Genomic DNA, 114,154 nt, shown 5'->3' on the forward strand with positions numbered 1-114,154 from the left:
GGTGATGCCCGTTTTGAAGGTGGAATAGACGCAGTTGATGGGGATGCCGCGAAAAGCCTCGATCGACGAGACGCTGATGATGCTGGTCCCTGCGCCTTTTTTGCGCAGCAGGGGGATCATGGCGCGGGTGACCGAAAAGAGTTGGCGCATGTTGACGGCGTAAAGGCGGTCGATGTCTTCGTCGCTATGGTCTTCGAAACGTTTTACAATGTTCAAGAAGTCGCCAACATTATTGACCAGAATGTCCAGCCCGCCAAAGCGTTGATCAATTTCGGCAGCCAAGCTGTCAACATCCGCTTGTTGGGTCACATCGCCGTCGATGATGAGATGCGGTTCGCCCAAAATACGGCGTGCCTGCGCTGCGCGTTCGGCGTCATTTTCAATGGCGACCACCGTCGCCCCGGCCTTGGCAAAGGCTTCGCAGGTCGCAAGCCCAATACCCGCACCGCCGCCTGTTACCAGTGCGATCTTTCCCGCAAAATCTATCATATCTCTTCTCCCGATCACTATATTCGTAATAGGATAGTTGATAATTTACGCGGTATCTATTGGCAACTAGGCACATTTTGGATAGAAGGTATCCAAATGGAAACCATTGTGCGCTGATGGTGCCAAATGACCTGTGGGAGGACCGTATGTTGCAAGATGTCTATCCAAAGCTGACCTTGGAAATCATGGATTTGGTCGGCAATAAATGGACACTTTTGCTGGTTTATCAATTGGCTGAGCGCACCCAGCGTTTTTCCGAATTGCGGCGGAATATGGCACCGATTAGCCAGAAGATGTTGACCCAAAAATTGCGCGAGTTGGAGCGTTATGGGATGGTGGATCGCTTTGTATGGCCATCCACGCCGCCCAAGGTCGAATATGCGCTGACCGATTTGGGCCGATCCTTTTTGGGGGCGGCGAGCGTGATTTGCGATTGGACACGCGGCAATGTGGAAGAATTGGCGGCGGCGCGCGCGTCATTTGATGCGGCGGCGCAGGAGGCATTGTCGGCTGCGTGAATGGTGGGCGGCACGAAAATGCGCCGCCCGAGCCCGAGATTAGTCGATTTTGCGGGTTTCGGGGAAAGGGATAAACTCGTCATGGTCGGCGTCGGGCAATTTCATGCGACCCGCTTTCCAATCTTCCTTAGCTTGTTCCAGACGATCTTTGCTGGAGGAGACGAAATTCCACAGCATATAGCGTTGGCCGATGGGGTCGCCGCCCAGCGCCATGACTTGCGAGGGTTGGCGTGCGGTGACATTGCCGCCGACGCCTGTGTTCAGAACCGCCATTTGGCCTGCGCCTAGGATGGTGCCGTCGACGTCAATTTCGCCGGCCGCGCAATAGACGGCGCGTTCGGGATATTCATTGGTGACGTGATAGCGAGCGCCAGCCTGCATGTCCCAATGTTGATAAAATTGCGGTGAGTGGACCAGCACGGAGGATTTTTGACCATTGGCCGCGCCAGCGATCAGGCGGCCTTTGACGCCGTCTTGATCCCATGACGGCAGGTCGTCCCCTGCATGGTGGCGGAAGCTGGGGTCAGTTTCTTCGGCTTCGTCGGGCAGGGCGACCCATGCTTGGATGCCGTGCATGTTCGCGCCATTTTGGCGGGCATATTCCAGACGTTCGCTGTGGGTGATGCCGCTGCCGCTGACCATCCAATTGACCGCGCCGGGTTGGATTTCCTGTTCATAGCCCAGCGAGTCGCGGTGGGTAATTTGGCCTTCGTACAGATAGGTGACGGTGGACAGGCCGATGTGCGGATGCGGGCGCACGTCAAGGTCGCGTGGGATGCCGGGGGCCAGTTCCAGCGGGCCGAGATGGTCGAAGAAAATATAGGGGCCAACCATGCGGCGCGCATGAAAAGGCAGGACACGGCCAACAACAAAGCCGCCGCCAAGATCGTGGCTGCGTTTGTCGATAATGCGTTCAATGGTCATGTTTCTATCTTTCGTGGTTGGGCCGTGGGCCCATGATATTGGCAGTTGTGACCATCATCTGTGCGGGAAGGCCAAGGGTCAAGGGGTGTCAATGCCAATGGAAATATGAAGCCAAACGCAAAACGCTGGCCCCACAAGTGGACCAGCGCTGCGCTGAATGGGTAGAGGTGGTGTTAGAAGGAGCCGCGCAAGCTGATGCCATAGGTGCGCGGCGTGCCCATATAGGCGTTTTCATCGCCCGTCTGAATGGGGGTGTTGAATGACAAAGCGACATAATCTTTGTTGAACGCGTTTTGCACCCAGCCTTCGATTTGCCAGCCGCCGCCAGCCGATTTGATGCCGATATTGCCGTTGACGAGGCCGATGGCGCCGCGCCGCGCGGTGGATGCGGTATTGATAAACTGACTGGAGCTATATTGATATTGCACACGGCCCGTCAGATTCAGGTCGCTGGTCAGCGGTTGGTCGAGGCTGATGCTGGCATTGCCCGAAAATTTTGAGGCATAGCGGAAGCGTTGGCCCGACAAGGCAGGGTCAAGGTTGGCGTCCTTGCCATAGCGGGCGTGGGGCAGCCAAATACCGTCGAGGCCCAAGGTCAGCGATGGGGTGATTTCGAACAGCGATTCAAATTCTGCGCCATAGCTTTTGGCGGATGGGCTGTTGAGAACAGTGAATTGCAGGCCGACAAATTGCGCGACCTGAAGGTCCGAAATATCGTTATAGAACAGGGCGATATTGGTGCGTGCGCGGCGGTCCCAATAATCAAATTTGGCACCCAATTCGACCGAATTGACGGTTTCCGGCTTGAAGCGGGGGTCGAGCGGCACGCCGCCCACGGTTTCGACCGGATTATTGGCACGGGTGCCCGCGCCATTGGCATCAATGTTGACGCCGCCAGCCTTGAAGCCGCGATTATAGGTCAGATAGACCATGGCGCCGTCGCTGGGGCGGTATTGGAGGCCAGCGGTGCCGGACAGGGCCTTGTCGGTGGTGGAGGCTTGGTAGGTCGGGCCAGGTTGCACGCCGAGCAGGCGGAAGGCGTCATTCAGTTCCGGACGATAGAAGCTGTTGGCGAATTGGCCTTTCTTTTTCTCGATGGAATAGCGCAGGCCGCCGATCAGGCTGAGTTGATCCGTCACATCGACATTCAGATGCGCGAAGGCGGCGTAAGAGGTGGCGTTTCCGCCCATCGTTTCGCCAGCCCAGCGGCCGGGGGCGGCATAAGCGGTGCCCGCCGGAGCGCCCGTAGAAGCATTTAAAATAGCGTCGATATAGGCCTGACCTTGGGACATCCAATAAAGGTCGCGGGTCATGTTTAATTTTTCGTCGGAATAGAAAAGGCCCAAGACATAATCGGCGCTAATTGACGGTATTTCGCCATTATAAGTGAGTTCTTGGGAGAAAAATTGGCTTTTGAAGCTTTCGTCCAGTTCGAAAATATCGGCACCGGAAAAATCGGCGTCGGCGCGGTCTTGGTGCAGGTTAAATTCGCGCAAGGCTGTGACCGATTTCAACGTTCCGCTGCCCAAATTGGCATTGACGTGCAGGGTCATGCCATAATCTTCGATATGTTGACGCGACGGGGCGCTGAGGACTTGTTGAAAGTCGTTGCGCTTTTTGGATGGCAAGCTGAGGCCGCGCGCGGCGGTCAGCGCATCGACGAGCGGCTGGGTTGGGCCGTCGATATAGTCGCTGGTCGCATAGCAGCAATCGCCCTTGGATTTGGAATAATCGGCGATCAGGCGCATGGAAAAATCAGAGCTGGGTTCAATCAGCAATTGCGCTTTATAGGCTTGCGCCTTGAGTTGGTTGTGGCGGCGGTCGGTGTTGGGGTCGCGCAAAAAGCCTTCGTCTTCGCTATACATGGCGGAGAGGCGCAGCGCCGCGACGTCGTTGATGGGCACATTGACCGCGCCCTTGGCATCTAGGGCGCCATAATTGCCATAGCCCAGTTCTACATTGCCCTGAACCTCGGCCGTATTGGGGCGGGTGGTTTCGACCAACACCGCGCCAGCCGAGGTGTTTTTGCCGAACAATGTGCCTTGGGGGCCGCGCAGCACCTGAAGCGAGCCGACATCGAGGAAATTTTGCAACGCCGAGGCGGCGCGGGTGCGGTAAACGCCGTCGATGAAAATGCCGACGCCGCCTTCGAAGGTGCGGCTGTTGCCCGTGGTGCCGAGGCCGCGAATGACGACATTGGCGCTGGACGATGAGATGTTGGAGGCGCGAAATTGGATGCTGGGCGAAATATTGGAAATATTGGCGATATTTTCCACACGGGCTTCGGCCAATGTTTCCGCGCTGGCCGCTGTGATTGCGACGGGCACATCTTGCAATCGCTGTTCCCGGCGCTGGGCGGTGACCAAAATTTCGTCGAGGCCGTCGGCGCTGGCGGAAGTACGGCTGCTGCTATCTTGAGCAATGGCAGGGCTGGCCGTGAGTGCGACGCTGGAGAGTAAAAGTAGCGAAAATTTGCGCGCAGCTGTGGTGTTGAAACCTTTCAATTCATCCTCCCAGATATATTATATTTGTTGTGGGAAGATAACTATATGGACGTCCAACAAGTGTCAATTGATTGTGAAATTGGTAGCGCGCTGTCGGTTTTGATCTGTTATGTTATGGATATTATTTGAATTTATGCGGTTGCCGTTTGACCAGTGGCAAGATTGGCACGGATGCTGGGTAAGGCCATGTCGCAAATAGGTTGCACGTCAAATTGCGGATCAAGCAGGCGCTGAGTCGCCACGCCCAATTGAAAGGCCCCAATGGATAAAGCGGCGGTGTCGGGGTTGATGGCGGGATGAATGACGCCGCAGGCTTGGCCGCGGGTGATCATGTCGCGCAGCGTGATTCTGACACGTTCATGCGCGTCGATAAAGGCTGGGTGGATCGCCGATTTATTCGCAATCGTCGCCGCTAGCAGCACAAAATAGGACAAGGCCAGCTTGTCATCAATCATTCGGCCAAAGAAGAAGCGTATATAGCACATAATCTCTTCGAGTGGGTTGGCGGCCTGATGCATATCTGGCGCTTTGCTGGCGTCGATATGGTCGTTGAGAAATGCGACAACGGCCAGAACCAGCCCGTCTTTGGATCCGAATTTTTGGCTGGCGAGGCCGCGCGAAAAACCCGACACTTCGCCAACACGGTCAAAGGTCAGGGCGCTATAGCCTTCTTCCACCAATATTTGGGCTGCGGCTGAGAGGAGTCGAAATTCGGACTCGCTGCTGCGGTCGGCCTGAGATTTTTTGGACCGTGTCGGGGCAGATCGTGTGGAAGCCGTTTTTGCCATATTGGGGTTAAGGCCAATAGTTGGGCAAGAAGCAAATGAAATTGAGCATGGCTGTTCAGTTCACCGGCAATTCTGTTGTGCTTTTAATTTCGGATAGCGCGATAGTGGATTGAATTTCTTGGATGCCGTCCAATTTGCTGAGGCGGTCAAAAAAGAAGCGTTCATAAGCGTCGATATCTTTGGCGACGATACGAAGCATGAAGTCCATTCCGCCGATCAAGACATAGGCTTCCAAGACTTCGGGGAAGGCATGGATGGCTTTGCTAAATTCGTCCAGATTGGCGCGGCCATGGGCGTTGAGTTTGATTTGAGCAAAGAGGTGAGCGTTCAGGCCAATGGCGCGGCGGTCGACCAGCGCGACGCGGCGCTTGATAAAACCATCGCGCTGTAGGCGGTCAATCCGCCGCCAGCAGGGGGATGGGGATAGGCCGACACGGTCGGCGAGTTCTGCCGTGGTCAGGCTGGCGTCGCGTTGAAGTTCGCGAAGAATCTTTTTTTCAAATTCGTCCAGTTCGGTCATTTTATTCTCAGTCTTCTAAATATCGGGTGTAATATTCCCAAGAATCGCAAAAACCGCAAGAAAGGAACGAAGTTTTGCCTGACGCGCGCTGGCATAAGCGCGGCTGAGGAGATTTGAGGCAATGTTAGTTCGGCACTATGGGCAGGCGCCCGCAGCAGAAACGATCCGGTTGGAGGATAAGTCTGTAGGCTTGAACGGGGTGATTGTGATTCACTCGGCAATCGGTCGGCCTGCGATGGGGGGCTGCCGCCTGTGGGATTATATGGATGTGGCAGACATGCTGACTGATGCCAGCGGCTTGGCCGCCAGCATGAGCTATAAAAATGCCTTGGCGGGGTTGCCGGTGGGCGGCGGCAAAGCCGTGCTGCGTTTGCCCAGCCAGCCTTTTGATCGGTCCGCTTTATTTGCGGCCTTTGGGCAGGCGGTGAATGATTTGCGCGGGCAATATGTCACGGCGCAGGATGCGGGCACCGATGGGAGCGACATGGAAGATGTCGCGCGCCGCACAAAATATGTGGCGGGGCTGCCGATGCGGCGGAGCGCCGCAGAGGATATGGCAGGCGGAGACCCATCGCCGTGGACCGCTGATGGGGTCTTTGCATCCATTGTTGCGGGGGCCGAGGCCGTATTTGGTGCGGATTTGCGCGGGATGCGTGTGGGGGTTCAAGGGACTGGCAAAGTGGGCGGCGAATTGTGCCGCCGCTTGGCGGATGCTGGGGCGCAATTGGTGATTGCCGATCGTGCGCCGGGGCGGCGCGATCGGTTGGCGGCCATTCTCAAGGCGCGGGTTGTGCCAGCGGAAAATATCATGGCCGAGGAAGTTGATATTTTGGTTCCTTGTGCGCTGGGTGGCGGGCTGACGATGATGGCCGTTGATCAGATGAAGGCGCGGCTGGTGTGCGGCGCGGCGAATAACCCCTTGGCCACCAGAGATGCCGCGCAAGCGATGCACGACAGCGGAATTGTATATGTGCCCGATTATGTCGCCAATGCGGGGGGCGTGATTAGTGTGGCGGGCGAATATTTGGGGGAAACCCAAGCGGATGTTGCGGCACGTGTGGCGCAAATTGGCCCGCGCGTGAGCCGGATTTTGGAGCAAGCAAAGGCTGGCGATATGCTACCAGTGGATGTCGCGGACGCTATGGCAGAACAGGCCATGGCAGAGCAGCGCCGAACCGAGCAAAGCCGCAAAGTGCAGGGGGAGGCGCCAACGGGCGCGAGGCTGCCTCAACGGGAGGCGGCATGATGTCGCCGCCCATTTCCTTTGCCGCCAAGGCCAGCGCGGACCCGCAAGTGATGCTGCGTATTTTGGGCTTATTTGCGCAGCGATATCGCGTGCCCCGCTATGTGTCGGCGGTAAAAGTGGGGGAGGCGTTGCACATCAGCCTTGAGGTGGACGAGTTGAGCGAGGAAGCCGCCGAGATTTTATGTTGGAAAATGCAGCAGATTGTGAGCGTGCGGCAGGCGGAATGGGCCGTCATGACCAATGTAACGCGGCTGCTGGTCGGAGTTGGCGGTGCGGCCTGATTGGATGGGCGCGGCAAAAGCCGTTTGAGTGGGTGGTCGCAGCAAGAATTGGGTTGCTGGCGGGCGTGGGCGTGGGATCTGCGGACACCGCCAAGGGATGGGTGCAAGTTCTGTATTTTGCGACATTTGCAAATGACCGCAATAGGTCCAAGAAAATCACAGTGTAGGCGCGAATGTGATCTGGGAAAATATGATAAATGTTGATCATATAGCGAGGTGCGGGCGCGAAATTCCGATATTGATGATCACTAATGGATGCTTTTGGCTGTGTTTATCCGGAAAATGAAGCCGGATAGGTTTATTGGTTCATCAAGAATAGCGAATATTATTGATACTCGTTGGCGCTTGGGGATGAGGCAGGTGGAGGGGTTTTTGACCAAAATATCCTATTTTCTTGTTATCGGACATGCGAATTATATTGTTATATTTTGATAGGGTGATCGGTTGACTCGCAAAATGAATAGAGTTTAACATTGCTATTAAATGAAGTTTTGGAATTATTTCATTTAATGGGATTGTTGAAAGATTCTCTGTCGATTTTGCATGGGTTTTTCTTCTGAGGCATCAGAGCATTGGTAAAAATGCGCGGCTAGGGAACTATAAGCAGTCCATATGCATTGTCTGCAACATGCAGGTCCTTGTTTGTAGGTGCCTTCCTTAGAGGAAAACGGTAATGGAAGATGAAAATTTGCTGGTGACGCTGACCGCGGATATCGTTGCTGCGCATGTGAGTCATAATAATGTTGCAATGAGTGATATTCCGGTGGTGATCCGTTCCGTCCACGATGCTTTGTCTGCACTGGGCAAAGAGGTCGTCGAAGAAGTGAAGCAGGAACCGGCTGTGTCGATCCGCTCATCGGTGAAGCCGGACCATATTGTTTGTTTAGAGGACGGTAAGAAGCTGACCATGCTGCGCCGTTACTTGATGACCCATTATGGTATGACGCCTGATGAATATCGGACGAAGTGGGGCCTGCCCAAGGATTATCCGATGGTTGCGCCCAATTATGCGGAACGCCGCCGTGCCTTGGCCAAGGAAATTGGCTTGGGTGGGAAGGGCAAGTCCAGCCCTGCGCGCCGCAAGCCCGTTGGACGTCCGCCCCGCGCGAGCTGATCTTCCGCCGCTTGGCCTGATCCTCGTTGGGCGGGCTGCCTAGGGCGTTGGTGCTGCTGGGGCAGGTTGATGCCATATGCTCGTTGCATGGCATGGTACGGCATGGGTGGCACTGGGCCAATGGGGCCAAAGATTGGGATGCATGATAAAGAATAACAGCCGCTGCGCCCATGGCGCAGCGGCTGTTGTTTTCATGATGTTATTGATCCTTGGGTTTCAATGTGACCCAAATGCTGATGGGAGCAGCGAATTTGCCCGGTGCGGGTTTGCCCACGTCAATACGTTCTGCCGTGACCATTTGGCCGTCGGCGAGGGTGAAGCTGGCCCATGGTTTGGGCATTCGGTTGAAGCTCATCTTTTGGAGCGGTTGACCGGTGACGGTGTTCATAATCGTTGCAGTAATAGCCATGGCCGCCGGTTAGCGGGGCGGATGGCCGATTGTCCATCCCTGAACAGAAATCTGTTCGATCTGTTCCGGTAAAAGGGCATAAGGGGTCCTATGCAACAGGATTTTTTTGAATCGCAAGCGATTGAGGCCCGCCTATTGGGCCGTGATGACGTCATGGCCTTGCTGGGGACGCCGCAAGTGCTGCGGGATTGTGATTTGGAAGAGGCGGACTTGTCCGATCTGGACTTGATGGACTGGACCTTTGAACGCTGTAATTTGCGCCGCACCAATTTCGCCTCGTCACGGTTGGAAGGGGCGCGGTTTCTGTCGTGCCGCGCTGCCTTTGCGTCTTGGACACGTTGTGATTTGGGTGGGGCGATATTTCGATTAACCGACTGTAACAATGCTGATTTTCGTCATAGCTATGTCGCCAATTTGCGCTTTGAGGGGTGCAAGTTGACGGGGGCCAATTTAACCGATGGTCGGGGGCTGGGCTGGTCGTTTGAAGAAGTGTTGTTGGTGGGTGCCACGCTGACGGGTCAAAGTTTTCGCAAGGCCAAATTGCTGCGCGTCGATTTTTCGCAGGCGGACCTGAGCAAATGTGATTTTCGCGGGGCGACCTTGGTGGGGTGCAGCCTGCGGGAGGCGCGGTTGGAGCGGGCCTTGTTTGATGGCGCAGATTTGCGCGAGGCTGATTTGGGCGGCGTAGCGGTGGCGGATTTGCGGATATTTCGCGGCGCGACCTTTTCCATGGCGCAGGCGGCGGATTTGCTGGCGGGATGCGGGATTAAGCTCGGGTGATGGCGATGAGGCGGGGGGCTGCGCGATAGCGGCGTGATGGTGATTGTGGAGCTTGTTCGCGTGGTCCCCGGTCACGGATGAAGAGGGTGTATTGCGTTTCGGTGTATTGCGTTTCAGCGCCATCAGGAGCGCCAAGGCTAGCTTTGCGGGCGCGAAAGTTTTGCGCGGGGCGCTGCGCTTTTTCTTGATGTTTGAAGATGGTGACCCCTACGGGAGGGGTAAATGCATCCCTCAGAGCCACCAGATTTCAGTTACTTAGACATGTCTGGTGGCTGGTTTGTATCACAGGACTGTTGCCCATTTCCACTCGTAATATGAATTGCGGCGGGGGACTTCTCGATACAGCTAGGCAAGGGTCCGGAAGACGTCCAGCGTTACAGTGTTCTCAAAAATCGTCATCGTGGCCACCGGCGTCGTAAATAATCTCGTGATGTGAAAAACTGACGCTATTCACGCGGCGAACCAAAACACTGTCAGTCTTGACCGCGAGGGCGGGATCGGGGTCTTCCCATTTCCAATCGTCCCACAATTCCGTCTCGTCGTCGACTAACTCAAAACTCTGGGGGTCGTCGGCTGAAGGCGATCCGCTAACAAGCGCGGCATCGCCAAAGAGAACAATGTTTTTTCCTTCTGGATGTTGGGCTGAAGGGAATATGACCGCATCGACAGTGCACAGCTGACCATCGACCTTCACCTGAAGAACCTTATGAATGAACTCCGAAACTGCTTGCGACGGAATATAATCCAAGATCACGTCATCAGGTAAGATTGGCTTGCTGATCTCAAACACGAAACTCTGCATGAAGCCCCATTGCAGACTGCGAGCCTCATACACGGGTGAAAATCGACTGCGAACCTGAATGGGATTGGCAAAGCGCGTGAGGTCAAGAACCACGACTGGTCTGATCAGTTCAAAAGCAGCCCCAACTATCGTTGCGCCAACCGCTGGCCTAATCTCTGCAATGCAGGTTTCGAGGTCAAATGCGCCGTAAAAAGCAGCAACTCCGGCGGCGTTCATTCGTCCGGCCGACCGGCTACGTTTTGGGGGACTGCCAAGTTTGCTCGCAGGCGACGCAATAATCTTCTCGCGCTCGCTTTGGTTATTGACCTGTCGGGCACGAAATATCGAAATCTGATCGTCAGCCGAAAGTTTGTACACCACCGGCTTGCCAGCGCGATCTTTCTGAAAGTGAATGTCGTGAAAAATCTGCTGAAGCCGGCCGCGAGCAAGGTCACTGAAAAATCGCTGATTGTACGTGATCTCAGATTTGAATTTTTCCCACGCTTCGCTGTGAGGATTATACAGGCTGTCATGACGAACGTAGAGTTGGTCTTCTTGATAAAAGGGCTCATCGCCATCTCTTGGGTCAGCAGGATCGTCTTCGACAAGCTGGTCTATCAAGTCCCGTACGATGTCGTCGGTTTCTGCGCCGGTCAAATCGCAGATGATGTCTTCCAGACTTTCGCCTTCCTGACCCGAATAGGAGTTGCTCTCGCCGAAGTGGTAATATGGTGAAATGACCGCGTCGATGAGCGGGCTGATGGCCTCTATCGGAATGCCACTCCGATTAGGATGGTGATCACATTTCTCGGTTCGAGGATAATTGGGGCGTATTTCTTGCAACCGACGTCGCAAGGACTTGTCCGAGAAGCAGTAGGGACAAAGTGTTGTCATACGGCGGTTCCATAAGGGGCGAGCCAGTCAGACGTCAGACTGACGCCCTCGGTCTCAAGCCACCTCTTCGGCACATCGCAATCTGCCGCTATGCTTTTCAAAAACTTCCAAAATGGTGCATTGTGCGAGCGGTGTCTAAGGTGCGCCAGTTCGTGCAACACAACATATTCCAGCACCTTCCTGGGGGCGAATATGAGGTGCCAGTGGATGAGGATATTACCCTCCGGTCCACATGATCCCCAGCCATGGGCAAGGTCGGTCGTGCGGATCGACCTGGGCACGAGGCCGAACCGCTTGCCATAGTCGGCGGCGATCTCCTGCACGTCGCGCCGGGCACGCTGCTTCAGCCAGAGCTTGAGTTCGCTGGCGACGAGGTGATCGGCATCGTCTCTGGCCCAGTGCGGCAGATCAACGATGAACCCATTGCGATAGGTGATCGCGATGCGCTCAGCGTCAGTGCGGCGTACGGTGAGCGGCATGTTACGGCCCCGATAGGGTATCTTCGATCCGGTGATGAACCGGGGCACGGCGTGGCGGCTGGCGGTGATCCGCTCCATCTCGCGCACGGTATCGAATACCCACTGGCGTTTGCGCTCAAGGAACCCGGCGATGTCGTCGTCATTGTCGCGGGTCAGCGCCAGCACTTCGACATGGCCGGGCGTGATGGTGATGCGGCGCTGCGATGCCGTCGCCGACCGGCGAAGCTCGTAGGGGATTTCCTTCCGGCCTATCTGAAGCGTTGGCATCAGGCCCCGCTCCCATAGGCATGGACGGCGAACTCCTCGACCTTCTCGCGAATGGTCTTGGTCTCGCCAATGGCGTGGTCGGTCAAGATACGTCGGACCTGCTGGCGCAGGGATCGAAGGTATGCCTCCATGTGCGCGAAGGCGGGCTGGGTCACGGCGGCATCGGCATAGATCGCGCCGATGGCGATGGCCGCGTCCTGCAAGGTCGCATGACCGGTATCGGGCACGATAGCTTCGATGACGCGCAGGATCGAGAAGGCATTCTCATCCATGCCCAGTTCGGCGTGTGCGCCCTGTTCGGCCTCGATGTCGCCGGTCAGCCCCTCGAACTCGTGCAGACCATCGGCGGCGGCAAGCTGCCCCTCCTCGAAGCGGCGGATGATCTCCAGCACCCGTTCGGAGAAGCGGCCATATTGCGCCGGGTTCTTGTCCACCAGTTCGCGGGTGGTCCGGCGAAGCTCGGCGGACTTGCGCACGAACGCCTCCTGCAACTCCGGCTCGGCCTTGCCCTCGGTGGCGAAGTCATCGGCGAAGTTCGGATCGGTGATATTGCGCAGGCGGATGGTGGTGGACAGGCCGGTGACGTGGACGTGGGTTTCCAGCATCTCCCTGATCTTGGCGGAATAGCTCTTGTGATCGAGGCTCTCGTCCTTGCTGATCGCCTGTGTCGCCAGCCGCAGGAAGGCGGAGGCCCACTTCACCTCGGCGGTGAAGTCGAGGATCGCGGGATCGGGCGACAGATCAGCATAGACCTTTATGAACGTCCGGGTCAGACGCTGGAGGTCGAACCAGTCATCCTCCTGCCCCCCGGCTGCCAGCTTGGCGGCGGCATAGGCGGCGGACTTCTCGTCCATACCCTCCAGCCCCACGGCGCGCTTCTGGGCGCGGTAACGGGCGTGCGCTTCCTTGAGATCGTTGCGCAGGATGGCGATGTCGCGCATCGCGTTTTCGACATCCTCGGAGCGATAGGACTGCAACGCCTCGTCGAGATGGCTGGTGACGCCGATGTAATCGACGATCCGCCCATTGGGCTTGGCGATCTCGCCGCCGTCCGGCAGCTTGATGGTGCAGGTGCGGTTGGTCCGGGCGATGGCTTGAAGGAGATTGTGCTCCTTCAGCGGCTTGTCGAGATACATTACATGCTCAAGTGGAGCATCGAACCCGGTCAGCAGCTTGTCGCATACGATCAGAAACTGCGGGTCTTGGCCGAACACCTTGAACCGCTTCTTCACGTCCTTCTCGGCGCTATCGTCGAGGTAATGCGCCTCCAACCCGGCGCGCAGCGCGGCAACCTCCGGGTTCTCGCTCGGCTTGTTGTCCTCCTGCGATTTTGAATAGACGCAGGCGATCATGGCGTCGGCCTTGGCCTGTGCTTCGCCTGCTTCCATGCCGCCGCGTTCCAGATCGGCGGCGATCACGGCAGAGAGCGCGGCGCGGTAGAGGATCACCGCTTCCCGATCCACGGCAACGATCTGGGCCTTGAACCCGTCTGGCTGGCAGACGGCCTTGAAATGCTCCCAGATGTCGAGCGCGATCAGGCTGATACGTTGCGGGTGCTTGGCGATCGTGGCGAGGGTCAGGCCTTTGCGTTTCAGTTCCTCGCGCTTGTCATCGGGCAGGTCCACGAACCAGCGGTCGAACAAGATGTCGATCTCGGCCTCGTTGATCGCCCAATCGGCTTTGCGGCCTTCGTAGAGGATCGGCACGGTCGCCCCATCGCGCACGGCGTCGTCGATCCCGTATTTGTCCAGATAGCCTTCGCCCGCCACGCTGAACCGGGCGTAGGTGTCCTTATCGGTCGATTTGATCGGGGTGCCGGTGAAGCCGTAGAAATGGGCATCGGGCAGCGTAGCTTGCAGGAACGCGCCCAAATCCTTTTCCTGCGTGCGGTGGCACTCATCGACCAGCACGATCCAGTTCGCGGAGTTCGGGATCGGCTCCTTCGATCCGGCGAACTTGAAGATGGTGGAGAGCAATATCTGCCCGTTGCCGCCCCGGTTCACCGCCTCACGCAGCGTCGCGACCGATCCGCACTGCGTCGGGTTAGGCAGGCCGCAGGCGACGAAGGTTTTGCTGATCTGGTCGTCGAGGTCGATCCGGTCGGTCAGCACGAGGATATTGGGGTTGGCGAGGCTGGGCGCGTCGAGCGTCAGGTGGGTTTTGAGCTTGAGGGCGAGGAATACCATGGTCAGGCTCTTGCCCGAACCCTGCGTGTGCCAGATCAGACCCTTGCGGTGTTCGCCCGCCGCCACCCGCGCCACCGCCTTGTTGACGGCGCGGAACTGCTGATAGCGGCAGACCTTCTTGATCTTCCGGCCCGTCTCCGGGTCGGTCTCGAATACGATGAAATGGGCGAGCAGGTCCAGCAGGCGGGACGGCTCGCACAGGCACCACAGGTCTTCGGCAAGATCGTCGCCGAACTCGTCGCGGTGCCGGGGCCATGCGTCGGGCCACGGGGCATAGAACTGTGAAGGTGCGCCGGTCGCACCGTAGAGGGTCGCCATGCCATCGGTGACGAGGTTGAACGCATTGGGGTAGAACAGCCGGGGAATGTCCCGCTCATATTGCTTGATCTGCTCGAAGGCTTCTCCGGCGGTCGCGGTGCCCTTCAGCGGGGACTTGGCCTCGATCACCACCAACGGGATACCGTTGACGAACAATACCACGTCCGGGATGCGGGGGCGCTGGGCGGCGACACGGAACTGGCTGGTGACGTGGAAGCTGTTGCGACCGGGGCTTTTGAAGTCGATCAGCGCAATCGGGCTGTCGCGGTTCTCACCCGACAGGCGGCGGGAATAGCCGCCGCGCAGCTTGCGCTGCCACTCCTCGTTGTCGGACAGCGTAGACAGATCATTGTAGATCGCCTCGGCATCCTCCGTGCCGATGCCGTTCAACTCGCGCAGCGCGTCGATCAGCACGGGCTTCAGGATGACGCGGTTTTCCTCGTCCCGCATCGTCAGAGCCTGCGCCGGTGATAGCACCTGCCAGCCCAACGCCGCCAGCGCATCGAGCGCGGGCTTCTCGGCGAGGCGGTATTCGCTCATTCCGTTGTTCCCGTCGATTGGGCCTCGAAGGTTTCGATGAGGAACAGGCACAGGCTGCCTGCTGAACCGACCGCAAGTCGTGCATGGCGAGGAAGCAAACCACGCGAGGAACTTGGCTTGCCGTGACCGGAGCCATACAGGCCCCGCAGTTCATCCATCTGATGCGCGATATTGGCGAGCGAGTTTAAGGTGGCTCTGACGGCATCTACACCACGAGACCGTTCTGGAATATCCTCGGGTGCGAGGTTGAGCACCTTCAGGGCTTCCTTCACAAGTGCGGCGGGACTAGCCTTGCGATCGAAGGTTCGCCCGGACCGTTCGATGATGTCCTTGCAGACGGCTTCGATCAGTTCTTTCGCTGAACCGATTGCGTCGGCGGGGCTTACCTCTGCCTCCCTGTCGATAATGCGAATACGCGACAGGACGTTTTCGTGGTTGAGCCGCTGACCGTGTGCCTTCAAATGCTCAAGGACAGAGGTGGCAGCGGAGCCTGAACGTGCTGCGATATACACTCGGTAGCCGTCGTCGGTGATATCATACCCGTCCAGTTTCAAACATCGTTGAAGCTGCTGGACCTGCCGACTGCGCTCCTCGGGATTGGGAAAATAGTGTGGGCTCAGTATCTGGTTAATAGCTTCCGGCAATTGATCCGATCCACTGAGCTTTCTCCACGCGTCAACTGCGAACTGTCGCTTGCTGCCGAGTACGTGGACGACTTTCTCGTTCAGACCGAATGAGTTGAAGAAGCCGATCAAGCTACTGCTGTTCATGCTAGTGGCAAAAGCAATGTCGCCCAAGCTGGCGATAGCTCCCTGTCCTAGCCTCATGCGGGCACTCGCACGCGACCGGAGAGCAGGTCGGACATGATGGCCTGTTTCACTGTGCTCAATCGAATGTGCTCCTCACCATACATGACCAAGGCGAAGTCCAGATCGGATACCGCATCGGCAATTCCCTGCTGTGTTTCCAAATCGGGGAGCGGCACTGACACTGATAGCAGCGTGTCGGTGTCGAGTTTCTTCGTTCCATGCGTAGCCGTATTCACCACGCGCAAAAGCTGCTGCTCTTGATGCTGTAAGCATAGCTGCACGAACTTCGGCAACGCACGGCCATTTGGCCGAAACGCCTTCATGTCCTGATTGAACGTAGCATCCATGGCTATCGTTGCTGTCGGAATAGCTTTCGCCAATATCATGCCGCGAACCACGATCATCAGGGTTCCCCTCGGGACCAGCTTGCAGCTTCCACCAAGAGCCAGTGGCGTGAGTGTCGAGTGCGTTTGCCTGATTACCGGAGTTTTCATATCCCGTGGACACACCCAAGGAACATCACCGCCCCACTTGGCTTCATCGTCCTTGGACGGAGTGCCACCGCTCTGCCAACTTCCTAATTCACCAAGTTGCACCACTTCCCACGGCGTTTCCTCGAAAGCCGCGTGGAGAATGGCCGCACGCGCACGCGCAACCTGATCGAGCGTGTCCCGGTTCGCCGCAATCGCCTCATCCACCGACCGCAGCACCTCGGCGATCCGCCGCTGCTCGTCGAGGGATGGGAGAAGGATGGGCTGGAGATATGCTTTGTCACGATTGAGACCCGGCACCCCGGTTGCCTCGTTCAACTCATTCAACCGGGCATGATGAAGGGTGGCTGCCAACCAGTCCCAATCGACTGTTTGGCGTGGCTTCACGAAATAGGTTGTGTCGATGGGCCAGAAAGCATCGGACGATACCGTTACCGAGCCTGCCGTTCCTTTTCGGCCAATGATGATACCGCCTTTGGGCACAAGGGCTTCGTCGTGCCAGCCTACCACACCATTCGACCCATAAACTGGCACTGCACCGGGTCGGCGTGACTTGTCAGGCAGCGAACGCCCATATTCGAGGGTGAGGATGTCACCGAGCGTTAGCTGCGCCCATTCGCGTGGCGGACCGGACATCTGCTCAACTTGTAAGGATGGATTACAGGCTGCCAACACCTCACCCGACATAGCCAAGCCTCTTAAGATGCCCGAACATCACGGCTTCCGCATCGTTACGCTTGGCGATCAGGTCTTGCAGCTTGGCGACCTCCGCCGCGACATCGACCGTCTCGGCATCCGCACCGGTCTGCACATAGCGGCTGATGTTGAGGTTATGGCCATTGGCGGCGATCTCCTCGACCGGCACAACGCGGGCCAGCTTCTCGATATCGGCGAAGGCATGGACCGCATCGGCCAGCGTGCGGACATGATCGTGGGTCAGGAAGTTCTGCGCCTTGCCCGGCTGGTAGGTGGCATCGCCGTTGACGATCAGCACCTTGCCCCGCCGCTCGGCAGGCTTGGCCTTGCGGCATACTAGCACGGCGGCAGGGATGCCCGCGCCGTAGAACAGGTTAGGGGCAAGACCCAAGACCGCCTCGATCACATCGACATCCAGCATGGCCTGCCTGATCCGCCCCTCGGCCCCGCCACGGAACAGGACGCCGTGCGGCACGACCACGGCCAGCATCCCGTCGTCCTTCAGGCTGGCGAGCATGTGCTGGACGAACGCCAGATCGCCATAGCCCTTGGGCGGGCAGCCATAGGTATCGCGCCCGAACGGATCGCCGTTCTGCCAGACATCGTAGCCCCACACCTTTTCGCTGAACGGCGGGTTGGCCAGCACCCGGTCATAGGCCCCGATGCCTTCCACGAACTCGCGGGCCTTGGGGTCGTATCGCTTGGGGGACAGGATCGTGTCGCCCTTGGCGATGAAGGCGTCATCGACGTTGTGCAGGAACAGGTTGATCTCGGCGATGCCCCAAGTGGCGAAGTTCTTCTCCTGCCCATGGAGCGACAGGGTGCGTGCATCCTCGCCCCGGTCCTTCAGATACTGCACCGCCTCCAGCAACATGCCGCCAGAACCGCAGGTAGGATCGTAGATCGACATGCCGGGGCGCGGATCGAGTATCTCGACCATAAGGCGGACGATCTGGCGCGGCGTGTAAAACTCGCCGCCCTTCTTGCCCGCGCCTTCCGCGAACATCTTGATGAGGTAGAGATAGGCATCGCCCAGCATATCGGCTGGCACATCGGCATTACGCAGCCGGTGCTTCTCGAAGTGCGACAGCAGTTTTTCCAGCAGAGCGTCGGAGAAGCGATCCTGGTTGGCGAAGTCCACATCGCCGAACACGCCGCGCAGCCGCAGGTTGGCATCTTCAATGGCCGCCAGCGCATTGTTCAACCGCTGACCAATCTGCGTGGCGTGCTGGCGCACAGCGTCCCAGCGGTGCTCCTTCGGGATGTGGAAGCGGTGCTCGTCAGGATCAGCGGCTTCCTCGCGGTCGCCGGTCTCGGCCAGCAGCGTCTCGAACTCCTCGTCCCACACGTCGCACAAGCGTTTGTAGAACAGCAGGCCGAAGATATATTGCTTGTAATCCCCGGCATCTACGGTGCCGCGTAATATGTCTGCCGCGCCCCATAGATGGCGTTCAAGCTCAGCTTGCGTCAGTATTGGCATTAATCCCCCAGAAACGCGGCTCCTCCCTGAGCCGCGAACTTTGTTCACCTGATGATCCGATAGCAGCGCCGACGATTATTGGCGACACAAAGACATGAGAAAATGTATTTGCAATTAATTGCACGATGCCGGAGTGGCTGCACAGCCCGTTTGTAGGCTCTGATAAGTGAAGGTTATCGGAGCTTAGACCTGACCTGTCAGGCTGCATCCTGCAATCGACGCACGGGCGGCTGCTTGTGCTGCTGAGCGCACCAGAGATCGTAATTCGCCTGCATGGCAAGCCACGCCCTAGCAGTGCTTGCGCCTGCCTGCTCAAGCCGCACGGCCAGATCGGGGCTGATCGCGGCCTTGCCGTTCAGCACACGCGACAGGGCAACCCGCGACATAGCGAGGCGGTTAGCGGCTTCGGTGACGGACAGGCCCAGTTCCGCAATGACCTCATCGCGGAGCAGTTCGCCGGGGTGGGGAGGATTGTGCATCATCGTCATTGCCTCAATGGTAATCCTGATAATCGACAAGCTCGGCATCGGTGCCGACAAAGCGGAAGGTGACACGCCAGTTGCCGTTGACCCAAATCGACCAATGCCCTTTCAGGTCGCCCTTCAGCGGGTGCAGCTTGAAGGACGGCAGGTTCATGTCCTCCGGCCCTGCCGCGACATCGAGCAGGCCAAGGATGTTGCGGAGCTTCTTCACATGGGAAGCCTGAACGCCCTTTGTCGTGCCAGTGCGATAAAAGGCTTCAAGTCCCTTGTGCCGAAATCCGATTATCATGACGCACTGTATCGTGTTGCGTTACAAGATGCAAACGTCGACTGCGTGACACGCTGTCATCGCAGACGCCCAGATAATCACTCTGCTTCCGCGAAGCGATGCAGGGTCACAAGTTCGCCCAGCTTTCCGACCTTCAGGAAGATCGGATCAGGCATTGCCTCAAAGACGGAGGCAGTCGGTCCCGTCTGGATTGTCAGCCCGACATTCTCGACGTTCATGGTTCCCCTAGCTCCGACCGCGATCCGATACTCATCCTGCTATGCAAAATCTTCTGGCTTGATGAGGACGAGCCTCTCGGGGAGCGCCCAGTCATCCATGCGTTCCAGCACCGCGAACAGGTCGTCGCGTTGCAGCGCCTGCGCCTCGCGCTGGGCCATACCCTTCGTCCGCCTGATCCCGCTCATCGTCGCCTTCACAATTTCGGTCTTGCACGGATCATCATACCCAAGGGCGCGATGTGCCTTTGCGATGGCTGCCAGCCGGCGCTGGATCGTGGCGACGGCATGGGTTTCGGCCAGATCGGCCAGATATTCTGCCAGGGCGCGCGGTGGACAGGGGATGTCCCTGCCAGATGCCCGAAAATGAGCCAGATCAGCCGCGTAGCCGCGCTGGGTGCCTGTCGATAAGGAAGAGGATAGTAAGCGGTGAACCGGCTCTGAAAACGGCTCTACGGGTTGAGGGTGCCAGCCCATGGGAGTGATAGGTTTGCAATTAATTGCATAAATCTCGTCACTCTCATTTTCGACAATTATTGGTTTTTGCATATCTCAATTCGTCCCGTGATTTCAAAAGGCTATTCCAAAGTCGCCATGCACAAAATGGGGAGCTAACGATTTCGGATTTCAGCCGAATTTGCGCTCCTGCCGGACATAGGCTTCCGCTAGCCGCTCGTTGTGATCCGTGAGCAGATCGGCGGTCAGCTTGTGCAGGGTCATCAGGCGGGCTTCGGCCTCTTCGTGGCTCTCCAGCGTGCCGTCGTGGCGAATGTGCGCGACCCGGACATCGGGCAGGTTGTGGAGGTGACGGGCGATCAGCGAGAAGCGATGACATTGCAGTGCGTCGCGCTCTGCACACAGGATGGCGGGCGTGCATCGGGCAGCGATCCCCAGAACGGTCTCGATCGCGGTGGCGAAGGCGGCGGTGCCGCGTCGCGTCGAATAATCGGTTGGGCCGTTCGTGGGTATCCCGCCCAGAGCATGGCCCAGGTGGACGTAGCTCACGCCAACCCTGTTCAGCCGCACCCGCAATTCAGGTTTGAAGAAGTGTCGCCAGCGCGATCGGGGCGATGACCGCACGTCGATAATACAACCGACGTTGAACTGGTCGAGAGCGCAATAGAACTCGTCCCAGCCGATGGAGGAATGACCCAAGGTTAGAACATTAATCATCTTGATCCTTTCTGAACAAGGATCATCTTATGGCTATATCTATAAATAAGATAACATTATCAATTACTTAATGTATTTTTCAGCAGCCGAGCCGCTGCTGCATCTGGCCTCGCTCGCGTCCCTGCTGCGCTCGATACCTTCCTATCTTCGATGAGCTTCGCTATTACCGGCTCGCTCTCCGTGAAAGCCGGGGAGCGGGGCGTGGAAACCCCAATCGCTAGACCTCGGTCGCCGATTTCGGAGGCCGGGTGGCATGCGCGCATGTCCAGCCGGTTCTGCCGGTAAAGGCGCATGCGCCTGTTCTAGCGATCAGGTTTCCAACATCCGGCTTCGGCCGTCGCCCCACAGGAAGACCGGGGCGACGGAGGGGCAGGATCAGTACGACATCACAGCAGTCCGGGGAACCGGCGTTCGGGATCGGCGACGTGATCGCCAAGGTTTCGCAGGTCGCATTCGGGAAGCCGTTAGTCACGAATGTTCTGCGGGGGCACGTGGCCGAGGCGATCATCGCTCTTGCCCTGGAGCCAGAATGGAGTTGGTGCAGCGCCGATTACGCCGGATGGGACTTCGAGCGGCCTGACGGCCTCCGGCTGGAGGTCAAACAATCAGCAGCGATGCAATCGTGGTCCACCGTCAAGCCGAGCAAGCCCATCTTCGATGTCGCGATGCGCACGGGCCACTGGCAGGGTGGAACCGAGTGGATCGCCCAAGTGGGGCGTCCAGCCCATATCTACATATTCGCGCATCATGGCATTTATGCCGACCACGCCGATCATCGCGACCCGTGGCAGTGGCAGTTCTATGTCGTCGCCACCCGCGACCTGCCGGACGTGAAGCAAGCAGCCCTGAGCACGATCAGCAGATTTAGCAGGCCGGTGCCGATCACGGACCTGGCAGACAAGGTGCGCGCCACCGCGTCGCAAATTACAAATGAGGGAGGGGTATGAAAACCATTCGGAATGACGTGATCGGCAAAAACACGTTGCGGCTCGTCGATACCGGCAAAGGCTTTGTCGGTCTGGTAATCTCGGGCGGCAAGCAGTTGAGCCGGATCGACGGTGACGATCCCGTCCAGCTCTGGACGGACCTGCGCGCCGCCGCAGGGCGAACCAGCGATGCCTATTTCGGTTTCGACGGTGCGCGATCCCGATTTCGGCAGTTCTTCCCGGACGGTTTCCGCTCTCCGGCCTTCGAGGAAGCTGAACGCAATTACAAGCTGAAGGCCAAGGCCAAGCTCGATGACACTGCGCCGCTGGAGCGAGCGTTGACCGGCAGCGACCTGGGGGAAGCTGTTCTGTCCGTCTATCGCGGCACAAACCTGCTATCGCCCTTCGAGAAGACCCGTCTGGAGCCGCTGCTGCGAGGCCCCGATGCGGACGTCTTCGTTCAGGCCGCAGCGCGCTTTACAATCGGGGAGATCGACGCCGCTCTGGCAACCATGGCCGGACTGCTGGGCAAGCATGACGTCGCGAAGTGGACGGCGGTGACATATCTGCCATTCTTGTGGCGGCCCGAGGATCACATGTTCCTGAAGCCGATGGTGACGCAGGAGTTTGCCGAGCGGGTGGGCCATCCCTTCGTGCATGATTACAGCCCGGCACTTGATCCTGCCGTATATGCCAGCCTCCGTGATCTCATGGCGCAGACAGCGCGGGAGGTGGCTGATCTGGACCCACGCGACAATATCGACCTGCAAAGCCTCGTCTGGATCGTCGCCGAATACAAGGAGGGCGATGTCCCGATCCCGGCACAGGCAGGATAAGGCACCTGGTCCACGATCAGTCTGTCCCCGTACTCGGCTTTGGTGCAGGGGCTGAGCCTGTCAAGCTCTCGGAGATCAATCTCATGAGCGCCGCCTCCTTCTTCAGAAGCCCCCTGGAATGTGGCTCGGCTCCCTTGGCGCGCAGAGCCTGTTCGAGCAGCACATATTGCTCCTTGTTGAAGTGCAGGACGACAGTACGACCTTCGGGGTCGAACCCGCCTTCGCGAATGTGCATCTTTAGCTCATGCGCGGTGCAGCCCTCCGCCACGTCGAGCAGTTCGTCGATCGTTTCGGTTTTGCCATATGCCGCGAGAAGCGAGAGCTTGGTCCAGCCCAGGCGCTGCGCCCGTTCGGCGGAAATATCCATGTCGCTGAGCGCCTCGTCGATCTGAGCCAAATGATACGCTTTGCGCAGGCCGATCTTCAGTTGTCTCGCGGCCGATCGAAACTCGTCGGGATTGTCATCTCGGACGTTTCGCAAGAAGCGGGCTGTTTCGAGGAGGCGTGACCTGCTCTGGTCGATGAGGTCCTGAGGCACCTCGGCTGCGGTCTTGTTGATCCCTTCCATCTGTGAAACCTTTGTCGTGATTGGGACCAGATGACTATGTGAAAGACGCAGCCAGGCAAGGGGATATGGTCAGCGGGGCGAACGGATATCGCACCTTGACGATCGAGCTGAGTGTCGTCGTGAGCCGGAGCGTCGCACTTTTCCTCGACCGCGTTGATACGCCCGAACCTATCGTCCCGGTCCTAACGGATAGCAGATTGCAATTAATTGCAATCTGCACAGGCAACGATCCTCCGTTCACCGAGAGCGTCACGAGACCGAGAAAGGAGGCCCTGCCCAATAATACCCAAATGGATACGTTTGGGGCTTGGGTAATCTATTCCCTCTCGGGAGAGGGTGTCCGAACAGGGTTCGGAGGACATGCGTAGCGGGAGCGTCAGCGACCGCCTCCGCCCTATTATCGTAAGATAATAGGAAACATTTCTCTTAATACCGTTCTCTACAATACCGAAGGTATTTAACCGTGCCCGTTCGGGCTGTTTTAATAATCGTTGCCAGAACTGCATTTCACAGCTTCCGCGTCAAGTCGAAGACCGACCGCCTCACATCTTCGCGTAAGCGTTCGCGGGCTGCTTTTCGTGACCGGGACCGACGCCGTTGAGCGCCGCATGGAACATGTCCCAGGGCATGGCAGCCGACCCAGAGACGTGCTCCTGCAAGGCGATCTCATCCACGCTGATCCACAGCATCTTAGCGGGACCATGCCCCATCGCCCGGATCATGAGGAACTCGCCGCAGTATTGCTTGAGCCTCGGCAGGGCGCGCTTCGCCATCTCGGCTGGTGACAGCCCCGATGCGACAGCCCACCCATCCCTGCTGTGTGCCAGCCACTGATCGCAGGGCCAGCCAGGAAGTTTCCGTTGCAGCTTATAGTCGCGATTACGCCAGACATACAGGATGTGATGGAGAAGGATGCCAGCGGCCATGTCAGTGCCCGCCAGCTTCCGACACATTGCAAGCAGGTTGGGACGCTCCCATAGCGCATTGGCCTGTGCCGCCTTCTCGGCAGATTTTGCGAACGCCTCGGCCTTCTTGTCGGGCACCTTCGCGCCCTTCGCCTTCGTCTTGCCCTTGGCCATCTCAGCCGCGAGTGCGGCCTTGGCCTTTGCCTCGGGCAGGAATGGGTTCATCTTGGACATCGGTTTGCTCCTATCGAGTTGCATCGAAGGAGAGCCGGACGTAGAAATGCTGGTGTCGATCAGCGTCGTCTCGGCGCTCCTGAAAGCCCTCGCCCGGCAAGGCGGGGGTTTTCTCTTTTCAGTGCTGATACCAATGCAGGTACAACGGATTACAGCGGGATCGGATAAATCTTCGTTACCGACGAAGTCAGCAATCGGCTAACCGGCAGGCGGCGCGGGTAGCGTCACACCCACGGCCTTCACCTTCGCCATGCCCTCGACGAGTTGGAACAAGGAGTAGCCGTTGCCGTAATCGTCGGCGACGTCCTCGCCGCTGTGACCCATAATCTGGCGCGTCACACCTTCGGGCAGGCCGCAGTGGCGAGCCATGTCCTTGAACGTGTGGCGGAAGCTATGGAATACGATCCGCTTGTCGGTGATGCCGATGGTGCTGCGCATGTAGCCCGACCACCATTCGCCCCATTTGTTGCCCAGCCGTCCATAGGCTCCGGGCTTCAGCAGGTGGAACAGGCGAACATGTCCAGCGTCCTGCTGAGCCTTCACGAACGTGATGAAGCCCAGCGTCTCCAGCACGGGATGCACGGGCACAAGGCGTTCGCTGTCCACGGTCTTGACCGTGGTGCCATGCTCGCCGTCAACTTCAAAAATCTTGATGAACCAGCCATGCCGTGTCTGGCCATCACCATCGACATAGCTGTGCCGAGCCACGTCCTCGGCGCGAAGCTGGGCCATTTCCTCTAGGCGTGCGCCGCTGAACAGTGCGAGCAAAGGCAGCCAATAGGCGGCTTCCCCGCGTCCACGCAGAGGCCGTTCGCCATCCGCATGAACGGGACCGGCGAAGATCGCGTTGAGGTCGTCGGGACCGAAGGGCTGGCGCTTATCCTTGGATTTCTTCGGCACCTTGATCGTGATGCCCTTGGCAGGGTTTGCGGCGAGGTGGCCGTTCTCGGCGGCCCAGCCCAGCACGGTGCTGAGGCGAGCCAGCCGGGTCTTGATGTTAGCGGGGCTCTGGCCATCCGCGATCATCGACGCCTTGTAGGTCAACACGTCCGCTCGCGTCATCGCTCCCACTCCCTTAATGCCGGTATGGGCGACGAACTTACGAGCTTCGCTCCGGTGACTGTCTATCGACTTCTGCGAAGGTTTGCGCTCGGCCGCCCACCCGTCCACAATGTCAGTGTCGAGCGCGGCCACGCTCGCGGGGGTGGCGGTCTGCGCGGCAGGATCAAATGCGGCGTCGTGGAACGCGCTGCCGTTCGTGTTCGTAAGTCGCCCTATGTGACGCCGGGTGACTTCCACCAGGCCCCGTCGCACGACTTCGGCGAATTGAGCGACCAGCGCGTCGTCGGTGAGGTCCGCGCCGTTGGCGTGGGCGATGCGGTCGGTCGCCCGCGACACAAGTTCGTCTTGCCGAGGGTCGCCGGGGTCGGTCAGGATGCCGAGCTGGATTTCAGCGTCCTGCACCATGTCGGCCAGCTTCTGTTTGTCGACGGGTGGCGCTAGCGCCAACCGTTCGGACGCCTTGCGGTCCATCTCCTCGACAGTCTCCCGGACATAGCCGGTGAGGGCGTCTAGCGACACGCCAACGCGACCACTGCCGGGCTTGATGCCTTTTTCCGCATCGCGGAACATCGCATCGGCGCGAGCGTCCTCCAGGGTGCGGCGACGGCGGGCTTCCTTGGGACTGTCAGTGCCCAGCGCAAGCCGAATGAATTTCTTGCCGACTGTATCGACAAGGTGGAGCGGCACGCGCCGGTGATAGTGGTAGGTGTCGCCGCGCTTCAGCAGCCGTTGCATGTCAGCCATCTTTTCCATGCCTCTTTGTATCACAGAATTGTGACCAGTGGGCACGTCTAAATGTCTGAAATCCGCTGTTCTTGCCCATTTCTGAGACATTCGGCGGATTATGGTGACCCCTACGGGACTCGAACCCGTGTTTTCGCCGTGAAAGGGCGACGTCCTAGACCGCTAGACGAAGGGGCCATCTGTTTGCTGCGCCATAATATATGGAGAAGCTTGGGATTCTCATCCCGACGCATCAGAAAATGCGTGCCGTGGTGACCCCTACGGGACTCGAACCCGTGTTTTCGCCGTGAAAGGGCGACGTCCTAGACCGCTAGACGAAGGGGCCGTCTGTTCGGTGAAGCGGGCCTCTAAACAGCCTTGGGCATATGGTCAAGTAGAGGATTGAGGAAAGTGGCATTTTTTTTGAAAAATAACATTAATCTGCCCATGCCGCATCCTCGAGATGGAGTTCGGCGGTGGGGCGATTTCCCCAATCGTCGCGCTTGGCGCGGCCCGCCAGCCACAAGCGGCGATTCCCGCGTGTGGAGAGTAGGATTTGGCCCATTTCCGTTTCGGCGGCGCGAAAGGCGATGGCTTTGAAGCGCGCACCATCTTCGCCGGAGACGATGAGGCGGAGATGATCGGTGCCGACGATGCCCGATTCGACAATGCGGACAGGGCCGGTGATGACACGCGGGGCGGGCCAGCCCGCGCCATAAGGGCCAGCGCTTTCGATGGCGTCGCACCATGTCGGGCTGATGCCGCGCGGAGCGAGGACGGCGTCGATTAACAATGCGCGGCCTTGGTTGGCGCGTTCGACATCACCGGCCAAGCGCTCGTTAAAAAAGGCACCCAAGGCGTCGATCTTGTCGGCTTGCACCGTCAATCCCGCCGCCATGGCGTGACCGCCGCCTGCCACCAGCAAACCCATTTCCTTGGCCGCCAAAATGGCCGCCCCCAAATCGACCCCGTTAATCGAGCGGCCAGAGCCTTTGCCGATGCCGTCTTCGTCCACCGCGATGACGATGGCGGGGCGTTTTAATTTTTCTTTGAGGCGGCCTGCGACGATGCCGATGACGCCGGGGTGCCAGCCTTGGCCGGACACCAGCGCCACGGGGGCGTTGGCGGTGGCGGCGCTGGCGGTCATCGCTTCGTCGAGGACGCCCGCTTCGATGGCGCGCCGTTCTTCGTTGAGGCGGTTGAGTTCTTGGGAAATTTCGGCCGCTTCATCGGGGTCGTTGGTGGTGAGCAGACGCACGCCAAGGTCGGATTTTCCGACACGTCCGCCCGCATTGATGCGTGGGCCCAATGCAAAGCCCATGTCGCTGGCGGTCGGCGGCTTGGTGAGGCGGGCAGCGTCCATCAGGGCGGACAGGCCGATATTGCCGCGCCGTGCCATGATTTTCAGCCCTTGGGTGACCAGCGCGCGGTTAAAGCCCGTGAGGCGGGCGACATCGGCGACCGTGCCCAAGGCGACGAGGTCGAGCAGGTCCATTAAGACGGGTTCGGGGCGGTTGGCGAAATGGCCGCGCCCGCGAAGCGTCCGCAAAATTGCCGCGCCCAAGAGGAAGGCCACGCCGACAGCCGCCAAATTGCCGTGGGAGGCGGCCTCGGCATCTTCGTCGAGGCGGTTGGGGTTGACCACCGCAAAGGCGGCGGGCAGCGTTGTGGCGCATTGATGATGGTCGACAATGATCACCTCGATGCCCGCCGCATTGGCTTGGTCGATGGCGTCAAAGGCTTGGGCCCCGCAATCGACGGTGACGATCAGGCGCGATCCCGCTTCGCCAATTTTGACCAAGGCGGGGCCGGAGGGGCCATAGCCTTCCATCAAACGGTCAGGGATATAGGCAGAAGCTGGAACATCAAGGCTGCGCAGCAGGCGCACGAGCAGAGCGGCGGAGGTCGCACCATCGACGTCATAATCGCCGAAAATGGTGATGGCTTCGCCCGCTTCGATGGCGTTTGCGATGCGTTCGGCGGCGCTGTCCATGTCGCGGAAGATAGAGGGGTTGGGCATGAAGCTGCGCAGGGCGGGAGCGCGTTGGCGATCAAGATCGTCGCGGGCGACGCCGCGGGCCAGCAGCAATTGGGTGATCAGATCATCGGGGGCCAGATTTTCGGATGCCATATCGGCGCTGCTGCGCCGCCAATTCCATGCTTGACCCGACAGGCTGTGGGTGATGCCCAGCACATTTTCATTCATAAACTTGGGTCCTGATTCAAAATCTTGGCGCGCAGGGCCATGGCATGGCTGCGCGATATGGCAGGGATGATGTCATCAGCATAGCGGCTGGAGCCGGGAATACCGAGTGCCAAAGTGGCAAGGCCCCAGTAGCGGCTGAGGCTGGTGTCGGAAATCGTGATGCTTTGGACAGAGGCAAAGGGAATGATGGTGATGGACGGCGCGAATAGCCCGCGCCGAATGAGCAGCCAAGACCCTGTGACGCCATGCTGCCGCCGCTGGGCGGATAGGACGGCGAGGATAGCGATGGCCAAGCCTGTCGCGAGGAGCGCCGCGCCATAAGGCGTGTGCGCCGGAAACAGCGCCGCGCCCGCCAGCATCAGCAGTAGCGCGAAGGCGCAGGCGGGCAGGGCCGAGGCGATATGGCTGCGCTGCCATATAACATCCGGCCAAGGCGGGCAGAGGTGGATGTGGCCCAGCACATGATCGACGGTGTCGGAGCGGGCGAAGGGGAGAGCTTGATGGCCGCCGCCATCGGCTGTGCCGCCGATATCCTGCGCAAGGCTGCGCAAATGCAATTCGTGCCAGCCGAGCTGATGTTTTAGCCATGAGGCGCGGATGGTGGCGCTTTGGATGCGGTCAATGGTGATCACGACATCGGTGCGGGTGGTGAGGCCGCGTGTGCGGCGGAGCGCCCGTTCGTCGCTGGTCAGGCGGTAATCCCAATCGCGAAAAATGGTGGAAAGGGTGCCAGTGAGCAGCATCAGCAACCCCAAGATGAGGGCGAGCCATAAAGCGATGGTGATGGGGGCCATGCGCAGCCAATCGCCAAAGCCTGCGTCGGCCGTGAGGCGCGCCCATGTGCGGGGGTCGGAAATATCATAGCCAAAGGGCTGGATACGCTCTGCTGCGCCCAGCAGGGCGGCCAGAGCCGCGAGGAGGCCCAAGGATGGGCTGAGCAGGCCGGATAGCATCAAATGGTGACGGGATAGGGTGTAGAGGCTGTGCGGGGCGTCTGGGGTGTCTGTGGGGGCGGTGGACGCGGCGCTGTGTTGGGTGTCGGTATGGGTTTCGGTTGGGGTGGCGGCGCGATGTTGGTGTAGCGCGGCGCGCAGGGCCATGGCTTTGGGCATGGTGATGGCGTTGAGGCCGAGATCATCTTCGCCGCCGCCTGCGCCCGTTTCGACGCTGAGCTTGGCGACGCCGAACATGCGGGAGATGATATTTTGTTCGATGCTAATGTCTTGAATCTGGTCAAAACCGATGTGGCGTTGGTGGCGGGACAATAAGCCGTGGCGGGCGAACAGGGCGTCCGGCTGAACCGCATAAAGGGTGGTGGCCCAGCGCAAGAGGACGCGAAGGATGTGCAGCAGCGCGTAAGCGGCGATGGCCCATGGGATGTAACGGGCATGGCCGCTGAGGCCCAGCGCCGCGATGGCGGGGATAAGCTGGGTGAGGTTCTTCACCAGATCGAACAGGCCGAACAATAGCGCGCTGATATGTTGACGCTGCCAGAGAAGGGGCGGCGCGGGGGTGGGGAGCGGGCTAATTGAAGTCATGCTGGCTGGGGCCATTCCAGACCGGACTGGATGCGGCGGTGGATGGCGGCGCGCATCACATCGGCGTCTTGGGCGCTGAGGCCCGGAAGGGTGACGGCTTGGTTCATCATGCCAGAGGTGTTGATGGTCAGGCTGGCGAGGCCGAGGAAGCGTTCGAGGGGGCCTTGGCGCACATCGATATGCTGAACCCGCGCGAGGGGAATCAGCGTGTCGACGCGGAACAAATAGCCGCGCGTGATGCGCAGATGGTCCGGCCCCATATGATAAGCGATATGGACGAGGCGGCGGTTGGGCAGGTGCCAGACGAGCAAGATTTTGGCGGCGAGCGCGATGCCGGTCAGGGTGAACATGGGGAGCAGGGGATGCAGAATGTGGCGGGGCAGCAAGGCATATTCCGCCACCCCGCATAGCAGCACCAAGAGGAACAGCGGGATCGCCATTTGGGTGCGCAAGACCCAGATATAGCGCGGTTCGATGGGGGTGAGCGGAGCGGAATCGGCGGGGGTGTCCGCGTTTATGGTGCCTGCGACTGTGGTGCTGATGTCGGGGGATGAGGTGGGATCAAGGATCATCCCCCGACTATAGCGTTGTGGCGGCGTAGGGCCACCACCCTATGGCAAGACGATGTTGAACGGCGCGGATTGGGCGGGATGCAGTGCAAACCATGACAAAAAGGCCGCACGTTCGCCCGAAATGCTGATCGCCCCCGAAGCGATAAGGTCGGGGAATTTGGCCTGACCCAGCATGATATCATCAAGCACCGCACGGTTGAGGGTGATGGTCGTGGTGGGGGCGGCGTCGCTGTGGCCATAGCGCGGGAATTCGACACCGTCGGCCACCGTGACGGCGATATGTTCACCTGTGTCGGGCAGGTTGAATTGGAAGGTTCCGCGCAATTTCGCGCCATTGACCGTATCAAAACGGGTGGCAAGCGAGTCGAAGAACATGGCGGTGGGAACGGCGGCGATGAAGCTGCGGCTTTGGCCGTTGGCGCTGCCGCTGATGGCCGGTTGTTGGCGGCGCAATGTGGCCGCGCCGGACAGATAATAGTTCCGCCATGCGCCGGATTCCGCCTGATAACCCAATTGATCATAGGCCGAGGCCAGCGCGTTGCGGGCGGCTTGGTTATCCGGCTGGGCAAAGGTGAGTTTGTTCAGCAGTTCCGCCGCCCAGCGGTAATCGCCTGCATCGAGCGCGGCTTGGCCCGCCGCCAGCAATTTGTCGGGGCCGCCCGCCAAGGCGACATATTTGGGCGCGCTGGATTCGGGGGGAAGGGGATTGAAATTGGCGGGATTGCCGTCCCACCAGCCGAAATAGCGTTGATAAACGGCCTTCATATCATGGTTGAGGGTACCATAATAATCGCGGGTGGAAAATTCGCGGGCTTGCATAGGCCCTTCGGGGGTTTGATCGGCCAGTTCGTGCAAGGTTGCGCCCCGATTGGCGTGATACAGCGTGCGATCATGGACATAGCGATAGGCGTTGCGTTGGTCGGTCAGCCACTGGGAAATTTCGGACTGGCCCCACGTTGGCCAGTGATGGGACGCCATCGCCACTTCGGCCTTGCCGCCCCATTTCATCAGGGTCGCGTCGATGACTTTGGACCAATGCAGCGCATCGCGCACCAGCGCCCCGCGCAGGGTCAGGACATTGTGCAAGGTGCGGGTGACGACTTCGGTGGTGTGCAGGGCTTTATAGGCCGGAATATAAAAAACAAATTCCGATGGGGCTTCGGTGCCGGCGGCGTCGAGAAAGTCAAAGTCCAAACCGTCGATACGGAGGGTTTCGCCATTGGGTTTGACGGTTTCGGTGGGTTCCATATAGCCGATGGTGCCGGCGGATATTTTGGGGCCAAGGCCGGTGTCGACTTGGCCGGTGACACCGGGGGCGAGGGCGGCGCCAAACATATAGATGGCGCGGCGGCCCATCGCCGGACCGGCGAGGACATTTTCCGATGTTGCCTCGGCAGAAAAGCCGTGGGGGGCGATGATACGGATTTTTTGTTGCTGCACCTGCGCTGGCGTGACGATGCCGCCGACGCCGCCGAAATGATCGGAGTGGCTGTGGCTGAAGATGATGGCGCTGATCGGGCGGGAGCCGATTTTGGAGCCGACATGATCTTGGAATAATTTCCAACTGGCGGCGGCGGCTTCTTCGGTGGTCAGCGGGTCGACGATAATCCAGCCAGTTTCGCCTTTGATGATCGTCATCACCGAAATATCATAACCGCGTATTTGCCAGATTTTTCCTGGCACAACTTCGAACAGGCCGTGAACGGCGTTGAGGCGGGCTTGACGCCATAAAGATGGGTTGACGGTGTCGGGGGCTTGGGGCTGGTTGAGAAAGGCATAAGGGCGGCGATCCCAGACGGTGCGGCCTTTGGGGTCGATGATCAGAGCGTCAGGGATTTCGGCGATCTTTCCGCGACTGGCGGCGATGAAATCGCGGTCATCATCCAGTGGCAGACGCTGGGCCAATTGGGCGTTAAGGGCTTTGGTGGCTGGGCTGGCCCGATCTTGTGCAAAGGCGTCCTGCGCGCTGGCGGCGGCTAGGACAGCGGTGGTCGATAGGCTGAGTGCCATCACGGCGGCGATGGTGGTGCGCATATTTCTCTCCCCTTTAGTTGCCAGAGAGATTGCGCCTTGGGGTGGGGCTTGGCAAGTTGTGACAATGAACAGTGTTGAACCCAGCGTGTTGATCATTTGGCACAGCCGCACGGGCGCGAGCGCTGCGCTGGCGCAGGCGGCGGCAGAAGGCGCGGGCGGCGCGGCCATGCTGCGCGCCGCCGATCGCGTGCAGGCGGCGGAGATGTTGGCGGCGGCGGCTTATATTTTTGTGGGACCGGAGAATTTGGGCGCTTTGTCGGGCGCCATGAAAGAGATGCTCGACAGGCTTTATTATCCCTGTTTGGGCCAGATAGAGGGCCGCGCTTATTCTAGCATCATGGCGGCTGGGTCGGATGGAACCGGAGCGGTGCGGCAACTGGACCGCATATTGACGGGCTGGCGGCTGCGCCGTGTGGTGGAGCCCATGATCGTGAATCTGGCGGCGCAGACGCCCGAGCAGATTTTGGCGGATAAGAGCGTGCCAGCGGATCGTTTAGCCGAGGCGTTGGAAATGGGGGCCGCTATGGCGGAGGCGGTGCGGCAGGGGATATTTTGACGCTTCACGAGCTGGAATAAAAAACGCCGCGCGTGCCATTCACGCGCGGCGTTTTTTAAATGATTTTCGGCAATTAGATGCGGTGTTCGCCCTTGACCCAGCGCACGGTGCCCGACGAGGCGCGCATCACCACGCTTTCGGTGGTCAGCGTGCCGCCACGGCGGGTTTTGACGCCGCGCAGCAAGCTGCCGTCGGTCACGCCGGTTGCGGCGAAGATCACGTCGCCCTTGGCGAGGTCTTCAAGGTCATAGACGCGGTTCAAATCTTCGATGCCCCATTTATAGGCGCGTTGGCGTTCGTCGTCGTTGCGGAACAACAAGCGGCCCTTGAACTGGCCACCCACGCAGCGCAGCGCGGCTGCGGCCAAAACGCCTTCGGGTGCGCCGCCGCTGCCCATATAAATGTCGACATTCGTGTCGGGATTGGTGGTGGCAATGACACCCGCTACGTCGCCGTCGGGAATCAAGGCAACGCCGCAGCCAAGGGCGCGCAATTCGCTGATAATCGCTTCGTGGCGGGGACGGTCGAGGACGCAGACGATGATGTCTTGTGGGCTAACGCCCTTTTCACGGGCGACGGCTTCGACATTTTCGCGGACTGTATTGTCAAAATTGACGATGTTCGGCGAATAGCCGGGGCCGACGGCGATTTTGTCCATATAAACGTCCGGCGCGTTTAAGAGGCAGCCTTCTTCGGCGATGGCGAGAACGGCCAGCGCGTTGGGGCCAGCCTTGGCCGTGATCGTCGTGCCTTCGAGTGGATCGAGCGCGATGTCGATTTTCGGGCCTTTTCCGGGGGCGCTGCCGACCTTTTCACCAATATAGAGCATAGGCGCTTCGTCGCGTTCGCCTTCGCCGATGACGACGGTGCCGTCCATATATAAGGTATTGAAAGCGGTGCGCATCGCTTCAACGGCTGCGGCGTCGGCGGCTTTTTCATCGCCGCGACCGATCAGCTTGGCTGCGGCAATGGCCGCCGCCTCGGTTACGCGCACCATTTCCAGCACGAGCACGCGGTCGAGATTACTGCTGCTGTCGGTCATCCGATTGTCTCCATTCGTCATTCAAGCATTTGGTGGCCATTTCGGCCCAAGGGCTGTGTCAGCCGTCTGCCGCGCCATAGGTATGCAATGCGATTTTGTCGACCATTGTTGCGCCATGAATATGGTTTATCGCGGCCCATATGGTTGATCATTTGGACGGAGGCCGATTTTATTTCCGTTGGTTGGCGGGGTGAGGCCTTTTGACAGGAAGGCGCGGCGCGCCAAGCAAAAGAGGCGCTGATCCGAGTCGGATAGCGCCTCTTTTTGCGCCGCTGGGAAGGCGGCGGCCAGAGAAGGACGGGATTAGAGATCCAAAATGGGCATCAAAATGGTGGGTGCCATGGTGAAGTCCGACCGGTTCAACGCGTCCAACGCCTGTTCAATATGGCTGGCGGGCCCTTCGTGGGTGACCAGCACAATGACGACCCCTTGGTCCGAACCATTGCCGCGTTGAATGAAGCTTTCGATGGAAACACCGGCGTCGCGCATGGCGGTGGCGATTTCGGCCAACACCCCGATACGGTCTTGGACGACCAAGCGGACATAATGTTTGCCAACACGGGCACCGGCATCGGCGATAGGCGCTTGGTCCAAGGCGTTAACCGGCATGGCGAAAGCGGGGCCATATTCGTCGCGGGCAATGTCGATGATGTCGGCGACAATCGCCGATGCGGTGGGGCCTTCGCCCGCGCCCGCGCCTTCGAAGAACAGGCGGCCAACGAAATTGCCTTCGGCTACCACCGCGTTGAGCGCGCCCGGGACATAGGCCAGCGGGTGATCGGCGGGGACCAAGCAAGGCTGGACCCGTTGATAAAGAGCACCGCTGGCGTCGCGATCGGCCATGCCGAGCAGGCGGACACGGTGGCCCAAAGCTTCGGCTTCGCGGATGTCGTCGGCGATCAAATGGCGGATGCCGTTGGTGGCGACGGATGCGATGTCCAGCTTGGTGCCAAAGCAAAGCGATGCCAGAATCGCCAGCTTGTGGGCCGTGTCGATGCCCTCGACGTCGAATGTGGGGTCGGCTTCGGCATAGCCTTTGGCCTGTGCGGCGGCCAGCGCGTCGTCAAAACCGGCGCCTTCGCGTTCCATCAGGGTCAGGATATAATTGCAGGTGCCGTTCAAAATGCCATAGACCCGCGTGATTTCATTGGCCGATGCGCCTTCGCGGATGGCCTTAATGACGGGCACGCCGCCAGCAACGGCGGCTTCATATTTTAGCGGCGTGTCTTTTTCTTCGGCAATGCGGGCCAAATCGACACCATGATGCGCGATCATCGCTTTATTGGCGGTGACCAGTGCCTTGCCGGTGGCCAAAGTGCGGCGGGCGAGAGACAGGGCCGGACCTTCGGAGCCGCCAATCACTTCGACGACGACATCGACATCGTCCATTTCCGCCAATTCGGCCATATCATCCACCCAGCGATAGCCGCTGAGGTCGATGCCGCGATCTTTGTTGCGGTCGCGGGCGGACAGGGCGACGATTTCAACCGGACGCCCTGCACGGCGGGTAATCAGGTCGCGGTTGGTTTCCAGCAATCGAATGACGCCGCCGCCAACCACACCAATTCCCGCCAGCGCCACACGCAAAGCTGGGCGTTGAGCGTTGTGATTTGGGGTCGTCGGCATGATCGTCTCCGTGAAATATACCCGCAAAGATGCAAGGCATGTGTGAATCATTATGGCGGCAAAAGCCGCCGTCCCATGCGCCCTATCGCTTTTTGCGGGGGACACAAGCTTAGGGCGGCTTTTGGGGGTGATGCTTTGGCTTTATTGGCTTTAGCTAGATAAAAAGCGCCGTGGTCGACGGCGCTTTTTATCTTATGCTATGATTCTGATCCGACCGGATGCCATTTATCAGGCGGATTATTCTCAGGCGGATTAAATGGCAGGGGGGGCTTTGCGCGTGCGGTTGCAGGGGCCAACATCCCGCAGCACCAAGGCGTAATCGATCGCGGCTTTGCGGCGATCATCTGGCGCTGTGCCCGCAAGTTTGCCCATCGGCAATTGACGGGGCAATCCGCAAGCAAGGCGATACCAACTCAGCGTGCCGCGTTCTGGCACGGCTTTGGTGGCGTCGACGACTTCGCCAAATGCGGCGCTCCAGCGGCGCGACCCATCGGCGGCGGTGAGGATGGTGAGCGAGACAGGCTCGCCCGTTGCGGTGTCCAGAAATAATTGCGTTTCGCCTTCGCCCGGCAGCGTTCCGGCAACATGGAAGCCATTGGCGATTCCAGTGATCGCGGGCGGTGATTCGGGGGCAACCAATTCAGCCAAAATGCTGCGCAACAGTGATTCGGTGGCGGGGTCCCAATTAAGCTGAGCATCGGGCGCGGCCAGTCGAATATTGTTGGTGCTGAAAGTTCCAGCACGTGCACCTGCGACAGGATGAGCGAAAAGTAGGACGGGCTGTTTGCGCTTGAGTTTCGGTGCGCGGCCAGCCTCTGTGAGGGGCAAATCGACCAGATATTGAACCCTTGGAGCCATGGGTCCAACGGCGCGAATCAGGCTGATAATATCCACTTCTACGAGAAATCGAGCATGGCCTGCGGCGAGGCCTGGTGCCTGTTCTGCCTGAATTTGCTTGGCTGAACGGATGGCGCCATGAATATTTATGGGCGCAGCGCTGGCGAGGTCGGCCAAATCAACATAGGTGTAAGCACTGGCGGTCTGACCGATTGATGCGGGAGTTTGGGCCAAAGAAATGCATGGGATTCCAGTCATTCCTAGGGCAAGTGCGGCCATGGTGAGAGAAAGGCGGGGGCGCATGAAAATGTCTCTTTCTGTCATTGTTTTGTCATGAATGGAGCCAAATGGCCGGTAGGGGTGTTTGATAATGGGATCATCCACATTAACCCTTGATAAAGGGTTTGCGAACTGTGTGCCAGCGCGATAGGACGTTAGGTTGAAGCACTTGACCGGATTTTATGAAAGTCAGGCGCTACACCTTCGGGTGTGCTGGGAAGCATCGGACATATCCGAGCATGTCATGGCCGCGCCCGTTGGAACGAATTGGTGTCAGGATGATCTAGCAAGGAGCGTCGTCCCTGAATGGCTTATGGTGATACGACAGACCCTAAAAGTAGGGTCGTTTCGATCGTCTTAGTCGGCCTGTTCACAGTCACATTGGGCTATGGCCTGGTGAATGGTTTGAACATTAGTGTCGTTAAGAAGATCGCTGAAAAATTGGATGTGGTGGATGTAAACGAACCGCCGCCGCCGGACGAGCCGCCGCCGCCGCCGCCAGAGAATGATCTGCCGCCGCCGCCGCCAGTGGTTACTCCGCCGTCGCCGATTCCGCCGCCGGTATCGACGAACGTCGTTCAGTCGGTTCCAACTCCCCCACCTGTGGCTCCGCCGCCGGTTTATGTGCCACCGGCACCGCCGGTTGTTACGCCGCCACCCACGCCCGATCAAAGCCAGGCTGGTACCCCGCGCGGGAACCCTGGTCGCTGGGCAACCAATGATGACTATCCGGCGCGCGCTATGCGTGATGGCCGTGAAGGCACCACTGGCTTTCGCGTAACCTATGGTGCTGATGGCCGTATCACTTCTTGTGATATTACGTCGTCGAGCGGTCATGACGATTTGGACGCCGAAACATGTAAGCTGATCACGCGTCGTGGTCGCTTTAATGCCGGTAAAGACCGTGATGGCAACCCAACGGGTGGCACATATTCAAACCGTATTCGCTGGCAGATCCCGCAATAAAGCGGTGGGTCGCCGATCCTAAAAAAAGCGAATGACAATCCAAATTTTAAAGAATTCAGTTAGAGGGAAGAACCAGTATGTTTAATCTGATCGCGAGTGCCGCGGCCGCTGATTCCCATGGCGGCGGTCTGTCTTTGATGCCCGCAGCGTTGTGCGTTAAAGAAGAAGGCTCGAACCCCTATGGTATGATCCCCGCGCTGTGCGACGGTGGTATTGTAGGCCAGCTGACCTTCATCGTTCTGATGATCATGTTTATCGGTACCTTGTACATTTTGTTCACCAAGCTGATCGAACAAGGCAAGGTCATGAAGCAAGGCCGTGAAGTTGACGCCAGCTTCTGGCGCGCAGCAACGCTGGCCGAAGGCGCAGCAAAGCTGGAAAAGAACAGCGCCTATCGTCAAGTTGTAGAAGACGGCCTGCTCGCAAATGAACAGCACAACAAGCTGACCGATCCTGTGGAAGCACATGATTGGATGCATGGTACGCTGGAACGTTCGCAAAGCCACATCAACTCGAAGCTGAATGGCGGCCTGTCCTTCTTGGCAACCGTTGGTTCGACCGCTCCTTTCGTGGGTCTGTTCGGTACGGTTATCGGTATTCTTCGCGCTCTCGTGAAGATCGGTGCATCGGGTCAAGCTTCGATCGACACCGTTGCTGGTCCTGTGGGTGAAGCGTTGATCATGACCGCTGTTGGTCTGATCGTGGCTGTTCCTGCCGTTCTCGCCTTTAACTGGCTGCAGGGTCGTAACAAGTCGATCGCTCGCAACCTGTCGACCTTTGCGAATGACGTTCTGGGTCACATCATGTCGAACGGCCAAGTGAAGCCTGTATCGGCTGCTAAGGCTGCTCCGGCTGCTGCTCCGAAGAAGGCTTAATCGCCTTTGGGAAAAATCCCTGCCGCCGGTGCGGCAGGGACAATTTCCGAGCCAAAGCAGAAGAATATATGAAAATAGATTTCATCGACTTTGGTATTAGAATGTAATTTTGTGACAGGATGCTAATCCTATGGGTATGAGTGTAGGGGATAAGGGCGAAGATGCCCCAATGTCCGATATCAACACGACTCCCCTCGTGGACGTCATGCTGGTTCTGCTCATCATCTTCCTCATCACGGTTCCCGTGGCGTTGGAAACGATTGAAGTAGAACTGCCTGAGGTCGCTTATGAGCCGACGACGACGAAGCCGGAAAACGTGCTGCTGTCGATTCGTGGTGGCACAACGGGTGGAGCATGTGATGTCTATTGGGGCACGGCTCCGGTAGATTCGTCGCAGCTGTTGGACCGCGGCCAGAAGAAGCTGGAAAAGCTGATCGAGGATATTGGCGGTGTTGAAAATATTACGGAAGAAAACTTCCCTGAAGTTCACATCCGTGGTGACATCAATACGCCATATCAGTGCATTGGTGGTGTGATCTACACCATGCAATTCGCTGGTTTCCAGAAGATCGGCTTTATTTCGCAGCCGGAAGCTGGTTCGGCCACGCTGGGCCGCATTTAAGCGCGGCCTGGCTTTAGCAACGAAGGAATTATCCTATGGCCATGGCCGCTGGACCTCGGGACGATAATGAACCGATGATGGATATGAACACGACGCCGTTGATCGACGTCATGCTCGTGCTGCTCATCATGTTCATTATCACCATTCCCGTTCAAACTCACGCTGTGAAGATCGACCTTCCTGTGCCGAGCGACAATGCTGCAAGCAATGTTGATCCGGTGAAGAATAAGGTGATGATCGATTCCGCTGGTACCATTACCTGGAACGGCACACCGGTTGACCTTGCACAGCTTTCTGTGTTCCTGGAGCAGACGAAGGCGCTGCCCGTGGAGCCAGAGCTGCAAATTCAGCCTGACCCCTATGCGCGCTATTTGGTTGTCGACAATGTGTTGGCCGTCGTGAAGCGCAGCGGCGTCGGCAAACTGGGTTTTGTTGGTAACGAACAATATGCACGCGTTTTCTGATTCATAATCAGACGAAAGCGTAAGGTTGGGGGCCGCGAAGAAATTCGCGGCCCTTTTCCTTTGGGACGAACCACAGTAAGACGCAGACAGATTGTGGCGTTGTTGTGGGGATGACCTGCGTGCCGACCAGACAAGAAATTAAAGGAAATTCCATGAAAATCGCCATGATCGGCACAGGCTATGTGGGCTTGGTATCCGGCGCTTGCTTTTCTGATTTTGGACATGACGTCATTTGCGTGGACAAAGACAGCAGCAAAATCGATGCCCTGCATGCTGGTAAAATTCCGATCTATGAGCCTGGTTTGGACGAATTGGTCGCAAGCAATGTGTCCGCAGGGCGCTTGCGCTTCACCACCGAATTGGCATCGGCGCTGGATGGGGTCGATGCGGTGTTCATTGCGGTAGGAACACCGTCGCGCCGCGGTGATGGCCATGCAGACCTATCTTATGTTTATGCGGTGGCCGAGGAATTGGCCGGTGCGCTGGACCATGAGGCGGTGGTGGTGACCAAATCGACCGTGCCAGTCGGAACTGGCGACGAGGTCGAGCGAATTTTGAACGAAAAGGGTCATGGCTTGACCCATAGTGTCGGCAGCAACCCCGAATTTTTGCGTGAAGGCGCGGCGATTGGCGATTTTAAGCGCCCTGACCGTATCGTCATTGGTGTTGAGGATGAGCGAGCAGAAAAGGTTCTGCGCGAAATTTATCGTCCCTTATTCTTGAACGAAGCGCCAGTATTGGCGACGCGCCGCCGCACCGCCGAGATGATTAAATATGCCGCCAATGCATTTTTGGCGACCAAGATTACCTTTATCAACGAAATCGCCGATCTGTGTGAAGCGGTGGGGGCCGATGTTCAGGACGTCGCGCGGGGCATTGGTTTGGACAATCGGATTGGGAAGAAATTCCTGAATGCGGGTCCCGGATATGGCGGTAGCTGTTTCCCCAAGGATACGCTGGCCTTGATGAAAACAGCGCAGGACCATGATGTGCCGTTGCGGATTGTCGAAGCGACCGTGCAGGCCAATGACCTGCGCAAGCGGTCGATGGGGCGGAAGATTGTGCATGCTTTGGGCGATGATGCGCGGGGCAAACGCGTGGCGATATTGGGTCTGACCTTTAAGCCCAATACCGATGATATGCGCGATTCCCCTGCCTTGGCGATTGTCCAAACTTTGTTGGATGCGGGCGCAAAGGTGGTGGCCTATGATCCCGAAGGCATGGAGATTGCGGCCCCAATGATGCCGCAGGTTGAGATGGCCGATAGCGTCTATGCGGCCGCCGAAGGGGCCGATGTGGTGGCGATTGTGACGGAGTGGGATGCGTTTCGTGCGCTGGATTTTGGACGTTTGGCGCAGAGCGTGAAACAGCGGATTTTGGTCGATTTGCGCAACATCTATCGCCCCGAAGAAGTCACCCGCCACGGGTTTCAATATATTGCCATTGGAACTTCTGCGGCCTGAGCGCATGATGTCAGGGATGGGAGCAAGGCGCCAAGCGGATATGGCGGGCGCTGATATCAAAAGGAGTGGGTGAGATGGCAAAATTCCAAGGGCAGAAGATTTGGGGCGCGGCGGCATTGGCCGGGGCGATGCTGGTGACGGCTGGTTGCACCACCGGTGCGGATAAGCCTGATGTGGTGACGTCCCCGCCATCGGATGCCTCCGCCCATTTGGTGGATGCGCGCGGTGCAGATCGCGGCCGCGTGGATATTTATCGCACATCATCTGGCCTGCGCTTGGAAGTCGTCGCACGCGGCTTTGCGCCCGGTCAATATGGCATGCATGTGCACAGCGTTGGACAATGTGCGGGGCCAGATTTTGCCAGCGCGGGCGGGCATTGGAACCCCACGTCCAAGCAACATGGTCGGGACAATCCGCAAGGGGCGCACCATGGCGATTTGCCAAATCTGGTCATCGATAGCGGTGAAATCGGACGTGCCACGGTAAATTTGGTGGGCACACGCTTGGACGGCGATGGTGCGTTGATTGACGCGGATGGCGCGGCCTTTGTGATCCATGCTGGGCCCGATGATTATCGCAGCGACCCTGCTGGTAACAGCGGTGCACGCGTGGCCTGCGGCGTGATTACACGCGGTTAAGCCCCATGAGCCGCGCCATGGTTCCCAGCGCGAAGCTGGGTTGGTGATTGCGGTGCGTGGGAGCATAAAAAAAAGGCCGCCTCTGGATGGAGGTGGCCTTTTTTGTGGTTGTTCGGTTGGGCGGAAGCCGGTCTAGTCCCGCCGAGACCGAGACCGAGACCGAGACCGAGACCGAGACCGAGACCGAGACTTACCCCAGCCCCTCTATGGGTTCGCCAGCGGCTTGGGCGCGGGCCATGAGGCCGGAAATGGCGGACGGAACGGTGCGATAGGCAATGGCAAGGGCGATGAGACCAATAGGAACAGCTGCCAAAGTGGACAGCACGCCGGTCGATAGGCTGCCGGTCGTTGCCGAGATGTGGCCTGCCGCATAAGGGCCGAGCGCCAGACCAATGAGCGTCGTTCCGATGAAGAAGGTTGCGGTGGCGGTGCCGCGCATACGGGGCAGCACCAATTCCTGTGTGGTCGCGGCTGCGGCCCCCAAGGCGCTGCTGGACAAGAGGCCCGCCAGCGATGAGTAAAGGGTGAATTTTAGCAGGATATTGCCCCCATCTGCGGGCGTGAGGGTGAAGGCCAAAATGGCCAAGGGCAGCGGTGCAATCAGGCCAAAGGCAATGACGATAATGCGCCCCGCAGCATTGCGGCGCATGAGGATGTCCGACATGCGGCCACCCAAAATGACCCCCAAAAAGCCGCTGACTGCCGAGGCCCCGCCAATCCACAGGCCGACCGTTGACGCGCTTTGGCCCAAAATTTCTTGGGCGTATACGGCGGCGAAGGCGGCGAAGGCATAGTTGATGAAGGCCACAGCAGCATAGCTGAGGACCACCGCAATGAAGGCGCGGCTGCCCCAAATCAGTTTGAACGTTGGCATGTCGCGGGCGCGCAAGGAGGTGGCCCATGAGAAAACCGCATAATAGCCAAATGCCACGCAGATCCATTGGAGGGGCGATGCGGTGATGATGATCAAGAGATAAGCGATAGCAGCAGCAAAGGCCGCAAAGGCCAAATTGATGAGCGCGGCGCGCGGTCCGCGCCGTGCCGCCGCCAAAAAGGTGAAGGGCGGAATGATGGCGAATAATTCTTCGAGAAAGCCCTTGAACGGGGTGGGGGACGGCGGGCTGGGCATACCGTCAATCAGACCCCGCACGGGTTCGCGCAGGGTTGCGACCAATAGCGCAAGGAGAAGGCCGGGGATGCCGACGGCCAGAAAGGCGGCTTGCCAGCCGACAAGGCCCAAGGGGCCGCCAGCGGGATAGGAGCGGTTCCAGCCTTCGACGATGAACCCGCCGATCATGAGCGAAATGCCGCCGCCGAAATAGAGACCCGCAGAATAGATAGAGAGCGCGGTTCCGCGCATATGTTTGGGGAACATGTCGCTGATGAGGGAATAAGCGGATGGAGAGGCGGTCGCTTCGCCAATGCCGACGCCCATACGGGCCAGCCCCAAATGCATGCCCGAACGAGCAAAACCAGACAGCGCTGTCATGGCAGACCAGAGGGTAAGGCCGATGGTGAGCAGGCGAACGCGGTGCCAATTGTCCGCCAAGCGGCCCAGCGGAATGCCAAAAAGGGCATAGAATACCGCGAAAGCTGTGCCGTAGAGGAAGCCGATATCGGCGTCGGTCAGGCCTAGGTCGCGTTTCAGGTCGGGCGCGAGGATGGTGATGATCTGGCGATCAATGAAGTTTAGCACATAAATGAGAAAGAGAATGGAGAGAGCGTACCATGCATAAGGACTGGCCTTGGTCAGCGCCGCCGATTCATGGTCGAGGACACCGGACGCGTGGATAGGCGCGGGCGTCGCTGCTGCGCTGCTCTGTGCGGCGTCAGCCTTGTCGTGATGAGCCATAGGGCCGATCCTCCCAAATTTTATTTTTATAGGCTAGGGCTAGCAGAGATGAGCCGCCATGCAACCGTATCCTGCGGGGAAAATAGAGAAAATCGAGCATAGGCTGTTGTGGCATATTCCGGAATATTAGGATGAGGAAAAGACCCCATGTCAGTGAATAAACCTGCAATTTTATTTTTATGCTTGGGGAATATTTGCCGTTCCCCAATGGCAGAGGGCGCGGCGCGGGCGGCTTTTGCGGCAGCGGGTGTGGATGCTCATCTGGATTCTGCAGGGACATCGGACTGGCATATTGGCCGCGCACCCGATCCGCGCGCGCAAGCGGAGATGGCGCGGCGCGGCGCGGATATTTCGATGTTGCGGGGGCGGCAATTGTCCGCCCAAGATTTTTATGATTTCGACCTGATTTTGGCAGCAGACGCCCAGAATATGGTCGATGCGGAACAGATTATGCCGGATGCTGCGACAGCAAAATTGCAATTGATGCTGGATTGGGTGGAGCATAGCCAGCGTAGCAGCGTGACCGATCCTTATTATGGCGACGAGGACGGATTTGCTGAAACATGGGGGGATGTGTCCGCCGTGGCGGATGCCTTGGTGCGCCATTATCGCGGGGATTGATTCGCCGCTTGGGATAGGATCCAGAATGCCGCGCCGCAAAATATATGCGGCGCGGTGCTAGAGCGATGATAGCGTCTAGGCGGGAGCGGCGGTGTTGGCGGATTGGGACGGCGGAGTGAGCGCATAGCGGGTGACGGGGTGATAGCGGGACCCGCCATGGCCCATCTCGCTTTCGTATAAAATCACATGCTTGCAGCGAAAGGCCGGCGTGCTGAAGGCCGCATGGGTGGACAGATAGGGCGCGAGGGGACCCGCGCTGCGATTGGCGCGGGCCAAGGTCAGATGGGGTAGAAAGGCGCGGGTTTCCGGCGCTATGCCGACTTGCGCAAGCAATTGGTTGATTTTGCGGTGGAGCGCTGCAACGGGCGCGGCGGGCGCGACGCCAGCCCAAAGCGTGTGCGGACGCCCTGATTTTTCAAATTGGCCAACACCGCTGAGGCGCAGATCAAGGGCCGGGGCATGGAGATGGCCCAATATGGCGGCAATATCTTCGGCTTGATGGCGATCCACTTCGCCGATGAAGCGCAGCGTGATGTGCAATTGGTCATCGACCTGCCAGCGCAGACCCGCGACGCCTTGCATCATCGCCAACAGAATCGTCCGTATAGGTGGCGGCGGGCGCAGGGCGACGAACAAGCGGTGGCACGACATGGGGTCATGATGACCCGTCATGGCCCAATAGGCTAGTATAAAAGCAGCCACAAAACGGGCGCAGATATGGCGTTTTTCATCCCTTTGCGATGGTTTGTGTGCGGTTTGACTTGAATCTGAGCGGCGAAAGCATGATATTGCACGGACGGTCGGTATGATCTGATCGGTGATGGAGATAAGACAATGGCTAACTGGAACGACCCCAACATGGCGGCGTCCGGCTTCCCTGGCAGCGCACATGCGGCGGATCAGGCGGTGGATGCCGGCCTGCGCTCATATATGCTGTCGGTCTATAATTACATGGGTTCGGGCGTGTTGCTGACGGGTGTCGTCGCGATGCTGGCCCACCAATCGGGTTTCACGGCGTCGATGGTTGGCAGCCCCTTGATGTGGGTTGTGGCTTTGGCCCCGTTGGCATTTGTGATGGTCTTGAGCTTTGGCATTAACAAGCTGTCGACCCCTGCGGCTCAGGCGATTTTCTGGGTTTATGCGGCGGTGATGGGTCTGTCGATGTCGACGATCTTCATGGCCTTTACGGGTGCGTCGATCGCGACGACCTTCTTTGCCACCACGGCGGCCTTTTTGGGCCTGAGCCTGTACGGCTATACCACCAAGAAGGATTTGTCGGGTTTCGGTACCTTCTTGATCATGGGTGTGGTCGGCATTTTGGTCGCTATGCTGATTAACATGTTCTTGCAATCGAGCGTGATGTCGCTGGTGATTAGCGTGGTCGGTGTGTTGTTGTTCGCTGGTTTGACCGCTTATGACACGCAGAAGATCAAGAGCACCTATTTCTATGTGCATGGCACGGATTTCGTGGGCAAGGCCGTGGTTATGGGCGCGTTGACCCTGTATCTGGACTTTGTGAACATGTTCACATTCCTGCTCAATTTGCTGGGCAGCCGCGAATAAGGCCCATGACTAGGCGCATGAGGATAGAATGAATGGAGGAAGCCCGATGAACTATCATCGGGCTTTTTTCTTGCGCCACTCTTTATGGGGTGTGCGGGGCCAGTGATGCTGGCATATCAGAGCGAATATGGCGGTGTTTGACGAAGCGGAGTGGGCATGAGCAACGGGGAAAGCGGTAAGCGGATTTGGACGGCATCTGTCCTGATCATTGGCGACGAAATATTGTCGGGTCGGACACAAGATGCCAATGTTGCCCAAATTGCCACTTGGTTGAATGTGCAAGGTATTCGGCTGCGCGAAGTGCGCATCGTGCCGGATGTTGAGGATGAAATCGTGGACGCGCTGAATGCGCTGCGCACGCGTTATGACTATGTTTTCACCACCGGCGGTATTGGTCCCACCCATGATGATATTACCGTGGATGCCGTGGCCAAAGCCTTGGGTGTCGGGGTGGTGATCCACCCTGAAGCGCGGGCGATGTTGGAGGGCTATTATAGCAAGCGGGGCGGTGCATTGACCGAAGCGCGATTGCGCATGGCGCGGGTGCCGGATGGCGGAGAGTTGATTCCCAACCATATGTCGGGTGCGCCAGGGATACGGATTGGCGCTATTTTTGTGATGGCGGGCGTGCCGCACATCACGGCGGGTATGTTGGATGCGCTGACCGGTACGCTGGAAGGCGGCGATCCGGTCTTGTCGCACAGCATTGGCGCTTGGGCCCCCGAAAGTGAGATTGCCGATGTGCTGCGCGCCGCAGAGCGGGCGCATGACGGCGTATCAATCGGCAGCTATCCCTTTTTTCGTGACGGCCGAACGGGGGCGAATTTTGTTGTTCGTTCGACGGATGCGGCGGTGCTGGCGGCCTGTGTTGCAGCCTTGTCCGTCGCCATTGAGGGTGCTGGATATCCGGTCGCGGATGGCGGAATATAAGGGCTGGCGTGGAGAAGACGGAAGCCGGCGGATGAATTAGTCGCGCGGCGCTGGATGCGCGGCTCGATAATGCGCCCATTCTTCGATCACGGTGCCATTGGGCAGCCGACAATAGCCCACTTGCCCGCCGTCTTCGTTGCGAATGGTGATCGTTCCGCCTTGTTCCGCGCAATAGAGTGAGGCGGGATTGGCCAAGCCGACGCTGGGCGTCGGGGGAGCGTCTTTTGTGCAGCCAGCGAGCGGCGCTAGGGCAATAAGGCCGAGGATGGTCAGCGCGGATTTGGACATGGTATGGCCCTTTTTGGCATCAGAAATAATAATATAGCAGCATTAATGATGTCCTATGAGAATATTTTGAAAATAATTTAAGAATATTTACGGATCATGCGTCCCCGTGCATCTTGGTGATGGAACAATAAAATTGGGGGGGGCAGTGGACAAGGCTTTGTCCGATCAGCATCAGGCCATCATCATGGATTGGGTGGGGAAGGAAATACTTCCCCACGAGCCCGTGGTGCGCGCGTGGTTGCGGCGGAGTCTTGATGCCGATGCGTTGGAGGATGTTGTTCAGCAATGCTATGCGCAAATCGCGGCGTTGCGGGATGTGTCACATATTCGTAGCGGGCGCGCTTATTTCTTTACCACGGCTCGGAATATCTTGCTGATGCGGATAAGGCGGGCGCGCATTGTGCGCATTGATACGATGGCCGAATTGGGAAATTACGAGGCGGTGGGGGATGAGCCCTCGCCCGAACGTATTGTGGCGGGGCGCAGCGAATTGGACCGTGTGCGCCGCTTGATCGACAAGCTGCCCCCGCGTTGTAGCCAGATTATGCGTCTGCGCAAAATTGATGGCCTGTCGCAAAAAGAGGTGGCGATGCGATTGGGGGTGGAAGAGCATATTGTGGAAAATGACATCGCCAAAGGCTTGAAGTTGATTTTGCAAGGCATTGCGGAGGGGGAGCGCTCGGCGGAGCGTCGGTTCACCACAGGACAAGGGTTTGAGAATGCGAACAACCGCCACCATGATCGCTGAGGAAGCGGCCCAATGGGTTGCGCGGCTGGACCGCGAAGGCGAAAGCGAGGGCTTGCGCGCCGATATGCAGGCGTGGGCGGATGGTGATGAACGCCGCAAGGGGGCTTTGTTGCGCGCGGAGGCATGCTGGCGCTTGATCGATCGCGCCGCTGAGCTGGATGATGCGTGCGATGGGGAGGGCGTTGCGGAGGGCGCTGGCGAGCGCGGCGATGAAGTCGCTTTTCCGGAACAGGCAGAACATGACACGCAAGGCTTGATGGTTGGGGACGCAGCCATGCAGACCATCGGGGATGCGCATAGCCTTGGGGATGAGGAGACGAAGTGGGGGGGGGCCACTGCGCGTCAGCGTTGGTGGCGGGGCGGCGCGGCTGCAGCGGTGGCTGCGGCATTGGCTTTGGTGGTGACACCCTATGTCAGCGCGCCGCCCGTACAGCAGATTGAAACGGTGATGGGCGAAATTCGCCGCGTACCCTTGGCGGACGGCAGCTTGGCCGCGGTGAACACGGACAGCAAGGTCGAGGTCGCCTTGAAACCCGAACAGCGGCATGTGCGGTTGGAGCGCGGAGAGGTGTGGTTTCAGGTCGCCAAAGATGCGGAGCGCCCCTTTGTCGTGGAGGCTGGCGATGTGCGCGTGCAAGCCGTGGGGACGGCCTTTTCTGTACACAAGCTGGGCGATCATGTGGATGTGCGTGTGACCGAGGGCGTGGTGGATGTGTGGCGTGTCGGGCAAAAGGCCAGCAGAAAACGTGTCGTGGCGGGGGCGCAGGCGGTGCTGGCGCAACATGGGGCAGCGGTCGCGGCGGTCAGCAGCAGCGGCGAACCGGTTGAGCGGGCGTTGAGTTGGCGCGATGGACAGTTGATTTTTGACGGCGATAGCGTGGCCTATGCCGCCGAGCAATTTAACCGATATAATCAAGTGAAAATCGAAATTTCGGACACGGCCTTGGGCGAAGAAAAAATGATTGGGAGGTTTCGCACCAATGAGCCGCAAGCCTTTGCCCGCGCGGTTGCGGCGATTGTCCATGCCAAAGTGGATGTGCGCGGCGATCGTATTATTTTGTCCGCGCATTGATCGACATGGCCGATACAATGTGCGTTTGGGGTAGGATGATTGGACGGGGCGGCGGCGGAGCGGCGGTTCAATATGATGATGGCGCTAAGCGCTAGGGGTTAGGGTCTGGTGGTGGAGGATAACCCATTTCATCCATGCTGATATTTGTGCAAATTGACCTTCCGATACGGATTTCGTGGCATTTCAGCGCTATGAAGGCCAAATGTTGGCCTTGCTTCCATCGCATGGTGGGCGGCTGCTGCGGCGATTGGGGTCGGGGGATGGGCAGGCCGAATATCATCTGTTGGAATTTTCGGATGCAGCCTGTTTTGATGCTTTTCAGGCGGACCCGCTGCGCTGTGCGCTACAACCCTTGTTGATAGCGTCGCGAGCGCAGGCAAGGGCGGTGCGGGTTATCATTATCCTTGCTGAATAAAACGGATTATTCTGTGCTGGCCGCCAATATATCCATGACATCGCGGGCCAAATCGCGGTCGGTTTCATTGTCGAAGGCGATGTCTAGGTCGGGGGCGGCACCCAAGGTGTAGAGGAGTGTCCAGAGCGCAAAACGCCGTTCCTTATTTTCCTCTAGGCCGAAGTCAACGCGCATGCGTTCGGTCCCTGCGGCCAAGGCGTCGAGGGTGATGGCGCCCAGATCGGGAGTGCCAAAATAGCGAAAGAGTTGATCATCAAAATTCACTCTGCCCTAACGCCACGTATCAGGGTCGGTTGTCAATGTGCGGCGCAACCGATAGGAGCATCGGTGTGAGCAACAGCATTGAAATTGGAACAGACAATCTGGGCGCGCCTGCGCTGATTGACGTGCAGGAACTTTTGGCGACCCGCCTGCTGGTGCAGGGCAATTCGGGGTCGGGAAAGTCGCATCTGTTGCGCCGGTTGCTGGAAGAATCGGCGGGGGTGGTTCAGCAGGTGATTATTGATCCCGAAGGGGATTTTGTCACGCTGGCCGATAAATATGGCCATGTTGTTGTGAATGGCGATGATTATAATGAACGGGAAATTGCCGCCATGGCGGCGCGCGTGCGCGAACATCGCGCGTCGGTGGTGCTGACGCTGGAGACATTGGAAATTGAAGCGCAGATGACCTGTGCGGCTTTGTTTCTGAATGCATTATTTGATGCGCCGCGTGCCCATTGGTATCCCGCTTTGGTGGTGGTGGACGAAGCGCAAATGTTTGCGCCCAGCGCGTCGGGCGATGTGGCGGATACGGTGCGCCGTGCCAGCCTGTCAGCCATGACCAATTTGATGTGCCGTGGGCGTAAGCGCGGCTTGGCGGGGGTGATTGCGACCCAGCGTTTGGCGAAATTGGCCAAGAATGTGGCGGCAGAGGCCAGCAATTTCCTGATGGGCCGGACGTTTTTGGACATCGACATGGCCCGCGCGGCGGACTTGTTGGGGATGGAACGCCGACAGGCCGAGCAGATTCGCGATTTGGAGCGGGGGCATTTTCTGGGGCTGGGGCCAGCGATCGCGCGCCGGCCCGTCGCGGTAAAAATTGGCGCGACGCAGACGACGTCGCGCACGGGAACCCATGGTTTGATGCCGCTGCCGACCGCCGAACCGCAGGATTTGCGCACGATGTTGTTCGCGGAGCTGGAAAGTGCGGAGCCGCCTGCGCGCCCTGCGCCCGAAGCGCGGCCCATGGCGGCGAGCGAATTGCTGCAACGCATTGCGGGGCAGGCCAATCAGGATGAAGAGGATCCGACGCCGCCCGGACAATTTGCCTTGGGCGATTTGAATAGCGAACCGGAGCCGGACCCGATTTTGATCGAGGAAGTGATTACGTCGGCCCTGAAAGATATGCTGGCGGACCCAGATGCGGCGTTTCACCCCGAAGGGTTTTTATATCAAGATTTTTCGGTGCGGTGCCGGATGCAGAAATTGCGCCGCGTACCGTTGGATATGGCGGCCTTTCGTCGCCGTTTTGCCATTGCCAAGGCGGGTGTTTTCGACCCCACCAGCGAGCGTTGGCAAGATGCGCTAACGGCGGCGTCGCGTTTGCCGGATGATATGTTGGCGCCGTTCCTGCTGATTGCCCGTGCGGCGATGGAGGGCGAATCTTGTCCCGATGATGACGCGCTGGGCATGGCTTATGGCACACGCTCACCAGGGCGGATTCGGCGATTGGTGGAATATATGGAAAAGCAGGGCGTGATTGTGCTGCGCAGCGACTTTAGTGGCCGCCGTTCTGTGGGTATTCCGGAATTGGGCCTGAGCACCGAAGCGGATTAAGCCGAGGAAAGCGGGCTGATACCGATGCTTTGTGTCTGGGACTGTTGTTCTTGCTCTTGTTCTTGCAAATATTCGGCCAAGATGACCGCGTGATTTATTTTTGGGTCTTTGGCCGCATATAATAGCGTAATATCATGATGTTGTGCGAGGTTGATGATCTGCGCCACGGCATTGGTGTTGGCCGATAATTCCGCGCGATAGTGTGTGCGAAATTCTGCAAATAAGGCTGGGTCGTGGCAAAACCATTTCCGCAATTCGGGGCTGGGTGTGATGTTTTTCATCCACAGATCCAAATGGGCTGCGTCTTTGCTCACCCCTCTGGGCCACAGGCGGTCGACCAAAATTCGAAAGCCATCGTCTGGCTGCGGCGTATCATAAATGCGTTTGATTTGGATTTGGCCCACAGACCTGCCTTTCCTCATGCTGTTTATGGATCTGGATGTGCGGGGGATGAGTTTGCCGTGCGGGCGGTAGATAAAAATGCGTCAGCATGGTCGATATTCTCGCGGTGACTGTCGAGCATGGCGCGTAGATCTGTGTGCAGATCGTCATCACGCACGCGGCGGAGCAAGTCTTCAAGGGTCCGCACCACCCATGCTTGCCCGCGATTGAGGAAGGTCAATCGGTCGAGCGGGTCGATGATCGCCATGGCCTTGCCGTAAAATTCGCCGGTTCGCGCCGATGGCGCGCCGCCCAGGCGGCGGATTTGGCGCGTCAGCATGGTGCACCAGCGGGCTTCATCATCGCGGACCGAGAGCATGAGCGGGCGATAGGCAGGGTGGATTGGGTCGTTCCTGCCCGTTGGCGGATTGGCGCTGGCCAATGCCACTTTTGCACCCGCACGTTCTGCCTCAAGCAGGATGTTGAGGGCGGCGATCAGCTCGCTGCGCGGGGCGTAGCCCATATAGGCATCGTCAGCATCTGCGGCATAGCAGACGGGAGAGGCGTTTTTCTTGGTCATATCATGGTACGGGGCGGCTGAGCGCGCTTGAGATGTCATCCAAGCGGCGGGTCGCTTCCGTGACGCTGTTGCGGTGAATATGCCTGATTTTACCAGCTCGGGCCAGCTTTTGCGTGGATTCACCGCATGGCCTTGGGGCATGAAAAAAGGCGTGATCTGAACTTATGCCCAGATCACGCCTTGATGATCGCCTAGGACGCCGGAATTGGCGCTGTATCAGGGTCGCTTATGCGTCGGCGCTATGCGCGTCGCGGTTGGGGTTGGCGCGGTTCCAGCGCACCGAGGACCAAAAGGCGATACCGATTAAGGTTGCGCCGATCAGGCCCGTGACCACTTCGGGGATATGTTGGAAGGTGTTGACATACATGATCGCCGCCAACGCCAAAATGGCGTAAAATGCGCCATGTTCCAGATAGCGATATTCGCTCATCGTGCCCTTGTTGACCAAGAAGATGGTCATGGAACGCACGAACATCGCGCCGATGCCTAGGCCGATGGCGATGACGAACAAATTGTTGCTGAGGGCGAAGGCGCCGATGACGCCATCGAAGGAGAAGCTGGCGTCCAACACTTCGAGATAGAGGAAAGCACCGAAACCGGCCTTGGCCACTTGGCCCGTCGTGGGGGTGGGGGCTTCGAGGATATGGTTCACAATTTGGACGACGATGAAGGTCAGCAGGCCAGCGATGGCCGCGACAATGAAGGTCAGTGCATCGGGATCCGACAACATGGTCGAGGTCAAATAGGTGAACAGCAACATGACGCCGATGGAGACAGCGTCAATGCTGCCGACTTTGGCCAAAGGACGTTCGATGACGCCGATCCAGTTCACTTCTTTGTCGGAATCAAAGAAATATTTCATGCCGACCATGCCAAGAAATGCCCCGCCAAAGCCCATCAGGCCAATATGCGCGTCGTTCAAAATGGCTTCATATTTCGAGGGCTCGTTGATCGCCAGTTTGACCGCTTCGATTGGGCCGAGGCTGGCGGCGATCATCACGATGACCAATGGGAAGACGATGCGCATACCGAAAACGGCAATGGCAATACCCCATGTCAGGAAGCGATGCTGCCAGACGGGGTCCATATCTTTCAAGATTGACGCGTTGACCGCTGCATTGTCGAACGACAAAGATACTTCCAGCACGGCGAGCACCGCGCAAATCCACAAAATACCCAGCGCCCCGTTGACGGAGCCGGTCAGTTCCCAGCCATACCAGCCGCCCAGCGTCAGCGCGACCAAGGTGAACAGCATCGATCCACCGAAATGCTTAAACATCAAAATGTCCCTATATTTCGCCATATAGACGAATGAAATTCGCCTCGCCTGCAGGCGCTATAGAGCAAAAATGAGGGGATTCATAACGGGTTTCGTTGGAGGCAATCCATCCCTAGATCGAGGTGATTGTTTCTCCGTTTCATTTCGATGATGAGTGCCAAGCATATAAGCTGAAAAATGGCAATTGATCCGCATATCTAAGAAAAATTATAGATTGAGTATTTGTGTGATGATCAAAATTTATTGATTGGTTATGCGAGTTTGTGTTGGTTGATAATTTAAGTAGAATACACGCCGGACAAATATGTGCCCAGCGTGTATCCCTACGCTTTATTAGTGATCAAAGTCACCTGACACCGAAAACAAGGTGCTTGTGTCATCTGCGTAAAGGTCGCCCGTAAAGTGGCAATCCGGTCCAACACCTGGGTTCGCCCGATCAGGCAGTGTACCAGATGCTGAAAGCTTGACGCCGTCCCACGTCAAGGGAAGGTCGCCGTAGCAGCCATTTGGCGTGAGCGGGGTATTCAAATTGAGATTGTGAAATGTCAAAACCCCATTGTTGTAGGCTGTAGGGGTATAGCTTACCGAGCTAAAACCAACATATTGTACGCCGGCCGCGCATGCTGCAGGAGTGCCACCGCTGAAGCTAAGGGTAACATTTGACGACCCAATGCTTGCGATGTCTACGTGAGAGGCGCGAGGGGGAGTGGCGGCATGTTTGCCATCGCCGGTTCCATCTGGACCCGTGACCGTTAAAACAACGTTGCATCCAACAATATTTATACCTTTAAATACATCAAAAGTACCTGTGAAACTATATGGAAGTCCGCCTGTTGCAGTAATATATGCTTCGGATGCCATCACAGATGGGCTTGCTAGCAATGATGCTGTTGCCATTGCGGATAAAATAATATTTTTCATTCTTCCCTCCTAAATACTCAATATTGAGCATTTATACTTTAAAAAGTTATTTTTATAAAAAATATAAGGGATAATACTTAGAAATTTTTCTTTACGCTAAATCCTATAATTCTCGGATCAAGTGTGAATACATTTGCTGGCATTCCTATGTCATCGCTATTGAAAAATGCGTCGGTAATAGGTGCCTTATCAAAAAGATTTTTGACATAAATATTGAACGTTAGATCGTCTTCTAGGCTCTCGAGGTAAAATGATAAATTAACGTTATCCCAAGCTTTTAAACGATCTATCTCGGTGTTATAAACACGCGCAAAGCTTTTTGATTGTCTGTAGTAGTCAGCTCGGAAGGTTGCCTTCCACCGATCATTGTCCATAAATAGAGAATATTCGGCACCTATATTGAATGTTACGCGCGGGGAGTTTGGTAATTCGTTCCCGCCCAGTGGTGCATAAAACCCTCTGCCGCCATTTGGCGCGCCGCTTCCCCCATTTGCAATGTTTAACCCAACAGTTTCCGGATCATAAGGCCGTAAAGGGTTATAGGTAAAACCATATATTAGACTGAGGTCGCGGACACCTTGGATGCCATCCGCTGCCAATCCGGCGGCGTCAAATGTTCCCAATCTTTGTGCCCCAGGGCACAGCGCTGACAGGAAGCTGCGGTCCGGCAGAAATGATCCGAGAATCTTTTCAACCAATGCCGTTGGTGCGACGCAATTGGACGGAACTTGCAGCCAGGGCCGCAGCACCATCCATTCTGGGTTGCCTTGTGTTCGGTTCAGCACGTCGATGGATTGTTCGCCATTTTTGATCCGCGTGCGCAGGTAGCCGATATTGCTATCCAGTTTAAAGTGCCGAGATGGTCGCCATGCGGCTTCCAATTCTAGTCCCCAGCTTATGGCATCAAAATTCTCATTGAATGCGATACGTTCTGTGATTTGCGAAATTTGATAATTTTTATAATCGTAAAAGAAGGCGTTGGCATTTAAAGTGACGCCATTGGGAAAAGTATTCTTTGTTCCGATTTCCAGAGCCGTCAAATACTCTGGTTCAAATTCTTTGGCCAAATCTAAATATTGTACAACCTTGGGGTTGAAGTTTACGCGCGGCGGATTGGTTCCTCCGCCCTTATATCCACGCGACGCCGAAAAATAAATTAACGTATCATTCGTAAACGACAATGTGGGTCGCCAGTCGACTACGGCTCGTCCGCTAAAGGCGTTCCAATTTTGCTGAATTGATGGAAGCGGATTGTAGCCACTGTTCGTAGTGCCACCAGTTACGCCGCCAGGTTCAACTGCTGTGCCGTCCGGTAGAAATACTTTATTACCGCCCCCCAATAAAAGTTCGGTTGGAACTTGACTCGATAGTTTATCGTCGGACGTATATCGGGCACCCAAAGTCAATTTTACATCTTTAGAAATATCATAATAGATTTCCCCAAAAATTCCGGTCGACTTTGTTCTGACGCCATTCTGGCTTAGAAAGTAATTGTGTCCCATGTTGTTGAGGTTGGAAATCGGGTTGGGATCAATGTAAATACACTCGCGACCTTCAAATCCTAGTTCACAAGGTCGCGTTGTTGGTTGTGCGAAATTGGCACTGTAATACCAATCAGCTATTAGTGTAAACATATTATTGAATACATAATAATTATCTTGTGTTTTAAAATCTATATAGTTCAATCCGATATTGAAATTAAAGTTACTGCTGAAATCGGATTGAACTCGTAATTCCTGAGTCCATTGTCTATTATCGGAAGTCATCAAATCCGCACCGATCATACGATCGCGGCATCCTAATTGTGGATCGCAAAATATTCCGTTTGGTGTTGCGCCTGGAAATTTTCCAGGCTCCCCTGGCGGATCAAATGGAACATTCCTGCTATTTACTAATCCCCGACTATCGTTGAACATCGGCTTTAACGGATTGTAACGGTTATAATCTTGGGTGCTATAAAATTTGTCCGATGCATATCCCGTTTGTGAGATGATCTTTACATTGTCGGTGACATTAAAATCTAAGTTCAACTGGAAAAAATCATTATTCGCGCGAAAAATCGGATCATAGCCGCTGCTAATTTCCCGCAAATTTTTTGATTGAACTATTCCTTCATAGGGGTCGGTCCCATCCGTCGAGGCCACGATAGGGCCTGGGCGAGTCCCGCCTGCGGGTCCCGGCAGTCTGCCCCATGCAATGTTTCCCCCCACATATAAAAAGGCGTAACTATAAGCGTTGGGCGCGCCATAGGCTGCATCATCATATAGTGACTTCGGCAGACACCCTTGGCTCATTCCTCCTCGCAGCCAAGGGTCTGTTACGGCAACATTTCCGACGCGATCCGGCCCCGGATCGCGGGTGCAGAGTTGTTTTCCCGTGCGTAAACGGTCATCATCTTCCTCAAAATGTTGCCAAATAGCATTGACACTTAATCTGTCAGACGGTTCCCACCGCAAAATCGCACGTGTGGAGTATAAATCCCGCCCATTGGTCCGTTTTTGCGTAAATGTGTTGTAATCGAAGCCATCTCGCTTAGTCCATGCGCCCGAAACGCGCAGCCCGAGTGTGTCAGCTAGTGGCACATTCAACATTCCGCTCAAGCGGCGTGTCTCGTAGCTACCGATTTCGCCTTTCACTTCGCCTGCAAAATCAGCTGTGGGTTGAGCCGGTATCAGATTTACCACGCCGCCCGTCGCGTTTCGCCCATATAAGGTACCCTGCGGGCCACGTAAAACTTCGATGCGTTCCATGTCGAAAAATTCCGCCTCAAATAGGCGGTTACGAATGAGTGGGGTGTTGTTAAAATTAATAGCGACGGCTGGATCACTCGACGCCGAAATAGCCTTAGTCCCGATCCCACGGATCGAGAAATTATACATTGAGAAATTACTTTTTGAAAAGTTAACGTTAGGGATCGCTCGCAGCAATTCCGAGCCACCCTCAATTTTATACTCATCCAATGCTTTCGCGGACAAGGCTGTCATCGCAATGGGAACGTCCTGTATGCGCTCCTCTTTCTTTTGCGCGGTCACGATGATTTCGTCATATTGCGGGGCGGTTTGGGATTGGGCCGCTTGTGCTGTGGGGGCTTCCAACGCTGACGTTGGGCGTTTGCGATTGCGCGGGGCCAATGTGTAGGTGCGGCCATCGCTGTTGATGATTTGCAGGTCTGCGTCGCTCACGGCGCGGCGGATGGCTTCGTCGACGGTCATTTGCCCGCGAATGGCGCGGATTTTTTTGCCGGTGACGGCGCCAGCGCTGACCAGTAATTGGATGTCGGCTTGTTTGGCCAAGGCCGGTATGCCGGTGGCGGCCGATTGTGCCGGAATATCAAAGCTGCGGATTTGTGCCATGGCAGGCGTGGCGATGGCCACAGCCATGATAGCCACTGATGACGCCAAGACGCCCCGCAAATCGCGATAACGCATGTCCCTCTCCCCTATTTGGGCCTGCTTTATGCAAGCTTCTTCGTTAGATGCGCGGGAGAGTTGTTTCCGTAAAAATAATCGACATTATTATTAATGTGAAGATTTATAATAGGAAAATGACGCGCGCGCTATGGGCCAAAGGCGGGCGCATAGATGACGCGGCCTTGGGGTAAGGGGGCGTCGGTTAGGGCGAGCACCATGAAATATTCGGGCGGCGGGCCGGGATAGACGAGGGTGGGGACAGCGCGAAAGCCGAAGCGGGTGTAATAATCTGGATTGCCCAGCACGACACAGCCTTGGGCCCCGCGCGCCCGCAATTGGTCCAGCCCGTGGTGAATGAGGGCGCTGCCAACGCCTTGATTTTGAAAATCGGGATGGACGGAGATGGGGCCAAGGCCGAACCAATGCGAAGTGTAGGGGGTGTCGGGCGAGGTAGGGGACGGAGCGGGGGGCGAGGCGGGGAACGAGGCAAGCCCATCTTGCGCAATATGGGTGATATGGATGGGCGAGAAAGCGGCGTGGCCGATGATTTCGCCCGATTGCTCGGTGAGCAGGGACAAGGTGAGGTCACCATCCGACCGCAGGCGGGTGATGATTGCGGCTTCGGTCCCGCTGCTGTGCGGGGCGTTGGCGAAGGCGGCGGTGGTGAGCGCCGAAATGGCGTCATCGTCAGCCGATGTTTCAAGGCGGATTGTCATGGTGCATATCCTGACATGAAGGGGCATGGCTTTCCATTTCTGAACAACTCGGCGATCATGATATTTGTTGCTTGAAACTGGCGTGGCGCTGTGGCGCGCTGCGCTGTGGTTAAGCGGAGTGTCGGAGGAGAGGATGGCAAAGGGGAGGGGCAAATGATAGAGATTGGGGCGTATCGCGACTTATATTTTGCGGGGGTCGACCGTTTGTGGCGGCGGGTGTTTCCGGATGATCCGCCACATAACCGCGCTGAGTTTGCGGTGCCCGAAAAGATGCGCATGCAGCCGGACTTGTTTTTGGTGGCTGTCGATAGAGAGCGTGTGGTCGGCACGGTGATGGCCGGATATGACGGGCATCGTGGGTGGCTATATTCGGTTGCGGTGGACCCTGATGTGCAGCGGAGCGGCGTGGGAACGAGGCTGGTGCGCGCAGCAGAGGCGCAGTTGGTGATGTTGGGATGCCGCAAGATTAATCTGCAAATCCGTGACGGGAATGAAGCTGTCACGGCCTTTTATGCGCGGCTGGGCTATGCTGTGGAGCCGCGCGTGAGCATGGGGAAACGGATCGCGGGACCGCCCGCCTAGCGGGAGAGGCGCACAATATGTTGGTCGAGCGCGGACAGAAAGCGGGAGCGGTCGGCCTTGGAGAAGGGCGGCGGGCCGCCGATGGCGTCGCCCACTGCGCCAGCGCGCAGGTCTGCCATGATGGCGCGAACCGCCACGGCGTTGCCGATGCTGTCGGGAGTGAAGGGCTTGCCATTGGGCGCGATGACGGCGGCTGCGCCGGATTTGAGGCAGCGGTCGGCCAATAAAATGTCGGCGGTGATGACGATATGTTTATCCGCCGCATGGTCGGCGACATGGGCGACAATATAATCATCGGCAGCGTCGAAACTGTCGTTCACGATTTTGCGGGAAATGAGGGGGTGATCGGGGATGCGGATGGCGCTGTTGCTGACCAGAAGCACGGGGACATGATAACGCCATGCGACTTTATATATTTCGTCTTTGACGGGGCAGGCATCGGCGTCGATCAAAATATGGAGCATGATGGGATGATAGGCGCGCTGGGGCGGGAATGCCAGCAGGCGGCGGGGCGTGGCCTGCGCGGCCCCTATTCGCGCCGCCTTATGATGGGTAAATTAAGCCTTTTCGAGCATATGAATGTTGGTTGGCCCCCAATATGCGGTCATGGAGGTGATGAGGCCGTCGTCATCGAACACCATAACATCGAGCGTGTCACTGCGGAAAGCTGTCGTTTCTGCGCCGGCGAATACCGTAAAACTGGCGGCGCCATAGCGGCCTGCCACCCGCACATCTTCGGCAACGGTCATATCCATAGGGCCGGCGGCATCAAAACAGGCTTGATACCATTTTTCTATGTCTTGGCGGCCCGTGACAGCGGGCGCGGTGACGGGATCGCGCACAATGGCGTCTGGGCTGTATAGGTCCGCAATGGCTTTGGCGTCAGCGGCGGTAAATAATTTTGCGTAGCGATGGAAAGTTGACCGGACATGATCTGGCGTTGGGCCGCTCAGATCCTGTTCATCGACCATATTTTGAGTAACATTCGGTAAAATATGCGCATCATTCATCGCAACGCTATCCTCTTTATAACCCATATTATGATTTTGCGTAATTATTGGGCGCTATAACGAGTGGGTGGCGATTTTTGCAACTTTTGTTTTTCGGGGGTTTAGCGGGCGGATTCCCGCACCGTTTCCATGGCAACATAGGTGGATGTGCTGGCGACATGCGGCAGGGCGGATATTTTTTCACCCAAGATGATGCGGTATCGACGGATGTCCACGGTGCGGACCTTGAGCAGATAGTCAAAGCTGCTGGCGATCATATGACATTCCTCCACCTCGGGGATTTGGCGGACGGCGGCGTTGAACTGAGTCAAAGCTTCTTCGCGGGTGTCGGATAATTTGACTTCGGCAAAGGCGACATGGTCGAGGCCCAATTTGGCAGGGTCGATAATCGCGCGAAAGGCCACGATGACACCGCTTTGTTGCAAGCGGCGGAGGCGTTGTTGACACGGCGTTTTGGAAAGGCCGACCGCATCGGCCAAATCGGTGATGGTGACGCGGCCATCGGCGCGTAGGACCGCGAGAATCTTGCGGTCAAACTCATCCAAATCAACAACATGAGGGCTGGAGGTGCCTTGTGGGCCCGAAAATGCGCCGGAGAGCGGGCTTGTCAGCGCGCTGCTATGTCCGCTGGGAAGGCTGTATTTGGACGCTTTCACTTTGATGGGCGTATTTTTCATGAAATTAGCCTAAATTTTATCACAATTATGGTCGATATACTATGTTTATGGCATAAATAAAGGCAGAATGCTTTTTGACGCTCTGGTAGAAAGGTTGCACGTTTAATGTCACGTAAGATGATTTTTTAGAAAGATTTTTTATGTCCGCACTCGCCCAGGACCGTATGCCGCTGAACATATTGGCGCGCACGAGTGAAGAGGCGGTTGTGGCCAATTTGCGGTCCATTTTGGCGTCATCCCCCGCCACGGTGGACGCGGTGTCGCACCGTGGTTTACAGATCATCCGCCGCGCCAAGGCCGAAGGCGACCGGGAAACGCTGGTTGCGCAATTGATGAACCGTTACCGCCTGTCCACCGAAGAAGGCGTGGTGTTGATGTGCTTGGCCGAAGCGTTGCTGCGCGTGCCAGATAGCGGGACCGCCAATGCCTTGATCCGTGACAAAATTGCAGGACGTCAGTGGGCCGAGGGGGATAGCGGCGATAGCCCGTTGGTGGTCGCCCTGTCGTCGCGCGGTTTGGCGTTGGGGTCGGCGACCTTGATGCTGGATTCGATGGGCAGCAAAGCCAATCCGCTGAATCTGTTGAAAGCGATGGTTCGTCGTTCGGGTGAACCCGTGATCCGTCAGGCCGCGATGATGGCGATGCGGATGCTGGGTCAGCAATTTGTGATGGGCGAAAGCATTGATGCGGCCGTAAAGCGCGCCGACAAGGTGACGACCGAGCTGGCCAGTTTCGACATGCTGGGCGAAGCTGCCCGCACTGCCGAGGATGCGGAGCGTTATTATCGCAGCTATGCCGACGCCATTCAGCGCATTGGCCGCGATGCCAAGTCTGGTGATCCTTATGCCAACCATGGCATTTCGATTAAGCTGTCGGCACTGCACCCGCGTTATGAATATTGGCAGGCCGACCGTGTGATGGGCGAATTGGTACCCCGCGTGATTGAATTGTGCATGGCCGCGCGGGCGGTGAACATTCCGTTGATGATCGACGCCGAAGAAAGCGACCGTCTGGAACCCCATATGGACGTCTATGGCGCGTTGGTGGATGCGGGCGTGGCCGATGGCTGGACCGGTTTGGGCATTGTGATTCAAGCCTATATGAAGCGCGCACCTGCCGTGATCGAATGGTTGGCGGCCAAAGCGCAGGCGCGCGGCGTCAAGCTGGCGATGCGTTTGGTGAAGGGCGCTTATTGGGATACCGAAATTAAGCGGGCGCAGACGATGGGCATGGGCGATTTTCCCGTGTTCACGCAAAAATTGCACACCGACTTGAATTATATGCGCTGTGCGCAACTGCTGCGCGGATATCAGGGCTGCATTTTCCCGGCTTTTGCCAGCCACAATGCGATGACGCTGGCCTTTGTGACCGAATTATTCGCGGACGCGGATTATGAATTGCAGCGCCTGCACGGCATGGGCGAGGGCGCGCATGATGCGGTGCTGGCGCTCTATCCGCCGCCGCGCCCTGTGCGGGTTTATGCGCCCGTTGGGACGCACCGTGATTTGCTGGCATATCTGGTCCGCCGCTTGTTGGAAAATGGAGCGAACAGCAGCTTTGTTCACCAATTTTCCGACCCCGATGTCACGGCAGAAGATTTGGCGGTGGACCCGCGCACGCAGGCGTCCCAGCCGCGCAAAATCGCCAATGGTTTAGAATTATTTGATCCGACACGCAAAAATTCGCGTGGATATGATGTGGGGGAACCGGGAGTGTCCGAGAAGTTGATGGCAGCGATTGATGCTGCCCGTCCGAAAATGCCGGTAGCCGCGCCTTTGGTGGGTGGCCAAGTGCGCAGTGGACCCAGTGAGCCGGTGCTGAACCCCGCAACGGGGGCTGCGATGGGCAGCGTGATTGAAGCCGATCAGGCGATTGTCGCCGAAGCCATTGCCGCCGCCAAGGCGGCGCAAGGGGCGTGGAGTTTGGCGGGCGGTGCCTATCGCGCCGAGCGTTTGGAACGCGCCGCAGACCTGCTGGAAGAACGTGATGCCTTGTTCTTGGGCCTGTGCATGGATGAAGCGGGCAAGACTTTGGTCGATGCCATTGCTGAATTGCGCGAAGCGGTAGATTTCCTGCGCTATTATGCTGCGCAGGCCCGCGCTGAATTTACCGACCCCGTGCAGTTGCCAGGGCCAACGGGTGAGCGCAACGAGTTGTTGCTGGAAGGCAAGGGCCTGTTTACCTGTATCAGCCCGTGGAATTTCCCACTGGCGATTTTCTTGGGACAGGTTTCGGCCGCTTTGGCAGCGGGTAATGCCGTATTGGCCAAGCCCGCAGAGCAGACCCCGCTTGTTGCCTATTTTGCGGTACAATTATTGTTGGAAGCCGGTGTTCCGGCAGAGGTTTTGCACTATCTGCCCGGACGGGGTGAGACGGTCGGCGCGGCCTTGACCGGCAGTGAGGCGATTATCGGCGTGGCCTTCACGGGTTCGACTGAAGTGGCCAAGATGATTAACCGTAGCTTGGCGGGCCGTGACGGCGCGATTGCGACGTTGATCGCCGAAACCGGCGGCGCCAATGCGATGATCGTGGACAGCACCGCCTTGCCCGAACAAGTGGCGCGCGATGCGGTGGCGTCGGCGTTTCAGTCGGCGGGTCAGCGTTGTTCGGCGCTGCGTTTATTATGTGTGCAAGAAGATGTGGCAGAGGGCATGACCGCCATGATTGCGGGCGCAATGGCCGAGCTGAACATTGGCAACCCCGCCGATTTGGCGACGGATGTTGGCCCGATTATTGACGAAGAAGCCCGCGCCAACATAGCCGATTATATTGCCGAAGCGCGCAAGGCTGGCCGCGTGATGGCCGAGGCCACGCGCATGGGCGATGTGGCGGGTGGCAGCTTTGTTGCCCCGGTGATCATTCGCTTGGATGATGTGACCGATTTGAAGCGCGAAATCTTTGGCCCTGTGCTGCATGTGGTGACATGGAAGGGCGGCGAATTGGATGCGCTGATCGACCAAATTAACACATCGGGATATGGGCTGACCTTGGGTGTGCATACGCGCATCGACAGTGTGGCGGCGCATATTGCGGCCCATGCCGAAGTCGGCAACATCTATGTCAATCGCAACCAAATTGGTGCGGTTGTCGGATCGCAACCCTTTGGTGGACGGGGCCTGTCGGGCACCGGACCCAAGGCAGGTGGCCCGCGCTATTTGCATCGCTTTGCCGAAGAAAAAACCATCAGCACCGACGTGACGGCGGCGGGCGGTAACGCGGCTTTGATGGCGAGCTGAGGCGGCTGGTCAGACGATATTATTTTCGTGCGAAAAGGGGCTGCGTGACGGGTTCCGGTTCATTCCGCCAGAATGAGGCCAGTTTCACATCCCCCGCATGAATGCCCGCTCGGCCAATATCCCCCCCCTTTGCGCCGAGTGGGAAAAGGGTGCATGTCCATTGCGGCATGCACCCTTTTACTTTTGGGCTATGTTATTTGGGGTATGGCGCTTGGGGTTGGCGGCTTAAGCGCCAGGGACCGCCAATAATTTGGCCTGCGCGCGAAGGCGGGCAGCGGCGGCAGGGTTGGCGGCGACCGCGTCCTGCAAAGCCTTGGCGGCTTTATTGGTTTCGCCCAAGGTCATGCGGCTGCGCATTAGCATGATCCATTGATCGACATTTTGCGGATTGGCGGCGATTTTGGATTCCAAACTGGCGATCATGCCGTCGATCATGGCGTCTTGTTGGCCCTTGGGAAGCTGGGACGCGGCCTCCATGTCCGCGCGGGTTGGGCCGGGAATGGCGCGGGCGGCGACGGGCATGTCTTGGGCGGAAAGCGGCGGCGCAGCGGGGGCCTTGGTGGCCGCAAGGCGCGGGGCGACATCGATTTTATGAATGGCGCCGACTTGTTCGATGGTACGGCGCAGGTCCGCTTCCCATGGCGCGCCAGCGGGGGTGTCGGCCAGCAGGGCGAACCAATCGTTGATTGCGCCTTGATGGTCGCCCGACAGGTCTTTTTTCACCGCCATGAAATAGCGGGCGCGCGGTTCCTTGGGGTCAAGCGTGATCGCTTTTTCAAAAGCGGCCGCCGCCGCAGCGGGCATGGGGTCGCGTTCGCTTGCCATTAACAAAGACTCGCCATAGGCGGACCATAGACCGGCGCTTCGCGGTGACAGGCTGGTGGCCTTTTGATAGCTTTCTGCGGCGGCAGAAAACTGCCCTTGGTCGAAGCGCGCATTGGCCAGCGCGGACCATGTTTCGGCATTGTCGGGATTGTCGCGAATTTGCTGTTCCAGCGCGGCAATGACATCGCCGCCAGCATCGGTCGATAGCATGGCGGAAGGGGTGCTGGCACCGCCTTGTTCCTGCCATAGGGTATAGCCAACAGCGCCGCACAGCAGCAAGGCGGAGGCCGCCAATATGGTTTTGTTGGTTGTGGACATGGCACCCATGGCAGGCATACTTTCTTTTTTATGGTCGCGCGCTTTTTGACAAGCAAAAAGGCAGAGATCAACGGTCGCGATTGGCGATAGCTTTGCAACAGGCAGATCAGAAGATATGTCAGGATCGCCAAATTTGGTAAGCATAAGAAAAATATTCGGATTGTGATGTGGATTACAGGAAAAACCACAAGATTTGCGGAAATGTGCAGACAGCTTCTGGGAATTTTGCCATGAACATGGCTGGATATTGACCGATTTATCACGAGTGGTCAGGGGCGGTTAGGGGCTTGGGCCGCGATATTTGGGATAGAGCGTTGGGCCTGTAGGCCTGTAGGGGGGATCCGTATCATGAAAATGGCCATGGGCCAGTGGCGCAATGCAGGCGGTCAAAAGCTTATAGGCTTTTTGACGGTTGCGATGTTGAGCCTGATTGGGTTCGGATTTTTCTGGGCGGCCCCCGCGCGATCGGCAAGTGAAAATCAAGGGTCTTATACGGGGGTTGCATCTTGCGCGGGGTCAACCTGTCACAGCCGCATGGACGGCGATGGCAATGTGGTGCGCCAAGATGAGCTGAAAATTTGGCAAGAGCCCAGTTCGCCCAGCGGCGCGCACAGCCGCGCTTGGGCGGTGCTGAACAATAATCGCAGCCGCTTTATTGCCCGCAATTTGGGGCTGGCCGATGCGGCCTCTGCGCCGATGTGTTTGGGCTGCCATGTCACCAATGGGGCCAGCGCCAATGGCGCGGTGCGCTTGGATGATGGTGTGGGATGCGAAAGCTGCCATGGTCCGGCAGGCGGCTGGATTGCCAGCCATTATGCAGGCGTGTTGAACGCGCCGAGCGTGGGCGCGGAAATGCGCGCCAAGCATATGGCCAATTTGCAAGCGGGCCTGCGGAAATTGGAAGACCCTGTGGTGCGCGCGGGCGTGTGTGCCGATTGCCATTTTGGTTCGGCCAAGGATGGGCAATTTGTGAACCATCGCATGATGGCGGCGGGTCACCCGCGTATTGGCTTTGAGCTGGATTTGTTCAGCCAATTGCAGGCGCATCACCAAGAAGATGCGGATTATGGCTGGCGCAAATTTGGCGCAGCGGGCGCGCGCACGGACCATGTGCAAATGTGGGCGGTTGGCCAAGCGACGGTGCTGGAGCGCAGCCTAGATTTGTTCCGGTCCAAGCGCGGGCAGGACGGTATGTTCCCCGAATTTTATTTTCTGGATTGCCACAGCTGCCACCGCCGCATTTTTGACCAAGCGCAGCCGGTGCGGACGGGCGTGGACAATGTGGGGCGCAATTTGCCCGAAGGCTATGCGCCCTATAATGATGAAAATCTGATTATGTTGGCCGCGGCTGCGCGTTTGGCGTCGCCGGCGCTGGCCAGCGAATTGGCGGCGCGCACGGCAGAGTTTCACCGCGCGATGGCGGTGGACCGTGCGGCGGCCAATCAAGCGGCGCTGGCATTGGGGCAGACGGTGGCGAAATTAAAAGCCGCCTTTGCAGCGAAAAGCTTTTCCAGCACCGATGCCTTTGTGTTGGTGGATGCCATTGCCAGCAGGGCGATGACGGCGCGCTTTACCGATTATGCCGGATCGCAGCAGGCTGTGATGGGCGTGGATACCTTGCTGAGCAGTATGGTGAGTTCGGGCCAGATTACCATTGGCGCAGCGGCAGGGATACGCGCCGATATTGACCGCGCTTATGGCGCGGTGAAAGAGCCCAACAGTTATAAACCCGCCGAGTTTCAGACGGTATTTGAGCGGGCGGTGCGCGCCATTGCGGCCTTAAAGTAGGAATGCGAGTGATGCGCACGACATATCGACCTTCGACCGTTCGACCTTCGACCGTTCGATCTTCGGCCTTTCGGTGTTCGGTCTTTCGGTCGGCGGCGGGGGCGGTGATTGCGTCTTTGATATTGGCGTCGTGCGGGGGCGGTGATGGCGACGGCACATCGACCGCGCCGCCCATAACTCCGCCGATTACGCCGACCACACCTGTCTATACGCCGCCCGCCGCCGAAGCGCTGAGTAGCGCGGATGTGGAAAAGATTTTGGCAGGGGCCATATCGGAAGCCAATGCCCGCAATCTGCCGAGCGTCATTGCGGTGACCGACCGTGTCGGCAATGTGTTGGCGGTGTTCCGGATGACGGGCGCCCGCGCCGATGCCACCGCGTCGCCCGCGCCCAATGGCCAGAATATGGACGTGCAAAATGTCAGCTTTCCCGCCGAAGCGGGGGCGATTGCGAAGGCGATTACGGGGGCTTATTTGTCGAGCAGCGGCAATGCCTTTTCCACCCGCACGGCCAGCATGATTGTGCAGGAACATTTTCCGCCTGCGCCGACGACGGCGGGCTTGGAAAGCGGGCCGTTGTTTGGCGTGCAGTTCAGCCAATTGCCGTGCAGCGATTTGAACACAAGATTTGGGGCCATAGGCAGCGCGGCTTTGGTGGGACCGAAGCGTTCGCCGCTGGGCCTGTCGGCGGATGCAGGCGGTTTTCCGCTGTATAAAAATGGCGTGGTTGTCGGCGGCATTGGCGTGATGGCGGACGGCGATTATGGCAGCGATGCCAATGTTTTGGACGTGGACAGCGACGATGAGGAATTTATCGCGCTGGCCGCGACGCGCGGGTTTGAAGCGCCCACCGCGGTGCAGGCCGACCGTATTGCGATTGACGGCACCACGCTGCGCTATTCCGACGCTAGCTTTGCGGGTGTGCGGACCAATGGCGGTAATTTTGCCAGCCTTAACGGCGTGGTCGGCAATTTGGTGGTGGTCACCGGCTATAGCAATGGCGCGATTATGGGCGGCGCGATTTATGGCAGCGAAGCGTCGGGCGTGCGAGCCGCGACCAGCAGCGAATTTGGGATCAGCGGCGCTTATGTGCTGAGCAATGGGGCGGGCGCGAACCGTTTTCCGATGCGTGCGGGCACGGACGGAGCTAGCGTTCCGACACCGCTGAGCATGGCGGAAGTGCAAGCGGTGTTGGAAGAAGCCTATGGCGTGATGAGCCGTGCGCGGGCGCAAATTCGCCGCCCGCTGGATAGCCGCGCCGAGGTGACGATTAGCGTGGTCGACAGCCATGGCAGCGTGCTGGGACTGGTGCGGTCCCCCGATGCGCCTTTGTTTGGCGCGGATGTTAGCTTGCAAAAGGCGCGGACGGCGGCGCTGATGTCCAGTGTGCGCGCGGGCAATGATTTGTTGGGCGACCCGAGCGCCGATGTGCGGGCCTTTGTCGGGGCGACGCGGACCTTCTTGAACGATATGTCGGCGCTGGGCGGCGGCACGGCCTTTACGGCGCGGGCGATTGGCAATTTGGCGCGGCCTTATTTTCCGGACGGCGAAGTGGGCCGCCCGCACGGGCCTTTGTCGCGGCCTATTGGGCAATTTAACCCCTTTTCCACCGGTTTGCAGTCGGCCTTGATTATCGGCAATTTGGCGCAGCATGTGGCGTTTGTGACGGGCGCGGGGCCTGATACGCCCGCGCGCTGCACGGCCTTGCCGGATGTCGCGGTGGGGCAAAATCCGCTGCAAAATGGCTTGCAAATCTTTCCGGGGAGCGTGCCGCTGTATCGGGGGAATATCTTGGTTGGGGCCATTGGCGTGTCGGGTGACGGCATTGATCAGGATGATATGATCAGCTTTTTGGGCGCGCATAATGGCGGGGCCAAGGTGGGCGGTATTGGCAATGCCAGCACGAATAAGCGGTCTGACAATATACTGGTTCAGGTCGGGGCGGGTGTGCGGCTGCGCTATGCGGTGTGTCCGTTTAACCCCTTTGTTGGGTCGTCCCAGCAAAATGTCTGTCAGGGGCTGTAGGGCATGAGCATGGGGGGTATCAGTCTGTTACCGATCATTGCCAGCCTTGCAGCGCAATCTGGGGTTGCTGCGCCAGAGCCAGTTGATCTGGATGAGGCGGCGGTGCAGGCGGACGGTAGCCCTGTGCCGCCGGATGTGTTGCCCGATGGGATAGTGATTCCGCCGATTGGCCAGCCGGAAGGCAAATGGGCGCGGCATGATGATGTGTTGGATAAGCTGACCCCGCCCCCGCCGCCGGAAAATTGGCGCGACAATATCACCGATCCCTATTTGATCGAGATTTTGGAGGGGCGTCGTCGGCCCGGATTTGTGCCGCTGCGCCCCGAAGCCTTGACACAGGATAATATCGGCGCGCTGCGTCCGCCGCCGCCAGAGCATTTTGCTGGCATTGAAGATCAATTGCCGGTGCCGGATCGCTGGCGCTTGATTGAGACGCTGGGCGTGGTGAAGGAGCGCTGGTTCGACCCCTATCACCAAAATACGTTGAAGGGCGACCGGCCGATCAACCGCGACAAGGTGAAATGGCTGCCGATCAAGGGGGATGATTGGTTTTTCGTCGCCAATTTGGTGTCGGACAGCGTGGTGGAACCGCGCACTTTCCCGATTCCGGTGGGCATACAAACCAGCGAGCGGCCTGGCAGCAACGATGTCTTTGGGCGCAATAGCAGTTTATTATTGTCGCAAAGCCTGATTGCGGGATTTGCCCTGATTAAAGGCAGCACAGCCTTTAAACCGCCCGATATCGAATATCGACTGACGCTGGCGTATAATGTGAATTATGTCGATGTGGCGGAGCGGCGGGTGTTGGATGTGCGGCCCAGCCGCCCCAGCCGCCGCACCGACGCCTTTTTGGGCGTTCAGGAAGCCTTTATCGACAAGCATTTGGGCAATACGTCGGACCGATATGATTTTTATTCGGTGCGTTTGGGTATTCAGCCGTTCCAAAGTGATTTTCGCGGATTTTTGTTTAACGACAGCCAATTGGGCCTGCGCTTGTTTGGCAATCGCGACAATAACCGTGTGCAATATAATTTGGCGGCTTTTTGGCGGTTGGAGAAAGACACCAACAGCGGGCTGAATGATATTACCCAGACGCCGCGCAAGGATTTTATCTTTACCGGCAATATTTATCGGCAGGATTTCCCCTTTGTCGGGATGACCAGTCAGGTCAGCGTGACCTATAATATGAACCGCGAGAAGAATGACGTGCAGATTGACCATAATGGTTTTCCTGTGCGCCCCGCGGTGATTGGCGATTTGCGCGGGCGGGAATATGATGTGGTCTATCTGGGCTATAGCGCGGATGGGCGGATTGGGCGGATCAACCTGACGGCCAGTTTTTATGCGGCGCTGGGCGAAAATCGGAACAATTTCTTTACCAGCAAGCCCGCCCAAATTCGCGCGGGCTTTGCGGCGGCCGAAGCCAGCTATGATGTGGATTGGATGCGGTTTCGCTTGTCCGGCATGTACGCCAGCGGTGACCGCGACCCCTATGATGATCGCGAAAATGGCTTTGACGCGATTTTTGAAAACCCGATCTTTGGCGGGGCGGATACCAGTTACTGGATACGGCAGACCATACCCTTTGCGGGCGGTGGGCGCGTGATTAGCTTGAGCGGGCGCAATGGTCTGCTCAATTCGCTGCGCTCGTCCAAAGAAGAAGGGCAGAGCAATTTTAACAATCCCGGTACGATCTTTGCCGGATTGGGCGGGGATTTCGACCTGACGCCGCAATTCCGCCTGAGCACCAATTTTAACCATTTATGGTTTGATAGCACGTCGGCGCTGAAGGTGCTGCGGATGCAAGGGCATATTCCCACCGATATTGGATATGATCTGTCTGTGGCCACCATCTGGCGGCCCAAGGCGACGCAAAATTTGGTGGGCCGTTTGAGCGGGGCGGTCTTGCTGCCCGGCGATGGGTTTAAAGCTTTGTTTGAGAATGAGCAGCGGCGTCCGGCCTATGTGTCCATTCTTGCCAATGTGATTTTGAGTTATTGATGATGCACAGGCTGATTTCCCTTTTCCTGTTGGCGATAATGGCGGCGTTTTTCCATGCGCCCATGGCCATGGCGGCTGGCGGGGAAAAGCCGGTGAAGGTGGTGTATCGCTTCACGCCGCCCGCGCCCAAGGAACAGAGTGTGGCGGAGGTCGAACAAAAATCGGCCGGTTGTTATAGCTGCCATGTTAAAACCGATCAGCCGAGCATGCATGTGTCGCCCGCGGTGCGCCTTGGCTGTGTCGATTGCCATGGCGGGGACAGCGTTTCGCCCGCCGCCTTTGGGAAGCCAGAGCTGGGTTATGAGCATGAGGCCAATGTGGCCGCGATGAAGGTCGCCCACCCGCAGCCAACCTATCCCGCCGCATGGCATGGGACATCGGCCAACCCCGAGCGCAGCTATACCTTGCTGAACAAGGAAGCGCCGGAATTTATCCGATTTGTGAACCCCAGCGATTATCGTGTGGCGCGCGAGGCGTGTGGGTCGTGCCATTTGGACACGATTGAGGCGACCGAGCGCAGCATGATGAGCACATCGGCCATGCTGTGGGGCGGCGCGGCTTATAATAATGGGATTGTGCCATTTAAGGCCTATGTGTTCGGTGAGGCTTATACGCGTGACGGCAAGCCAGCCTGTATCTTGTCACCGTCATCGACGCTGGCGCGGGAGGAATATAAAAAGGCCTGTGCGCCTGATTTCCCTTCGTCCAAGATTTTGACCGATCAGGAACGCAAAAAGGGGGCGTTGGCGCGGCTATATCCGCTGCCGCGCTGGAGTGTGATTCCGCCTGGTGACGTATTCCGTGTGTTTGAACGGGGCGGGCGCAATATTAACACGCAATTCCCCGAAATTGGCTTGCCCAACCCGACGGGTTCGATTCAGCGGTTGGAAGAGCCGGGTCGGCCCGACTTGAAGCAGAGCAATCGCGGGGCGGGCACAGGTTTGCGCGTGTCGATTCCGGTGCTGAATATTCACAAGACCCGCCTGAATGACCCGCTGATGTGGTTTATGGGGACGAATGACCAGCCTGGTGATTATCGCCATTCCGGTTGTTCGGGGTGCCATGTGGTCTATGCAAATGACCGCGAACCGCGCCACAGCCTGACCTATGCCCAATATGGGCGGGACGGGGAAACGGCGACGATCGACCCGACGATTGCGGGTAAGATGGCGGATCATGGCGGCAAAGCATCCGGTCATGGCGGCTTGGTGGGGCCAGCGGGCGTCAATAGGCAGACGCGCAAGGAATCGGGGCATCCGATCAGCCATGCCTTTACGCGCGCCATTCCAACGTCGCAGTGCATGACCTGTCACATGCATCAACCGAACATCTTCTTGAACAGCTTCCTTGGCTATACGATGTGGGATTATGAATCGGACGCCTCGCAACTGTGGCCCGGACCGGAAAATAGCGCGCCGCGCCCTGAGGGGATGTCGGACGCCGATTATGAGCGGATTTATAAGAAACAGCGTTACCCCACCGCCGCCGAAGCCCATGCGGTGCTGGAGCGCAACCCCGAAGGCGCGGCGACGCGCGGTCTGTGGGGCGATGTGGAATTTTTGCGCAACGTCTATGATGTCAATGCCAGCAACAAAGACACGCAATTTGCCGATTATCACGGCCATGGGTGGAATTTCCGTGGGATTTTCAAACGCGACCGCGAAGGAAATTTGCTGACCAAAGATGGCAATATGTCCACCTATGGCAGTGATACCGCCCATATTGTGGACCCCAAGGACCCCGAGAAATGGCGCAAAAGCTGTTCGGCCTATACGGACCCGCAAGAGCGCGATTTGTGCCTGTCGACCGCGACGCCGGATGGCAAGGAAGGCAAATTTGTGCCGCCCGGCCTGAACCCCGGCAAGACCGTGCATATGATGGATATTCACGCCGAAAAGGGCATGCAATGCGCCGATTGCCACTTTGCGCAGGACAGCCATGGCAATGGTTATATTCAGGGCGAAGTGGCTAATGCGGTGGAGATTGGCTGTAAGGATTGCCATGGCACCGCCGATGCTTTCCCCAATTTACTGACCAGCAATGTTGCGGCGCGCCCGCAGGGGACGAATTTGGCGTTGCTGCGCAACCCCGATGGGCGTCGTCGTTTCGAGTTTATCTATGATGATAAGGCGCAGGTGACGGGGCTGATTCAGCGCTCGATTGTCGACCCCAAGCTGGAATGGCGCGTCAGCCTTGTGAAATTGGCGGTGACCGAGGGGCCAGAGTTTAACCCCAAGGCGGCGCGGGCCAAGCTGATGTCCAAGAGCGGCAGTGAGGATGGGCGCTTTGCCTTTGGCCCTGCTGTGGCCAAGGAGGACCGCGCGCATGGCGAGGATAAGCTGGCTTGCTTTACCTGCCACCTGAGCTGGACGACGAGTTGCGGTGGTTGCCATTTGCCGATTGAGGCGAATTGGAAAACGTCCATGCACCATTTTGAGGGCGAAGAGACGCGCAATTTTGCGACCTATAACCCGCAAGTGGCGCGGGATGAGATGTTCCAACTGGGCCGTCACCAATTGACCAAGCCCGGCGAAGCGGGCGCAAATGGCGAAGAGCGCGGCATTATCGCGCCCGTGCGTTCGACATCCGCGCTGGTGCTATCGTCCACCAATATTAACCGCGAACGTATTTATATTCAGCAGCCGCCGATTTCGTCGGCGGGTTATAGCAGCCAAGCCTTCGCGCCGCATTTCCCGCACACTGTCCGCAAGGATGAGACGAAGCAGTGCAGCGATTGCCACCTGAGCGCGGCGGATGACAATAATGCCATCATGTCGCAATTGCTGTTGCTGGGGACCAATTTCGTCAACTTTGTCGGATTAAATGTCTGGTCGGGTCACGATGGTGGTTTTCAGGCGACGCGTGTGACCGAATGGGATGAGCCGCAGGCGGTGATTGGCAGCTATTTGCACCGCTATTCCTATCCCGACTATTGGCGGATGCACCGCGAGCAAAATGGCATGGAATTGAAGAATTGGGTGCGCGGCAAGACCTTTGATAAAAAGGGCAGCGGCGAAACCAAGGCTTTGGAAGAATTTGCCAATATTGTCCAAGGAGCCAGCGGCACGGTGAGCTGTTTGCAGCAGCGCGGCGAATATATGTTTGTCGCCGAGGGCAAGGGGGGCTTTCGCGTTTATGATATTGCCAGCGTTGGCAATAAGGGCTTTTCGGAGCGGATTACGCGGGCGCCATTTTCGCCGCTGGGCCAGAAAAGTCATGTGAAGTCGCGTAATGCCACCTGTATGGCGCTGGCGACGACGCAGCCGATCAGCGTGACGCGCAACGAGAATATCGTCGCCAACTTCCCCGAAAATCTGGAGCAGGTGATGCACCCCATTTACCGCTATGCCGTGATTACGGACAGCGTAGAGGGGCTGATTTTGGTGGATATCGACACATTTGCTGACGGCGAATTCCGCAACAATGACTTGCGCCGTGCGCTGACGTGGAATGAAGGCGGGGCTTTGGCTGGGGCGCGTCATGTGAGTTTGGCGGGGAGCATAGCCTATATCACCACCGATGCCGGCTTGGCGGTGGTGGATTTAACCGATCCGTTGAAGCCTGTTTTGACGGCGCAAATTCCAATGCAGGATGCGCGGGCAAGCGCCGTGCAATTCCGCATGTTGTGGGTGAGCGACGCTGAGGGTGTGAAGCTGTTTGATGTTACCAATTTGCGCACACCGATTGCGGTGCCGTCGGGCACGGTAGCCATGGCGGATGCGCGCAAGATGTATGTGGCGCGCACTTATTTATATGTGGCGGCCAAGCAGGACGGTTTGGCGATTGTCGATGTGACGCGGCCTGCTGCGCCGAAGCTCGTGGAACGCTTTGATGCCAACGGGACGTTGAATGATGCCGAGGATGTGATTGTGGCATCCACCAATGCATCGCTGTTCGCCTATGTGGCGGATGGGCGCAACGGCATGAAAATCTTGCAATTGACCAGTCCGGACCACCCCGGCCTATATGGTTTCTCACCCCGTCCTCGCCCTGAACAAATTGCGTGGGCGCGCACGCCAAAGCCCGCTTTGTCGCTGTCCAAGGGGTTGGACCGTGACCGCGCGGTGGATGAAACGGGTGGCCAAATGGCGGTGTTCGGGCGGCTTGGATCGCGGCCCTTTACGCGGCCAGAGATGGAGAAGCTGTTCCTGAACAGCAAGGGGCTGGTGTATAAGGTGCGCGATGAGGTGGATATGAGCGCATGGCGGCCACCGCTCCGCATGTGATGGGTTGGCCGTTGATATAGACAAATGAAGAGGCCCCCGCACGATGGATGCGGGGGCCTTTTTGATGGGGTGCAGGATGGGCGGGGTTAGAGGCGTTCCGCCTGTGCCACCGCGTCGGAGGCGCGGAGCGCCGAGATGATGCGCATCACATGCTGAAGATTGCTGACCTCGACCACAATGTCATAGGTGTGGAAATCCCCCTCTCGGTTGGAGAGGCGCAAATTGGTGATATTGGCCCCATTGGCGGCCAAGATGCCCGACATTTCTGCCAAAGTGCCCGGCTCGTTATGAACGACAATGATCAGGCGGGCGCTGCCGCCGCCGCTGTCTTCTTGCCAGCGCAGGTCAATCCATTCTGCTTCGCCGCCGTCCGCCAGACTTTCACAGTCAATGACATGGACGGTGATGCCTTCGTTGGGGCGCGACAGGCCGACGATGCGGTCGCCCGGCACAGGGTGGCAGCATTTCGCCAGATGATAAGCCACGCCAGGGGTCAGCCCCTCGATCGACAAGACGCCATGGGGGTGGTTGTGCGCCTTGAATTTGACATCCGAGGTGACGCCGGGGACCAAGGCTTCGAGGACGGCATTGTCCGACAATTGACGGCGCGCTAGCGCGATATAGAGCGCGCTATCGCTGTCCATTTTCAGGCGGGTCAGCGCCGCCGTGCGGGCTTTGTCGCCGACGCGGTTGGGCAGGCGGGCGGTCAATTCTTCGTATAATTTGCGGCCCAGAGCCGCCAGTTCGATTTTTTCCTTGCTGCGGACATGGCGGCGGATAGCGGCGCGTGCCTTGGCAGTGACGGCAAAGCCAAGCCATGCGGGCTGGGGTGTTTGTTTGTCCGACACCAAAATTTCGACGGTGTCGCCATTGGCCAGCGCGGTACGTAGGGGGACCAGACGGCCATTGACCTTGGACCCGACGGTGCGGTCGCCAAGGTCGGTGTGGACGGCATAGGCAAAGTCCACGGGCGTCGCGCCCTTGGGAAGTTGGTGCAGGCTGCCCTTTGGGGTGAAGGCAAAGATGCGGTCCTGATACATGGCCATGCGTGTATTTTCGAGCAATTCGTCGGGATCGCTGGAGGTTTCCAAAATTTCGAGCAAATCGCGGATCCAGCCTGCTTGGCCATCGGGCTGAGCGCCGCCCTGTTTATAGGCCCAATGCGCCGCCAGCCCATATTCGGACAATTGGTGCATTTCTTCGCTGCGAATCTGAATCTCGATGCGCATATTTTGCTGGTGCATGATGGTGGTGTGCAGCGATTTATAGCCGTTGCGCTTGGGCGTAGAAATATAATCTTTGAAGCGGCCCGGCACCATTTTCCATTTTTGGTGGATGACGCCCAAGGCGGCATAGCATTGCGCGGTGTTCGACGTGATGGCGCGAAAGGCAATGATGTCGGTGACTTGGTCGAAGCTGACGTGGCGTTCCTGCATTTTGCGCCAGATCGAATAAGGGTGTTTTTCGCGGCCCGAAATTTCGGCGTCTATGCCTTGGGCGGCCAGCAATTCTTTTAATTCCTGACTGATGGCGGCGATTTTGGCTTTGCCGCCGCTGGTCAATTTTTCAAGGCGGCCGGTGATGGTCGCATAGGCTTCGGGTTCCAATTCGCGGAACGCCAAAAGCTGCATTTCGCGCATAAATTCATACATGCCGATGCGTTCGGCAAGTGGCGCGTAAATATCCATGGTTTCGCGGGCGATGCGGCGGCGCTTTTCCGGTTTGGAAATGAAGTGCAGCGTCCGCATATTGTGCAAACGGTCGGCCAATTTGACCAACAACACGCGTATGTCGTCGGACATGGCGAGCAGAAATTTGCGCAGATTTTCGGCGGCGCGTTCATTTTCTGTCTGCGCCTCAATCTTGGACAATTTGGTCACGCCGTCGACAAGGCGGGCGACATCGCTGCCGAAAAGGCGCTCGATTTCTTCGTGCGTGGTCAGCGTGTCTTCGAGTGTGTCGTGCAGCAAGGCGGTGACAATGGTTTCCACATCCAAATGCAATTCGGTGAGAATGCCCGCCACCTCGACAGGGTGGCTGAAATAAGGGTCACCAGAGGCGCGTTTTTGGCTGCCATGTTTTTGAACGGTAAAGACATAGGCGCGGTTCAGCAGACCCTCGTCTGCATCGGGGTCATAGGCGCGCACGCGTTCCACAAGTTGATATTGTCTAAGCATTACACCCAATGTCGTGTTTGGGGCGGTAATTGCAATGCGAAAAATGCAAAAACCCATGCTTTTGTAACTGCATGTGAGGGCGCGCGGCGCGGATGATTTCGGGACATATCCGATATTGGATGACGCTGAGCTGATGGTGAAAGGGCGGTGTTGAGAGCGCAAGCGAACGTGATGGAACGCGGCCTGGGATCATGTCAGCAGGAATGGCTGTGGAACGACATAAACATTTGGCGCATTTCGTTGCTTGCACTATTGTGGGAACTTATGACGATTTTACGCGAAGCACTGAATGATCTGGATCTGGGGGGATGCGCCTTGCCTATGGCTTTGGAAGCCATGGGGGAGCGGTGGTCTTTCATGATTTTGCGCGCTGCCTTTAATGGCGTGAAGCATTTTGAGGAATTTCAGCAAGAGTTGAGCATTGCGCGCAACATTTTGTCCAACCGGCTGTCGCGGCTGGTCGAGCATGGCATTATGATGCGCGAAGTGATGGCCGAGGATCGCCGCAAGGTGCGCTATGAACTGACCGCGAAGGGCATTGATTTGCTGCCCGCGATGGTCGCGCTGCGCCAATGGGGCGAAAAATGGGGGGCGGGTGTGCCCTCGACGCCCGTGCTGGTCGATATTCGGGATGAGCAGCCCATCGGTGCGGTAACCATCTTGGCGCATGATGCGCGGGCGCTGGGCCCCGGTGATTTGGTCTGGAAACATCGGTCCGAATTGCAGCCATTGGGGCAAGCGCGCGCGAAAACAGGCGCGAATGACGGGGCATGATAGGGCGCGCGACGGGCGCATATTGTGATGATAGCGGCCCATTCTATATGTGGCCGCGCTTGATTTTTGGTTGAACGGCAGGATTGCGTCGCCCCATGACTTTTTTTGAATTGGCGTCCCCAGGACCATTTTTTGACAATAAGGTCCGCGCTTTTTGGCGGCTTCAGATTATGGGCTGGGGTGCGTGGTTTGGGCTGCGCGGTTTGTCGGGCTTGGCCAATGGCCAGCCGATGTCCTTTTTAATTCCCCAGATTATTTCCGCGATTACCGGATTTTCGCTGACGCTGATTTTGTCGGTTTGTTACCGGTCGCTGATTCACCGCCGCCCGATTTTCATGTGGAGCGGCAGTTTGGTTTTGGCGGCGCTGGCGACGGCGTTATGGGCCTTTATTGACGCATGGGTGGCGCAGATTCAAAATCCGGCCAGCGAGGCGGGCTTTACGGGATTGTTGCTGGGCGCCTTATATATTGATGCGACGACGCTGGGGGCATGGTCGGCGCTGTATTTCGCGATCAATTATTTCTTGCAGCTCGAAGAGCAAAACGACCGCGTGCTACGATTGGAAGCCCAAGCCGCGTCGGCGCAACTGGCGATGCTGCGATACCAATTAAACCCGCATTTTCTGTTCAACACGCTGAACAGCATATCGACGCTGGTTTTGTTGAAGCAGACGGAACCGGCGAATGCGATGCTGTCGCGCCTGTCGGCCTTTTTGCGTTATACTTTGGCGAATGAGCCGACGGCGCAAGTGACGCTGGCGCAAGAGATTGAGACGCTGAAACTATATCTGGATATTGAAAAGATGCGGTTTGAAGACCGGTTGCGGCCCGAGTTTCACATTGATCCGGCGGCGGCGCGGGCGCGTTTGCCGTCTTTGTTGCTGCAACCCTTGGTCGAAAATGCCATTAAATATGCGGTCACGCCGCAAGAGGATGGGGCCGAGATTAACATTAGCGCACAGCTTATCGGTCAAACGGTTCGGATTAGCGTTTCGGACACGGGGGGGCCATTGTCAGGGGATGCCAGCGACCCCACGACAGGCTTTGCAACGGAATCGACGGGTGTGGGTTTAACCAATATCAAAGACCGACTGGCGCAGGCTTATGGTGAACAACACCGGTTTGACGCCCAGACGGGGGATGAAGGCGGATTTACCGTGACGATCGAATTTCCGTTTCAACCCGATGGACAGCCAAGAATGGGAACCGAAGGCACATGACCATTAGAACCATCCTGGTGGATGATGAAAAATTGGCGACCCAAGGCCTGCAATTGCGGCTTGAGGCGCATCCGGATGTCGAAGTGGTCGACACGGCGCTGAATGGCCGCGAGGCGATTCGCAAAATTAAGACGCACAAGCCCGATTTGGTGTTTCTGGATATTCAGATGCCCGGATTTGATGGCTTTTCCGTGATTCAAGGATTGATGGAGGTGGAACCGCCCTTGGTGGTGTTTGTGACCGCCTATTCCGACCATGCCATCCGTGCTTTTGAAGCGCAGGCGGTGGATTATTTGGTGAAGCCGGTGGAGCCGGAACGCTTGGCCGATGCTTTGGACCGTGTGCGTCAGCGTTTGAACGAAAAGCGCGGCGCGGCGGAGGCAGACCGGTTGAAGACGGTGCTGGCCGAAGTGGCGCCGGAAGCGGTGGAAGAATATGATAGCGAAAGCCCCGCCGAAGCACCGGCGGCGGATCGCTATGAAAAGATGATCAACATTAAGGATCGCGGCCAGATTTTCCGTGTCGATGTCGATAGCATTGAGCGGATTGACGCGGCGGGTGATTATATGTGCATCTATACCGCTGATAACAGCTTGATTTTGCGTGAAACGATGAAAGATTTGGAAAAAAGGCTGGACCCGCGCAATTTCCAGCGCGTCCATCGTTCGACCATCGTCAATCTGAGCCAAGTCAAGCAAGTGAAGCCGCACACCAATGGCGAATGCTTCTTGGTGCTGGGCAGCGGCGCGCAGGTGAAGGTGAGCCGCAGTTACCGCGATGTGGTAGCGCGTTTTGTGCATTGAGTGCGCGCCATAGGGTTAAGGAAAAGGGGGCTGTTGGCCCCCTTTTTTTATGCATTTTTAGGCGTGTCCGATCAGAGCTGGTGGCCGGTTTTGTCGCGCTTGGTCGCCAGATATTGTTCATTATATTTGTTGGTCGGCAGGGCGAGGGGGATGCGTTCCAGCACCGTGACCCCTTCTTTTTCGATGCGGGCGACCTTTTCGGGGTTGTTGGTCATCAGGCGGATTTCGCGAATATTCAGCCGTTCGAGCATTTGGCCTGCGATGCTGAAGTCCCGTGCTTCGACAGGAAAGCCGAGGCGCAGATTGGCGTCGACCGTATCATAGCCTTGGTCTTGGAGGGCGTAAGCACGCAATTTGTTGACGAGGCCGATGCCGCGTCCTTCTTGGCGAAGATAGAGCAGTACGCCCCATGGTGCATCGGCCATGGCGTGCAGCGCGGCGTGCAGTTGCGGGCCGCAGTCGCATTTCAAGCTGCCCAGCACATCGCCGGTCAGGCATTCGCTGTGCAAGCGCACGACCGGCGGCGTGGCATCGCGCTGGCCGATGATGAGGGCGACATGGTCTGAGGCTTCTTCGGGCGTACGGAAAGCGACAATTTCGGCCTGTTCGCTGGCCGAGACGGGCAGGCGGGCGCGGGCGGCGATGGCGAGGCGGCGACTGTCGAGCAGGGCAGCGATGTCGTCGGCGTCACACTGGGTTTCGGCTGTTTCGGCGGCATCATCGCTTGCGGTGCGGACGAAAAAAGCGGGCAGCAGGCCCGCGTGGCGGGCCAAGGTCATGGCGGCGGCGGCGGCGGGGTCATTGCCGGTCGGCGCGCTGGTGAACGGGCCCTTCATGGGGTGCGCCAAGTCCAAGGCGGGGTCGGCAATCGCAAAGGCGGCGGCGTGGCTGGATGCGGGGGCGCAGATGCGGACGGGGCCGGGGTTGGCGGCGGCGCGCTGGTTGGTCAGTTTCAGCGTGACGGCGCGTTCGCCGGACAGCAAAATATCGGGCGCATCGGCGCTGAAATCGGCCAAAGAGAGATCATCGCTGGATTCAATGGCGAGCAGATCGAGCGCCGGACCACCGGCCGCCGTGATGCGCACAGGCCAGCCGCGCCGCAGCGCGTCCAATGAGCGAGCCGCACGGCGGGCACCATGATGAATCAAAAATCAAACTCCGTGATCAGCGGGATATGGTCCGATGGCTTTTCCCAGCTTCGGGCGGGCTGCACGATGCGGTGCGACTTGGCATTTGGCAAGAGGTCGGGTGTGACCCACATATGGTCGAGGCGGCGGCCACGGTTGGAGGCGGCCCAATCCTTGGCGCGGTAGCTCCACCATGTGAACAGCGGCGATGGGGCCGGAATGAAGTGGCGGCCAAGGTCCACCCAATTGGCGGCGGCCTGAAGATGGGCCAGCGCCTCTACCTCTATCGGGGTGTGGCTGACGACGTTGAGCAGGGCCTTGTGGCTCCACACATCTTCGGGGAGGGGGGCGATGTTAAAGTCGCCCGTGATGATATGCGACGCGTCCAATTCGCGCGACCATGTGGTCATGCGTTCCAGAAAGTCGAGCTTTTGCCCGAATTTGGGATTTTGATCACGGTCGGGGATGTCGCCGCCTGCGGGAATATAGACATTATCGAGGCGTTGGCCGGTTGGCAGAGTGACACCGATGTGGCGTGCTTCGCCATTGGCTTGCCAGTCATATTTGCGGACGTCGGTTAGCGGGATTTTGCTGATGGTGGCCACGCCATGGTGCATCTTTTGGCCGTGGGTGACGATATGCGTATAGCCCAGCTTGTGGAACATATCGAACGGGAAAGTGCGGCATTCGACCTTGGTTTCTTGCAGGCACAAAATGTCCGGCTGTTCTTCGGACAAGAATTTTTCCACGATGGCGATACGGGCGCGGACGCTGTTGATGTTCCACGAGGCGATGGAGATGCTGGTCATGATATGCCTGTATCGGGGCAAAGGGATCCGTGCAACGAATCTGCGCGGATAGAATCGGAAAAATGATCGAAAGGTGGTGGGCGGCCCAGATACACTAAACCCCCGTCCCAGGGGCGATGGAACGGGGGTTCAAGGACTGCGTTCGTCACGCTCTTGAAAAGAAGACATCCGCTTCACCGGATTGGGCAACAGGGGGAAACCCGTGTCCGGCGGCGTGTTGATGCCTTCTGATGATGGAAGTAGCAGAAGAAATATTACGCCAAGCTGAACATGATGCTGTCTGGTTGCTGTTCGTCGACGCTCGTGGGCCGTTGGGCGACAAGAATAGGTTTTTGGGGCCAAAAAAAGGGCCTGCACCCATAAGGATATGCAGGCCCATATTGGGTGAACGGATGGGGGGGAGCCGCCTGATTAGCGGCCCCGTGCGCGCGGGCGAGGGTCCGTCCAGCGGAAGGCGGAATCGGCCACCGGCACATTAAATTGCGCGTTTGTTAGGTCGATTCGCGTGCGGTTATTCTGGCTGTCCAGCGCGACCCAGCCGCGCAGGCGCAGGCCAGCAGGGGCGGCCGCGTCGCGGGTGAAGACCATGGTTATGGTGCCATATTCGGGGCGCTTGGGGTCCTTGACCTCGACACTGACGACGTCGCGGCTGCCGGTGTCGACCACGCGGGCATAGCGGGCCAGATCGCGTTCTGGGTCGAGCAGCGCGGCGAGCGGCGAATTTTTCACGGGCCAGCGTTGCACTTGCTTGACGTCATAATCGATCATGGTCAGCGAATTGCCATCGCCGACGATCAAGAGCGATACGCCCTTTTGATATTGAAAGCGGATTTTACCGGGGCGTTTCAGTGTCAATTGGCCGGTCAGGCGTTGGCCGTTGCGGTCGGTTTGGGTGAAATCGGCCGTCATGCTGTTGGTCAGTTTCAAATGTTGTTGCACCGAGGCCAGCGTGTTGGCGGCGGCGTCATTTGCTTGGGCCATGGCGGCGGTCGGCAGAGCCGTTGTTAAGGCGGCTGCGCCAAGGGGAAGGAGCGCCAACGCCGCTGCACGGGTTAGGAATTTGGCGGAGAAACTTTCTGTCATGGACCTTGGATCCTTTATCGTTCGGGCCAGTCGCCGCTGGGGCCAGCGGTGCCATATCGGTGTTGGGGCCAATGCATGCCCGCTGGGCCTTGAACCCGCGCTGAACCCCGATGTTAGGAAAGGTTCAACTGATGGCGGGCCAGTGGGTTGCAGCGCGGGCCTGATTGGGCAGGGCGTTTGGGCGGATCAGGGGATTTGACCATATTTGTCGACCAGCACATCGCGGCGGCCCACATGGTTGGGCGGGCTGATCAGGCCGTCCTCTTCCATTTTTTCGATCAATCGGGCGGCGCTGTTATAGCCGATGCGTAATTGGCGCTGAATCCAACTGGTTGAGGCTTTCTGGCTTTCGGCGACCAATTGGCATGCTTTGGCATACATGCGGTCTTCGGCGCTATCGCCGCCCGTCGGTGCGCCTTCGAGGGCGAAGCCGCCGTCTTCGGGTTCTTCGGTGACGCTTTCGATATAGTCGGGGCGGCCCTGTGCGCGCCAATGGTCGGCCACGCCGCGCACTTCGTCATCGGACATGAAGGGCCCGTGGATACGGGTGAGCTGCTTGCCGCCCGGCACATAGAGCATGTCGCCCTTGCCCAGCAATTGTTCGGCCCCCGCTTCGCCCAAAATGGTGCGGCTGTCGATTTTGGAGGTCACATGGAAGCTGATGCGGGTCGGCAAATTGGCCTTGATGACGCCGGTGATGACGTCGACCGATGGGCGCTGGGTGGCCAAAATCAGGTGGATGCCCGCTGCGCGCGCCTTTTGCGCGAGGCGCTGGATGAGAAATTCCACCTCTTTGCCCGCCGTCATCATAAGGTCGGCCAATTCGTCGACAATGACGACAATTTGCGGCAGGGGTTGATAGTCCAGCGTTTCTTCTTCGTAGACGGGTTGGCCCGTGTCAGGGTCATAGCCGGTTTGGACGCGGCGGCCCAAGGATTTTCCCTTGGCCAGCGCAGCGCGGACCTTGTCATTATAGCCCGCCAAATTGCGGACCGACAAAGACGACATCATGCGGTAGCGATCCTCCATCTGTTCGACCGCCCATTTCAGGGCGCGGACGGCCTTTTTGGGTTCGGTGACCACCGGAGCCAGGAGATGGGGGATGTCATCATAGACGCTAAGTTCCAGCATTTTCGGGTCGATCATGATCATTTTGACCTGATCTGGCCCCATGCGGAACAAGAGCGAGAGAATCATGGCGTTGAGGCCGACGGACTTACCAGAGCCGGTCGTACCCGCGATGAGCAAATGCGGCATGGGCGCAAGGTCGGCGATGACGGGATCGCCAAAGATATTTTTGCCCAAAATAATCGGCAAGGTGCCGGTTTGTTCTTGGAATATGGCGCTGGCGATCATTTCGTGGAAGACCACGGATTCGCGGTTGGCGTTCGGCAGTTCGATGCCGATGACGGTGCGGCCCGGAATGGGCGCGATGCGGGCCGACAGCGCCGACATGTTGCGGGCGATATCATCGGCCAAATTGGAAACGCGGCTGGCCTTGGTGCCGGGGGCGGGTTCCAATTCATACATGGTGACGACGGGGCCGGGCCGAACGGCGGTGATGACGCCCTTGACCTGAAAATCTTCGAGGACCGATTCCAGCAAGCGGGCGTTGCGTTCCAGCGCGGCTTTGTCGATTTGATTGCCGCTGCCCGCAGGGGCGGGGGTGAGCAAGTCGAGGCCCGGAAGCTGGTAGTTGGTGAATAGCTCGCTTTGCGGTTTCGGGGCGCTGGCCACAGGGACGGGGGCGCTGCGTTCGGCGGGGACGGCGATTTCGGGCGGCGCGCGGTCGACGGGTTCGGCGCGGGGGCGCGGTTTGACGATGCGGTCGGAAAGCCGCGGGGCTTCGTCGTCATTATGATCGACGAAGGCCATGCTTTTGGGGCTGCGCTCTGTCCCGCTGTCGTCGTCTGCGTCATGACCGTCCAAGCCGAATTGGGGCAGCGCCATGCGCAGCCCAGACGCCCAGCCTTTTTCAAGATGAAGCGCGCGGTAGCCCAGATAAAGGCCCATGCCGATGAGCAGGAAAATGGCGGCAAAGCGCAAGATAGCGGATGTCGGATCGCTGATGAGTTGGAACAATGGCATGATCGCATTGCCCAGCACCAAGGCCAAAATGCCGCCCGACCCCGCCGCAAAGCTGGAGGCGCTGTCGGCCGTCCACAGATGCAGACCCATGCCCATGCACAAAATGGCGATGAACATGATGACCCATTGGCGTTTCCAGCCGGTCTGGGCCTTTTGGGACCATAGGCGCCATGCCATCAGGCCCAGCATTGGTAGGAGCATGATGCTGCCAAGGCCGCCGATGAACAGCAAGAAGGAGGCGGCCCAAGCGCCGCTGCTGCCCATCCAATTATTGGGATGGCCATTGGCGGCGGTGTTAAGCGCGGCGTCCGTGCTGTCATAGGTGAGCAGGGATAGGGTCAGGAACAAAGTGAACAAAGCCAGCGCCGCAGCGGCGCCAATCACCAAGCTGCGCGTGATGCTTTGACGAAAAACGATGCGCCAATCGGCCTTTTGGGCGACGGGCTTGCGGCTGGCCATGCTGATTTTGGTCCCTGTATATTGAATGGCCTAGGTATGCACCGAGGCCGGACGGGGCGTCAAGCACAGCCGCGCCCGCAGAGCCGGTTATGCAAAAGAAGATCGCACCCGCAAAGGCGGTAATGCAAAAAGAAGATGATATCGGGTGGCTTGCATCCCATGCTTTTCAATTGCGCGCGGGCAGAGTAGGGCATGAGCTATGACTGAAGTGCTGCGCAGTGACGTTCTGATTTCCGGTGGTGGGCTGGTGGGCCAAGTGTTGGCTTTGGCTTTGGCTCGTCATGGATTGTCGTCCCAAATCGTTGATCCCGCCGACCCTGTGGCGACCATTGCGCCCGGCTTTGATGGCCGTGCATCGGCCATTGCCAGTGCGGTGTGGCGCATGTTTGGCGTGCTGGGCATTGCAGAGCGGCTAGAGCCGCACGGCTGCGCCATTCACGCCATTAAGGTGAGCGATGGCGGCAAGCCCGGGCAAATTGATTTTGTCACGGCGCCGGAATCGGATGCGCTGGGCACAATGGTGGAAAACCGCCAATTGCGCCTTGCTTTGGCGGATGCGGTGAAAGCCGAGCCGCTCATCAGCCTGAATATGCCCGTCAAAGTGACGGCGCAGAAGAAAGACCAGCATGGCGTGACCTTGGTGCTCGCCGATGGCCGCGAATTGCGCGCGCCGTTATTGGTGGTGGCCGAAGGTCGGCGGTCGCCCACACGGGATGCCGAGGGTTTTACCATGGCCCATTGGTCTTATCATCATCATGCGATGATTGGCGCGGTGGTCCATGATGTGCCGCACCGCGAAGTGGCGCATGAGATTTTTTATGCCGCTGGGCCCTTTGCTTTATTGCCGTTGGTCGATGATGAACAAGGGCGGCATCGTTCCGCCTTTGTGTGGACGGTGTCGGAGAAAGACGGCGCAGGCTTTGCCAAATTGGGCGATCGTGGTTTCACGGCGGAATTGGAAAAGCGGGCGGGCGGTATATTGGGCCATATGGAATTGGCCGCGCCGCGTATGACCTATCCGCTGGGTTTCCACCATTGCGCGCGCATTGTTGGTGAACGTGTCGTGTTGGTCGGCGATTCGGCGCATGGCATTCACCCCATTGCGGGCCAAGGCTTGAACTTGGGTTTGCGGGATGCGGCGGCGCTGGCAGAAGTGTTGGTAGACGGCGCGCGTTTGGGCTTGGATTTGGGCGATGCGGCGATGCTGGAACGTTATCAACGGTGGCGCGGGTTGGACAATATGATGGTGAGCCTAGCCACCGATGGTCTGACACGCTTGTTCGGCGTTCCTGGAGAGATGGCGTCGCGAGTGCGCCGTTTTGGGATGGGCGCGGTGCAGCGGGTGCCGATGTTGAAGCAATTTTTCATGCAGGAAGCGCGCGGGGAATCGGGCGCTTTGCCGAAATTGCTGGCGGGTCAGGAGATATAGGGCGGCTGCCCTGAGCCGTTACGCTTTGGCTGGTTGGGCAGGGATGCCCGATGGATATTGCGGGGCGCTGTCCGTGATGCATACCCATGGGGCCTTGGACGCGACAAAGATGTGCGCCGCATAGCCGCGAAAGCCGGGGTCGTCGTCGAGCAGCCCCGCTGGAACATAGTAAATATCGCCCGATGAATCGGCGTTGGGAACGGGGCTGCCGCAGGTGTTGCAGAAGCTGGACGACCATATTGGCTGGTCTGGCGGGTGGTAGGTGCGAATCTGTTCTTCGCCGCTGAGCCAGTGGAAGCTGGATTTTTTGGTGTGGAAGACGGCGTTGCCATCGGTGCCCGACAATTTTCGGCATTTCGAGCAATGGCATTGGCCGACGGGTCCAAATTTCCCGTCGATGCGGAAGCGGATTTGCCCGCATAGGCAGGAGCCATGGATTTTTGGTTGCACAGGCCTTCCCCCAACCTCACTTATCCCACGAGTGTAGCGGGGATTAGCCGTGGCGCAATAACGGCGCTTGGTGCGTCATTTATGACGCGCGGGCTGCGGGCTCTTATTGCAGCGTGGGGTTATTGTCTGGATTGTCGATGCGGCTGAAAAATTGCATCAACTGGACCAGCAATTCGCAGCGATCGCTGATCGTCTGGCTTTCGAGCATGGCTTGTTTGGACGCAGCGTCGAAGGGCGCGACTTGGGCGATGCCATTGACCAGCATTTCATCGTCCAGACGGGTGACGGCGTCCCAATCGACCATATAGCCTTGGCGTTCGGCAAAGCGGCGGGCTTCGCGTTCCAAGCTGGCGCGTTCGATGCTGGCCAATATGTCATCGGGGCGGTCGGTGGGGTCGAGTTGGGCCTCGACTTGTCGGAATAGCGTGGAGGTTTCCAATTCGCGCAGCACGCGAAAGCGCGACACACCTTCAAGCACAATGTTGAAACGGCCATCCTCGAGCGCCTCAACATCCGTGATGCGGCCAAGGCAGCCGATGTCATAAAGCGGGGGATGTTCGGCAGATGCGCCCGCAGCGTTGGGGCGGGGTTGAATCATGCCGATCTGGCGATCCCTGATCAGCACGTCTTGGACCATCGCACGATAGCGTGGTTCAAAAATATGCAGGGGCAATTGCAGGCCGGGGAACAGCACAGCGCCGCTGAGCGGGAAAACCGCAATGCGTTGAATGGGGGAAGGCGCTGTATCTGTCATCCGACCTGCCTATGGATTTAACCGAATAAGATCAAGGACAGGCGGCGGCGCTGGGCGGATACCCATGCGTCCTCTAAGCCCACGGCTTCGAACAGGGCGAGCAATTTGGTGCGGGCGGCGCCGTCCTGCCATTCGCGGTCTTGCTGAATGATATGCAGCAGATTGTCGGCGGCGGCGTCGCGCTGGCCTGCGCCAATTTGGGCGGTGGCCAGATCGAAGCGGGCTTGATGGTCGGCGGGGTTGGCGGCGAGCGCGGATTCGAGACCGGCCAATTCGCTGCTTTCTGGGGCGCTGGAGGCCAGTTCGACCGCGCTACGGGCCTGAGCAATGGCTGGGGCGGTCAGGAGGTCCTGCGGGACGTCTGCGAGCGCCTGTGCGGCGGCTTCGGTTTCGCCTGCACCCACAAGGGCGCGGATCAGGCCGCTGTGGACGGCGGGATTGTCCGAGGCGAGGTCGGCTTCGAGGATTTGCCCGAAAATGCCAACGGCGCGGGGGAAGTCATTTTCCGCCAAGGCCGATTCGCCCATTTCGATGAGCGGTGCCACTTCGATCGCGCGGGCTGAAGCGGCGCTTTCGATGGGCAGTTGGGCCAAAATCTGGTCGAGCATTTGCTTGAGCTGGCTTTCGGTGCGCGCGTTGGTGAGGTTCGCTACCGGTTGGCCTTGGAAAATGGCATAGACGGTCGGGATGGATTGCACCTGAAATTGGCTGGCGATAAAGCCATTGGCGTCGACATCGACCTTGACCAGTACGACGCCCTTGTCGGCATAATCCGCAGCGACCTTGTCCAAGACAGGGCCAAGCTGTTTGCACGGGCCGCACCATTCGGCCCAGAAGTCCAGAATGACAAGCTGGGACATCGATGGTTCGACGACATCACGGCGGAAGGCCTCAACGGCTTCTTTTTCAGCAGGGTTCAGGCCCAAGGTTGCCACGGCGATATGCTCCTTTATTTTCCATCTCAGGCTTGGCGCGATTATGCGGGCCTTATCTTCATTTGCCTATGTGGGAATAAGTTGGAGAATGCCAAGCCTTGAAAAAATTGAAAAGAAAAATGCATTTTGTGCTTGCCGCTTATCTGTAGCACTGTTAGTGGGCCGCTCACCCGATGACGCCATAGCGTGTCATCTGCCAGGAAGCGGGCGTAGCTCAGGGGTAGAGCACAACCTTGCCAAGGTTGGGGTCGAGGGTTCGAATCCCTTCGCCCGCTCCAGATTTTAGATTTGGTGAGAAATAAGTTACAGAATTGTAACGAAACTTCTTGCTGATCGCATCGGTTCTGTTATAGCGCCGATTACCCGATACGGCCAGATGGCCGCATCCGCCAGAGCGGGCGTAGCTCAGGGGTAGAGCACAACCTTGCCAAGGTTGGGGTCGAGGGTTCGAATCCCTTCGCCCGCTCCAGATTTTCCACATGATATTTTTCGCAAATGCGGACCAAAGCGCGAAGCCAATGGCCTCGGCGCTTTTTTCATATCTACCGCCTGATTTTTGCGCAGATTGGGGTTGGCTGGGCGGAGAGCGTGACTCGCTTTCGTGCCGAATCGCTGGGCGAATCACGCTGCCGCTGTCAGGTGAAACGACGGCTGTCCGATAGGGCTGGGCCTTAGTCGGCCTTATCTTGCCATGTGGCGGCAAGTGGGGCCTCGCGGAATGCGAAGCGGTCGATATGGGCCATGAACACCTCTTTGCTTTTGGTCAGATGTTCGTGCGTAGCGGTGCTGACATCGACTTGCAGATGGTCGTCAAAGGCGCGCATCGCAACGGCGGCGAAGGGGAAGGTCACGCTGGTGACGCCATCGGCCTGTGCAACTTCGCATTTATGCCCCCAATGTTTGGCGAGCTGATCGATATATTTTTGCGCTGATGCGGTGGGGATGGTCGCGGTGCTGTGGACGCTATAGGTCATGAGGGGGCTCCTTTGTCCAGATAAGACAATGAGATTGCACCATGAATGCGCGAGCGGCGCAAGGGCCCTTGGGGCGCAGTTCCGCCGCCCTATGGCGTGTGAAGCCCATGGGCGGCGGAAATGGAGAGAGATTTACGCGTCGGCTTTACGGCGGAAGCGGAAGTACCAGACTTCGTGGCCCAAGCGGCGGGCCTTGGCTTCGTAGCGGGTTTCGGGCCAGCCAGCGGGGCGCTTTTGGAAGGTTTCGCAATCGTCCACCAGCCATTCAAACTGATGGCGGTGGCGGCGCATGACCATCAGGGCGTGGGCCACATAAATGGGGTGATCGGTGCCAAAGCGAAATTCGCCGCCCGGTTTGATTTTTGAGGCGATCAGATCGACGGGGCCGTCGTTCATCATGCGGCGCTTGGCATGACGGGCCTTGGGCCATGGGTCGGGGTGCAGCAGATAGGCGAAGCTAAGCTCGCCGTCGGGGATGCGTTGCAGCACCTCGAGGGCATCGCCGTGATGGATGCGGATGTTGGGCAGCGGTGGGTTTTGCCCATGATCGCCCGAGGCGTGGACCAAGGCTTGGGCGACGCCGTTGATGAACGGTTCTGCGCCGATGAAGCCATGATTGGGCAGCATGTCGGCGCGGCCTGCCATATGCTCGCCGCCGCCAAAGCCGATTTCAAAATGAAGGGGGCGGTCTTCGCCGAACAAGGATAGGGCCGTGACCGGACCGTCTGCGGGCACGCTGATTTGCGGCAGCAGGGTTTCGATCAAATCTTGCTGGCCAGCGCGCAGGGCTTTGCCCTTGGCACGGCCATAAAGACGGTTGAGGGTGGTCGGGTCGCCGGATTTTAATGCGCTCATGGCGATGCGCGTTAGCGTCAGCGGGCGGGGGCGGCAAGCGCCCCCATGCCCTTATTCGGTGAATGACGCCAAAATTGGCCGAATTTTAGACCGAAAAGGCGGCTTGCAGTTGCTCGGTCAGGTCGGTGCGTTCCCATGGGAAGGATTCGCCCAAGGCTGTGCGGCCAAAGTGACCATAAGCGGCGGTTTGTTTGTAGATGGGTTTGTTGAGGCCCAAATGGGTGCGGATGCCCTTGGGGGTCAGGCGCACCAATTGGGGCAGCAATTGTTCCAGTGCGGCTTCGCTGGCGCCATTTTGGGCCGTGCCGTGCAGGTCGACATAGACCGACAAGGGTTCGGCCACGCCAATGGCATAGCTGAGCTGGATGGTGCAGCGGCGCGCCAAGCCCGCCGCGACGATATTTTTCGCCAGATAGCGGGTGATATAGGCCGCCGAGCGGTCCACCTTGGTGGGGTCTTTGCCGCTGAACGCGCCGCCGCCATGGGGCGATGCGCCGCCATAGGTGTCGACAATGATCTTGCGGCCCGTGAGGCCTGCGTCGCCGTCTGGCCCGCCAATTTCAAAACGGCCCGTGGGGTTGATGTGATAGACGGTGTTGGCTGTCAGCAATTCCGACGGCAGAACATCGGCAATGACGCTGAGCACATATTGGCGAAGCTGGGTGTAGAGAGCCTCGTCCCCCTCGCCATTATGCCAATAATAGCCTGGGGCGTGCTGGGTGGACACAACAATCGCCGTCGCTTCGACAGGGCGTTCATTGGCGTAGCGCAGCGTCACCTGACTTTTGGCGTCGGGTTCCAAGAAGGGAGCGATGCCAGCCTTGCGGTCCACGGCCATGCGTTCCAGAATCTTGTGGCTGTAATCCAAGGTGGCGGGCATGAAATCGGGCGTTTCGTCCGATGCATAGCCGAACATAATGCCTTGATCGCCCGCGCCTTCGTCCTTGTCCGCTGTTTCATCGACGCCTTGGGCGATATGGGCGGATTGAGCGTGGAGGTTATTTTCGAACTTGAAGCTTTGCCAGTGGAAGCCCGATTGTTCATAGCCGATTTCGCGCACGGTGTTGCGGACCGTGGCTTCGATTTCTTCGAGCGCACCGGCCGCCCATTCGCCATTTTCAAAAATGCCCTTGCAGCGGATTTCGCCCGCCAGCACGACCAATTGGGTGGTGGTCATGGTTTCGCAAGCGACGCGGGCTTCGGGGTCTTTTGCCAAGAAAAGATCGACGATGCTGTCCGAAATTTGATCCGCAACCTTGTCCGGATGGCCTTCGGATACGCTTTCGGAGGTGAAAAGAAAGCTATTGCGCATGGGAACCTTTACTGAACGAAACGAGCGACGGGTAGGGATATAAAGAATAGTTTATATCTTGTAACTACCGCCGACGGAAGCGAATTGCAATGGCAGCGATGATCAACAGGCTGGCCCAAAGCAGGGGGAGGATGTTGCCCATGCGTGCAAAGAGCGTGGGGGCATAGGCGGGCGGGACATGCGCGTCGATGCGTCCGGCGCGGTGCATGGGGACGGCGTGGAGGATATGACCGCTGGCATCGATGATCGCGCTGATGCCCGTGGGGGTGGAGCGCAGAACCGGTAGGCCTTCTTCGATGGCGCGCAGACGGGCTTGGGCCAAATGTTGGGGCGGACCCCATGCACCAAACCATGCATCATTGCTGGGGTTGAAGATAAATTCTGGGCGGTGGTCAGGGTCGGTGACTTGGCCGGAGAAGATGATTTCATAGCAAATTTGCAGGCCGATTTTGGCAAAGTTCGCGATGTCGATGGTGCGGGCACCGGGGCCTGCCCAAAAGTCGAGGTCGCCCGGCGCAAGGCGGGATAGGCCGAGCAGGGACAGGAGCGGACGCATGGGTAGATATTCGCCATAAGGCACCAGATGGGCTTTGTCATAGCGGGGGCCGAGGGTGCCATCGTCGTGCAATGTCATGACGGAATTGCGGGCACCGACGGCCTGACCATGTTGGTCAAATTCCAATTTTAGCGCACCCAGCAGCATGACGTCATGGGGATTCATTAGCGCGGTGAGGCGTTGGCGTGCGTCATCGGGCGAGCGGTCATAGAAATAATCTGGATAGCCGCGTTCGAGATAATCGGGAATTGCGGCCTCTGGCCATAAAATGAGGCGAGGGGGATTGTCGGTGGCGGCAGCGAAGGGGGTGGTGGGCTTGGGCGGCGTGAGGCGGGCCAATTTGCCGAAATTGGCGGCGGCATGATCGCCTTCCCATTTGTCGGCTTGACCAATATTGGGTTGGACCAATGTAACGAGCGGGGTGGTCGCGCCGCCTTTTTTGCGAATCGCCGCATCGGCGGATTCCATGCCTTGGGTGATCAAGGCGCCGCCGGTGATGAGGGCGAGAAGGGCCGCCGTGATCGCGGCGGCTTTGTAGCGGCGGGCGGCGAGCCAGATCAGCGCCCCCGCAGCAAATATGACCAAGGCGCTGGTGCCATAGGTGCCGAGGAAGCGGGCGGGGGCGGCGGCATAAGGGACGGTGATGGCGCTGAGGGGGTTCCATGCAAAGCCGGTGAAAACCCAGCTTCGGAGCCATTCGCTGATGGTCCATGCACCCGCGAAGCCCAAGAGGGCGGGCAGGGTGAGGAGGCGAACTTTGGTGTTGGCAGGGCCAGCGATCAGCCAGCCGCCCAGCGCGGCGAGGGCGGGGTAGACCGCCAGATATAGTGCGAGCAGCAACACCGCCAACCAACCGAGCCATGCGGGCATGGCGGCTTGATAGGTGAAAGCTGTGGCGATCCAATTGAGGCCCAGCAGAAAATGGCCGACGCCAAAGGCCCAGCCAAGCGAGGCTGCACGGCGCCATTGGGGCGCGCGAAGGACCAGCAACATCCATGCGGCGAAGGTCGCCAGACTGAGCGGCCAGATATGCAGTGGTGCAAAACCGGTGGCCGAGATCAGGCCGAGAATCAGGGCAACAAGATGCGGACGGCGGTCCACATGATGAGCGAGGCGTTGAAAAAAGACGGTCACAACAGGCTTTCTATGGTGTTGCGGCGCGGGCGGGAAGATGGAATTTTATTTCGGGACGCGAAGAGGCGTGTGGGCCGTAGGAATTGATCAACGGGGAGTGGGGAAACCGCGCTGGCGCCTGTTGGCGGGGATGCTTCGCTGCGTTAAGGTCCTTGAGCGTGGCGCTATGGTCAGGGCGTGAGGAGGTGGGTGTGAGCCAATTTGATGATAAAGAACGCGCTGCGCTACTGGCGGTAAAGGGTGTTGGGCCGACGGTGATCGCGCGGTTGGAAGGCCTTGGTATCGCGGATTTGGCGACGCTGGCTGATCAAGATGGCGATGCCATATGTGCCATGGTGTCAGCGCAATTGGGCGCGACATGTTGGAAAAATAGCCCGCAGGCGCGCCGCGCGCTGGCGGCTGCCATTGATTGTGCCAAGGCGTATCGCATGTCCGAATAGCGCGCTGTGCCGTTGCTTTGCCAGTTGGTTCGGCTGCTGATTAGAGCATGTAGCGCATTTTGATGCGTTGGCTTTGCGGACCATTGACGGCGAAGCTGGCGGCTGTGAATCGTGGTGGGCCCGTCGTGATGGTGGGGTTGCGCGAAAAGCCAAAACCTTCTTTGGGCAAGAAAATGGCTTTATCCATTTTATTATTGCTGTTTTCGTCATGCACCACCGCGATGGCGTAATTGCCCGCGCGCGGGGCCGTGGCGGTGAAATGTTGGGCATCGGCGGCGCGGACGGCCATGCGGACGGAGTTAGCGTCTTTGCTGCAATCGGGAAAAGCGCGGGCGTTGCTGGTGAGGCAGACGAGGATTTGCCCACGCTGGCTGCGCAAATTGTCGATTTGGATGGTGATGACGTGATTAGAGGCCGGACTATTGCTGTCCGCCGCGTTGATAGCGGTGGGTATGGCTGAAATCGCCAAGGCCGAGATCAGTGCCGCATATCTTGTCCCAGAAACGAAAATATAGGCCATAATTTCCTCGGTAAGCGGTGTGATGTTTTTGATGGTGTGTGGCTGTTATCAGCCAGCGCCCTGCTGGACCATGAACGAGCCAGCGGGGGAACATCTCCCAGCCCATATGATTGCCAACGCCCATCACCGTCATAATGGTGAGGACGAGGCCGAGCACCCCGACGTGAATGGGGATGAAGAACACCAAGGCGGGGATGACGAAAGCGCCGGTTAGCGCCTCTGTCCAATGGAAGCTCATCGCGGCCCATGCGGTGGGCGGGCGGCTGTCGTGATGGACGGCATGGAAGATTTTGAAGATTTTGGGCGCATGCATCCAGCGGTGCGTCCAGTAGAACCATGTGTCGTGGATGGCGAGATAGGTGGCTAAGCTGATGGGGAGATACCAGAGCGGCATGGCGTGGATATCGGTGTAAATCTGGGTCCAGCCATGATGTTGCCAGCCCCATGCGACGACGCCTGCGGGCGCAGCATAGATGAGCGCGCTGGCGAGGCTCCAGAGGATTTCGCGGCGGATTTGCTGGGTTTGCTGAGAATAAAGGCCAGGGAAGCGGATGCGGGTGGCGAAGGCGAAGCCGCCGCTGGTGATGAGATAGCGTAGCGCGACGATCATGCTCATGCCGATAACCGAGAAAAGAAGCGCGTCCATGAAACAGCGATAGCGCCAATGCAGCGGGGCCGCTAGGCTTTGGGAATGAGTGGCCAAATAAATGCGACATGTGACATTGCCATTGTGGGCGGCGGATTGGCGGGCGGATTGGCGGCGCTGGTCCTGCGGCAGCAGCGGCCAAATTGGGATGTGCGCTTGATTGAGCCGATGGCCATAGGCGGCAATCATATTTGGTCATTTTTTGATGGGGATATTTCGGACGCTGGGCGCGCCTTGGTGCAGCCGCTGACCGATTATCGCTGGGACAGCTATGATGTGCGCTTTCCCGCTTATCAACGCCATATCGACATGGCCTATAATAGCATGAGTGGGGAAAGTTTGAGTGCGGCGGTGTTGGCGGCGCTGGGCGATGACGGCTTGGTGGCGCAAGGCGCGCGCGAGCTGAGCGCGCAGGCGGTGGTGCTGGAGGATGACAGCCGCTTGACGGCGCGGCATGTGGTGGATGCGCGGGGATTTGGGCCGTTGGATAGGCTGGATTGCGGCTGGCAGAAATTTGTCGGGCAGGCGCTGACCATTGAGGGCGGGCACGGCATGACCGCGCCGACCGTGATGGATGTGACGGTGGCGCAGGTGGATGGATATCGCTTTGTTTACTGCCTGCCTTTTGATGATGAGACGGTGTTTGTGGAGGATACCTATTATAGCGATGACGCGGGCTTGGATGTGATGGCGGTTAGCGCGCGCATTGCGGATTATGCCAGCGCCAAGGGGTGGTCGGTGCGCGAGATCGCGCGGACCGAAACGGGCGTGTTGCCGGTGGTGATGGCGGGGGATTTTGACGCGCTGTGGCCTGAGGCGGATGATGTGGCGCGCATTGGGGTGCGCGGCGGGATGTTTCATGCAACCACCGGTTATTCTTTGCCTTTTGCGGTGGCGGAGGCTTTGGCTTTGCCGGACATGATCGAGCGGGCCGACAATGGCGGGCCGAGCCTTGGCGTACAGATGCGGGCACGGGCGAAGGCGCATTGGGGGCGGCAAGCCTATTATCGCTTGTTGTCGACCATGTTGTTTCGCGCGGCCCAGCCGGACCAGCGTTATGTAATTTTTCAGCGATTTTACCGATTGTCGCCGCAGTTGGTGGCGCGATTTTATGCGGGGGCGTCGACGATCAGGGATCGGCTGCGCATTTTGATTGGGAAGCCGCCTGTGCCAATTGGGCGCGCCATTTCTACCATTAAGGATTTCCGATGGATATGACGAACAAAGCGCCAAAATCTGCGATTGTGATTGGGGCGGGCTTTGGCGGATTGGCACTGGCCATTAGGCTGCAATCGGCTGGTGTGGCGACGACGATTATCGAGGCCCGCGATAAGGCGGGCGGGCGCGGTTATCATTGGGTGAAAGATGGTTTCACCTTTGATGCGGGGCCGACGGTGGTGACCGATCCGCCATGTTTGGATGAATTATGGGCGCTGAGCGGGCAGAGCATATCGACGGACGTGGATTTGATTCCGGTGTCGCCATTTTATCGGTTGAATTGGCCGGATGGGTCACAATTTGATTATGGCAATGATGAAGCGGAACTGCGGGCGGAAATTGCCAAGCTGAACCCCGATGATGTGGCGGGATATGAACGGTTTTTGGACTATTCGCGCGGCGTTTATGAAGAAGGCTATGTAAAGCTGGGGTCGGCGGCGTTTTTGGATTTTTCGTCCATGATAAAGGCGGCGCCGTCTTTGATGAAATATCAGGCGTGGCGCAGTGTTTATGGCGTGGTGGCGAGCTATGTGAAGGATGAGCGGCTGCGGCAGGCTTTGTCGTTCCATACCTTGTTGGTGGGCGGCAATCCGATGACCACCAGCAGCATTTATGCGCTGATTCATACGATTGAAAAAGACGGCGGCGTTTGGTTTGCGCGGGGCGGGACCAATGCGCTGGTGAGTGGCATGATGGCCTTGTTTGAACGGCTGGGTGGGACAATCCGGCTGGGCGATGCGGTGAGCCAAATTTTGACCGAAGGCGACCGCGCGGTGGGGGTGCGGTCGGTGTCGGGTTGGACAGGCCATGCCGACCAAATCGCCTGCAACGCAGATGTCATGCATAGTTATAAGGATTTGCTGAGCGGCCATGCGCGGGGCGCGAGCCGTGCCAAAGCGCTGGCGAAGAAGCGATGGTCGCCGTCCTTATTTGTGGTGCATTTTGGGGTGGAGGGGGAATATCCCGATATTGCGCATCACAGCATTATTTTTGGCCCGCGCTATCAAGGCCTGCTGGCCGATATTTATAACAATGGGCGGGTGCCGGAGGATTTCTCGCTCTATCTACATCATCCCAGTGCGACGGATAAGAGCGTGGCACCGGAGGGGCATTCGACATTTTATGCGCTGGCACCGGTCGCGCATTTGGGCAAAGCCAATGTCGATTGGGACGGGGATTTTGGTCGACAATTTGCCGACAGCATTTTGGAAGAGGTGGAGCGGCGCGTGGCCCCCGATTTGCGTAGCCGGATTAAGACAAGATTCCATTATACACCCGCCGATTTTGGGCGGGACTTGAGCGCGCACTTGGGCAGTGCGTTTAGCCTTGAGCCTTTGTTGTGGCAGTCGGCCTATTTTCGCACGCACAACCGCGATGATCTTGTCCGGAATCTTTATTTTGTGGGGGCGGGGACGCATCCGGGGGCAGGAATTCCGGGGGTGGTGGGGAGCGCCAAGGCGACAGCGGCGTTGATGTTGGCGCAATGAAGCGGTTGGACAGATGGACGAGAAGATATTACCGCACTGCTCATCGCGACAGGGAGGGGCGGCGATATTGCCTGTGATCGGGAACCGTCGATGCTTAGCATCGTTTTTGGTCCCGAATTGAAGTGATGATGGATATATGACGTTGAAACGAATTGCCGTTTATTGCGGCTCTGCCACCCCTGAAGACCCAATTTATGTGGAAACGGCCCAGTTGGTGGGACGCACGCTGGCCCAGCGGGGTATTGGCGTGGTCTATGGCGGTGGGCGCACCGGTTTGATGGGCGCTGTCGCCGACGCGGCCCTGGATGCGGGCGGCGAAGTCATTGGGGTGATTCCCGATGCCTTGGTTGGTACCGAAGTGGCGCATCGTGGTTGCAGCGAATTGCACCAAGTGAGCGGGATGCACGAACGCAAAAAAATGTTCACCGACTTGTCGGATGGTTTTGTCACCATTCCGGGCGGTGTGGGCACGATGGACGAATTGTGGGAAGCGATTAGCTGGGCGCAATTGGGATATCATCGTAAACCCGTTGGCCTGTTGAATGCCGCCGGATTTTACAATGATTTGATCGCCTTTAATCAGCATATGATTGATGTTGGCTTTATTCGGCCAGCCCATGCGAGCATCATGGTGGTGGATGCTGGGATTGAAGGCTTGATCGACAAAATGGAAGCTTATGTTCCGCATACGCCGATTTTTGCGATGAAAGCCGATGATTTATGATTTTGGGCGCGGCCTAATATAGGCTTAAGATAGATAGGGGCGGCAAAGGTGACGGGGAGCGTGGGAGCAAAGCATGAGGCCGCACGAGTGGCGGCCACCTATGACGCGGCCATGCTGCACCGCTTTGCCCAAGATTCTATTGCGCGGGGCAGCAAGAGCTTTGCGTTGGCGAGCCAATTATTCGATGCTGAAACCCGCGATCGGGTGTGGTTGCTTTATGCATGGTGCCGCGCCGCTGATGATATGACCGATGGGCAGGATCATGGCGGTACCATGAGCCAAGGCCATGATGCGGCGGCAGCGGTGGTGCAGATCCGCGCGCTGACCGATGCGGTGTATCGGGGCGAGGTGACGGGCGAGCCAGCCTTTGATGCGCTGGGCTTGTTGCTGAATGACGTGGATATACCGCGCCATATTATAGACGATATTATCGATGGTTTCGCGCTGGATGCCGCAGAATGGCGGCCTCGCAGCGAGCAGGATATGCTGAAATATTGCTATCATGTCGCGGGCGCGGTGGGCGTGGCGATGGCGTTGGTGATGGGCATTGACCCAGACGACCAACGAACGTTGGACCGTGCCAGTGATTTGGGCTTGGCGTTTCAATTGGCCAATATTGCGCGGGATGTCGCCGAGGATGCGGCAGCGGACCGCTGTTATTTGCCGGTTGAATGGTTGGTCGAAATGGATATTCCGCCCGGACAGCATATGCATCCAGCCTTTCGCCCGCGTTTGGCGGTGATGGGCAAATGGTTGGCCGAGATGGCCGAGGAATATGAGGCGTCGGCCCGTTGGGGCGCGCGAAAATTGCCGCCGCGCTCGCGCTGGGCTGTGTTGGCGGCGGCCGGAATTTATGGCGATATTGCCCGCGAAGTGCGTCGGCGTGGGCAAGGCGCATGGGACCACCGTGCGTCGACGACCAAGATGGCAAAGCTGGGTTGGATCGCCAAAGCCGGATGGTCGGTGCTGCGACGGCCACCGCAGCGGCGGATTAGCCGCGATGGATTGTGGACGCGGGCGACCGATTTATGAGTCCGTTGGAATGGGTCGCAGCGGCATTGTTGTTGATCAATGTGTGGTTGGCGGCGCAGCGCAGCTTGTGGAATTATGCTTTCGCACTGGCAGCGGTGAGCCTGTATCTGATCATTTTTTATGAGGCCCGCCTATATAGCGATGCGGCGTTGCAACTGATTTTCATCGCGCTGAACCTCTATGGCCTGTGGAATTGGCGTCAGGCGGCGAAAGGCGGCGCTGGGCCTAGGGTGGACGCCGAAAATCAGGCCATACCCGTGGGGTGGATGGGCGGTGCGGCGCGGGCCGGATGGGCGGCGGCGATGGTCGGGCTGTGGCTGGCGTGGAGCAGCGCGATGGCCCATTTCACCGATGCGGCGGTGCCCTATATTGACGGCGCGGTGTTGGTGATGAGCGTGGCGGCGCAATGGTTGATGGCACGGCGGCGCGTCGAAAGCTGGTGGTTGTGGGTGGCGGTGGATCTGGTGGCGGTGCCGCTTTATGCCAGCCGCGACCTGTATGTGACGGGCGGGGTATATTTGATTTTGCTGATCATTGCGGTGCGCGGGGCGGTGCAGTGGCGTAGGGCAGCGGGGCGGACTGAGCTGGTGACAGCATGACCTTGAACATTTGTTTGCACGGCGCGGAAAGTACCGGAAAATCGACTTTGGCACCGGTGATCGCGGATTATTTGGGCGCGGTGATTGTCGAGGAATATGGGCGCATTTATTGTGAGCGACATGGCACGGAACTGAGCCTCGATGATTTGCGTGCCATTTTTGACGGGCATGTGGCGGCGACAAAGGCAGCGCGGGCGGAAGGCGCGAAGGTGATTTTATCGGATACTGACCCGTTGATGACACAGGCATGGGCGGTGATGTTATTTGGCGTACGATTGCCCGAAATTGACGCGTGGGGCGATGTGGCCGATTTTTATTTGGTGCCAGCGTTGGATTTGCCGTGGCAGGATGATGGCACGCGAATGTTTGGCACCAGCCAAGCGCGGGCGCGCTTTATGGACGTGGCGACCATGGAATTGGAGCGGCGGGGCCTGCCATGGGCGTGGGTGCATGGGCAAGGCGCGGCGCGGGCCGAAAGCGCCAAGGCGGCGCTGTGCCATGCGGGATTTGGGCCAACGCAATAAGGCGCGCCAGAATTTGGGCGGTATTTTAGCGGCGGCTAGCGCGAGGCCAGCCGCCGATGGGCCTGTGCCTTATGTTGCGGCTAGGCGGGTTGATATTGGTCGCGCAACTCGCGTTTCAAAATTTTGCCGATCGGGCTGCGCGGCAATTCGGCCATGGATTGAATGGCGCTGAGGCGCTGTGTTTTACCGAGCTTGGCGTTGATATCTGCCTTGATGGATTCGGCCTGTGCTTGGTCATGCAGCACCACAAAGGCGACGGGGGTTTCGCCCCATTCGTCGCTGGGGACGCCGACGACCGCCGCTTCGACCACGCGGGGGTCGGCGGTCAGCAGGGCTTCGATATCGCTGGGGTAGATATTGAAACCGCCGGAAATGATCATATCCTTGGCGCGGTCCATCAGGGTTAAGAAACCATCTTCGTCGATGCGGCCAATGTCACCATGACGATAATATAAATTCCCCTGAGCATCATGCCAATGCATGGCCTTGGTCGCGTCGGGCCGGTTGTTATAGCCGGTCATCATCGTGTTGCTGCGCCCGACGATTTCGCCAATTTCCCCTTGGGGGAGTTCATGGCCGTCTTCGTCAATCACTTTGGCGATATGGCCGGGGGCGGGTTGGCCAACGGTGTGGAGTTTGTGGGGATATTTATGCGCTTCGAGGATGAAGGACGCACCGCCTTCGGTCATGCCGTAAATTTCGACCAAGCCGCCGGGCCAGCGATTGAGCACATCTTGCTTGAGCGCCGCCGCGAAGGGGGCGGAGGTGCAATATTTCATGATGAAGGATGACAGATCATATTGATCGAAATCATCCAGTGCCATGATGCGGCGATATTGCACGGGGACGAGCATGGTGTTGGTGGCGCGTTCGCGGCTGGCCAGTTCCAAAAAGCCGCGCGCGTCGAATTTCTTCATAAGCACCACCTGACCGCCGCTGCCCAGCGTGGGCAGGAAACTGGCCATGGTGGTGTTGGAATAGAGCGGGGTGGAGAGGATGGTGACGGCATGGGGGCCATAGGCCGGAACGCCGCGCTGAATATGTTGCCAGCGCATGGCGTGGCTGTGGATGATGCCCTTGGGCGTGCCGGTGGTGCCGGACGAATAGATGATGTTGAAACCATCATTGGGTTGAATGGTGATAGGGATGGGTTGGCTGCCGTCAGGGAGCATCCATGTGGAGAGCGGGGTGCCAGCGGCACTGTCGTCCATCGATATGAGGTCGTTGGCGGCAATGGGGTGGCCAGCGAGGCTGGCGGCGGCGGCGGCGTCCAAGAACAGATGGCGCGCGCCGGTGTCGGCGATCATCGCGGACATTTGTTCGCCAGTGGCGCTGTTGGTTATCAGGCCCGCGACACCGCCCGCGCGCAGTGTCGCCAAAATGACGGCGATTTGCTGGACGGAGTTAAGGCCCGCAATGGCGGTGCGGTCTGATGGTTGGAAATTATCGGCCTGAAGGCGGGCAGCGATTCGGTCGATCAGCCGGTCAAGCTGGGCCCATGTAAGGCGCGTGTCGGGATCGGCCGCTGCGATGGCGTCGGGGCGCTCGATGGCGTGATACCGCACCAATGCTGGTAAATCCGCAAAATCCTGACCCAGAAGTTCCTGACTGCTCATTCCGAAATGTCTCCCAAAACCTGTCACTGACATGAGGGTGGCGCGGGAGATTTGCCTCCTCGCTTGACCAAAAGTTTCAGCTTGCTACTGATTATAGCAAGCTAAATTATAGCAAGATAAATTTATCCAACCGGAGAGGATCGTTATGCATCCCAGCGTCCATGCGCGGAATAATCCTAATAAACCTGCTGTTATCGTGGCGGAAACTGGCGAGACTGTCAGCTTTGGAGAATTGGATGCCGCGTCCAATCGGGCGGCGCAATTATTTCGTGCCCATGGTTTGAAGCATGAAGATGTGGTCGCCTTTATGTGCGAAAATACGCCGCATTATTATGGCCTGACTTGGGGCGCGCAGCGCAGCGGCTTGCGCTATGTGTGTATTTCGTCGCGGCTGACGCAGGATGAAACGGATTATATCCTGTCCAACAGCGGCGCAAAAATGCTGATTGTGTCGGCGAGTTTGAAGAATGCCGCGCTGGCGCTGACGACGCAGATTGAGCGTTATTCGATTGGCGGAGAGATTGACGGCTGGCCGACGATTGAGGCGGAGCTGGCCAAAATGCCTGCGACCCCGATTGCCGATGAACGGGCTGGTGTGGATATGCTCTATTCGTCAGGGACAACGGGGCGGCCCAAGGGCGTTCGCGTGCCATTGCCCGAAGATCCGTCGATTGAAGGAACCAACACCTTGGTGATGTTGGCCAATATGGCGTTCGGGATTAACGAGAATAGCATCTATTTGTCGCCAGCCCCGCTGTATCACGCAGCCCCGCTGCGTTGGTCGATGACGGTGCAGAAATTGGGCGGCACCGTGGTGCTGATGAAGAAATTTGACGATGAAGGTGCCTTGGCCGCGATTGAAAAATATCGCTGCAATAGCGGGCAATTTGTGCCCACGCATTTTGTGCGGATGCTGAAATTGCCAGCCGATGTGCGCCAAAAATATGACCTGTCGTCGATGAAGGTCGCCATTCATGCGGCTGCACCAATCTCGATTCCCGTCAAACAGGCGATGATTGATTGGTGGGGGCCGGTGTTATTTGAATATTATGCGGGGTCCGAAGGCAATGGCATGACCTTTGCCAGCAGCGCCGATTGGTTGGCCCATCCTGGCACGGTTGGGCGCGCCGTTTCGGGCACGGTGCATATCTTGGGCGAGGATAATGAAACGGAATTGGCTGTTGGCGAAGAGGGCGGTGTATATTTCGAGGGCGAAGGCAGCTTCGAATATCATGACGACCCAGAGAAAACCAAAGCCAGCCGGAACAGCAAGGGTTGGACGACGCTGGGCGATGTCGGCAAATTGGATGCCGATGGGTTTCTATATTTGACTGACCGCAAAAGCTTTATGATCATTTCGGGCGGTGTGAATATTTATCCGCAGGAAATTGAAAATCATCTGGTGACGCACCCCAAGGTGGCGGATGTCGCCGTGGTCGGTGGGCCGCATGAAGAATGGGGCGAGGAAGTGATTGCGGTGATTCAGCCGGCCAATATGGCGGATGTGAGCGAAGAATTCCGCGAGGAATTAAATGCTTATGCCCGCGAGAAATTGTCGGGCGTGAAGATTCCGCGCCGGATTGATTTTATGGAAGCTTTGCCGCGTCATGACACGGGCAAGCTGTATAAGCGCTTGTTGCGCGACCAATATTGGGAGCAAGCGAAAGCCAAGAATAATGGCTGATCGTGCAGCGGATCGGGTTGAGTTTTTCTTTGACCTGTCGTCGCCATGGACCTGTTTGGCCTTTCACAATGTGAAGGCCGTGCGGCAGCGAACCGGTGCGGCGATACGTTGGCGGCCCATTCTGGTGGGCGGGGTTTTCAATGCGGTGAACCCCGCCGTTTATGCCGCGCGTGAGCAGAGCGATAATCGCAAATTGCAGCATAGCTGGAAAATATTGGATGATTGGGCCGCTTTGGCGGGCGTGGCCATGCATTTTCCATCAAAATATCACCCCGCCAAAAGCGTAGCGGCGATGCGCTTTTGCTGTGCGTTGGAGGATGATCAGGCGGCGCTGGAGGCTTTTGCTGGGGCGGCTTTTGACGCCTATTTCGGGCGGCAGGAAAATCTGGATGATCCCGATGTGATGGCGCGCGAAGCAAATAGCGTTGGGTTGGACGGGGCGGCGATCAAGGCCGCGTCGGGTCAGGATGATATGAAAGCAAGGCTGCGCGCCAACACCGAAGAGGTGATCGCGCGCGGGGGATATGGATCGCCGACCATTTTTGTGGACGGGAATGATATGTATTTTGGCAATGACCAAATGCCATTGGTTGAGGCCGCATTGATGCGCGAAAAGGGCACGGCATGAAGGATCGGGTTTCCATAACCATGTTGGACGGCGGCATTGCGGACGTCCGCTTTGTTCGCACCGACAAGATGAATGCGTTGGATGCCGCTATGTGGGCGGGCATTGCCGAGGCGATTGACGATTTAAAGGCCCGCCAAGGGTTGCGCGTGGTGGTGCTGTCGGGCGAAGGCCGCGCCTTTTGTGCGGGGCTGGATTTGTCGAGCCTTGGCGATGAGCGCACACCAGGGGGCAGCAGTGCGGGCGGCAGCTTGGCGGAGCGGACGCGCGGTATCAGCAATAATGCGCAATATGCAGCATGGGGGTGGCGGGAACTGCCCGTTCCGGTGATTGCGGCGGTGCATGGCGTGGCCTTTGGGGCGGGTAGCCAGATTATGGCGGCGGCCGATATTCGGATTATCCACCCCGAAACGCGGCTGGCGATCATGGAAATGCGCTGGGGTTTGGTGCCGGATGTTGCGGGTATGGCGCTGTGGCGCACACAAGTGGCCGATGATGTGCTGCGCGAGGCGATTTACACCAATCGCGAAATGAGCGGGGTGGAAGCAAAAGAACTGGGCTTTGCCACCCATGTGTCCGATGACCCGCTGGCCAAGGCGATGGAATTGGCGCGGGTGATCGCTGATAAAAACCCCCATGCCATTCGCGGGGCCAAGCGTTTGTGCAATATGTTGGCCCATGCCAGCGATGCCGAGGTATTGCAGGCCGAAAGCGATGAGCAGGTGAAGGTTATTCGCACGCCGAACCAGATGGAAGCGGTGATGGCGCATATGCAAAAGCGGCGTCCAAATTTTACGGATTAAGCTATAGCTAGCCGTTGGCGGATAGGAAATGTGAAAATGACGAGCCGTGCGGACGGCTCGCCATTTTGGAATCGGTGACGATTTTGAAAAGTGGCGGCGTGATTAGCCGCGCGTAAAATCGAGGAAGCGGACGGCGTTGTGCCAGTCTGTGCGGCGTTGTTGCAGCATCTTGGTGGCTTCGGCGTCTTCGCCCCAGCGTTTTTCCTGATAGAGGTCGTCGAGAGCGACGGCGGTCCACAAGGCTTCGCCATCAAAGGCTTGGTGGATGACCGCAAGGGCGGTGACCAGCGAGCCGCTGATGGTGGTGAGCGGGGCCAAGGCGACGAGTTGCGGCGCGGATAGGGCCATGACGGCGGCTTGCAACGCGGCGATGGTGGCGGGCGGTTGGTCGACCGGCAGAACGCCTTGGGTGATGGCAAATTCGACGCCGTAATGACCCTCTGCCCAATTGAGAATCGGGTTCCATGCCGCCGCTTGCTCGGCTTGGAGGATTGGGTCGCGCGCGTCGCGGTAGCAGAGCAGGTCGCTGACCGCATATTCGGCGATGGGGGCCGCAAATTCGGCCGGATTGGGGCTAGCAAGGTCGATGCTGGCGTTGGCGAGGCCGGTCATCGGCATGGAGGCGGGGGCGATGTCATCGCCTTGCGCGTCCCATTCCGCCGCGATGGCGCCGGCGAGATCGGCATTTTCAACCAACAGGATGTTGCGGGCCGGCGTGCGCAGCGGGCGGCCATCCAAGGTGATGCTGTGGCCGTCATCGCTGGTGGTGACGGCGGCGATTTTCCAGAATTTTTTCATCAGGCGCGCGGGGTGCGCCAGCGGCGCGCCAAAATCAAGGGCATGATGGCAAATTCAAACACGCCGAACAGCACCAAAATGACGCCGATGACGCGGTCTTGGTCGGTGCCAGTGATGGCAAGGCCGCCGGAGATGACCGCGAAACCCGCCAAGACCAGCAAGCCGCCGATCAGACGGAACAAGCCGATGACGAAGAAGCGCAGGCGCGCCAGCTTGTCAGGGACGGGAGCGGGTATGGGGACGGATGGCGGGGTTTGTTCGGTCATGTCGATGCCCTGAGGGATGGGAGGTGGCGCATAAGCTGGGCGATGGCGCTATGGCCGCGTTGGTCCAAGGCAGCGGCGACGGCACCATGGTCGGCATCGCTTCTATTTTGCGATAATTTGAAGGTGGGCCGCCACGCGATGATCCGCATTTCAAAGCCATAAATGGCTGAAAACAGCCGGTTATAGGTGACGGGGTCCATTTGGTCGCGGGACCATGGCTGGGCATAGCCAGCGCGCGCGTCTTGGACGGCGGCGAGATCAGTTAGGAAGGTATGCAGGCCGTCATCATCAAGGCGGGTCGGTGTGCCTTCCAGTTCGATGGCGACATAATTCCATGTCCCGACCTGATTGGTGCTGACATAATCTTGGGCGCTGACATAGGCGTCTGGCCCTTGGATGACGGCGATGCTTGGCAGGCCGACAAGGTAGCGCGACAAGGCATTGCCGCGTGCCAGATGGAAGCGAATATGGGTGCCCGCATCGTTCAGAAAAATGGGGGTGTGGGCGACGCGGGGACCATCGGGCGTTGTTGCAAACAGCGCAGCAAACCCGATTTCGCGCACAAAATATTCGGCCAGTTCGGGCGGCTTTGCGCGAAATTCGGGGCTGGGGTGCATGACGCTGTGGACCTTATGCGAGCAGGGAAGGCTGTGGCCGCTTAGCTGCGGCCACGTGGTGTTGAGGGACGGCCCGCTGCGGGTGCGCGGCGGGTGGGGGCTTTGGTTGGGCTGGGCTTGCCGCCAGCGGGTTTGCCAGCTGGGCGGGCTGCACCGCGTGTTGTGGGCTTCGCTGCGGCTTTGGCAGCGGGCTTGCTGGGTTTGGGTGAGCCTTTGCCTTTGGTGGGACCACGGCTGGCGCTGCGGGTGGGGCTGGCACCGCCATCGGCGCGGCCGCGACGTTCGCCGCGACGGGCTTTGCGGATTTGCTTGGCGTGGGCCTTGGCTTGTTTCTTTTCAATGTCCTTGAAGTCGGGACGCGGTGCGTCTTCTTCGAGGGCGCTGGCGAGCAGGCGGTCGAAGCCCAAGGATTCAAGGCTGGCGGCGAAATGCTCGGGTGGTTCAGCCGAAATATCCAGCGCGCCGCCATCGGGGTGATCGACACGCAGGCGGCGGCTGTGCAGGTGCAATTTGCGGCTGATCGAGCCGGTTAAAAAGGCCGATTTGCCGCCATATTTGCCGTCGCCGACAATCGGGTGACCAATGGCCGCCATATGGACGCGCAACTGGTGGGTGCGGCCCGTTAGTGGTTGCAATTCGACCCAAGCGCAGCTGTTGCCCGCCCGTTCGATGACGCGGTAGCGGGTGCGGGCGACTTGGCCATTTTCATCCACATGCATTTTTTCGCCGCCGCTGCCCGGTTGTTTGGCCAAGGACAGGTTGATTTCGCCTTGCGCAATGTCGGGCACGCCGACGACAATCGCCCAATAGGTTTTGCGGGCGGTGCGGTTGGCAAAGCTTTTGGCGAAAAAGCCAGCGGCGCGGGCAGAGCGGGCGATGAGCAGCGCGCCCGACGTGTCTTTGTCGAGGCGGTGGACCAGCTTGGGACGGACCGAGCTGTTGCCCTGAAGCGCGCCGAGCAGGCCGTCGACATGGCTTTCGGTGCGGGTGCCGCCTTGGGTGGCGAGACCGGGGAGTTTGTTGAGGACAAGGGCGCTGGCATCGCTGTGGATGACCATGGAGGTGGCCGTTTCGACCTCGGCAGGGGTCAACGGGCGCGCGCGTTGGGGGCGTGGGTCCTGCGGCTGGGTGGGCGGAATGGGCATGGACAGAGTTTGGCCGGTTTCGACGCGGTCGGACACGTCCACCTTTTGCCCGTCCAGCCGCAAGTCGCCCGAGCGCGACCAGCGCGCGATCAGGGCGTGGGGCGTGCCGGGGCGGTGACGCTTGAACCAGCGGTCGACGCGGATGCCGTCGTCATCGGCGTCGATGACGGCACTGTCTTGGGCGGGGTTGGGATTTTGGTTGGTCATGGTGCCACCTGCCGAATGAGGGTGAGAGCAAGGCCGCAGGCCGCAATGGCCCCAAGGGTTGAAGCCAGCACATAACCGGCCGCCTGGACGGACTGACCGCGTTCAAAAAGCATCCAAAATTCCATACTAAAACTAGAAAAAGTGGTGAAACCGCCAAGTAGCCCCACTGCCAAAAACAAGCGCGCATGGTCCGACATTTCGCCGCGTGCGAACCATGCGATGACAAGGCCCATCAGAAAACTGCCGATGATATTGATGCCCAATGTGGCCCAAGGAAAAGCAGATAGGGTATGACGTGCCGCAGCCTGACCGATCATATATCGGCAGCCAGCGCCCAAGGCACCACCGATCATTACGGGAATCAGGCCGTTCATCATCACCCCCCTAGCCTGAAAATCGCGCGCGGACCAGTGTGGACAGGATTTGGTGTGAAATTGGTGGCGGTGGAGGGGGCTGGCTGGGCAATGTGACGCCAAAATGCATGGGAAAAGGGGTGGGCGGGGCGAAGTTCATCCATTTTGGTGCGGTTTATTGTGCCGAATGGAGCGGTTTGGGTGGGATTGGCAAAATTCCATCCGATGTGGCTGCAAATGGGGTGGGATCGCGGATGTAGTGGACGGGGGGATGCATCAGAGTGCAGTCTGTGTTGGGGGGAGACGATATTGTGGCGGAGCAAGAGCAAAAAAACCTGTTATCGGACACGCAGGCGGGTGGGCGAGCGGTGACGATGGATGGCCGTGGGCCTGATCTGGCGGGGGATATCATGCGGGCCGGTGCCGCGACGGTCTTGGTCGTCGGTGCCAATGGGAGCTTGGCGGGTGTAAGCGACGCCGAGGATGTGCGGATTGTTGGCGACGTGCCATTGGATATGGCGGCTGAGCGTATCGAGCAGATGGTGCGGCTGGATATGGTGTGGTTGGTTGCGCGAAGCGATGTGACCGCAGGGCGCTATACCCAATTATATGCGATGGTCGCGGCGCGCAATTGCCCGTTGATCTGCGAGGCGGATTTAACCGTGCTGGATAGCCATATGGGACGCGTGCCAGACGACATCGCGGTGCAATGGTTGGTGCAACCCGAAGCGGTGGACCGCCGCATGGCCTTGATTGCCGCGCAGCCTGTGCGGCACATGGCGGTGCGTGATGCCGCGCGGGATGAAGCGATGGACCGGATTGATCGGTTGCAGGACGAGGTGGCGCGCATATCACGTTTGTTGGGGCAATTGGCGGGGGATGCTGCGCCCCGTCCATTGGATTATGGCTGGCCGGAGCATGGCGGGTCGGATGGTCGGCGGGACGGCGTGCGGGCGCAGTCCCGATCCTTTTATGCAATGGGGCGGAGCATGGGCGGAGATGATGCCGCGCGGGACCGCGATTGGGCCAAGCGCGTGCGCCGATTGATTCGGCAACGCCGCACGCGGGAGCGGTTCTTCCCAGCGGATTTATTCGCTGATCCGGCGTGGGATATGTTGTTGGATTTGTTTGCGGCTCGATTGGAGCGGCAGGTGGTGTCGGTGTCCAGCCTGTGTATTGCGTCGGCGGTTCCGGCGACGACGGCGCTGCGTTGGATTAAGACCTTGACTGATGCAGGATTATTTCTGCGTGAGGCCGATGAGCGCGACGGGCGGCGCATTTTTATTGCGATGTCTGATCAGGCCTATTCCGCGATGGAGCGCTATTTTGAGGCGCTGGCCGAATGACAAGTTGGGGATGAGGGAAAGGCAAATGAAAAGGGCGGCAAAGCTGGTGCTCCGCCGCCCTTTTTCGGGGGGTATGATGATTAGAAGCCGAAGGCAACGCCAACGCGGCCACCGGTCGAACCGCGCACGGTCGAACCAACAACGCCGCCGTTGAAATAGACGCGTTCCGAAGCGCGGAAGGTCAGGTTGCCAGCGAAGCCTTGTTCACCGCGATAGGTTGCGATGTTGAAGTTCACCGACACGGTGCTGTCTGGAACGATCATCGCGCCGCCCAATGCCATGGCTGCTGCGATGCCGCCATTGGCTTGACGGTTTTGCAGGTCTTGCTGTTGTTGCAGATTGACGACCTTGGTGTCCAAATTGTCGAGACGCGTTCCATGCTGGTTCAACGTGGTGTTGATGGCGTCCAGCGCCGTGCCGACACTGTTGTAAGCACTGCCTTGGATATTATAGGTGGGTGCCGAGATGGTGCCGTCGGCAACATTGTAGGTGGCGCCGCCGCCGAGGGCGTTTGCAGCCGAATTGCCCAAGGATTCGACCGTGTTGTCGATGCCGTCCATACGGGCGTCTTGAGCGATGTCTTTTGCGACAAGGTTGCCGACGTCAACGCGCAGAGTGTCGGTGTCCGTGCGCAGGGTATTTACGTCGCCGCGCAGAACGCCGACATCGCCGCTGATGGTGTTGACGTCGGTGCGCAGACCGCCGATCAGGCCGTCTTGGACGGCGTCATGTGCCACAAGGTTGCCGACGTCGGTGCGCAGAGTATCGGTGTCCGTGCGAAGCGTGCTGACGTCGCCGCTGATGGTGTTGACGTCGCTGCGGAGATCGGTCACGTCCTTAACGAGGCCGCCGCTTGCATCGCCTACGGTGCCTTCCAGAGCAGTTACGTCGCCTTGCAGGTCAGTTACGTCTTTTACGAGGCCGCCGCTTGCATCGCCTACGGTGCCTTCCAGAGCAGTTACGTCGCCTTGCAGGTCAGTTACGTCTTTTACGAGGCCGCCGCTTGCATCGCCTACGGTGCCTTCCAGAGCGGTTACGTCGCCTTGTAGGTCAGTTACGTCTTTTACGAGGCCGCCGCTTGCATCGCCTACGGTGCCTTCCAGAGCAGTTACGTCGCCTTGCAGGTCAGTTACGTCTTTTACGAGGCCGCCCGATGGATCACCTACGATGGTTTCGAGGTCGGTTATGCGCTGCTCATCTAAAGGGTCAGTTTGGCTGAGTGCCACTTGCGGGATCATCGCTGCCAATGCGAAGGCGGAAATGGATGCGATATTGCCGATTTTTTTCATGTCTGTTCCTAACATTTAGGTGTTGGGCGTGAACTTTTGTGGTTTGTCGCTATTCTTTTGTGAATTTGCGCGCTGTGATGAAAATCACATTGGGAATGTGTGAATTTTGTTAATATATATTTAACATGATGATTTTTTTTCGGTCAAAAAATTTGACTGTGGCAATAAATTAAAATCTATATTGATAATGATGAATTTTTGAAAAAATATTTAGATGTTTAAAAATTTGATCATATAAAGATTGCAACTGTTCTGGATCACACCAGAATGTTGACATGAATGGGGACGGGCGCTGGCCGGACGAGGCATGGTGAGCGGGCAGTTTGGCTTTGTCGTGCGGCCTTGCGCCGTAGAGATGTTCGGTGATTGTGCGGGGCGCTAAAAATTTTTCAGAAATTTGTTGACCTGTCTGAAAAATAACGTAAATGCAGCCCCACAGCCACTGGGGGCGATTAGCTCAGTTGGTAGAGCGCCTCGTTTACACCGAGGATGTCGGCAGTTCGAGCCTGTCATCGCCCACCATATCTTCTGACATTGACGATCAAGCCGTAAAGGCACAGGAAACCGGACGCATCTTGGCGTGTCGGTTATTTTTTGTTGATTTTTGCCGGTGTATCGCGGTTTGGGCCGTCGATTGGGGCCAGATGGCGGATTAGGCGAATTCTTCGGTGTCGATGTCGATCTGCATATGGGGTGGGTAGCGCGTACCGCTGAGGATGTTGGGCGGAAAATGCGCGTTGAGTTTGGCCAGCAGATCTGTGGAAAGCGCAGTGCGTGGCGCGGCGAAATTTTCGTGGAGATGCGGAATGGACGATGTGCCGGGGATGGCATGGATATGATCGCCCTGAGATAGCAGCCATGCGAGGCTGAGCTGTGCGGGCGTGAGGCTGTGTTCGGCGGCTAGGTCGCGGAATGTCGTGAGCAGGACAGTGTTGGCGCGCAAGGCATCGCTGGTGAAGCGCGGGAAAAGGGAGCGCAGGTCGCCTTGCTGATAATCGGCATGGTGGACGGCGTCGGCCAGCCAGCCGCGCCCGACGGGCGAGAAGGCGACAAGGGCGATGCCCAATGCCTTGGTGGTTTCCAATATGCCCAATTCGCAGTTGCGGCTGGTGAGGCTATATTCATTTTGCACGGCGGCGATGGGATGTTCGGCGTGGGCGAGTCGCAGGGTGGCGGCGGAGATTTCGCTGAGGCCGATCGCGCCAATTTTGCCTTCGCGAACCAATTCACCCAATGCGCCTGCGGATTCTTCGATGGGGACATTGGGGTCGAGGCGGTGGAGGTAATAAAGGTCGATATGATCGACGCCGAGCCGCTGGAGGCTTTCGTCGAGGGTTTGGCGGATATTGGCGGGGCTGCCGTCGATCACACGCCCTTCGGGGCTACGCTTCATGCCGCATTTGGAGGCCAAGAAAAATTCGTCGCGGCGGTGGCCGATGGCAGAGGCGATCAGGCTTTCGTTATGGCCGAGGCCGTACAGGGACGCCGTGTCGAGGTGGTTATAGCCCAAGTCCAACGCTGTGTTGAGCAGGCGGACGGCATCTGTGCGGTCGGGGACGTTGCCATAGGCTCCGCTGAGGGACATCACGCCGAGGCCGATGGGGTTGACGGTGCGATTGGCGAGGCGGCGGCCCATATATTTCCCCCTGATGCAGGATGTTGCGCGCCTGTGTGACGCAGTCGGGCGCGCAGGGGAAGGGGGATTTCTGCTGGGCAGCAAAAAGGCCGCACTGGATGCCAGCGCGGCCCTTTTTGTTGGGGGCGAGCCGAGGCCCGCCGAACCTTTGTGACTTAAGCAGCCAGCTTACGCAGAACGTAATGCAGAATGCCGCCATTCATATAATATTCGACTTCGTTGGCGGTGTCGATGCGGCACAGCGTGTCGAAGCTGAAGGTCGAGCCGTCGGCGCGGGTTACTTGAACCGTCACGGTCTGGCGCGGCTTGAGGTCGGCAACACCGGTGATGGTGAAGCTGTCGTCGCCGGTGAGGCCGAGGGTTTCGCGGCTTTGGCCGTCCAAGAATTGCAGCGGCAGAACGCCCATGCCGACGAGGTTCGAACGGTGGATACGTTCGAAGCTTTCGACGATCACAGCGCGAACGCCGAGCAGGTTGGTACCCTTGGCAGCCCAGTCACGCGACGAGCCGGTGCCATATTCCTTGCCAGCGATGACCACCAGCGGCGTGCCATCGGCTTTGTGACGCATGGCAGCATCGTAGATGGGCATGATGTCGGCGCCGTAACGCGACATGCCGCCTTCGATGCCGGGGACCATTTCATTCTTGATGCGGATGTTGGCGAAGGTGCCGCGCATCATGACTTCGTGGTGGCCACGGCGGGCGCCATAGCTGT

At 58.3% G+C, this 114,154-nt stretch carries 106 protein-coding genes and 5 tRNA genes (2 of these 111 cut by a window edge); 45 read left to right on the forward strand and 66 right to left on the reverse strand.

What is annotated here, in order from left to right; translation table 11 throughout:
- Positions 1-489 carry the 5' portion of an SDR family NAD(P)-dependent oxidoreductase gene (locus tag LKO31_RS03855; protein WP_227688746.1) on the reverse strand. Its footprint begins 339 nt before the window's first position, so the window shows 489 of its 828 coding nt (coding positions 1-489); its start codon is at positions 487-489; the stop codon falls past the left edge of the window.
- Positions 490-605: 116 nt separating this feature from the next.
- Between LKO31_RS03855 and LKO31_RS03860 the strand changes: the two genes are divergently transcribed.
- On the forward strand, positions 606-1,007 hold the full coding sequence (locus tag LKO31_RS03860) for a winged helix-turn-helix transcriptional regulator (protein ID WP_227688747.1): 402 nt from the start codon (positions 606-608) through the stop codon (positions 1,005-1,007).
- A 39-nt stretch (positions 1,008-1,046) separates the two neighbouring features.
- On the opposite strand, the gene LKO31_RS03865 is transcribed toward LKO31_RS03860, so the two are convergent.
- From LKO31_RS03865 to LKO31_RS03880, 4 genes are all read right to left on the reverse strand, one after another.
- Complete coding sequence (locus tag LKO31_RS03865) at positions 1,047-1,931, reverse strand: pirin family protein (protein WP_227688748.1); 885 nt, start codon at positions 1,929-1,931, stop codon at positions 1,047-1,049.
- Positions 1,932-2,104: 173 nt separating this feature from the next.
- Complete coding sequence (locus LKO31_RS03870) at positions 2,105-4,435, reverse strand: TonB-dependent receptor (protein ID WP_227688749.1); 2,331 nt, start codon at positions 4,433-4,435, stop codon at positions 2,105-2,107.
- A gap of 131 nt (positions 4,436-4,566) precedes the next feature.
- Positions 4,567-5,223, reverse strand: a complete 657-nt coding sequence (locus tag LKO31_RS03875) for a TetR/AcrR family transcriptional regulator (RefSeq protein WP_227688750.1) — start codon at positions 5,221-5,223, stop codon at positions 4,567-4,569.
- A 55-nt stretch (positions 5,224-5,278) separates the two neighbouring features.
- The gene (locus LKO31_RS03880) at positions 5,279-5,743 is read right to left on the reverse strand and encodes an Lrp/AsnC family transcriptional regulator (protein WP_227688751.1); all 465 of its coding nucleotides are present in this window, start codon (positions 5,741-5,743) and stop codon (positions 5,279-5,281) included.
- A gap of 121 nt (positions 5,744-5,864) precedes the next feature.
- Between LKO31_RS03880 and LKO31_RS03885 the strand changes: the two genes are divergently transcribed.
- The 3 genes from LKO31_RS03885 to LKO31_RS03895 all read left to right on the forward strand — a co-directional run bounded on the left by LKO31_RS03885 (position 5,865) and on the right by LKO31_RS03895 (position 8,384).
- Positions 5,865-6,989 (forward strand): Glu/Leu/Phe/Val dehydrogenase family protein, encoded by a 1,125-nt coding sequence (locus tag LKO31_RS03885; protein ID WP_227688752.1) that lies wholly within the window; start codon positions 5,865-5,867, stop codon positions 6,987-6,989.
- A complete protein-coding gene (locus LKO31_RS03890; protein WP_227688753.1) occupies positions 6,986-7,270 on the forward strand; it encodes a hypothetical protein in 285 nt (94 codons plus the stop codon). Before LKO31_RS03885 ends, LKO31_RS03890 begins: the two co-directional genes overlap by 4 nt.
- Positions 7,271-7,943: 673 nt before the next feature.
- Positions 7,944-8,384: a MucR family transcriptional regulator gene (locus LKO31_RS03895; protein WP_227688754.1), complete on the forward strand. Its 441-nt coding sequence runs from the start codon at positions 7,944-7,946 to the stop codon at positions 8,382-8,384.
- A gap of 199 nt (positions 8,385-8,583) precedes the next feature.
- On the opposite strand, the gene LKO31_RS03900 is transcribed toward LKO31_RS03895, so the two are convergent.
- Entirely contained in the window at positions 8,584-8,793 is a 210-nt protein-coding gene (locus LKO31_RS03900) for a hypothetical protein (protein ID WP_227688755.1), read from the reverse strand.
- A gap of 90 nt (positions 8,794-8,883) precedes the next feature.
- Between LKO31_RS03900 and LKO31_RS03905 the strand changes: the two genes are divergently transcribed.
- Complete coding sequence (locus LKO31_RS03905; RefSeq protein WP_227688756.1) at positions 8,884-9,573, forward strand: pentapeptide repeat-containing protein; 690 nt, start codon at positions 8,884-8,886, stop codon at positions 9,571-9,573.
- A 385-nt stretch (positions 9,574-9,958) separates the two neighbouring features.
- Here the strand turns inward: LKO31_RS03905 and LKO31_RS03910 are convergent, their stop codons facing one another.
- The 11 genes from LKO31_RS03910 to LKO31_RS03960 form a co-directional block, all read right to left on the reverse strand.
- Complete coding sequence (locus tag LKO31_RS03910; protein ID WP_227688757.1) at positions 9,959-11,248, reverse strand: RES domain-containing protein; 1,290 nt, start codon at positions 11,246-11,248, stop codon at positions 9,959-9,961.
- Entirely contained in the window at positions 11,245-11,994 is a 750-nt protein-coding gene (locus tag LKO31_RS03915) for a M48 family metallopeptidase (RefSeq protein WP_227688758.1), read from the reverse strand. The genes LKO31_RS03910 and LKO31_RS03915 overlap by 4 nt, the downstream gene beginning before the upstream one ends.
- A complete protein-coding gene (locus LKO31_RS03920) occupies positions 11,994-15,038 on the reverse strand; it encodes a type I restriction endonuclease subunit R (protein ID WP_227688759.1) in 3,045 nt (1,014 codons plus the stop codon). Before LKO31_RS03920 ends, LKO31_RS03915 begins: the two co-directional genes overlap by 1 nt.
- A complete protein-coding gene (locus tag LKO31_RS03925) occupies positions 15,035-15,835 on the reverse strand; it encodes an abortive infection family protein (protein ID WP_227688760.1) in 801 nt (266 codons plus the stop codon). Before LKO31_RS03925 ends, LKO31_RS03920 begins: the two co-directional genes overlap by 4 nt.
- 26 nt (positions 15,836-15,861) lie before the next feature.
- Positions 15,862-17,025 (reverse strand): restriction endonuclease subunit S, encoded by a 1,164-nt coding sequence (locus LKO31_RS03930; protein WP_227688761.1) that lies wholly within the window; start codon positions 17,023-17,025, stop codon positions 15,862-15,864.
- Positions 17,015-18,514, reverse strand: a complete 1,500-nt coding sequence (locus LKO31_RS03935; protein ID WP_227688762.1) for a type I restriction-modification system subunit M — start codon at positions 18,512-18,514, stop codon at positions 17,015-17,017. Before LKO31_RS03935 ends, LKO31_RS03930 begins: the two co-directional genes overlap by 11 nt.
- 197 nt (positions 18,515-18,711) lie before the next feature.
- Positions 18,712-18,996, reverse strand: a complete 285-nt coding sequence (locus tag LKO31_RS03940; protein WP_227688763.1) for a HigA family addiction module antitoxin — start codon at positions 18,994-18,996, stop codon at positions 18,712-18,714.
- 10 nt (positions 18,997-19,006) lie between these two features.
- Positions 19,007-19,285 (reverse strand): type II toxin-antitoxin system RelE/ParE family toxin, encoded by a 279-nt coding sequence (locus LKO31_RS03945; RefSeq protein ID WP_092959611.1) that lies wholly within the window; start codon positions 19,283-19,285, stop codon positions 19,007-19,009.
- Between the two features lie 77 nt (positions 19,286-19,362).
- Entirely contained in the window at positions 19,363-19,503 is a 141-nt protein-coding gene (locus LKO31_RS03950; RefSeq protein ID WP_227688764.1) for a hypothetical protein, read from the reverse strand.
- Positions 19,504-19,542: 39 nt separating this feature from the next.
- Positions 19,543-20,049 (reverse strand): hypothetical protein, encoded by a 507-nt coding sequence (locus LKO31_RS03955; protein WP_227688765.1) that lies wholly within the window; start codon positions 20,047-20,049, stop codon positions 19,543-19,545.
- Between the two features lie 78 nt (positions 20,050-20,127).
- Positions 20,128-20,673: a DUF488 domain-containing protein gene (locus LKO31_RS03960; protein ID WP_227688766.1), complete on the reverse strand. Its 546-nt coding sequence runs from the start codon at positions 20,671-20,673 to the stop codon at positions 20,128-20,130.
- 425 nt (positions 20,674-21,098) lie between these two features.
- On the opposite strand from LKO31_RS03960, the gene LKO31_RS03965 reads away from it, so the two are divergent.
- A complete protein-coding gene (locus tag LKO31_RS03965; protein ID WP_227688767.1) occupies positions 21,099-21,620 on the forward strand; it encodes a hypothetical protein in 522 nt (173 codons plus the stop codon).
- Positions 21,617-22,435, forward strand: coding sequence for a hypothetical protein (locus LKO31_RS03970; protein WP_227688768.1), 819 nt, complete (start codon positions 21,617-21,619; stop codon positions 22,433-22,435). Before LKO31_RS03965 ends, LKO31_RS03970 begins: the two co-directional genes overlap by 4 nt.
- A gap of 16 nt (positions 22,436-22,451) precedes the next feature.
- Here the strand turns inward: LKO31_RS03970 and LKO31_RS03975 are convergent, their stop codons facing one another.
- The 9 genes from LKO31_RS03975 to LKO31_RS04015 all read right to left on the reverse strand — a co-directional run bounded on the left by LKO31_RS03975 (position 22,452) and on the right by LKO31_RS04015 (position 32,277).
- A complete protein-coding gene (locus tag LKO31_RS03975; RefSeq protein WP_227688769.1) occupies positions 22,452-23,003 on the reverse strand; it encodes a hypothetical protein in 552 nt (183 codons plus the stop codon).
- Positions 23,004-23,545: 542 nt separating this feature from the next.
- On the reverse strand, positions 23,546-24,142 hold the full coding sequence (locus LKO31_RS03980) for a hypothetical protein (protein ID WP_227688770.1): 597 nt from the start codon (positions 24,140-24,142) through the stop codon (positions 23,546-23,548).
- A 198-nt stretch (positions 24,143-24,340) separates the two neighbouring features.
- On the reverse strand, positions 24,341-25,948 hold the full coding sequence (locus LKO31_RS03985) for a DUF6538 domain-containing protein (RefSeq protein ID WP_227688771.1): 1,608 nt from the start codon (positions 25,946-25,948) through the stop codon (positions 24,341-24,343).
- Positions 25,949-26,049: 101 nt separating this feature from the next.
- Positions 26,050-26,125, reverse strand: a tRNA-Glu gene (locus tag LKO31_RS03990).
- A gap of 72 nt (positions 26,126-26,197) precedes the next feature.
- Positions 26,198-26,273 (reverse strand) — tRNA-Glu (locus tag LKO31_RS03995).
- Positions 26,274-26,363: 90 nt separating this feature from the next.
- The gene (recJ, locus tag LKO31_RS04000) at positions 26,364-28,133 is read right to left on the reverse strand and encodes a single-stranded-DNA-specific exonuclease RecJ (protein WP_227688772.1); all 1,770 of its coding nucleotides are present in this window, start codon (positions 28,131-28,133) and stop codon (positions 26,364-26,366) included.
- Positions 28,130-29,671: a PH domain-containing protein gene (locus LKO31_RS04005; RefSeq protein WP_227688773.1), complete on the reverse strand. Its 1,542-nt coding sequence runs from the start codon at positions 29,669-29,671 to the stop codon at positions 28,130-28,132. The genes recJ and LKO31_RS04005 overlap by 4 nt, the downstream gene beginning before the upstream one ends.
- On the reverse strand, positions 29,668-30,243 hold the full coding sequence (locus LKO31_RS04010; protein WP_227688774.1) for a PH domain-containing protein: 576 nt from the start codon (positions 30,241-30,243) through the stop codon (positions 29,668-29,670). Before LKO31_RS04010 ends, LKO31_RS04005 begins: the two co-directional genes overlap by 4 nt.
- Positions 30,244-30,282: 39 nt before the next feature.
- Entirely contained in the window at positions 30,283-32,277 is a 1,995-nt protein-coding gene (locus LKO31_RS04015) for an alkyl/aryl-sulfatase (protein WP_227688775.1), read from the reverse strand.
- 64 nt (positions 32,278-32,341) lie between these two features.
- Here LKO31_RS04015 and LKO31_RS04020 point away from each other — a divergent pair, with 64 nt between their 5' ends.
- Positions 32,342-32,833, forward strand: a complete 492-nt coding sequence (locus LKO31_RS04020; protein ID WP_227688776.1) for an NAD(P)H-dependent oxidoreductase — start codon at positions 32,342-32,344, stop codon at positions 32,831-32,833.
- Positions 32,834-32,906: 73 nt separating this feature from the next.
- Here LKO31_RS04020 and glpX read toward each other — a convergent pair whose 3' ends face one another.
- From glpX to LKO31_RS04035, 3 genes are all read right to left on the reverse strand, one after another.
- Positions 32,907-33,875, reverse strand: a complete 969-nt coding sequence (gene glpX / locus LKO31_RS04025; RefSeq protein WP_227688777.1) for a class II fructose-bisphosphatase — start codon at positions 33,873-33,875, stop codon at positions 32,907-32,909.
- A 303-nt stretch (positions 33,876-34,178) separates the two neighbouring features.
- Positions 34,179-35,501, reverse strand: coding sequence for a homoserine dehydrogenase (locus LKO31_RS04030; protein WP_227688778.1), 1,323 nt, complete (start codon positions 35,499-35,501; stop codon positions 34,179-34,181).
- Positions 35,502-35,753: 252 nt separating this feature from the next.
- Positions 35,754-36,572 (reverse strand): hypothetical protein, encoded by an 819-nt coding sequence (locus LKO31_RS04035; protein WP_227688779.1) that lies wholly within the window; start codon positions 36,570-36,572, stop codon positions 35,754-35,756.
- A gap of 351 nt (positions 36,573-36,923) precedes the next feature.
- Between LKO31_RS04035 and LKO31_RS04040 the strand changes: the two genes are divergently transcribed.
- The 6 genes from LKO31_RS04040 (at position 36,924) to LKO31_RS04065 (ending at position 41,645) form a co-directional block, all read left to right on the forward strand.
- Positions 36,924-37,583 (forward strand): energy transducer TonB, encoded by a 660-nt coding sequence (locus tag LKO31_RS04040; protein WP_227688780.1) that lies wholly within the window; start codon positions 36,924-36,926, stop codon positions 37,581-37,583.
- Between the two features lie 77 nt (positions 37,584-37,660).
- Complete coding sequence (locus LKO31_RS04045; protein ID WP_407699242.1) at positions 37,661-38,458, forward strand: MotA/TolQ/ExbB proton channel family protein; 798 nt, start codon at positions 37,661-37,663, stop codon at positions 38,456-38,458.
- Between the two features lie 130 nt (positions 38,459-38,588).
- On the forward strand, positions 38,589-39,080 hold the full coding sequence (locus LKO31_RS04050) for an ExbD/TolR family protein (protein ID WP_227688781.1): 492 nt from the start codon (positions 38,589-38,591) through the stop codon (positions 39,078-39,080).
- Between the two features lie 35 nt (positions 39,081-39,115).
- On the forward strand, positions 39,116-39,544 hold the full coding sequence (locus LKO31_RS04055) for an ExbD/TolR family protein (protein ID WP_227688782.1): 429 nt from the start codon (positions 39,116-39,118) through the stop codon (positions 39,542-39,544).
- 152 nt (positions 39,545-39,696) lie between these two features.
- Positions 39,697-41,007, forward strand: a complete 1,311-nt coding sequence (locus LKO31_RS04060; RefSeq protein ID WP_227688783.1) for a UDP-glucose dehydrogenase family protein — start codon at positions 39,697-39,699, stop codon at positions 41,005-41,007.
- Positions 41,008-41,081: 74 nt separating this feature from the next.
- Positions 41,082-41,645, forward strand: a complete 564-nt coding sequence (locus tag LKO31_RS04065) for a superoxide dismutase family protein (RefSeq protein WP_227688784.1) — start codon at positions 41,082-41,084, stop codon at positions 41,643-41,645.
- 190 nt (positions 41,646-41,835) lie between these two features.
- Here LKO31_RS04065 and LKO31_RS04070 read toward each other — a convergent pair whose 3' ends face one another.
- Complete coding sequence (locus LKO31_RS04070; RefSeq protein WP_227688785.1) at positions 41,836-43,497, reverse strand: spinster family MFS transporter; 1,662 nt, start codon at positions 43,495-43,497, stop codon at positions 41,836-41,838.
- Between the two features lie 147 nt (positions 43,498-43,644).
- Here LKO31_RS04070 and LKO31_RS04075 point away from each other — a divergent pair, with 147 nt between their 5' ends.
- Complete coding sequence (locus LKO31_RS04075; protein WP_227688786.1) at positions 43,645-44,118, forward strand: low molecular weight protein-tyrosine-phosphatase; 474 nt, start codon at positions 43,645-43,647, stop codon at positions 44,116-44,118.
- A 75-nt stretch (positions 44,119-44,193) separates the two neighbouring features.
- Here the strand turns inward: LKO31_RS04075 and thpR are convergent, their stop codons facing one another.
- Positions 44,194-44,790 carry an RNA 2',3'-cyclic phosphodiesterase gene (gene thpR, locus LKO31_RS04080; RefSeq protein WP_227688787.1) on the reverse strand — a complete coding sequence of 199 codons (597 nt, stop codon included), beginning with the start codon at positions 44,788-44,790 and terminating at the stop codon, positions 44,194-44,196.
- 162 nt (positions 44,791-44,952) lie between these two features.
- On the opposite strand from thpR, the gene LKO31_RS04085 reads away from it, so the two are divergent.
- Both LKO31_RS04085 and LKO31_RS04090 read left to right on the forward strand, forming a co-directional pair.
- Positions 44,953-45,681 (forward strand): Bax inhibitor-1/YccA family protein, encoded by a 729-nt coding sequence (locus LKO31_RS04085; protein ID WP_227688788.1) that lies wholly within the window; start codon positions 44,953-44,955, stop codon positions 45,679-45,681.
- 156 nt (positions 45,682-45,837) lie between these two features.
- On the forward strand, positions 45,838-46,611 hold the full coding sequence (locus tag LKO31_RS04090; RefSeq protein WP_227688789.1) for a competence/damage-inducible protein A: 774 nt from the start codon (positions 45,838-45,840) through the stop codon (positions 46,609-46,611).
- 36 nt (positions 46,612-46,647) lie between these two features.
- On the opposite strand, the gene LKO31_RS04095 is transcribed toward LKO31_RS04090, so the two are convergent.
- Complete coding sequence (locus LKO31_RS04095) at positions 46,648-46,899, reverse strand: putative hemolysin (protein ID WP_227688790.1); 252 nt, start codon at positions 46,897-46,899, stop codon at positions 46,648-46,650.
- A gap of 145 nt (positions 46,900-47,044) precedes the next feature.
- Between LKO31_RS04095 and LKO31_RS04100 the strand changes: the two genes are divergently transcribed.
- The 3 genes from LKO31_RS04100 to LKO31_RS04110 all read left to right on the forward strand — a co-directional run bounded on the left by LKO31_RS04100 (position 47,045) and on the right by LKO31_RS04110 (position 49,134).
- Positions 47,045-47,647: an RNA polymerase sigma factor gene (locus LKO31_RS04100; RefSeq protein WP_227688791.1), complete on the forward strand. Its 603-nt coding sequence runs from the start codon at positions 47,045-47,047 to the stop codon at positions 47,645-47,647.
- Positions 47,619-48,719 (forward strand): FecR family protein, encoded by a 1,101-nt coding sequence (locus tag LKO31_RS04105; RefSeq protein WP_227688792.1) that lies wholly within the window; start codon positions 47,619-47,621, stop codon positions 48,717-48,719. The genes LKO31_RS04100 and LKO31_RS04105 overlap by 29 nt, the downstream gene beginning before the upstream one ends.
- A 202-nt stretch (positions 48,720-48,921) precedes the next feature.
- A complete protein-coding gene (locus LKO31_RS04110) occupies positions 48,922-49,134 on the forward strand; it encodes a hypothetical protein (protein WP_227688793.1) in 213 nt (70 codons plus the stop codon).
- Between the two features lie 6 nt (positions 49,135-49,140).
- Here the strand turns inward: LKO31_RS04110 and LKO31_RS04115 are convergent, their stop codons facing one another.
- Positions 49,141-49,398, reverse strand: coding sequence for a hypothetical protein (locus LKO31_RS04115; protein WP_227688794.1), 258 nt, complete (start codon positions 49,396-49,398; stop codon positions 49,141-49,143).
- 65 nt (positions 49,399-49,463) lie between these two features.
- Between LKO31_RS04115 and LKO31_RS04120 the strand changes: the two genes are divergently transcribed.
- Positions 49,464-50,951 (forward strand): helicase HerA domain-containing protein, encoded by a 1,488-nt coding sequence (locus LKO31_RS04120; protein WP_227688795.1) that lies wholly within the window; start codon positions 49,464-49,466, stop codon positions 50,949-50,951.
- On the opposite strand, the gene LKO31_RS04125 is transcribed toward LKO31_RS04120, so the two are convergent.
- The 6 genes from LKO31_RS04125 to LKO31_RS04150 all read right to left on the reverse strand — a co-directional run bounded on the left by LKO31_RS04125 (position 50,948) and on the right by LKO31_RS04150 (position 58,238).
- On the reverse strand, positions 50,948-51,355 hold the full coding sequence (locus LKO31_RS04125; protein WP_227688796.1) for a DUF488 domain-containing protein: 408 nt from the start codon (positions 51,353-51,355) through the stop codon (positions 50,948-50,950). The two genes, LKO31_RS04120 and LKO31_RS04125, sit on opposite strands and share 4 nt — an antisense overlap.
- A gap of 23 nt (positions 51,356-51,378) precedes the next feature.
- The gene (locus LKO31_RS04130; RefSeq protein ID WP_227688797.1) at positions 51,379-51,912 is read right to left on the reverse strand and encodes a DUF6306 domain-containing protein; all 534 of its coding nucleotides are present in this window, start codon (positions 51,910-51,912) and stop codon (positions 51,379-51,381) included.
- 226 nt (positions 51,913-52,138) lie between these two features.
- Complete coding sequence (locus tag LKO31_RS04135; protein WP_227688798.1) at positions 52,139-53,191, reverse strand: DUF475 domain-containing protein; 1,053 nt, start codon at positions 53,189-53,191, stop codon at positions 52,139-52,141.
- A gap of 333 nt (positions 53,192-53,524) precedes the next feature.
- Positions 53,525-54,112, reverse strand: a complete 588-nt coding sequence (locus LKO31_RS04140) for a hypothetical protein (RefSeq protein WP_227688799.1) — start codon at positions 54,110-54,112, stop codon at positions 53,525-53,527.
- A 77-nt stretch (positions 54,113-54,189) separates the two neighbouring features.
- Complete coding sequence (locus LKO31_RS04145; RefSeq protein WP_227688800.1) at positions 54,190-57,540, reverse strand: TonB-dependent receptor domain-containing protein; 3,351 nt, start codon at positions 57,538-57,540, stop codon at positions 54,190-54,192.
- 128 nt (positions 57,541-57,668) lie between these two features.
- Complete coding sequence (locus LKO31_RS04150) at positions 57,669-58,238, reverse strand: GNAT family N-acetyltransferase (RefSeq protein ID WP_227688801.1); 570 nt, start codon at positions 58,236-58,238, stop codon at positions 57,669-57,671.
- A gap of 153 nt (positions 58,239-58,391) precedes the next feature.
- On the opposite strand from LKO31_RS04150, the gene LKO31_RS04155 reads away from it, so the two are divergent.
- Positions 58,392-58,820 (forward strand): GNAT family acetyltransferase, encoded by a 429-nt coding sequence (locus LKO31_RS04155; RefSeq protein ID WP_227688802.1) that lies wholly within the window; start codon positions 58,392-58,394, stop codon positions 58,818-58,820.
- Here the strand turns inward: LKO31_RS04155 and LKO31_RS04160 are convergent.
- The 3 genes from LKO31_RS04160 to LKO31_RS04170 all read right to left on the reverse strand — a co-directional run bounded on the left by LKO31_RS04160 (position 58,817) and on the right by LKO31_RS04170 (position 60,375).
- A complete protein-coding gene (locus LKO31_RS04160) occupies positions 58,817-59,284 on the reverse strand; it encodes a YaiI/YqxD family protein (protein ID WP_227688803.1) in 468 nt (155 codons plus the stop codon). The two genes, LKO31_RS04155 and LKO31_RS04160, sit on opposite strands and share 4 nt — an antisense overlap.
- A gap of 93 nt (positions 59,285-59,377) precedes the next feature.
- Positions 59,378-59,857 carry a nuclear transport factor 2 family protein gene (locus tag LKO31_RS04165; protein WP_227688804.1) on the reverse strand — a complete coding sequence of 160 codons (480 nt, stop codon included), beginning with the start codon at positions 59,855-59,857 and terminating at the stop codon, positions 59,378-59,380.
- 74 nt (positions 59,858-59,931) lie between these two features.
- Complete coding sequence (locus tag LKO31_RS04170) at positions 59,932-60,375, reverse strand: Lrp/AsnC family transcriptional regulator (RefSeq protein ID WP_407699252.1); 444 nt, start codon at positions 60,373-60,375, stop codon at positions 59,932-59,934.
- A 272-nt stretch (positions 60,376-60,647) separates the two neighbouring features.
- Between LKO31_RS04170 and putA the strand changes: the two genes are divergently transcribed.
- Positions 60,648-63,743 carry a bifunctional proline dehydrogenase/L-glutamate gamma-semialdehyde dehydrogenase PutA gene (putA, locus tag LKO31_RS04175; RefSeq protein WP_227688806.1) on the forward strand — a complete coding sequence of 1,032 codons (3,096 nt, stop codon included), beginning with the start codon at positions 60,648-60,650 and terminating at the stop codon, positions 63,741-63,743.
- 225 nt (positions 63,744-63,968) lie between these two features.
- Here the strand turns inward: putA and LKO31_RS04180 are convergent, their stop codons facing one another.
- A complete protein-coding gene (locus LKO31_RS04180; protein ID WP_227688807.1) occupies positions 63,969-64,886 on the reverse strand; it encodes a tetratricopeptide repeat protein in 918 nt (305 codons plus the stop codon).
- A gap of 348 nt (positions 64,887-65,234) precedes the next feature.
- On the opposite strand from LKO31_RS04180, the gene LKO31_RS04185 reads away from it, so the two are divergent.
- Genes LKO31_RS04185 through LKO31_RS04200 form a run of 4 tightly spaced genes read left to right on the forward strand, consistent with a single transcriptional unit; the run spans position 65,235 to position 74,925 of the window.
- A complete protein-coding gene (locus LKO31_RS04185; RefSeq protein ID WP_227688808.1) occupies positions 65,235-66,674 on the forward strand; it encodes a cytochrome c family protein in 1,440 nt (479 codons plus the stop codon).
- A gap of 11 nt (positions 66,675-66,685) precedes the next feature.
- Positions 66,686-68,698, forward strand: coding sequence for a heme-binding protein (locus LKO31_RS04190; protein ID WP_227688809.1), 2,013 nt, complete (start codon positions 66,686-66,688; stop codon positions 68,696-68,698).
- Between the two features lie 3 nt (positions 68,699-68,701).
- Complete coding sequence (locus LKO31_RS04195; protein WP_227688810.1) at positions 68,702-70,699, forward strand: hypothetical protein; 1,998 nt, start codon at positions 68,702-68,704, stop codon at positions 70,697-70,699.
- A 2-nt stretch (positions 70,700-70,701) separates the two neighbouring features.
- The gene (locus LKO31_RS04200) at positions 70,702-74,925 is read left to right on the forward strand and encodes a hypothetical protein (RefSeq protein WP_407699253.1); all 4,224 of its coding nucleotides are present in this window, start codon (positions 70,702-70,704) and stop codon (positions 74,923-74,925) included.
- Between the two features lie 86 nt (positions 74,926-75,011).
- Here the strand turns inward: LKO31_RS04200 and LKO31_RS04205 are convergent, their stop codons facing one another.
- Entirely contained in the window at positions 75,012-77,102 is a 2,091-nt protein-coding gene (locus LKO31_RS04205) for a RelA/SpoT family protein (RefSeq protein ID WP_227688811.1), read from the reverse strand.
- Positions 77,103-77,366: 264 nt separating this feature from the next.
- Between LKO31_RS04205 and LKO31_RS04210 the strand changes: the two genes are divergently transcribed.
- From LKO31_RS04210 to LKO31_RS04220, 3 genes are all read left to right on the forward strand, one after another.
- Entirely contained in the window at positions 77,367-77,876 is a 510-nt protein-coding gene (locus LKO31_RS04210; RefSeq protein WP_227688812.1) for a winged helix-turn-helix transcriptional regulator, read from the forward strand.
- Positions 77,877-77,971: 95 nt separating this feature from the next.
- Positions 77,972-79,096, forward strand: coding sequence for a sensor histidine kinase (locus tag LKO31_RS04215; protein ID WP_227688813.1), 1,125 nt, complete (start codon positions 77,972-77,974; stop codon positions 79,094-79,096).
- Positions 79,093-79,899: a LytR/AlgR family response regulator transcription factor gene (locus LKO31_RS04220; protein ID WP_227688814.1), complete on the forward strand. Its 807-nt coding sequence runs from the start codon at positions 79,093-79,095 to the stop codon at positions 79,897-79,899. The genes LKO31_RS04215 and LKO31_RS04220 overlap by 4 nt, the downstream gene beginning before the upstream one ends.
- Before the next feature lie 71 nt (positions 79,900-79,970).
- On the opposite strand, the gene ribA is transcribed toward LKO31_RS04220, so the two are convergent.
- The 4 genes from ribA to LKO31_RS04240 form a co-directional block, all read right to left on the reverse strand.
- Positions 79,971-81,047, reverse strand: a complete 1,077-nt coding sequence (ribA, locus tag LKO31_RS04225; protein WP_227688815.1) for a GTP cyclohydrolase II — start codon at positions 81,045-81,047, stop codon at positions 79,971-79,973.
- Positions 81,044-81,838, reverse strand: a complete 795-nt coding sequence (xth, locus tag LKO31_RS04230; protein ID WP_227689572.1) for an exodeoxyribonuclease III — start codon at positions 81,836-81,838, stop codon at positions 81,044-81,046. The genes ribA and xth overlap by 4 nt, the downstream gene beginning before the upstream one ends.
- A gap of 408 nt (positions 81,839-82,246) precedes the next feature.
- Positions 82,247-82,918, reverse strand: coding sequence for a LolA family protein (locus LKO31_RS04235; RefSeq protein ID WP_227688816.1), 672 nt, complete (start codon positions 82,916-82,918; stop codon positions 82,247-82,249).
- 186 nt (positions 82,919-83,104) lie between these two features.
- Entirely contained in the window at positions 83,105-85,465 is a 2,361-nt protein-coding gene (locus tag LKO31_RS04240; RefSeq protein ID WP_227688817.1) for an FtsK/SpoIIIE family DNA translocase, read from the reverse strand.
- A gap of 199 nt (positions 85,466-85,664) precedes the next feature.
- Here LKO31_RS04240 and LKO31_RS04245 point away from each other — a divergent pair, with 199 nt between their 5' ends.
- On the forward strand, positions 85,665-86,894 hold the full coding sequence (locus LKO31_RS04245) for an FAD-dependent monooxygenase (protein ID WP_227688818.1): 1,230 nt from the start codon (positions 85,665-85,667) through the stop codon (positions 86,892-86,894).
- 18 nt (positions 86,895-86,912) lie between these two features.
- Here LKO31_RS04245 and LKO31_RS04250 read toward each other — a convergent pair whose 3' ends face one another.
- The 3 genes from LKO31_RS04250 to LKO31_RS04260 form a co-directional block, all read right to left on the reverse strand.
- Positions 86,913-87,344 carry a GFA family protein gene (locus tag LKO31_RS04250; RefSeq protein WP_227688819.1) on the reverse strand — a complete coding sequence of 144 codons (432 nt, stop codon included), beginning with the start codon at positions 87,342-87,344 and terminating at the stop codon, positions 86,913-86,915.
- A 103-nt stretch (positions 87,345-87,447) separates the two neighbouring features.
- Positions 87,448-88,098, reverse strand: coding sequence for an LON peptidase substrate-binding domain-containing protein (locus LKO31_RS04255; protein WP_227688820.1), 651 nt, complete (start codon positions 88,096-88,098; stop codon positions 87,448-87,450).
- 17 nt (positions 88,099-88,115) lie between these two features.
- Entirely contained in the window at positions 88,116-89,033 is a 918-nt protein-coding gene (locus LKO31_RS04260) for a tetratricopeptide repeat protein (protein WP_227688821.1), read from the reverse strand.
- 203 nt (positions 89,034-89,236) lie between these two features.
- Between LKO31_RS04260 and LKO31_RS04265 the strand changes: the two genes are divergently transcribed.
- Positions 89,237-89,311, forward strand: a tRNA-Gly gene (locus LKO31_RS04265).
- Positions 89,312-89,427: 116 nt separating this feature from the next.
- A tRNA-Gly gene (locus LKO31_RS04270) sits at positions 89,428-89,502 on the forward strand.
- 202 nt (positions 89,503-89,704) lie between these two features.
- On the opposite strand, the gene LKO31_RS04275 is transcribed toward LKO31_RS04270, so the two are convergent.
- From LKO31_RS04275 to lnt, 4 genes are all read right to left on the reverse strand, one after another.
- A complete protein-coding gene (locus LKO31_RS04275) occupies positions 89,705-90,007 on the reverse strand; it encodes a DUF2218 domain-containing protein (protein ID WP_227688822.1) in 303 nt (100 codons plus the stop codon).
- 132 nt (positions 90,008-90,139) lie between these two features.
- A complete protein-coding gene (gene trmB / locus LKO31_RS04280; RefSeq protein WP_227688823.1) occupies positions 90,140-90,862 on the reverse strand; it encodes a tRNA (guanine(46)-N(7))-methyltransferase TrmB in 723 nt (240 codons plus the stop codon).
- 85 nt (positions 90,863-90,947) lie between these two features.
- On the reverse strand, positions 90,948-92,174 hold the full coding sequence (metK, locus tag LKO31_RS04285; RefSeq protein ID WP_227688824.1) for a methionine adenosyltransferase: 1,227 nt from the start codon (positions 92,172-92,174) through the stop codon (positions 90,948-90,950).
- A 64-nt stretch (positions 92,175-92,238) separates the two neighbouring features.
- Positions 92,239-93,864 (reverse strand): apolipoprotein N-acyltransferase, encoded by a 1,626-nt coding sequence (gene lnt, locus LKO31_RS04290; protein WP_227688825.1) that lies wholly within the window; start codon positions 93,862-93,864, stop codon positions 92,239-92,241.
- A gap of 191 nt (positions 93,865-94,055) precedes the next feature.
- Between lnt and LKO31_RS04295 the strand changes: the two genes are divergently transcribed.
- On the forward strand, positions 94,056-94,304 hold the full coding sequence (locus tag LKO31_RS04295; protein ID WP_227688826.1) for a helix-hairpin-helix domain-containing protein: 249 nt from the start codon (positions 94,056-94,058) through the stop codon (positions 94,302-94,304).
- 40 nt (positions 94,305-94,344) lie between these two features.
- Here the strand turns inward: LKO31_RS04295 and LKO31_RS04300 are convergent, their stop codons facing one another.
- Both LKO31_RS04300 and LKO31_RS04305 read right to left on the reverse strand, forming a co-directional pair.
- A complete protein-coding gene (locus tag LKO31_RS04300; RefSeq protein WP_227688827.1) occupies positions 94,345-94,773 on the reverse strand; it encodes a DUF2141 domain-containing protein in 429 nt (142 codons plus the stop codon).
- The gene (locus LKO31_RS04305) at positions 94,724-95,470 is read right to left on the reverse strand and encodes a sterol desaturase family protein (RefSeq protein ID WP_227688828.1); all 747 of its coding nucleotides are present in this window, start codon (positions 95,468-95,470) and stop codon (positions 94,724-94,726) included. Before LKO31_RS04305 ends, LKO31_RS04300 begins: the two co-directional genes overlap by 50 nt.
- 45 nt (positions 95,471-95,515) lie before the next feature.
- On the opposite strand from LKO31_RS04305, the gene crtY reads away from it, so the two are divergent.
- From crtY to LKO31_RS04335, 6 genes are all read left to right on the forward strand, one after another.
- Positions 95,516-96,688: a lycopene beta-cyclase CrtY gene (gene crtY, locus LKO31_RS04310; protein ID WP_227688829.1), complete on the forward strand. Its 1,173-nt coding sequence runs from the start codon at positions 95,516-95,518 to the stop codon at positions 96,686-96,688.
- Positions 96,685-98,175 (forward strand): phytoene desaturase, encoded by a 1,491-nt coding sequence (locus LKO31_RS04315; RefSeq protein WP_227688830.1) that lies wholly within the window; start codon positions 96,685-96,687, stop codon positions 98,173-98,175. Before crtY ends, LKO31_RS04315 begins: the two co-directional genes overlap by 4 nt.
- A gap of 142 nt (positions 98,176-98,317) precedes the next feature.
- A complete protein-coding gene (locus tag LKO31_RS04320) occupies positions 98,318-98,899 on the forward strand; it encodes an LOG family protein (RefSeq protein ID WP_227689573.1) in 582 nt (193 codons plus the stop codon).
- 111 nt (positions 98,900-99,010) lie between these two features.
- Positions 99,011-99,931 carry a phytoene/squalene synthase family protein gene (locus LKO31_RS04325; protein ID WP_227689574.1) on the forward strand — a complete coding sequence of 307 codons (921 nt, stop codon included), beginning with the start codon at positions 99,011-99,013 and terminating at the stop codon, positions 99,929-99,931.
- Positions 99,928-100,530, forward strand: a complete 603-nt coding sequence (gene pnuC / locus LKO31_RS04330; protein ID WP_227688831.1) for a nicotinamide riboside transporter PnuC — start codon at positions 99,928-99,930, stop codon at positions 100,528-100,530. Before LKO31_RS04325 ends, pnuC begins: the two co-directional genes overlap by 4 nt.
- The gene (locus LKO31_RS04335) at positions 100,527-101,054 is read left to right on the forward strand and encodes an AAA family ATPase (protein WP_227688832.1); all 528 of its coding nucleotides are present in this window, start codon (positions 100,527-100,529) and stop codon (positions 101,052-101,054) included. The genes pnuC and LKO31_RS04335 overlap by 4 nt, the downstream gene beginning before the upstream one ends.
- A gap of 80 nt (positions 101,055-101,134) precedes the next feature.
- Here LKO31_RS04335 and LKO31_RS04340 read toward each other — a convergent pair whose 3' ends face one another.
- The gene (locus LKO31_RS04340) at positions 101,135-102,670 is read right to left on the reverse strand and encodes a class I adenylate-forming enzyme family protein (RefSeq protein WP_227688833.1); all 1,536 of its coding nucleotides are present in this window, start codon (positions 102,668-102,670) and stop codon (positions 101,135-101,137) included.
- A gap of 145 nt (positions 102,671-102,815) precedes the next feature.
- Here LKO31_RS04340 and LKO31_RS04345 point away from each other — a divergent pair, with 145 nt between their 5' ends.
- Genes LKO31_RS04345 through LKO31_RS04355 form a run of 3 tightly spaced genes read left to right on the forward strand, consistent with a single transcriptional unit; the run spans position 102,816 to position 105,782 of the window.
- Positions 102,816-104,354, forward strand: coding sequence for an acyl-CoA synthetase (locus LKO31_RS04345; RefSeq protein WP_227688834.1), 1,539 nt, complete (start codon positions 102,816-102,818; stop codon positions 104,352-104,354).
- Entirely contained in the window at positions 104,347-104,982 is a 636-nt protein-coding gene (locus tag LKO31_RS04350) for a 2-hydroxychromene-2-carboxylate isomerase (protein ID WP_227688835.1), read from the forward strand. Before LKO31_RS04345 ends, LKO31_RS04350 begins: the two co-directional genes overlap by 8 nt.
- Positions 104,979-105,782 carry a crotonase/enoyl-CoA hydratase family protein gene (locus LKO31_RS04355; RefSeq protein ID WP_227688836.1) on the forward strand — a complete coding sequence of 268 codons (804 nt, stop codon included), beginning with the start codon at positions 104,979-104,981 and terminating at the stop codon, positions 105,780-105,782. Before LKO31_RS04350 ends, LKO31_RS04355 begins: the two co-directional genes overlap by 4 nt.
- 102 nt (positions 105,783-105,884) lie before the next feature.
- Here the strand turns inward: LKO31_RS04355 and LKO31_RS04360 are convergent, their stop codons facing one another.
- The 5 genes from LKO31_RS04360 to crcB are packed head-to-tail and all read right to left on the reverse strand — an operon-like array spanning position 105,885 to position 109,192.
- A complete protein-coding gene (locus LKO31_RS04360; RefSeq protein ID WP_227688837.1) occupies positions 105,885-106,580 on the reverse strand; it encodes an ATP12 family chaperone protein in 696 nt (231 codons plus the stop codon).
- The gene (locus LKO31_RS04365; RefSeq protein WP_227688838.1) at positions 106,580-106,846 is read right to left on the reverse strand and encodes a hypothetical protein; all 267 of its coding nucleotides are present in this window, start codon (positions 106,844-106,846) and stop codon (positions 106,580-106,582) included. Before LKO31_RS04365 ends, LKO31_RS04360 begins: the two co-directional genes overlap by 1 nt.
- On the reverse strand, positions 106,843-107,463 hold the full coding sequence (locus LKO31_RS04370) for an FMN-binding negative transcriptional regulator (protein ID WP_227688839.1): 621 nt from the start codon (positions 107,461-107,463) through the stop codon (positions 106,843-106,845). Before LKO31_RS04370 ends, LKO31_RS04365 begins: the two co-directional genes overlap by 4 nt.
- 41 nt (positions 107,464-107,504) lie before the next feature.
- Complete coding sequence (locus LKO31_RS04375) at positions 107,505-108,815, reverse strand: RluA family pseudouridine synthase (protein WP_227688840.1); 1,311 nt, start codon at positions 108,813-108,815, stop codon at positions 107,505-107,507.
- On the reverse strand, positions 108,812-109,192 hold the full coding sequence (crcB, locus tag LKO31_RS04380) for a fluoride efflux transporter CrcB (RefSeq protein WP_227688841.1): 381 nt from the start codon (positions 109,190-109,192) through the stop codon (positions 108,812-108,814). Before crcB ends, LKO31_RS04375 begins: the two co-directional genes overlap by 4 nt.
- Positions 109,193-109,458: 266 nt before the next feature.
- On the opposite strand from crcB, the gene LKO31_RS04385 reads away from it, so the two are divergent.
- A complete protein-coding gene (locus tag LKO31_RS04385) occupies positions 109,459-110,514 on the forward strand; it encodes a MarR family transcriptional regulator (RefSeq protein WP_227688842.1) in 1,056 nt (351 codons plus the stop codon).
- Between the two features lie 80 nt (positions 110,515-110,594).
- Here the strand turns inward: LKO31_RS04385 and LKO31_RS04390 are convergent, their stop codons facing one another.
- Entirely contained in the window at positions 110,595-111,803 is a 1,209-nt protein-coding gene (locus LKO31_RS04390) for a YadA-like family protein (protein ID WP_227688843.1), read from the reverse strand.
- 446 nt (positions 111,804-112,249) lie between these two features.
- Between LKO31_RS04390 and LKO31_RS04395 the strand changes: the two genes are divergently transcribed.
- Positions 112,250-112,325 (forward strand) — tRNA-Val (locus tag LKO31_RS04395).
- Between the two features lie 130 nt (positions 112,326-112,455).
- Here the strand turns inward: LKO31_RS04395 and LKO31_RS04400 are convergent.
- Positions 112,456-113,439, reverse strand: coding sequence for an aldo/keto reductase (locus LKO31_RS04400; protein WP_227688844.1), 984 nt, complete (start codon positions 113,437-113,439; stop codon positions 112,456-112,458).
- A 155-nt stretch (positions 113,440-113,594) separates the two neighbouring features.
- Positions 113,595-114,154 carry the end of an aconitate hydratase AcnA gene (acnA, locus tag LKO31_RS04405; protein WP_227688845.1) on the reverse strand. 2,113 nt of this gene lie beyond the right edge of the window, so the window shows 560 of its 2,673 coding nt (coding positions 2,114-2,673); its start codon lies beyond the right edge, outside the window; its stop codon occupies positions 113,595-113,597.

The sequence above is a fragment of the Sphingopyxis yananensis genome, assembly GCF_020687785.1.
In the GTDB taxonomy this organism is placed as follows: Bacteria; Pseudomonadota; Alphaproteobacteria; order Sphingomonadales; family Sphingomonadaceae; genus Sphingopyxis; species Sphingopyxis yananensis.

Excerpts from the sequence above, each read along its gene's own strand:
- LKO31_RS04325 (WP_227689574.1), top strand. The coding sequence starts at position 99,011 with ATGCTGCACCGCTTTGCCCAAGATTCTATTGCGCGGGGCAGCAAGAGC.
- LKO31_RS04335 (WP_227688832.1), top strand. The coding sequence starts at position 100,527 with ATGACCTTGAACATTTGTTTGCACGGCGCGGAAAGTACCGGAAAATCG.
- LKO31_RS03865 (WP_227688748.1), bottom strand. The coding sequence starts at position 1,931 with ATGACCATTGAACGCATTATCGACAAACGCAGCCACGATCTTGGCGGC.
- LKO31_RS04345 (WP_227688834.1), top strand. The coding sequence starts at position 102,816 with ATGCATCCCAGCGTCCATGCGCGGAATAATCCTAATAAACCTGCTGTT.
- crcB (WP_227688841.1), bottom strand. The coding sequence starts at position 109,192 with ATGATGAACGGCCTGATTCCCGTAATGATCGGTGGTGCCTTGGGCGCT.
- LKO31_RS04105 (WP_227688792.1), top strand. The coding sequence starts at position 47,619 with ATGCGAACAACCGCCACCATGATCGCTGAGGAAGCGGCCCAATGGGTT.
- LKO31_RS04245 (WP_227688818.1), top strand. The coding sequence starts at position 85,665 with ATGACTGAAGTGCTGCGCAGTGACGTTCTGATTTCCGGTGGTGGGCTG.
- LKO31_RS04020 (WP_227688776.1), top strand. The coding sequence starts at position 32,342 with ATGAACAGTGTTGAACCCAGCGTGTTGATCATTTGGCACAGCCGCACG.
- LKO31_RS04185 (WP_227688808.1), top strand. The coding sequence starts at position 65,235 with ATGAAAATGGCCATGGGCCAGTGGCGCAATGCAGGCGGTCAAAAGCTT.
- LKO31_RS03940 (WP_227688763.1), bottom strand. The coding sequence starts at position 18,996 with ATGATGCACAATCCTCCCCACCCCGGCGAACTGCTCCGCGATGAGGTC.
- pnuC (WP_227688831.1), top strand. The coding sequence starts at position 99,928 with ATGAGTCCGTTGGAATGGGTCGCAGCGGCATTGTTGTTGATCAATGTG.
- thpR (WP_227688787.1), bottom strand. The coding sequence starts at position 44,790 with ATGACGGGTCATCATGACCCCATGTCGTGCCACCGCTTGTTCGTCGCC.
- LKO31_RS04190 (WP_227688809.1), top strand. The coding sequence starts at position 66,686 with ATGCGCACGACATATCGACCTTCGACCGTTCGACCTTCGACCGTTCGA.
- crtY (WP_227688829.1), top strand. The coding sequence starts at position 95,516 with ATGAGTGGCCAAATAAATGCGACATGTGACATTGCCATTGTGGGCGGC.
- LKO31_RS04360 (WP_227688837.1), bottom strand. The coding sequence starts at position 106,580 with ATGAAAAAATTCTGGAAAATCGCCGCCGTCACCACCAGCGATGACGGC.
- LKO31_RS03885 (WP_227688752.1), top strand. The coding sequence starts at position 5,865 with ATGTTAGTTCGGCACTATGGGCAGGCGCCCGCAGCAGAAACGATCCGG.
- LKO31_RS04355 (WP_227688836.1), top strand. The coding sequence starts at position 104,979 with ATGAAGGATCGGGTTTCCATAACCATGTTGGACGGCGGCATTGCGGAC.
- LKO31_RS04240 (WP_227688817.1), bottom strand. The coding sequence starts at position 85,465 with ATGGCCAGCCGCAAGCCCGTCGCCCAAAAGGCCGATTGGCGCATCGTT.
- LKO31_RS04155 (WP_227688802.1), top strand. The coding sequence starts at position 58,392 with ATGATAGAGATTGGGGCGTATCGCGACTTATATTTTGCGGGGGTCGAC.
- LKO31_RS04010 (WP_227688774.1), bottom strand. The coding sequence starts at position 30,243 with ATGATCCTTGATCCCACCTCATCCCCCGACATCAGCACCACAGTCGCA.
- LKO31_RS03980 (WP_227688770.1), bottom strand. The coding sequence starts at position 24,142 with ATGTCCAAGATGAACCCATTCCTGCCCGAGGCAAAGGCCAAGGCCGCA.
- LKO31_RS04005 (WP_227688773.1), bottom strand. The coding sequence starts at position 29,671 with ATGACTTCAATTAGCCCGCTCCCCACCCCCGCGCCGCCCCTTCTCTGG.
- LKO31_RS04160 (WP_227688803.1), bottom strand. The coding sequence starts at position 59,284 with ATGCTCCATATTTTGATCGACGCCGATGCCTGCCCCGTCAAAGACGAA.
- LKO31_RS04255 (WP_227688820.1), bottom strand. The coding sequence starts at position 88,098 with ATGACAGATACAGCGCCTTCCCCCATTCAACGCATTGCGGTTTTCCCG.
- LKO31_RS04145 (WP_227688800.1), bottom strand. The coding sequence starts at position 57,540 with ATGCGTTATCGCGATTTGCGGGGCGTCTTGGCGTCATCAGTGGCTATC.
- LKO31_RS04045 (WP_407699242.1), top strand. The coding sequence starts at position 37,661 with ATGTTTAATCTGATCGCGAGTGCCGCGGCCGCTGATTCCCATGGCGGC.
- LKO31_RS04130 (WP_227688797.1), bottom strand. The coding sequence starts at position 51,912 with ATGACCAAGAAAAACGCCTCTCCCGTCTGCTATGCCGCAGATGCTGAC.
- LKO31_RS04050 (WP_227688781.1), top strand. The coding sequence starts at position 38,589 with ATGGGTATGAGTGTAGGGGATAAGGGCGAAGATGCCCCAATGTCCGAT.
- LKO31_RS03970 (WP_227688768.1), top strand. The coding sequence starts at position 21,617 with ATGAAAACCATTCGGAATGACGTGATCGGCAAAAACACGTTGCGGCTC.
- LKO31_RS04210 (WP_227688812.1), top strand. The coding sequence starts at position 77,367 with ATGACGATTTTACGCGAAGCACTGAATGATCTGGATCTGGGGGGATGC.
- LKO31_RS04090 (WP_227688789.1), top strand. The coding sequence starts at position 45,838 with ATGAGCAACGGGGAAAGCGGTAAGCGGATTTGGACGGCATCTGTCCTG.
- LKO31_RS03875 (WP_227688750.1), bottom strand. The coding sequence starts at position 5,223 with ATGGCAAAAACGGCTTCCACACGATCTGCCCCGACACGGTCCAAAAAA.
- LKO31_RS04040 (WP_227688780.1), top strand. The coding sequence starts at position 36,924 with ATGGCTTATGGTGATACGACAGACCCTAAAAGTAGGGTCGTTTCGATC.
- LKO31_RS03960 (WP_227688766.1), bottom strand. The coding sequence starts at position 20,673 with ATGATTAATGTTCTAACCTTGGGTCATTCCTCCATCGGCTGGGACGAG.
- LKO31_RS03955 (WP_227688765.1), bottom strand. The coding sequence starts at position 20,049 with ATGCAAAAACCAATAATTGTCGAAAATGAGAGTGACGAGATTTATGCA.
- LKO31_RS04070 (WP_227688785.1), bottom strand. The coding sequence starts at position 43,497 with ATGGCTCATCACGACAAGGCTGACGCCGCACAGAGCAGCGCAGCAGCG.
- LKO31_RS04110 (WP_227688793.1), top strand. The coding sequence starts at position 48,922 with ATGTTGGCCTTGCTTCCATCGCATGGTGGGCGGCTGCTGCGGCGATTG.
- LKO31_RS04165 (WP_227688804.1), bottom strand. The coding sequence starts at position 59,857 with ATGGGTTATAAAGAGGATAGCGTTGCGATGAATGATGCGCATATTTTA.
- LKO31_RS04370 (WP_227688839.1), bottom strand. The coding sequence starts at position 107,463 with ATGCACCCCAGCCCCGAATTTCGCGCAAAGCCGCCCGAACTGGCCGAA.
- LKO31_RS04350 (WP_227688835.1), top strand. The coding sequence starts at position 104,347 with ATGGCTGATCGTGCAGCGGATCGGGTTGAGTTTTTCTTTGACCTGTCG.
- LKO31_RS04315 (WP_227688830.1), top strand. The coding sequence starts at position 96,685 with ATGACGAACAAAGCGCCAAAATCTGCGATTGTGATTGGGGCGGGCTTT.
- LKO31_RS04060 (WP_227688783.1), top strand. The coding sequence starts at position 39,697 with ATGAAAATCGCCATGATCGGCACAGGCTATGTGGGCTTGGTATCCGGC.
- LKO31_RS04275 (WP_227688822.1), bottom strand. The coding sequence starts at position 90,007 with ATGACCTATAGCGTCCACAGCACCGCGACCATCCCCACCGCATCAGCG.
- LKO31_RS04085 (WP_227688788.1), top strand. The coding sequence starts at position 44,953 with ATGGCTAACTGGAACGACCCCAACATGGCGGCGTCCGGCTTCCCTGGC.
- LKO31_RS04305 (WP_227688828.1), bottom strand. The coding sequence starts at position 95,470 with ATGGACGCGCTTCTTTTCTCGGTTATCGGCATGAGCATGATCGTCGCG.
- recJ (WP_227688772.1), bottom strand. The coding sequence starts at position 28,133 with ATGAATGAAAATGTGCTGGGCATCACCCACAGCCTGTCGGGTCAAGCA.
- LKO31_RS03910 (WP_227688757.1), bottom strand. The coding sequence starts at position 11,248 with ATGACAACACTTTGTCCCTACTGCTTCTCGGACAAGTCCTTGCGACGT.
- LKO31_RS04375 (WP_227688840.1), bottom strand. The coding sequence starts at position 108,815 with ATGACCAACCAAAATCCCAACCCCGCCCAAGACAGTGCCGTCATCGAC.
- LKO31_RS04030 (WP_227688778.1), bottom strand. The coding sequence starts at position 35,501 with ATGCCGACGACCCCAAATCACAACGCTCAACGCCCAGCTTTGCGTGTG.
- LKO31_RS04195 (WP_227688810.1), top strand. The coding sequence starts at position 68,702 with ATGAGCATGGGGGGTATCAGTCTGTTACCGATCATTGCCAGCCTTGCA.
- LKO31_RS03945 (WP_092959611.1), bottom strand. The coding sequence starts at position 19,285 with ATGATAATCGGATTTCGGCACAAGGGACTTGAAGCCTTTTATCGCACT.
- LKO31_RS03930 (WP_227688761.1), bottom strand. The coding sequence starts at position 17,025 with ATGTCGGGTGAGGTGTTGGCAGCCTGTAATCCATCCTTACAAGTTGAG.
- LKO31_RS03935 (WP_227688762.1), bottom strand. The coding sequence starts at position 18,514 with ATGCCAATACTGACGCAAGCTGAGCTTGAACGCCATCTATGGGGCGCG.
- LKO31_RS04140 (WP_227688799.1), bottom strand. The coding sequence starts at position 54,112 with ATGAAAAATATTATTTTATCCGCAATGGCAACAGCATCATTGCTAGCA.
- LKO31_RS03860 (WP_227688747.1), top strand. The coding sequence starts at position 606 with ATGGTGCCAAATGACCTGTGGGAGGACCGTATGTTGCAAGATGTCTAT.
- LKO31_RS04200 (WP_407699253.1), top strand. The coding sequence starts at position 70,702 with ATGCACAGGCTGATTTCCCTTTTCCTGTTGGCGATAATGGCGGCGTTT.
- LKO31_RS04150 (WP_227688801.1), bottom strand. The coding sequence starts at position 58,238 with ATGACAATCCGCCTTGAAACATCGGCTGACGATGACGCCATTTCGGCG.
- LKO31_RS04095 (WP_227688790.1), bottom strand. The coding sequence starts at position 46,899 with ATGTCCAAATCCGCGCTGACCATCCTCGGCCTTATTGCCCTAGCGCCG.
- LKO31_RS04065 (WP_227688784.1), top strand. The coding sequence starts at position 41,082 with ATGGCAAAATTCCAAGGGCAGAAGATTTGGGGCGCGGCGGCATTGGCC.
- LKO31_RS03985 (WP_227688771.1), bottom strand. The coding sequence starts at position 25,948 with ATGGCTGACATGCAACGGCTGCTGAAGCGCGGCGACACCTACCACTAT.
- LKO31_RS04365 (WP_227688838.1), bottom strand. The coding sequence starts at position 106,846 with ATGACCGAACAAACCCCGCCATCCGTCCCCATACCCGCTCCCGTCCCT.
- LKO31_RS04180 (WP_227688807.1), bottom strand. The coding sequence starts at position 64,886 with ATGTCCACAACCAACAAAACCATATTGGCGGCCTCCGCCTTGCTGCTG.
- LKO31_RS03920 (WP_227688759.1), bottom strand. The coding sequence starts at position 15,038 with ATGAGCGAATACCGCCTCGCCGAGAAGCCCGCGCTCGATGCGCTGGCG.
- trmB (WP_227688823.1), bottom strand. The coding sequence starts at position 90,862 with ATGAGCGCATTAAAATCCGGCGACCCGACCACCCTCAACCGTCTTTAT.
- LKO31_RS03905 (WP_227688756.1), top strand. The coding sequence starts at position 8,884 with ATGCAACAGGATTTTTTTGAATCGCAAGCGATTGAGGCCCGCCTATTG.
- LKO31_RS03915 (WP_227688758.1), bottom strand. The coding sequence starts at position 11,994 with ATGCCAACGCTTCAGATAGGCCGGAAGGAAATCCCCTACGAGCTTCGC.
- LKO31_RS04015 (WP_227688775.1), bottom strand. The coding sequence starts at position 32,277 with ATGCGCACCACCATCGCCGCCGTGATGGCACTCAGCCTATCGACCACC.
- LKO31_RS03950 (WP_227688764.1), bottom strand. The coding sequence starts at position 19,503 with ATGAACGTCGAGAATGTCGGGCTGACAATCCAGACGGGACCGACTGCC.
- LKO31_RS04135 (WP_227688798.1), bottom strand. The coding sequence starts at position 53,191 with ATGTTTAAGCATTTCGGTGGATCGATGCTGTTCACCTTGGTCGCGCTG.
- LKO31_RS04400 (WP_227688844.1), bottom strand. The coding sequence starts at position 113,439 with ATGGGCCGCCGCCTCGCCAATCGCACCGTCAACCCCATCGGCCTCGGC.
- LKO31_RS04075 (WP_227688786.1), top strand. The coding sequence starts at position 43,645 with ATGTCAGTGAATAAACCTGCAATTTTATTTTTATGCTTGGGGAATATT.
- glpX (WP_227688777.1), bottom strand. The coding sequence starts at position 33,875 with ATGACCGACAGCAGCAGTAATCTCGACCGCGTGCTCGTGCTGGAAATG.
- LKO31_RS03890 (WP_227688753.1), top strand. The coding sequence starts at position 6,986 with ATGATGTCGCCGCCCATTTCCTTTGCCGCCAAGGCCAGCGCGGACCCG.
- LKO31_RS03895 (WP_227688754.1), top strand. The coding sequence starts at position 7,944 with ATGGAAGATGAAAATTTGCTGGTGACGCTGACCGCGGATATCGTTGCT.
- LKO31_RS04235 (WP_227688816.1), bottom strand. The coding sequence starts at position 82,918 with ATGACAGAAAGTTTCTCCGCCAAATTCCTAACCCGTGCAGCGGCGTTG.
- LKO31_RS04205 (WP_227688811.1), bottom strand. The coding sequence starts at position 77,102 with ATGCTTAGACAATATCAACTTGTGGAACGCGTGCGCGCCTATGACCCC.
- LKO31_RS03880 (WP_227688751.1), bottom strand. The coding sequence starts at position 5,743 with ATGACCGAACTGGACGAATTTGAAAAAAAGATTCTTCGCGAACTTCAA.
- LKO31_RS04220 (WP_227688814.1), top strand. The coding sequence starts at position 79,093 with ATGACCATTAGAACCATCCTGGTGGATGATGAAAAATTGGCGACCCAA.
- LKO31_RS04390 (WP_227688843.1), bottom strand. The coding sequence starts at position 111,803 with ATGAAAAAAATCGGCAATATCGCATCCATTTCCGCCTTCGCATTGGCA.
- LKO31_RS04215 (WP_227688813.1), top strand. The coding sequence starts at position 77,972 with ATGACTTTTTTTGAATTGGCGTCCCCAGGACCATTTTTTGACAATAAG.
- LKO31_RS03900 (WP_227688755.1), bottom strand. The coding sequence starts at position 8,793 with ATGGCTATTACTGCAACGATTATGAACACCGTCACCGGTCAACCGCTC.
- LKO31_RS04340 (WP_227688833.1), bottom strand. The coding sequence starts at position 102,670 with ATGAGCAGTCAGGAACTTCTGGGTCAGGATTTTGCGGATTTACCAGCA.
- metK (WP_227688824.1), bottom strand. The coding sequence starts at position 92,174 with ATGCGCAATAGCTTTCTTTTCACCTCCGAAAGCGTATCCGAAGGCCAT.
- LKO31_RS04055 (WP_227688782.1), top strand. The coding sequence starts at position 39,116 with ATGGCCATGGCCGCTGGACCTCGGGACGATAATGAACCGATGATGGAT.
- putA (WP_227688806.1), top strand. The coding sequence starts at position 60,648 with ATGTCCGCACTCGCCCAGGACCGTATGCCGCTGAACATATTGGCGCGC.
- LKO31_RS03975 (WP_227688769.1), bottom strand. The coding sequence starts at position 23,003 with ATGGAAGGGATCAACAAGACCGCAGCCGAGGTGCCTCAGGACCTCATC.